Raw genomic sequence first — 86810 nt, 5'->3', positions numbered from 1 at the left:
GTCACATGTTTCACCACGGGGGTAGAGCTACTGGATGGTCTAGGGGCCTTACCGGGTTACCGAAATCAACCAAACTCCGAATACCGTGGTGTGAGAGTGTGGCAGTGAGACGGCGGGGGATAAGCTTCGTCGTCGAGAGGGAAACAGCCCAGAACACCAGCTAAGGCCCCTAAGTGTGTGCTCAGTGGGAAAGGATGTGGGATTGCCCAGACAACCAGGAGGTTGGCTTAGAAGCAGCCACCCTTGAAAGAGTGCGTAATAGCTCACTGGTCAAGTGGTCCTGCGCCGACAATGTAGCGGGGCTTAAGCACACCGCCGAAGCTGTGTCATTGACACAATAGATCCGCGTGTTCCCTTGAGGAGCGTGTGTAGTCGTGTTGATGGGTAGGGGAGCGTCCTGCATCCAGGGAAGCCACGGTGGAAACCAGTGGTGGAGGGTGTGGGAGTGAGAATGCAGGCATGAGTAGCGAATGCAGAGTGAGAAACTCTGCCGCCGGATGACCAAGGGTTCCTGGGCCAGGCTAATCCGCCCAGGGTAAGTCGGGACCTAAGGCGAGGCCGACAGGCGTAGTCGATGGACAACGGGTTGATATTCCCGTACCCGAGCATGTGCGCCCATGATGAGGCAGTTGATACTAACCACCCAAAGCGCATGGTGAAGTCTTCGGATGGAGCTGTGTTGTGGAGCGTGGGATCTGATTCTGTAGTAGTCAAGCGATGGGGTGACGCAGGAAGGTAGCTCCGCCAGGCGATGGTTGTCCTGGTGTAAGCGTGTAGGCCGTCATGTAGGTAAATCCGCATGGCTATAGGCTGAGACGTGATGCGTAGCCGTTTGAGGCGAAGAGGGTGATCCTATGCTGCCGAGAAAAGCCTCTAGTGAGTGCATGCACGGCCCGTACCCCAAACCAACACAGGTGGTCAGGTAGAGAATACCAAGGCGATCGGGTGAACTGTGGTTAAGGAACTCGGCAAAATGCCCCCGTAACTTCGGGAGAAGGGGGGCCAGTGCTCTTGAGGCCTTTTACAGGCTAGGGAGTGGTGGCCGCAGAGACCAGCGGAAAGCGACTGTTTACTAAAAACACAGGTCCATGCGAAGTCGCAAGACGATGTATATGGACTGACGCCTGCCCGGTGCTGGAACGTTAAGAGGACCGGTTAATCCCTTCGGGGGTGAAGCTGAGAATTTAAGCGCCAGTAAACGGCGGTGGTAACTATAACCATCCTAAGGTAGCGAAATTCCTTGTCGGGTAAGTTCCGACCTGCACGAATGGCGTAACGACTTTCCGGCTGTCTCAACCACAGGCCCGGCGAAATTGCACTACGAGTAAAGATGCTCGTTACGCGCGGCAGGACGGAAAGACCCCGGGACCTTTACTATAGTTTGGTATTGGTTTTCGGTTCGGCTTGTGTAGGATAGGTGGGAGACTGTGAAGCGGTGACGCTAGTTACTGTGGAGTCATTGTTGAAATACCACTCTGGTCGAATTGGGAATCTGAACCTCGGGCCATGATCTGGTTCAGGGACAGTGCCTGATGGGTAGTTTAACTGGGGCGGTTGCCTCCTAAAGAGTAACGGAGGCGCCCAAAGGTTCCCTCAGCCTGGTTGGCAATCAGGTGTTGAGTGCAAGTGCACAAGGGAGCTTGACTGTGAGACAGACATGTCGAGCAGGGACGAAAGTCGGGACTAGTGATCCGGCACCACCTGGTGGAAGGGGTGTCGCTCAACGGATAAAAGGTACCCCGGGGATAACAGGCTGATCTTGCCCAAGAGTCCATATCGACGGCATGGTTTGGCACCTCGATGTCGGCTCGTCGCATCCTGGGGCCGGAGTAGGTCCCAAGGGTTGGGCTGTTCGCCCATTAAAGCGGCACGCGAGCTGGGTTTAGAACGTCGTGAGACAGTTCGGTCCCTATCCGCCGCGCGCGTAGGATACTTGAGGAAGGCTGTCCCTAGTACGAGAGGACCGGGACGGACGAACCTCTGGTGTGCCAGTTGTCCCGCCAGGGGCATGGCTGGTTGGCCACGTTCGGAAGGGATAACCGCTGAAGGCATCTAAGCGGGAAGCCTGTTCCAAGATGAGGTATCCCACCCCATGTGGGTTAAGGCCCCCAAGAGACGATTGGGTTGATAGGCCAGAGATGGAAGCACAGTAATGTGTTGTTGAGTTGACTGGTACTAATAGGCCGAGGACTTGCCTACAAAGATGTTACGCATCCACTCTACGGTTCTGAAACACCACGCGTGTTTCGTAGTGTTTCGGTGGTTATAGCGCCAGGGAAACGCCCGGTCCCATTCCGAACCCGGAAGCTAAGCCTGGTAGCGCCGATGGTACTGCAACCGAAGGGTTGTGGGAGAGTAGGACGCCGCCGAACTAAAAGTAAGGGTTAGGCCCCGGTTGAGAACGCGCAAGCGATTCTCCCGGGGCCTAACTCTATTTCCGGGTATTTTCACCCGCTGCCGACTGCGCCTTGCCCGGCCACCCCTGCGCCTTGCCCGGGCAGGAACGCCGGCTGCCCCACCGAGGCCGCGCTCCCCAGCCCAATCCGTACCCTGGGGGAGTGACACGTCTGCTGATCATCCAACCCGATGCGGGCGACCCCCTCGGCCCGCTCGGTGACTGGCTGGCCGAGGCCGGCGCCGAGCTCGATGCCCGAATGCCGCCGGAGAACGAGCTGCCCACGGACCTCGACGGCTACGCGGGCGTCATCTGCCTCGGCGGTGGCATGGGCGCGCTGGACGACGAGCGCCACCCGTGGCTCGCCGATGTGCGCAAGCTGCTGAGCCAGGCCACCGGCAAGCAGCTCCCGACGCTCGGCATCTGCCTCGGCGCCCAGCTGCTCGCCGCGGCCACCGGCGGCCAGGTCGTGGTCGGCGAGGACGGGCCCGAGGTCGGTCCCGCGCTGGTCTCCAAGAAGGACGCCGCCTGGACCGACCCGCTGTTCGCCGACCTGCCGCTGATGCCGGACGTGATCCAGTTCCACAACGACGTGATCAAGCGCCTCCCGCCCGGCGCCGAGCTGCTCGCGTCCGCGCCGCTGTACCAGAACCAGGCCTTCCGTCTGCGACGTTGCGTCTACGGCGTGCAGTTCCACATCGAGACGACGCCGGACGTCGTGCGCCGCTGGGCCGAGGACGAGCCCGAGATGGCGGAACTCACCCGTCCGGGGGCGCTCACGCCGGAGAAGCTGATCTCTGTGCACGCGGACATCGCCGAGACCTGGCGGCCGTTCGCGCACCGGTTCGTTCGATTGGCCGCCGGGGAGCTCGACGCGGCGGCGGAGAGTCAACACACGTTGCCGCTGGCTTAACGGATGATGCATGGATCACTAACGCAGCGTTGACGATTCACTCGATCGGTCAGGTACCTTGCGAGAGATGCTCCCGTAGGTACGGAGGACCGGGGTGGATCCCTCGCTAGTGGTCGTCGTCGTCATCGGCACGGCTCTCGTCTTCGACTTCACCAACGGCTTCCACGACACGGCCAACGCGATGGCTACCTCCATCGCCACGGGCGCGCTCAAACCGCGGGTCGCGGTAGCCATCTCGGCGGTGCTGAACCTCGCCGGTGCCTTCCTGTCGGTGGAGGTCGCCAAGACGATCTCCAGCGGCCTCGTCGACGACGCCAAGATCGGCCCGTCCATCGTCTTCGGTGGGCTGATCGGGGCGATCGTCTGGAACCTCGTCACCTGGTACATCGGCCTGCCGTCGAGCTCGTCGCACGCGCTTTTCGGCGGCCTCATCGGCGCCACCTGGGTTTCGGCGGGTGCCGACTCGGTGCACTTCGGCAAGATCGTGGACAAGGTCCTCGTGCCGGCCGCCGCGTCGCCGGTCATCGCCGGCCTGGTCGCGGCCGGCTTCACGTACCTGGTCTACAAGCTCTTCGTCCGCAGGCGTGGCGGGCGCGGCTTCCGCGTCGGGCAGATCGTGTCGGCGTCGCTGGTCTCGCTCGCGCACGGCACCAACGACGCACAGAAGACCATGGGCGTGATCACCCTGACGCTGGTCAGCGCCGGCAGCCTGCCCGCGGGCTCGGCGCCGCCGGTGTGGGTGATCATCAGCGCGGCCTCGGCCCTCGCGCTCGGCACGTATCTCGGTGGCTGGCGCATCACGCACACGCTCGGCAAGGGCCTCACCGACATCGAAGGCCCGCAGGGCTTCGCCGCGCAGACGAGCAGCGCCGCGGTGATCCTGCTGTCGTCGCACTTCGGTTTCCCGCTCTCGACCACGCACGTGTGCTCCGGCGGGATCGTCGGCTCGGGTGTCGGCCGGCGCGAGGCGCCTGTGCGCTGGCGGATGGCGGGACGCATGGTCGTGGCCTGGCTGTTCACGCTGCCCGCGGCCGCCCTTGTCGGCGCAGCCGCGGGGAAGCTCGCGTCGCTCGGCACGGCGGGGACCGTCGGCGTCGGGGTGGTGGGCATCGCCATCGGCGCCGGCATCTACGTGCTCTCGCGCCGCCGCCCCGTCACGGCGCACAGCTTCCAGGTGCCGGAGCCCTCGGCCGCCGACACGGAACCCGACCGGCTCGCCGCCTGAAAGTGAACGCGTGCCTGCCTGCTCAGCCGACGCGGATCCGGCTACGGTGAAGGAGATGGCAGAGCGCGCGCGGACGGCCGCATCGGCGGCCCGATACGGCTTCACCGACGACAAGGCCGACGCCCAGTTGCGCGCGGCGGGCTGGTGGGACGCCGCGGGACCGGTCGAGGGCACCGCCGACGTGCTCGCGGCCCTCTCGCGCGCCGCCGACCAGGACCTCGCGTTGCAGAGTCTCGACCGCATCCGCGAAGCCGACGAAGGCGCGTGGCCCGAGCTGGACGGCGCCCTGCGCGACAACCGGACGTTCCGCGGCCGCCTGCTCGGTGTGCTCGGCACGTCCACCGCGCTCGGCGATTTCCTCGCGGCCAACCCCGGCGAGTGGCACTGCCTCGCCGACCACCGCTGCACCGTGCCCGAGCAGTTCGCGGACCGGCTGCTCGAGGACCTGCGCCAGGACGACGGCACGTACGTGACCGGACTGGCCGCCGAGCAGGCGCTGCGCACGGCGTACCGGCGGCTGCTGCTCGGCATCGCGGCCGTCGACCTCGGGCACCTCGTCGAGGAGGGGCTCGAACACCCGTCGTTCAAGGACATCACCCACCAGCTGACGCTCCTGGCCGAGGCCGCGCTGAAGGCCGGCCTCGCGTCGGCCGAGCAGGAGGTCGGGGCGAGCGCCGAGGGCAAGCTGGCCGTGATCGCGATGGGCAAGACCGGCGGGCGCGAGCTCAACTACGTGAGTGACGTCGACGTGATCTTCGTCGGCGCCGGCGACCTCGGCGTGGCGACGCGGCTGGCCAGCACGATGATGCGGGTGGTCGGCAAGGCGTGCTTCGAGGTCGACGCGGCGCTGCGGCCGGAGGGCAAGAGCGGCGCGCTCGTGCGCACGCTGGAGGGGCACACGGCGTACTACCAGAAGTGGGCGAAGACCTGGGAGTTCCAGGCGCTGCTCAAGGCGCGCCCGGTCGCGGGTGACGCCGGGCTGGGCCAGCAGTACGCGGAGATGGTCGCGCCCATGGTGTGGGCGGCCGCCGATCGTGAGAACTTCGTGACCGAGGTGCAGCAGATGCGCCGGCGCGTGGAGGACCACGTGTCCGCGGAGCACGCTGAGCGCGAGCTGAAGCTGGGCCGCGGTGGGCTGCGTGACGTCGAGTTCGCCGTGCAGCTGCTGCAGCTCGTCCACGGGCGGGTGGATCCCGAGCTGCGTTCACCGTCCACAATGGAAGCTTTGGCGGCGCTGGGTGAGGGCGGGTACGTCGGGCGCGCGGACTCGGCCGAGATGGGGACTTCGTACGAGTTCCTGCGCACCGTCGAGCACCGGCTGCAGCTGCGCCGGCTGCGGCGCACGCACTTGTTCCCGGAGTCGAACGACACCGACGAGCTGCGCATCCTCGCGCGCGCGTGCGGGATTCGCGCGGTGCGTGGCCGCAGCCAGGGCCAGGAGCTGCTGGCGGAGTTCCGCCGCCACGCGCAGGGGATCCGGCGGCTGCACGAGAAGGTCTTCTACCGCCCGCTGCTGCAGTCCGTGGCGAACGTGCCGACGGAAGCGCTGCGGCTCACGACGAAGCAGGCCGCCAGCCGGCTCGCCGCGCTGGGTTACGCGGCGCCGGAAGGCGCGCTGCAGCACATCAAGGCGCTGACCGCGGGCGTCTCCCGCCGCGCGGCGATCCAGCAGGCGCTGCTGCCCGTGTTGCTCGATTTCCTCGCCGACACTCCGGATCCCGACGGCGGTCTGCTCTCGTACCGGAAGGTGTCCGAGGCGCTGGAGGACACGCCCTGGTACTTGCGTGTGCTGCGTGACGAGGGCACGGTCGTGGAGCGGCTCGCGTTCCTGCTGGGGACGTCGAAGCTCGTGCCCGACCTGCTCGTGCGTGCGCCGGAAGTGCTGCAGCTGCTGGGAGAACCGGCTCGGCTGACGGGGCGCAAGCCGGCCGAGGTGGCGACGTCGCTGCGGGCGGCCGTCCGGCGTCAGCCCGGGTTGAACGCGGCGGTGGCGGCTGCGCGGTCGTTGCGGCGGCACGAGCTGTTGCGCGTGGCCTGTGCGGATTTGCTGGGACTGCTGGACGTTCCGGCCGTGTGCGAGGCGCTGTCGAGCGTGTGGGTCGCCGTGCTGCAGGGTGCGCTGGCCGCCGCGTACCGGCAGCGGCAGGCGGAGCTGGGGCGTACGCCGGCGACCGTCGCGGTGATCGGCATGGGCCGGCTCGGGGGCGCGGAGCTGGGCTACGGCTCGGACGCCGACGTGCTGTTCGTCTGCGAGCCCGCGGAAGGCGTGTCGGACTCCGAGGCGGCGAAGTTCGCTTCGTCGGTGGCCGAGACCGTGCGCAAGATGCTGGGCGCGCCGAGTTCCGACCCGGCGCTGGTCGTCGACGCGGACCTTCGGCCGGAGGGCCGCAGCGGGCCGCTGGTCCGGACGTTGGAGTCCTACCGCGCGTACTACCAGCGCTGGGGCGAGGTCTGGGAAGCGCAGGCATTGCTGCGCGCGCGGTTCATCGCCGGCGACGAGGAGCTGGGCGAGCGGTTCATCACGATGATCGACCCCGTCCGCTACCCCGAGGGCGGCCTGGACGCGACGAAGGCCCGCGAGATCCGCCGCATCAAGGCGCGCGTGGAAACCGAGCGCCTGCCCCGCGGCGCCGACCCGACCCGTCACACGAAGCTTGGCCGCGGTGGGCTGGCTGACGTCGAGTGGACCGTGCAGCTGTTGCAGCTGCAGCACGCGCACGAGCAGCCGAGCCTGCGGACCGCGTCGACGCTCGACGCTTTGACGGCGCTCGCGGACACGGGTCTGGCGCCCGCGGAGTCGGTCGATTACCTGCGCGAGGCGTGGCTGCTGGCCACGCGCGTGCGCAACGCCGGGATGCTCGTGCGCGGCAAGGCCGTCGACGAGGTGCCCAGCTCGGGCCGCGACCTGGCCGCCGTGGCGCGCGTGTTCGGCTACACCGTCGACGACGATCCGGGCGAGTTCCTCGACAGCTACCGCCGCGTCACGCGCCGCGCCCACGCAGTGGTCGAGGAGCTGTTTTACGAGAACTAGCTTTTACCTAGAGTGGGGCGCGTGACCGATCGCGAACCGTTCCGCACCCGCATCAAGGTGCGCCACTACGAGCTCGACTCGCTGGGCCACCTCAACCACGCCGTCTACCACTCCTACGGCGAGGTCTCGCGCATCGAACTCTTCGAATCCGCGGGCGATTCGCGGCTGCGCGAGGAAAACCTCGCGCCGGTCCTGCTGGAGTCCCACATCGTCTACCGCCGCGAACTCCGCGGCGGCGACACCGTCGACGTCACCTGCGACGCCCGCTTCGGCGACGGCAAGGTCTTCTGGATGACCTCCCGCATCCTCAAACTCGACGGCACCCTCTCTGCCGAGATCACCTGCACGGTGGGCCTGATGGACCTGGCGGCCCGCCGCCTCGTCGACGACCCCCGCGGCCGCTTCGAACGCGCCGGCCTGAACCTCAAGGTCCTCTCGACGGGGGAGCAGTGACTTCCCGGCTCTCGGAGATCCGCACTTCGTACGACACCGTCGTCGCCAGCTACGCCGAACAGCTCCGCGACCGCCTCGCCGGCGAACCCTAGTTGCGTTCCGTGCTGGCGCTTTTCGCCGAACTCGCCGATGACCGCGTCGCCGACGTCGGCTGCGGCCCCGGCTGGGTCACCGCCCACCTGCGCTCGCTCGGCGTCGACGCCTTCGGCCTCGACCTCTCACCGAGATGATCGCCTTCGCCCGCCGCACCCATGCCGGCGTCCCCTTCGCGGTGGGCTCGATGACGGCGCTGCCGCTACGACGGCTTCCGTGGACGGCGTCCTCGCCTTCTGGTCCCTCATCCACATCCCGGATGCCCTCGTCCCCACCGTCCTCGCTCACTTCCACCGCGCCCTCCGCCCCGGCGGTGTGGTCCTGCTCGGCTTCCACGTCGGCGACACGACCACCTGCAAGACCTCGGGCTACGGCGGCCACCCCATGCACGTCCACATCCACCGCCGCCGCCCGGCCACCATGTCGGCCTTCCTGCGGGCAGCCGGTTTCACCGTCGAATCGGAACACCTGCTCGACCCGGACGCGCGCGTCCCCGGCGGCGTGGTCATCGCGCGGGCCGGTCAGTCCCAGTAGCTGAAGAGCGCTTCGCTGAGGTTTCCGGCCGCCAGTCGATTGTGCGCGCGGCGGAATAGCAGAGGCGGCGGAAGTCGCGGACGTCGGACTCGGCCGGTCAGTCGGCTCGCATGCCGCGCCACACGAAGTCCACCAGGTTTTCCGTAGCCGCCTTCCAGTCCTCGTCCGGCCTGAGCAGCAGCAAGCCCGCCATGGCGCGCATTACCGTGTCCACCGACGTGTCCGAGCGGATGGTGCCGGCGGCTATGTTGGCGTTCAGCAGGGTGCCGAGGGCGTCGACCAGGGATTTGTACGCGTGGGCCGGCAGTTGGGCGCTGCTCGAGGCCGCGCGCAGAGCCGTGGCGAGGCCGCGTTTGGTGATCAGGTAGTGGGCGAGGTGCTCCCTCGCCCACACCCGGAATGCCTGCTCCGGCGAGCGCTGCTCCAGCAGCGCCGGCACGACTTCGACGAGCTGGCACACCTCCCGCTCGTACACGGCGAGGATGAGGTCGGCCGCGGTCGGGAAGTGGCGGTACACGGTGCCGACGCCGACTTCGGCCTGCTTCGCGATGGCGTTGAACGAGACCTCACCCGAGCACGCGAGCGTCTGAGCCGCGACGGCGAGGATGCGCTCGTGGTTGCGCCGGGTGTCCGCGCGTCGCGGGCTGACCGATCCCGTCGACATCGTTCCTCCCGTTCCCGGCGGCGTCTTCCCTGCTCAAGACTCTAGTGCAGCCCTGGAGCGACTCCAGGGCAACTTTCATTGCGAAGCGGATAGTAATCCGATAGCCTCGGAAACACGAGTCCTAGCGGATCACTATCCGCTAGTTTACGCCGACCGTGTGGCCGGCTTCTCCCACCACATCTGCGGGAAAGAGATCCGAGTGGACATCTCCCTCGAAATCAACGGACGAGTCGAACAGCTCGCCGTAGAACCCGGCGTGACGCTGCTCGACGCGTTGCGCGAACGCCTGGGCGTGACCGGCCCGAAGAAGGGCTGCGACCGCGGCCAGTGCGGCGCCTGCACCGTGCACGTCGACGGTAAACCCGTGCTTTCGTGCCTCACCCTCGCCGCCACCGTGCGCAAGCCGGTCACCACGGTCGAAGGTCTGTCCACTGAGGACGAATTGCATCCCGTGCAACAGGCGTTCGTGGACCAGGACGCGTTGCAGTGTGGTTTCTGCACGTCCGGGCAGGTCATGTCGGCCGTCGCCGCTGTGCGCGACGATGTCACGGACGTCCGCGAGTTCATGTCCGGCAACCTGTGCCGCTGTTCGGCGTACCCGAACATCGTGGCGGCGGTCGAGCAGGCGAGGAGGGCCGATGCGACCGTTTGAGCTGACCGCGCCCACCACTGTCGAAGACGCGCTCGACGCGTCCGGAACCTTCTTCGCCGGCGGCACCACGCTCGTCGACCTGATGAAGCTCGACGTCCTCACCCCGCAGCGGGTGCTGGACATCAACGACCTCCCGCTGCGCGGCATCGACACCACCGACGGCCTGCGTTTCGGGGCGCTGGAACGGATGGGTGACGTCGCCGCGCACCCCGGCGTGTACCCGGCGATCTCGCGCGCGCTACTGCTGAGCGCTTCGCAGCAGCTGCGGAACATGGCCAGCATCGGCGGCAACCTCATGCAGCGCACGCGGTGCTCGTACTTCCGCGACGTCAACATGCCGTGCAACCGGCGAGATCCGGGCAGCGGGTGTTCCGCGCTGGCGGGAGTGAACCGGATGCACGCGATCCTCGGCACGAGTGACGCCTGCGTGGCCACCCACGCCAGCGACGTCGCGGTGGCGCTGGTCGCGCTCGACGCCGAGGTCGAACTCGCGGGCAAGTCCGGCACGCGCACGGTGAAGCTCACCGATTTCTACCGCACGCCGGGCGAAACGCCGGACGTGGAGAACGACCTGCGCCCCGGTGAGCTGATCACCGAGGTGCGCGTGCCGCGGCTCGACTGGGCCGAGAACTCCACCTACGTCAAGGTTCGCGACCGTCAGTCGTACGAGTTCGCGCTGGCGTCGGCGGCGGTGGCTCTGGACGTGCGGGACGGCGTGATCGCCGACGCGCGGGTGGCCGTCGGCGGGGTGGCGACGGTTCCGTGGCGGCTCACGGCGGTGGAAGAAGCGTTGCGGGGCAAGGATGTCACGGAGGAGTCGTTCGTACAGGCGGCTTCGCTGGCCGCCGAGGGGGCGCGGCCGTTGGCGTTCAACTCGTTCAAGGTGTCGCTGGTGAAGCGCACGGTCGTGCGCGCGCTGCTGGAGCTGACCGAAGGGAGCCGTCGATGAGCGACAGGCTCGATGCGCCGCTGAAGGTCACCGGGCGCGCGAAGTACGCGATGGACCACAACTTGCCGGGCATGGCGTACGGCTACGTCGTGGTCAGCACCGTGGCCCACGGCCAGGTCGAGACCATGGACGCCGATGCGGCGAAGGAGGCGCCCGGCGTTATCGCGGTGTACACGCCGTTTGAGCGGCTGGACCTGCGCACGCCGCCGGTGTCGCCGATCATGGGCGAGACGTGGGTGCCGCTGCGCAACACCGACGTCGACTACTACGGGCAGCCGATCGGGTTCGTAGTCGCGAACTCGTTCGAGCAGGCGCGCGACGCGGCGATGCTGGTGCGCGTCACGTATGACGAGAAGCCGGCGCTGGTGTCGTTCGACGACGGCCTGGCGTCGGCCGAGGACGCGCCGGAGTCGCGGGGGAACCCGCCGCAGATCGAGGTGCTGGCCGACGAAGTTGAGTCCATTGAGGACGTTTTCGCCGCCGCGCCGTTCGTGGTGGACCACGCTTATCGCACCGCTACGCAGAACCACGCGGCGATGGAGCCGCACTCGGCCGTCGCGGTGTGGGACGAGGGCGAGCTCACGGTCTACACCGGCAACCAGGGCAGCAACCTCATCGCCACCGAGCTCGCCGGCGCGCTGGATCTGGACGTCGCGGCCGTGCACGTGATCAACCCTTACGTCGGCGGCGCGTTCGGCGGCAAGGGCCGCACCTCGACGCCGGCGTTCCTCGCGGCAGCGGCGGCGCGGGAGCTGGGCCGTCCGGTGAAAGCGGCCTTGACCCGCGAGCAGGTCTTCACCGCGACCGCCACCCGGGCCACGACGCTGCAGAAGGTCACCATCGGTGCCGATGCCGACGGCACGATCCTCGGCCTGCGCCACGACTCGTGGTCGAGCACGGCGATGGACCGCTCCTTCGTCGAGCCGACCTCGCACGGCACCTCACGCGAGTGGTACGCCACCAAAAACCTGTCCATCAGCCAGAAAATGGTGCCGCTCAACATCCCGCCGACCACGTTCATGCGCGCGCCCGGGGAGGCGCCGGGCTCATTCGCGCTGGAAAGCGCGATGGACGAGCTCGCGCTGGCGCTCGACATGGACCCGATCGAGCTGCGCGTACGGAACAGCTCGCTCGCCCCGCCGGGCAAGGACCTGCAGTGGTCGAGCAAGCACCTCGACGAATGCTTCACCGTCGGCGCGCGCGAGTTCGGCTGGTCTCCGCGGCCGAACGCACGCGTCGAGGGCGACTGGCTCGTCGGCGTCGGCATGGCGACCGCGATGTTCCCCGCCCTCCGCTTCCCCGCCACGGTCGGCATCACGCTGCACGCCGACGGCACCGCGGAGGTCGCCACCAGCGGCGCCGACCCGGGCACGGGCCTGCTCAACGTCATGTCGTCCGTCGGCGCCGAGTCGCTGGACCTCGCGCCGTCCCGGATCACGCCTCGCCTGGGCGACTCCAAGCTGCCCCCGGGCGGCATGTCCGGCGGCTCCACCGCGACGGCCAGCGTCGGCACCGCGATCATGCTCGCCGCGAGCGAGGTCCTCGACGCGCTGCTGGCCCTGGCCTCCGCGCCGGGCGCCCCGTTCGCAGGGCAAATCGTGACGTACGCCGACGGCCTCCTCCACGGCGACACCGACACCATGCCCTTCGGTGAGCTGCTTCGCGCTGTCGGCCGGGAATCGTTGTCCGCCAACGGCTCCTCCGCCCCCGGTGAGGAACTGACCAAGCATTCGTTCAGCTCCTTCGGCGCCCAGTTCTGCGAGGTCCGCGTCCACCGCCTCACCGGCGAAGCCCGCGTCTCCCGCCTGCTCGGCGTCTTCGACGGCGGCCGCATCATCAACGACAAACTCGCCCGCAGCCAAATCAAGGGCGGCATGATCTGGGGCGTCTCCGCGGCCCTGCACGAGGCCCTCGAGCTGGACGGGGTCGGCCGCTTCGCCAACGCCGACTTCGCCGGCTACCTCCTGCCGGTCAACGCCGACATCCCCGACATCGACGTCCACTTCGTCCAGTACCCCGACACCTTCCACAACGCCGTCGGCGCCCGCGGCATCGGCGAAATCGCCACCGTCGGCGTCGCCGCCGCCATCGCCAACGCCATCCACAACGCGACCGGCGTCCGCGTCCGCCACATCCCGATCATGGTGGAAGACCTGCTGGTGGACTGAGCCTTTTCGGCGGGGGTGTGAACAGACGGCCGTCGGGGTTTCCGCCCCGGCGGCCGTCTCATGCACCTCGCGAGCCGCAACAACGGCAGTGGTCGGCGCGGTGCTTCGCGAAGGACGCCGAGTAAACGGGCAAAAAAAATCGGGACGACGGCCGAGGTATTCCCTCGACCGCCGTCCCGCGTCTTACCTGGCCGTCAGTTCACGGCCGGCCGATCACACGTCGTAGTAGAGCGCGAACTCGTACGGGTGCGGGCGCAGCCGCAGCGGGTCGATTTCGTTTTCGCGCTTGTAGGAGATCCAGGTGTCGATCACGTCGGGCGTGAAGACGCCGCCCTCGAGGAGGAAGTCGTGGTCGGCTTCCAGGGTGTCGAGGACCGAGCCGAGGTCGCCGGGGACGAGCTTGACGTTCTTGGCCTCCTCGGGCGGGAGCTCGTAGAGGTCCTTGTCGATGGGCTCCGGCGGCTCGATCTTGTTCTTGATGCCGTCGAGGCCGGCCATCATCATTGCGGAGAAGGCCAGGTACGGGTTGCCCGACGAGTCCGGGCAGCGGAACTCGGCGCGCTTGGCCTTCGGGTTGTTGCCCGTGATGGGGATGCGGACACACGCCGAACGGTTGCGCTGCGAGTACACCAGCGAAACCGGCGCCTCGAAGCCCGGCACGAGGCGGTGGTACGAGTTCACCGTCGGGTTCGTGAAGGCCAGCAGGCTCGGCGCGTGCTTGAGCAGGCCGCCGATGTAGTGGCGCGCCGTGTCGGACAGGCCCGCGTAGCCGGACTCGTCGTGGAACAGCGGCTGGCCGTCCTTCCACAGCGACTGGTGGCAGTGCATGCCCGAGCCGTTGTCGCCGGCGAGCGGCTTCGGCATGAACGTCGCGGTCTTGCCGGCGTTGAACACGGTGTTCTTCACGATGTACTTGAACAGCTGCAGGTCGTCGGCAGCGTGCAGCAGCGTGTTGAACTTGTAGTTGATCTCCGTCTGGCCGGCGGTGCCCACCTCGTGGTGCGCGCGCTCGATCTCGAAGCCGGAGCCCTGCAGCTGGCGGACGATGTCGTCGCGCAGGTCGGCGAAGTGGTCGACCGGCGGGACGGGGAAGTAGCCGCCCTTGAACTTCGTCTTGTAGCCCTGGTTGCCGCCGACCTCGTCGGCGCCGGTGTTCCACCAGCCCTCGACCGAGTCGATCTCGTGGAACGACGCGTGCTCGGCCGAGTCGAAGCGCACGGAGTCGAAGATGTAGAACTCCGCCTCCGGGCCGAAGTACACGTTGTCGGCCACGCCGTACTCGGCGATGTACTGCTCGGCCTTGCGCGCGATGTTGCGCGGGTCGCGGCTGTAGGCCTCACGCGTGAACGGGTCGTGCACGAAGAAGTTCAGCGAGAGCGTCTTGGTCTTGCGGAACGGGTCGATGCGCGCGGTCTCGGGGTCCGGCAGCAGCATCATGTCGGACTCGTGGATCGACTGGAAGCCGCGCACGGACGAGCCGTCGAAGGCGAGGCCCTCTTCGTAGGCCTCGAGGTCGAAGGCCTTCGCGGGCACCGTGAAGTGCTGCATCACGCCCGGCAGGTCGCAGAACCTGACGTCGATGGACTCCACCTTCTCGTCGGCGATCAGGCGCTGGATGTCGTCTGGAGTAGTGGGCACCCTCGGTGACTCCTTCTTCGATCGAGCTCGCTCGGCAGTACTCTCTTCGGCTCACGCTAAGAGTGCGGTGTTGCCCGACCGTCACCCGTATGTTTCACACACGTTAACGGGTGGCGTGACACGCGCCATCCGACCAGGGCGGATGTGGTGTGCGCCACCGGCATACCCTGGACGGGTGGCGAGATGGACGGGCGAATGGCTCCCCGGGACCGGCAGCGGTCCGGGCTCGGAAAACCGAACCGCGCCGAAATGGCCCGGTGAAACGTTCGGCCTGCCCGAAGCCGGCGTCGGCTCCGTTGCAGGGTTCGGTTCGCGCCTGTTGGCGCTGGTCATCGACCTGGTGCTCGCGGGCCTGATCACCACGCTGTTCGTGCGCTACGACCTGCAGGACGTCGCCGCGATGCAGACGTTCAACTGGTGGGCCGGCGTCGCCTGGGCCGTCATCACGACCGTGCCGGCGATGTTCTTCGGCTTCACGCCGGGCATGGGCGCCGTGGGCGTCCGCGTCGCGCGCCTCGACGGCGCCACGATGGTCGGCCCCTGGCGCGCCGTGGTGCGGATGGTGCTCACGGTCGTGATCGTGCCCGCCCTCGTCCGCAACACCGACGGCCGCAGCTGGCTCGACCGCGTGACCGGCACCGTCGTGATCCGGATGCGCTGACCACAGTCCCAAGAAAAAGGCCTCCCACTCGGCGACGAGTCGGGAGGCCTTTTCCGTGGACCAGGGTCAGCGTCGGCGGATCGTCCGCTGCACGTTGCGCATCTTCGCGCCGGCGGGCATCGGGCCCTTCGGCATGGCCGCGCCGCGGTTGCCGAGCGCCGCGAGCTTGGCCTCGAGCGCGTCGACCTGCGGCGGCTTGAGGTTGCGCGGCAGCTTCATCAGCGTGCTCTGCAGCTTCTTGAGCGGGATCTCGTTCTCGCCGTTGCCGATGGTGTAGTCGTAGATCGGGGTGTCGCCGATCAGGCGCGACACGCGCTTCTTCTCCTGCGAGAGCAGCGCCTTCACGCGGTGCGGCGCGCCCTCGGCCACGAGGATCACGCCGGGCGCGCCGAGCACGCGGTGCACGGCGTCGAGCTGCGTGGTCGCGGCGACGGTCGGCGTCACGCGCCAGCTGCCGCGCATGTTCTCCAGCGCCCACGCGCCGGCGCCGGGCTGGCCGTCGGCCTTCGTGTACACGGTCTTCTGCACACGGCGCCCGAAGATGATCACCGCGAGCAGCACGCCCAGCACGATGCCCAGCGGCAACAGCGCCCACTGCACGTTGAAGATGAACCCGACACCGAACAGGACGCCCGCGACGACCACGATCGAGCCGGCCATCCAAGGAATCAGCATCGGGTCTTCGCGGCGTTGCATCTTGAACGCCTCGAAGAGCTGCCCGCGCCGCGCCTTGCCGGCCGCGCGCTTCTCCTGCTTGGCCAGCTTGGCCGCTTCCTTGTCCTGCTTTCCCGCCATCTGACCAGGATACGGCCGCGTGCCCTGCCACGAATCCCTCGGCCCCCTCTGCGAGGATCGAGGGGTGGCAAGCGCATCGTCTCCGAAGAGTCGCCAGGGCCTGCTCGACGGGCTGGACCCCGAGCAACGAGCCGCCGCCTCCGCGCCGCGTGGGCCCGTCTGCGTTCTCGCCGGCGCCGGCACGGGCAAGACGCGCACGATCACGCACCGCATCGCGCACCTGGTCGGCGCAGGTCACGTCTCCGCCGGGCAAGTACTCGCCGTCACCTTCACCACGCGCGCGGCGGGCGAGATGCGCACGCGGCTGCGCGGTCTCGGCGTCGACGCCGCGCAGGCGCTCACCTTCCACGCCGCGGCTCGCCGGCAGCTGCGGTACTTCTGGCCGCGTGTGATCGGCGACCGGCCGTGGGACCTCGTCGACAACAAGTTCCGCCTCGTGGCGCAGGCCGCGCAGCGCGCGCGGCTGAGCACGGAGACGGAGGTGCTGCGCGACCTCTCGAGCGAGATCGAGTGGAGCAAGGCCTCGCTCGTGTCGCCCGACGACTACCCGGCCGTCGCCGCGCGCACGCAGCGCGACACCCCGGCCCCGGTGGCGCAGGTCGCGCAGGTCTACCGGCTGTACGAGGAGATCAAGAACTCCGCGCAGGTCCTCGACTTCGACGACCTGCTCCTCCACACCACGGCCGTGCTCGAAGAACACGAAGCCGTCGCCGTCGAGTTCCGCGACCGCTACCGCTGTTTCGTGGTCGACGAGTACCAGGACGTCACGCCGTTGCAGCAGCGCCTGCTCGACGCGTGGCTCGGCGGCCGCGACGACCTCACCGTCGTCGGCGACGCCAACCAGACCATCTACTCCTTCGGCGGCGCTTCTCCGCGGCCGCTGCTGGAGTTCACACGGCGCTTCCCCGAGGCCACCGTCGTGCGGCTCGAGCGCGACTACCGGTCGACGCCCGAGGTCGTCGGGCTGGCGAACCGGGTGATCGGGGCGGCGCGCGGGCGTCCGGCGGGGTCTCGCCTGAAGCTCGTCGGCCAGCGGCCGCCGGGGCCAGAACCGCGCTTCGCCGAGTACGAGGACGAGTCGGCCGAAGCGGCGGCGGTCGCGCGGCGCGTGCGCGAGCTGCTCGACGGGGGAGTGTCGGCCAGCGAGATCGCGGTGCTGTTCCGCGTGAACGCGCAGTCGGAGGCCTACGAGCAGGCGCTGTCCGAGTCTGGCATCCCGTATCTCGTGCGCGGTGGCGAGCGGTTCTTCGCGCGCGCCGAGGTGCGGCAGGCGATGTCGGCGCTGCGCGTCGCGTCGAGTGATCCGACTTCGCTCGACCTGGTGACGGCGGTGCGGTCGGTGCTCGCGCGCGTCGGGCTCACCGAGCAGCCGCCCGCCGGCGGGGCGGCGAAGGAGCGGTGGGACGCGCTGCTCGCGTTGGTGGAGCTGGCCGAGGAGCTGGCGGCGAGCTTCGCCGACGCCGACCTGCCGCGGTTCGTCGCGGAGCTGGAGCAGCGCGCGGCGGCGCAGCACCCGCCGACGGTCGAAGGCGTCACGCTGGCGTCGCTGCACGCGGCGAAGGGCCTGGAGTGGGACGCCGTGTTCCTCGTCGGCCTGTCCGAGGGCACGATGCCGATCCTGCACGCGGGCGACGACGAGGCCGCGATCGAGGAGGAGCGGCGGCTGTTCTACGTCGGCGTCACCCGGGCGCGGGAACACCTGTCACTCTCGTGGTCGCTTTCGCGCACGCCGGGTGGCCGCCGCAACCGCCGCCGCAGCCGGTTCCTCTACGGGCTGATCCCGGAGGACCACCCCGCCGCCCGTGTCGCGCGGTCGCAGCAGACGTCGTCGGCGCCGGGCTCGAAGGCCGCGCGCTGCCGGTTGTGCGGCGGGCCGCTGCTGCAGACGATCGAGGTGAAGCTGGGGCGGTGCTCGAAGTGCCCGTCCACAGTGGATGAAGGGCTGCTGGAGAAGCTGAAGACGTGGCGCGGCGAGCGTTCCCGGGAACTCAAGGTGCCGGCCTTCGTGGTGTTCACCGACGCGACACTCATGGCCATCGCCGAACAGCGACCGACCGACGACGGAGCGCTCGTGTCGATCTCCGGCATCGGCGCGACGAAGCTTGAACGCTTCGGCGCGGAGGTGCTCGACGTGGTTCGCGCCTCGATGCGGTCTTGACCGCGTCCGCACCCTGATCGGTGCGGCGAACCCGCTGCTCGGAGGCGATCTTCGTAGCTTCGGAGAGTTTTCGGGAAAATAAGTTGCCCCGGTGTGCGAGGGGCAATAATCTGCTCCTACCCGGGTGGGAAGCCCCCGGTCTGGGGATCCACATGACGCGCGCCGCCTCGAGCGGCGAACGTCCGGACAGCGAAAGGTGGTGCCGGTGAAATGATCAGCAACATGATGCACACGAACCCTGGCACCGGTCTGTCCGGCTGCGGTCTCATCCCCGCTTCGCGCCAGGGTACCGGTGTGCCCACGAGCGCCCACTTCGGCGGATTCCGTCGGATTGACGAGCGTACGTGGACCGCGGTTGAGGTCACCCTGGCCAACGCCGCCCTCGTTGGCGCGTACCCGCAGGTTGACGTCGATCTGCCGACCATCAAGCAGTTCCGTGTTCCGTTGTCGATACGGGAGCGAAGTTCCTGACCTAGTCAGGACACGAGGCTCACGAAGGCCGCGGAACCGGTAACCGGATCCGCGGCCTTCGTGTTTTTTTGGCTGCACAACCCCATGAGGAACAAGTTGTCCAGTTCGATCGACAGTCCCAAAAACACCGAAACGACAAGAAGGAGCACGGAAATGTCGTCCGCCATCGCCTTCGCCGAGGGGTTCGACCTCGGTATCGGCGACCTGCTCGACGGGGCCGCCGCCCCTGAGCTCGACCTGCCCTGCCGTTCCCGCGACGCCGACCTCTGGTTCGCCGAGTCTCCCGCCGAGCTCGAGCGCGCCAAGGCCCTGTGCGCCGACTGCCCCGTCCGTGAGGCCTGCCTCGCGGGAGCCCTCGCCCGGCGCGAGCCGTGGGGCGTCTGGGGTGGCGAGATCTTCGAGCGCGGTGCCGTCATCGCGCGCAAGCGGCCCCGTGGCCGCCCGCGCAAGAACGCCGCCCTCGAGCCCGCCGCCGCAGCCCGGAGCGCCGCCGCATGACCGTCGAACTCATCACCATCCGCGACTACGAAGCGCGCACCCGCGAACCCGACCGCGCGCACCCGCTACCCAAACAGCTCGATACCCAGGAGACCAGCGAAATGTTGCTTCACGAAGAACTGTCCCGGGCCCGAATACGGGACCTGCACCAAGAAACCCAAGCGCTCCGCCCCTGGCGCCGCGCCCGAGCCGCCCGCCGGTGGTCCCGCCTCGCCCGCTGGGCGGCGGACCGCTCGAAGCGGTTCGAGGACTGAGTTGCCTTCGGGGGCTTTCAGGCTCTGAGGCTCGGCGTCGTTGAGGTTGGTTGGCCTCTGCGGCGCAGAGTTTCGAGTCCTTGAGGCACTGAGGCGTTGAGGTTCGGAGATCTCTGGGGCTCGGCGTCGTTCGAGGTTGGTTGGCCTCAGCGGCGCTGAGTTTCGGGCCGCCGAGGCCTTGAGATTTCTCCAGACTGCTTGCAGTCTTTGGGTTTTCGAAGTCCTCGATTTGTTGTCGGTGTGGAGGGCCGGCCCCCGGGGTGGTGACCGGCCCTCCGGTCATTTCGGGTTCGGCGGATATCGGGGACGCGGTCAGTCGCGTCGGCGTCGATGTGCTTCGGTGCTTCGCGGCTGTCGCTGCGGTTGCGGTCAGCGCGGCGAATCCCAGCCGGATCCGGCCCCGGCCGCGGAATTCGTCGATTCGGCCGCTCGACCCTGCGCAATGTCGGCGCCATCGGCCGGTGGCCGCCTGCCAATTACTTGGCGCCTCAGCTGATCCCCGCGGTGCTGCCGGGTCACTGCGGACCTTGTCGGCGGGCAGCCGGTTTGTCGGCTCGGTTCCGGTGGGGCTTCGGGTGTTGAATGAGGTTGTGTCCGCTCACACTCACGACCACATCGACTGGGCCGATCGGCTGACTCAGCTCCGCACGGCCGACACCCTCGACTCCGACGCCCTTTCGGCCATCGCCCGGCGGCTGGTCGCCGCCCTGCCCCCGACACCGACGATCGTCGACCTCGGCTGCGGCGCTGGCGGCATGAGCACCCACTTCGCCCGCGGCCTGGCCACCCACGGCGGCGGCACCCTCGTCCTCGTCGACGCGACACCGGAGCTGCTCGCCGAAGCCGAGAAGTCGGTACGGGCAGCCGTCGACACCGCCTCCAACGCTGCCGATGCGGTTGCTGGGCAGGCCACGCGCGGCGCCGTTGGGGGCGCTGGCTCGACCGGAAGCCGATCGGGGTCGGATGACCGCGCGGACGGTGGCTCCGCCAATGCGGCTTTCGATACCAGTGCGGTCGATGCGCCGGCCACGCGCGCCCGCGTTGGAGGCGCTGGTTCTGTCGGAAGGCGACCGACGTCGAGCGATCGCGCGGAGGGTGGTTCGACCAGTTCGGCCACCGGTGTCGTCGAGGTGCGGGTGGTGCGGGGTGACCTCGCGGATGCCGGGCTGCCGGGGGTGTTGCCGGCGGCGGATCTGGTGTGGGCGTCGCGCGTGGTGCATCACTTGCCGGACCAGCAGGAGGCCGTGGGGACGGTCGCGGCGGTCGCGAAGGCGGGCGGGCTGGTGGCGCTCGCGGAGGGCGGGCTCGATTTCCGGTGCCTGCCTTGGGATTTGGGCGTCGGCAGGCCCGGGCTCGAGGACCGGTTGCTGGCCGCGCAGGCCGAGTGGTTCATCGGCATGCGCGAGGGCATCGAGGGTGCCGTCGCGATGCCCTACGGTTGGTCGACCGCGCTGGAGCGCGCCGGGCTCACCGACGTCGACTCGTTCGGCGCGCTCGTGCACCACCGCGCGCCGGGCCCCGCGATGCTCGCGGAGTACGTCGTCCACCGCGTTGCCCGCATTTTCGAGTTCGGCGGCGAGTACCTCACGCCGGACGACCGCGAAACCCTCACCTCCCTCCTCGATCCGGACGGCCCCTATAACCTTGCCGCCCGGCGCGACCTCTACCTCACCGGCGCGAAAATCGTCCACTGTGGACGTCGCTCGTGACCGCCCCGGGCCCCACCTGCTCCCGTTGTGGCCGCGCCCGCTCCGCCGAGCCCGACCCGCTCGCCGCCCTGTCCTGGGTCTCCACCAAGGACAACGGCCGCTCCCAATGGCTCTGCACGACCTGCGCCCGCGACCACGTCCGCGACATCGAAGCCAAACTCCCCGACGAATACTGGTGACCCTCGGGCGAATCACCTCCCTTTCGCTAGTTGTCCGGCCGACCGTTGGCTGGGTCGGCCGCGCGCTTTTCACCACCCACCCGGACCTTCCGGGCCGGCTCGCGGGCAGAACCCCCGTGTGCCCGAAGTGTTGAGCCAGCGTGAGTCGTCGGCTCGCTCGCCATTCACGGAACACGCGCCAAGTGCTTGACTCCGCGTGGGCATCGCGCGCGAAGGCGGGTTGGCAGTTTCGCCGGCGTGAGCACGTGCCGTTCGGCCCGCGATCGTCTGCCGGCCTGAACTGCTGTCTGGCGCGCTTGCACCGCTGCCCAACCCACATTGCAGGCTGACGCGGGTTGGGCAGTTTCCCAGCCGTGCGTGTGAGCCCTCCCGCTCGACTGCCTGGTCGGCTTTCACCGCTATCCAACCCACCTCGCGGACCGAGGCGGTTTCGTAGCTCCGCCGCCACGTGTCGGAGACGTTCGGTCTGCGCTCGCCGGCCCGCCCGTGCGTTGGCGAGAGGTTCGGCACGGCCCTCGCTCCGTGCGAACCTCCGGCAACGGCCCGCGCGCGGCCGAAAGGCCTCGCCGTGGGTGCTCACCCCGGCGTCATGCGGCAGTCTCCCGGCGGTGTACCGCGCGGACTTTCGGACGGGGTGTGCGGGCGGCCTGGGTGTAGGCGCTGACCAGTTCCCGGGTGATGTCGGCCGGGGTGTCGTTGAGTTGGCGGGGCGTGCAGCGCACGAGGACGGTGCCCGTGGCGGTCAGCGCCAGGTGGCTGAAGTCAGTGGGGCCGGCGCCGGTGCGGTAGCGCCAGGCGAGGCCGACCTGGTCCCACCAGGCGTCGGCGATGCCGATGCGGCGGCCGCGCAGGTCGCAGATCGTGACGTTCCACTGGGGGGACGGCAGGGGAGTGTCGCGCAGGAGGCGGAGGGCCTGGCCGTCGGTGAAGGTTTCGCGGTCGTCCATCCCGCGGAGCACGGCTCGGACCGCCGAGGAGCCGCGTTGGTTGCCGGCGTCGAGTTCGGCCAGGAGTTCGGCGCGGGCGCACACGCCCCAGAACAGCGGGAGCGTCGTCAGGCGTTCGACGGCCTTCGGGTCGGCCTCGCGGCGCGCCAGGTCCAGGGCGGCGCGCGGGGCGCCGGCGTAGGGGAGGCCGTCGATGATCACGGGCTCGGGCATGCGGGCCGTGCGGTAGGTCAGGACGCCGGGCTCGGAGCCCGGGCGACGGTAGTGCGGCAGGAGCAGGTGGATCTCGCCTGTGAGCGGGTGGGAGATGCCGTGGGCGCGCAGCGCGTCGGTGCCCGTGATGACGGCGTCGGGGCCGTAGCGGGCGATCGTGGCGTGCAGCAGCTGTAATCGGGACGGCGGTTTGTCCTGGATCACGAACACACCGGGATACACGCGGCGCCACGGCCCGCCCGGCCGCGCCAGCCTGGCGGCTCTTCGGGCTGAGATCCCGGCGCTGCGTAGCTTCTTGAGGTCGATCACGCCGACCGGCGTGGAGTCACGGTGAGCCACGTCCCGGATGCTTGCGGTAGTCGTCATGATTCGAGGATGACCGCTCGGCCATCCGAGTGGAACCGGCTTCCCGGATCTGTGGATAACTCCGTGAAACAGGCCCGTGGCACCGCCGGGCCTGTGGACAACTCAGCGGGCGAAACCGGGCTGCCAGCGCTCCACGATGCCGCGCGCCGGGACCTCCGCGTCGAGCTGGCAGAGGATGCCCGTGGACCCCGCCGTGACGCGGTGGATCATCAGGTACTCCGGCGGCAGGTTCAGCGACCGGCCGACGCGGAAGTCGCTGCCGCGGGTGTCGCCGACGCGACCGGCCTGGCGCTGCATCCAACGGCGGGTGAAGTGGAACGTCGGCGTGGCCAGCGGTTCCGTGAACGGCGCGAGGTACGCCAGCACCTCGTCGGCGGCGAGGTCGGAGTCGGTGCGGACGAAGCCGTTCTCGCGCAGCAGCCGCATGAGGTCGTCGGACTCGCCGTCGAGGGCCAGACGCGTCATCTCGCCGAGGTGGCGCGGGATGCCGTTGGGCAGCTTCGCGACGCCGCCGAAGTCGAGCACGCACAGGCGGCCGTCGTCGGTGACCATGAAGTTGCCGGGGTGGGGGTCGGAGTGCAGCAGGTGCGCCCGCGCCGGCGACGAGTAGTGGAACTCCATCAGCAGCCGGCCCGCGAGATCGCGCGTCTCCTGGTCGCCGCCAGCGATGACCTTGGACAACGGCGTGCCCGTGACCCACTCGGTCACCACGACCTTCGGGGCGCTCGCCACTACACGAGGGATGAGGAACGCGGGATCGCCCTCGAACGCCTTCACGAACGCGCGCTGGTTGTCGGCCTCGTTGAGGTAGTCGAGCTCCTCGTCCATGCGGTCGGCGAGCTCCGCCATCAGCGGTTTCACGTCGGTGCCGGGCACGAACGCCTGGAACAGCCGGCTGAAGCGCTGCAGCTGCCGCAGGTCGCTGCGCAGCGCTTCGTCGGCCCCCGGGTACTGGACCTTCACGGCGACCTCGCGCCCGTCGTGCCACGTAGCGCGGTGGACCTGGCCGATGCTGGCCGACGCCGCCGGGACGTCGTCGAAGTGCGTGAACCGGCCTTCCCACGAACGGCCGAGCTGCTGCGCCAGGACCCGGCGCGTCTGCTGCGCCGACATCGGCGGCGCGGCGGACTGCAGCTTGGTCAGCGCTTCGCGGTAGGGCTTGGCCATGTCGTCGGGCACCGCGGCCTCGAAGACGCTCAGGGCCTGGCCGAACTTCATCGCGCCGCCCTTGAGCGTGCCCAGCACCTCGAACAGCTGCTCCGCGGCCTTCGCCGACAGCGTCGCGCTCACCTGTTCCGCACTCTGGCCCGCGAGGCGCTTGCCCCATCCGCCCACGGCTCGGCCGGCTATCCCGATGGGAATGCTGGCGAGTTTCGCGGTGCGCGCCGCACCTCGGCGCGGCATTGCGGATTCGCGGTCTGCGGAGTCGGTCACCCTCCGATTCTGCCTTGGTGACCTTGGTGGCCGCAGCCTGCCAGGGGGTGTGGGCTACGTCTCCGGTGGCGCCTCGGGTGCTCCGCAATCGCAGTCCGGGTGCGGTTCCCAGTAGCGATGGCGCAGATGGCCTTCGAACGGATCGAGCTCGAGGGTGCTGTTCCACGTCGGTGGCGGCTCCGCGCTCGGCGACAGCACGCGCAGGGCCTGCGCGACGGCCAGCGAAGCGCACGCCTGGACGGACCCGAGGTCGGGCCGCTGGTCGACGTCCACGAGCTGGGTCGCGACGCGTGGCCACGAGTCGTCGAGGTCGGTCTTGCTCAGGTCGCAGCAGCGCAAGCAGGTGCTTCGGCCCGGTACGACGAGCGGACCGACGAGGATCGTGCCGTCGCGGACGCGGGCCGGCAGGTGGGTGACGCCGTCGTCGACCAGCTCCGCCACCAGTTCCGGGGCGGGCACGACGGCATCGGTGAGCACCACGACGTCCGGCGAGCGCTGCAGGTTGCGGGCGGTGCTCACCTCGGGCGCGACGCGGGCCAGCACGTTCTGGGTGGCTTTGCGGCGTGAAAGACCCAGCTCGGCGGCGGTGAAGCCCGAACCGAGGTCGGCTTCGGTGACGACGCCACCGGAGCGGACGTCGATGTGCCCGACCCCGGCGTTGGCCAGCAGTACGGCGACCGCCACGGCGATCCGGCCGTCGCCCCGGACGGTCACCAGGCTCTGGCGTCTTCGCTCGGTGAGCGCGGTCTGATGATGGCGGGCGCGCAGGGACCAGAAGCCGGTCTCGACGCGCTTGGACGCGGGACTTGGCGCTTCCGTGACCAGGCCCAGCGCGGTGAGCTGTTTGAGTAGAAGCCGCAGCTGGTCGCGGTGTTCGCTCTCGGCGAGCACCGCGTCGAGTCGGCGGCTGCCGTCGAGCCGGCGCACGAGCGCGATGACGCTCGGTGCCAGCCCGGTGGCCACCACGCCGTGGCGCGGGTCGAGGCCGATCTGGACTTCGTCGTTGCCGCGTTCGAGCACGTGGAGGCCCTGGAGCAGCGTCGGGTAGGCGGGGAGGAGGACGTTCGGCGGGGGAACAGTCGACAGGCTCATGATGATCAGCTTGACACCTCGGCGACGGCCGGCAGGCGTTCAGAGGCGAGTTATCCACAGGCAAGGCGAGTTGTGGACAACTCGGGGCTGTGACCTTTCGACGCTCCCAAGTTGTCGGTCGGTGGCCTTACCGTTGTCGGGTGGTCGAAGCACGGATGCCCTCACTGCGGGGCCGGGGCGGAACGAACCCCCCGTCGGACACTCCTGAACACAAGGTCGAGGTGCGGCGCAGCGCGCGTCGGCACCGGACGGTCACCGCGTACTGGAAAGACGACACCCTTGTGGTGCTCATCCCGGCACGGATGACCCGCGCGGAAGAGAGGCACTGGGTCGCGGAGATGGAGCGCAAGCTGCAGCGCACCGAACCGCGGAAACCCGCGTCGCCGAAGTCCTCGGACGACGCGCTGCTGGCACGCTGCGCCGTGCTGGCGGCGAAGTACGTCGATCCACGGGCGATACCCGCGAGCGTGCGCTGGGTGCCGCCCATGCGCACCCGCTGGGCCTCCTGCACGCCCGTCGACGCGACCATCCGCGTCAGCGACCGCCTGCGGCGGGTGCCGCCGTGGGTCCTGGACTACGTGCTGGTCCACGAGCTCGCCCACCTGCGCGAACCCGGGCACGACGCGGCATTCTGGGCGCTGGTCAACCGATACCCGAAGACGGAACGCGCGATCGGGTACCTGGAGGGGCTGTCGGCGGCGGCTGGGTGGGGGATTTCGGAGGAGGACGACGACTGAGCGGCGCTGGGCCCTGGTGAGGGGTTGAGGGCGGGTTTCCCGAGATCGGGGTGCCGCGGCCCGCGAATTCGCGCGGGCGGTGAGGCTGCGGCTCAAGGCTCTGGAGCAAGCCCGCGCGATCGCGAGTTCGCCGCAACGCCGGGCTGGTCAGCCGGAGACGGATCGGGTCGGCCGACTGCGGGCGGTCTTGATCGAGCCGGCCGAATGGACCTGAGCACGATCGGCAGCGGATATCGCTGCCGACGTGTGCAACGCAGGCTCGCGGCGAGCAGCCAGGGGTCAAGGGCGACCCGCTGTCCTGAGGATGGCTCGGATTGAGCAGGCGCCACGGCAAAGGCGCCTGAGCGAGCGGCTGTTGTGTCGGCCGGGCGTCGGCTGCGGTGCTCCTCCGGCAGCCGGCGTCTCGTCGTGCAGGCGAGAGGCCGGGCCGGTGGCGCGGCTGGGACCGGCCTTGCCCGTTGGACCCCGCCCGCCCGCTGCGGGTGGTCTTGGTCGAGCCGGCCGAATGGATCGGGCCCGCTCGGCGGCACGGTTCGCCGCCCCGCGGGGACGCGCGAGAAGGCTCCGCTCAGCGTTGGCAGGCGCTGGGGGCGGCAGCCGTCCTTGGGATGAGAGGCCGGCACGTGGAGTTGTTGACAGCCTGGAAAGCAGCCGGTCCTCCATCGCGAACGCGGCGGAGGACCGGAGCTGGACCGAATGGGGTCAGGAGGTGGGGTTGTCGCCCTTGTCCTGGTCCGAGCCGGAGTCCGGCTTGGCCTCCGAGCCCGATTCCGAGCCCGAGCCCGAGTCCGAACCAGAGTCAGAGGAAGACGCCGAAGCAGAGCCGGACTCCGCCGCCTCGCGTTTCTCCGTCTTCTCCAGCTCCGCGATCGGATCGAAGTCCTCGCCGATGACCGGGGTGTCGCCGAGGCGGTCGGCGAAGTCCAGGGGCTCGTCGAGGTCCTCGGCGGTCGGCATGAGGTCCGGGTGGGACCAGAGGCCGTCGCGCTTGTCGATGCCGTGGCGGTCGCCCACGAGCTTCCACAGCGACGACGCGGCGCGCATGCGGCGGGGTCGCAGTTCGAGGCCCACGAGGGTCGCGAAGGTCTGCTCGGCGGGGCCGCCCGTGGCGCGGCGGCGGCGCAGCGTCTCGCGCAGCGCGTCGGCGCCCGGCAGGCGGTCGCCGATGGCCTCGGCGACCACGACGTCCACCCAGCCCTCGACCAGGGCGAGCAGGGTTTCGAGCCGCTTCAGGGCCGACTCCTGCTCGGGTGTGGTCTTCGGCTCCAGCAGCCCGGACGACATGGCCTCTTCGATGCTCGCCGGGTTCGACGGGTCGATCTGGCCGGCCAGCGACTCCAGCGCGGACGTGTCGACGGTGATCCCGCGCGCGAACTCCTCCACGGTCGCCAGCAGCCGCTGCCGCAGCCACGGCACGTGGGCGAACAGGCGCTGGTGCGCGGCCTCGCGCGCGGCGAGGAACACGAGCACCTCGCTGCTGGGGACCTCGAGCCCCTCGGTGAACTTCTCGATGTTCGCGGGCAGCAGCGCCGACGTGTTGGCCGGGCCCAGCGGAAGGCCGACCTCCGTGGACGTCAGCACCTCCTGGGCCAGCTGCGCGAGCGCGTTGCCGAGCTGGGAGCCGAAGGCCATCCCGCCCATCTGCCCCATCATGGAAAGCAGCGGCCCGGCGGCCTGCTTGGCCTCCTCGGGCAGCGCCTGCATCCACGCGCCGGACACCTGCTGCGCGACCGGGTCGCAGAGCCGCTGCCACGTCGGCAGCGTCTTCTCTACCCACGTGCGCGCGGACCACGCGACGGTGGTGTTCGCGCCGGCGGGCAGGATCGTCGCCGCGTCGAGCCACAGCTCCGCCAGGTGCGCGGCGTCGCGCACGGCCGTGGACGAGTCTCCGGTGCCCGACGCGAAGCCGATCTTGCCGTCGTCGCTGCCGCTCAGGTTCTGGAGTGCGATCTGTTTCGCCAGGTCGTAGTTCACTGGCCCGCTCGATGAGCCCGCCTGGCTGAGCATCTGGCCCAGCTGGCTCAGCATCTGACCGAGCTGGTTGAACGCCTCCGCGCCCGACGGCTGCTCCGAAGGGTCTCCGTCGCCTCGTTTGTCGGGATCGGGAGGTCCGAAACCGAACGGGGGTTTGCTCATACGTCCACCGTACGCGGGTAGGGCCTCTCCCAGCGCGTCAACCATGGCCTTCACCGGGAAGCGAACACGGTCACCGTACGCTGTCGCTCGTGACCAAACCCGACGAGGAGACCGCGACCGCGAGCAGCCGGACCGAGCCGTCGAGGGAACCGGCGCGCGACGAGCGCCGCCTGACGCGCCGCGGCTGGACCCTGCTGGTCAGCGGCGCGCTGTTCCTGGTGTTCGTCGTAATCGGTTTCCTGGTCCAGGTGCCGTACGTGGCCATCAGTCCGGGCCCGACGTACGACACGCTCGGTCGTGACGCCGCGGGCAACGAGGTCGTCCAGGTCAAGGGCCACGAGACGTACCAGACCAACGGCGAGCTGCGCATGACCACCGTGTCGCTCAACGACGGGATCAACCTCTTCACCGCGCTCGGCCTCTGGGCCAGCGGCCGCTACGCGCTCGCGCCGCGCGAGGAGTACTACCGCCCGGGCGAGACCAACGAGCAGGTCAAGCAGGAGAACATCCAGCAGCTGCAGGACTCCCAGAGCAATGCCCAGGTCGCCGCCCTGCGCCACCTCGGCTACCCCGTGGAGGTCCTCGCCAAGGAGATCGTGTCCGGCAGCCCCGCCGACCACGTGCTCGCGCCGGGCGACAAGCTCGTCACCGTCAACGGCACGAAGGTCACCGAAGCCGCCGACGTCGCCAAGGCCCTCACCAGCACCAAGCCCGGCCAGACGGTGCAGATCACCTTCCAGGCCGACGGCCAGCCCGAACGCACCGTGCCGATCACGCTGGCCAAGCGCGACGACCGCACGCAGGGCTTCATGGGCCTCACGGCCGTCGACCACGCGATCGCGCCGTTCAACGTCAACATCTCACTGCAGGACGTCGGCGGCCCCTCGGCCGGCCTGATGTTCACGCTGGCGATCATCGACCGGCTCACCCCGCCCGGGAAGCCGGACAACAACCTGGCCGGCGGCCGGCACATCGCGGGCACCGGTGAGATCTCCGAGACGGGCGAGGTCGGCCCGATCGGCGGCATCTCGTTCAAGGTCGTGGGCGCGCGAGACGCCGGGGCCACCGAATTCCTCGTGCCCGAACACAACTGCGCCGAGGCGAAGTCGGCCGTCCCGGACGGGCTCAACCTGATCAAGGTGTCCACTCTGGACGACGCGATCACCCAGCTGCAGAACCTCAAGGCCGGCCGGCCCACGGCGCACTGCTGAGGAAGAAGACGTGCCAGCACCCGTCCTGAACCGGAGGCCCCCACACGGAGGCCCCCGGCTCGACGGGGCTCAGGGCAGGGCTCAGGGCAGGAAGGTCGTCTTCAAAGCATCGAGCAGGTTCGGCGCGAGGTCGGGGCTCTCCACGATCTCGTCGACGGCGTCCACTTCGGCCGATGAAGCGTCGGGCCGCGTCCCGCGCAAGCGCATCACGCAAGCGACGTCGCCTTCGCGCAGCACCGCCGCCACGAGCCGCGCCTCCGTGCGCCGCGGGTGGTCGGCCGCCGCGCGGCGCAGGCGTTCGGCGTCCGCCTCCGCGACACCTTCGAGCTCCGCCTCGACGTCGGGCGGCAGCACGATGATCTCCTGGGCGAGCGCGCAGCCCACCACGATCTCGGGCCAGGCGATCCGGCCGAGCGACTCGGCGAGGTCACCTTCCGGCAACGCTTCTTGCGCCACGGGCGTCAGCGGGTTCGCGCGGTCGAGCTGGCCTGCCAGCTCGGGCTGCTCGTCGAGCAGGGCCGCGGTGGGCACCAGCGCGAACAGCTGCGGCGGCTGGTCCCAGCCCCCGGACGCGACGAATTCTTCGACTTCCCGGGCCAGGCCGGCGACGGGGTTGGCGGCGGGCGGCTCACTCGGCTGCATGGCGACATCGTCGCAGGCCGGTCCCCGCGCCGTCGTGCGACGTCCGATTCGGGCGGTCCCGGGAACTCGGGAACCCATCCGTAGAGTTAGACCGTCAGGGGACGCCGCTGTCCCCGCGAACGTGTTCACGAAGACAGGAGCGATGCCGTGGCGACTCGGCCCCCCGTGAGCCTGAAGCTGTCCCGCCGCAGCCGGATCCTCCTCATCATCGCCGCGGTGATCGTGCTGGCGCTGCTGCTGGGTGTCAGGCTGCTGGACACCTACGTCGACTGGCTGTGGTTCGGCGAGGTCCACGCGCGCTCGGTGTTCACCACGGAAATCCTCACGCGGATAGTCCTCTTCGTGGCCGTCGGGTTGCTCGTGGGCGGTTCGCTCGCGGTCAGCCTCATGATCGCTTATCGCACGCGTCCGGTGTTCGTGCCCGTCTCGGGCAGCGACGACCCGCTCTCGCGCTACCGCTCGATGATCGTGAGCCGCATCCGGCTGTTCGGCATCGGCATCCCGCTGATCACCGGCCTCATCTCCGGCGCGTCCGCGATGGGCGACTGGCAGACGATCCAGCTGTTCCTCAACGGCACGTCGTTCGGCCAGAAGGACCCGCAGTTCGGGCTCGACATCGGCTTCTACGCGTTCACCCTGCCGTTCGTGAACTGGCTGCTCGGCTGGCTGTTCGTCACGGTCGTGGTCTCGTTCTTCGGCGCGCTGATCGCCCACTACATCTTCGGCGGCATCCGCCTCGCCGGCCGCGGCGGACAGCTGGCGGGCCCCACGCGTGCGCAGCTCGCCATCACCGTCGGCATCTTCGTGCTGCTGAAGGCGGTCGAGTACTTCTTCGACCGGTACAACCTGCTGCTGTCCGATCGCGACATGCCGCTGTTCAACGGCGCCACCTACACCGACCTCAACGCGGTGCTGCCGGCGAAGCTGATCCTGCTGTGCATCTCGGTGATCTGCGCGATCGCGTTCTTCGCGGGCGCGTTCCTGCGCAACCTGCAACTGCCGGCGATCGCGCTCGTGCTGCTGATCCTGTCCGGCGTGCTGGTCGGTGTCGCGTGGCCCGCGATCCTCGACCAGTTCTCGGTGAAGCCGAACGCGAACGACAAGGAAGCCACGTCGATCCAGCGCAACATGGACGCGACGCGCGCGGCGTTCGGGCTGCAGAACGTGAAATACGAGGACTACACAGGCAGCAACCAGGCGAGCCAGGACCAGGTGAAGGCCGATTCGGGCACCGTGTCCAACATCCGGTTGCTCGATCCGAACGTGCTGTCCGCCACCTACACCCAGCTTGCCGGTGGTCAGAACTACTACGGCTTCCCGGAGAAGCTCGACATCGACCGCTACACCGTCAACGGCACCACGCAGGACTTCATCGTGGCCGCCAAGGAGATCAAGACCGACGGGCTCACGGGAAACCAGACCAACTGGATCACCAAGCACCTCGTGTACACCCACGGCAACGGCTTCGTCGCCGCGCCGGCCAACACCATCAACCGCGCCGTCACGGACGTGTCCGACACGAGCACAGCCGGCTACCCCGTCATCGGCACCAGCGACACGAAGAACCCCACCGGCGCCGGCGCGATCGGTGGCAAGCCCGGCATCAAGGTCGACCAGCCGCGCATCTACTACGGTGAGCTGGCCGACCAGAACGACTACGCGATCGTCGGCGGCACCCCCGGCAAGGCCCCGGGCGAGTCCGACTCCCCGGACCAGAAGAACTACTACTACAACGGCACGGGTGGCGTTCCGCTCGACAACTGGTTCAACCGGCTCGCCTTCGCGGCCAATTACGGCGAGCGCAACATCCTCTTCTCCGACGCCATCGGCGACGGCTCGAAGATCATGTACAACCGCACCCCGCGCGACCGGGTCAGCAAGGTCGCGCCGTGGCTGACGCTCGACGGCGACCCGTACCCGGCGGTTGTCAACGGCAAGATCGTGTGGATCGTCGACGGGTACACCACGCTCAACAACTACCCGTACGCGCAGCAGACGCAGCTCGGCGACGCCACCAACGACTCGCTCAACGGCGTCACGCGCCAGGCCAACAACTCGATCAACTACATCCGCAACTCGGTGAAGGCGACCGTCGACGCGTTCGACGGCACGGTCACCCTGTACTCGATCGACGACAAGGAACCCGTGCTGAACGCATGGGAGAAGGTGTTCCCGGGCCTGGTGAAGCCGAGCGCGGAGATCCCGCCGGACCTGCGTGCGCACTTCCGCTACCCCGAGGACCTGTTCAAGGTCCAGCGTGAGCTGCTCGCCCGGTACCACGTGGACAACCCGCAGCAGTTCTACGCGCAGCAGTCGTTCTGGAGCGTCCCGCAGGACCCGACGGAAGACGGCAGCGCGACCACGGTGGCAGCGAACGTCGCCAACCAACCCGGCTACTACGTGCTCGCCGACGCGGCGGGCGAAGGCACCCCGACGTTCCAGCTGACCAGCGGGCTCACCGGTCTGCAACGGCAATACCTCGCGTCGTGGATGTCGGTGTCGTCCGATCCCCAGGACTACGGCACCATCCGCGTGCTCCGACTACCCACGATCACTGGTGCGAACCAAGTGGACGGGCCGGTGCAGGTGCAGAACAGATTCCAGAGCGACCAACAAGTCGCGCAGGATAGGACGCTGCTCAACAATCCCAACGTGATCCCGATCTACGGCAACATGATCACGCTGCCGGTCGCCGACGGATTCCTCTACGTCGAACCTGTCTACATCAGACAGCGCAACCAGACGAGCTACCCCCAGCTCGCCCGCATCCTGGTGTCGTTCGGCTCGAAGGTCGGCTACGCGCCGACGCTCAACGAGGCACTGGACCAGGTGTTCGGCAAGGGCACCGGCGCCGCGGCGACCACCCCTTCCGAAGGGGCACCACCGTCCTCGTCGACCCCGCCGACGTCATCCACGTCGCCGACCACGCCGACCACCCCGCCGGCCAACTCGGGCGGCTCGAACCCGGCGCTGGACAAGGCGGTGACCGACATCCAGTCGGCGCTGGCGAAGCTGAAGGCCGCACAACAGTCGGGCAACTTCGCCGACCAAGGCACCGCTCTCCAGGCCCTCGACGCCGCGGCAAAGGCCTACGAGACCGCCAAAGCCGCCACCCCGCCGTCCGGCAGTGGCGCCCCGCAGCAACCCGGCGGGTGACCTCGCACACGGTAGTGGCACCTGCTTTGCACCCGGCCGAAACCCAGGCGTAAGGTAGGTGTCACGACGCGGGGTGGAGCAGCTCGGTAGCTCGCTGGGCTCATAACCCAGAGGTCGCAGGTTCAAATCCTGTCCCCGCTACAGAGGTAGGAGGCCCGTGCTTGCGGAAATCGCAAGCCGGGCCTCTTTCGCGTTTGCTCCGGGGGTCGGACCCCCGGACCCCCGCCAGGGAGGGCTTCGCCCCCCTGGCCCCCCGGTGAGGTTGCCTTGGGTGGTGAGGTGGCGGTTGGTGCCGTGGTGGGTGGGGTTTGGGGCCGTTGGTGGCTGGGCCGTTTTGGGCTTGTCGGTGAGTTGCCTTGGGTGGTGAGGTGCCGTGGCGGCGGCCGGGGGTTGTGGGTTCAGGTTGAGCGAGTGGCTTTTCTTTCCCGTGTGCACAGTTCGGTGCCTGACGGCACGGGCCCGTGGCCGGGCTGTGGAATTTCGGCAGCCAGCGAGGGTGCGTTACCCGGCGCTTTCGGTATGGGGGGCAGGCGGCGGCGGGGGTTTGCCAGCGTTCCGTACGTTGCCGGTTGGGGCGGGCCGCGTGTGGAAGGGCGGGGGCGGTGGTGGGCGGAACAGGGTGCGGGGATGGGTGAAGGTGTGGGGTCGGCGGGGGTGGCGTTGGGGGAGCTGGTCGGGGCCGTGAGGAGGGCGGATCCGTATGGGGCGTATGGGGAATGGCGGCGGAGGGCGCCTGTGGTGCGGGTGGGGGAAGGGGTTGTGGCGGTGCTCGGGTTCGGGGAGGCCGAGCGGGTGGTGACGGGGGCGGAGTTCGGGCACCCGGAGCCCGAGGTGGTGGGCGGTGGGGACGCGGATCTGCCGGTGGATGGGAAGGGCGCGTGGTGCGGGCGTTCGCGTTCTTGAATCCGCCGGATCACACGCGGCTGCGGGGGTTGGCGTTCACGGCGCGGACGGTGGCGGGGCTGGTGCCGCGCGTGGAGGAGTTGGTGGGGGAGTTCGTCGAGCGGGTGGTGGAGGCCGGCGAGAGCGACCTGATGGAGGAGCTGGCGGTGCCGTTGCCGGTGACGGTGATCGCGGAGCTGCTGGGAGTGCCGGTCGCGGATCGGGAGCGGTTCGGGGCGTGGTCGGGGGCGATGGCGCGGGCGGCGGAGCCCGGGTTCTTGCTGGGGCCTGGGGTTGCGGAGGCGGCGGCGGGGGCGCGGCGGGAGTTCGTGGGGTACTTCAGGGAGCTGGCGGCTGAGCGGCGAAGGGCTCCGGCGGACGACCTGTTGTCGGCGCTCGTTGCGGTGTCGGATGAGGGGGAACGGCTCAATGAAGGGGAGTTGCTGGTCACGCTGACGTTGTTGCTCGTGGCAGGGCACGAGACGACGACGAACTTGATCGGCAACGGAGTGTTGGCGTTGCTGCGGAATCAGGAGCAGTACGCGGCTCTGGCTCGAGATCAGGTGCGCGGCGCAGCGTTGGCCGAAGGGGCCGTCGAGGAGATTCTGCGGTACGACTCGCCGATTCAACTGACGATGCGGACAACATTGACGGACACGACTCTGGGCGGCGTGGAGCTGGCGGCGGGGACGACGGTGCTGGTGTTGGTGGGCGCGGCGAACCGGGATCCGCGGGTGTGCGAGGAGCCGGACCGGTTCGACATCACCCGCGCGCCGGCACGGTATTTGGCCTTCGGCCGCGGGATTCACTTCTGCCTGGGCGCTCCGCTGGCGAGGCTGCAGGGGCGGACGGTTTTGCGGGAGCTCGCACGTCGGGCGCCGGGGCTGCGGCTGGCCGGCGAGCCGGAGTGGGCGGAGACGGTGACGTTGCGGGGCCTGCGAACGTTGCCGGTCGCAGTCAGGTGACGGGCAACCAGGCGAAGTAACCGTCCGGGCGGATCAAGGCGGCCGGGGCGAGGGGCAGGGCCGGGAGGTCCGTTGTGGACAGTGGGCCCGGAACCGGGGGCAGGCCCGACAGGTCGGCGCCCGGGGTGGTGAGCAGGACGTGGTGGCCCCGGTGGAAGAGGGTGCTGGCCCAGGACCCGTCGGGGAGGCGGAAGTCGGCGAGGCGGGCGCCGGTGAGGGGGTGGGCGTGTGGGGGTGCGGGGTAGCGGACGGCGAGGCCGGAGACCAGGCCGGACAGGTGGTGGGACACCTCGGGCAGGTCGGCGAGGGTGGTGAAGAGCGCGCGCAGGGCGCGGCCGGCGCGGGTTTGCGGGATGAGGCCGTTCTGGGCCGCGACGTTGTCGAGCACGGCGGCACCGACGGCGCGGCGTTCGGGCTCATAGGTGTCGAGCACGTCGGCGAAGCCGTTGAGGGCCGCGGCGAGCTTCCAGCCCAGGTTGGCGGCGTCCTGCACGCCCAGGTTGAGGCCCTGGCCGCCGGCTGGGAAGTGGATGTGGGCGGCGTCGCCGGCGAGGAGGACGTGGCCGACGCGGTAGTGCGCCGCCAGGCGGGACGCGTCGGAGAAGCGGGACATCCAGCGGATTTCCTTGATCACCGCGGGGCCGTAGGTCGCGGCGAAGGCCGTGTGCACCTCGGCCTCCGTGACCGGTGAGCCGAACGTCGCGGGCCGCCGGGCGCGGTCGCCGAAGGTCAGGCGGTACAGGAGCGGCTCGGCGAGCGGGATGAGGCCGCAGAAGCCCGTCTCACCGGCGGACTGGACCATCCCGCGCATCGAGGTCCACGTGCCGGCCGCGCGGTCGGGGATGCGGTCGACGACGACGTCGGCGACCACGCCGTAGCCGGCGCCGTCCTCGCCTTCGAAGGGCACGTCCAGCAGCTTGCGGACGGTGCTGCGGCCGCCGTCGCAGCCCACCAGGTAACGGCAGCTCAGGACGAGCTCCGGCGTGACCACGCGAACGCCCGCCGCATCCTGCGACAGCCCCACCAGCTCGTGCCCGCGCAGCACCTTGCCACCGAGCTCCGCGAAGCGCTCTTCCAGCAGCTCCTCGACCTGCGCCTGCGGGATACCCAGCTGGTACGGGCGCCGCGTGTCCCACCCGGCGTAGCTGATCGGGACGGCCGCGAAGTGTCCCTCCTGGACGGTGGCGAACGCGCGTTCCTCCGCTCTCGGCAGGAGTCCGCGCAGGTCCAGCATCTCCGCCGTGCGGGGCTGCAGGTTCAGCGCCTTCGACAGGCCGGTGCGCTCGGACAGCCGCTCGATCACCACGGCGTCGACGCCGGCCAGGCGCAGTTCGGCCGCCAGCATCAGGCCCGTCGGGCCGGCCCCGGCGACCACGACATCGGCGTGCAGCTCGTTCATGACCACTCCTTAACGTTGTTAAATTGACCCGACGCCAGGGTGTCCTTAACATCGTTAAATTGTCAAGGAGGTAACCCGTGGCCCTGACCAAGCGGGACATCGCGCGCTCGGGACTGCGCCTGCTCAACGAGGTGGGCCTCAACGGGCTGACGCTGCGCCTGATCGCCGGCGACCTCGGCGTGAAGGCGCCCGCGCTCTACTGGCACGTCAAGAACAAGCAGGAGCTGCTCGACGAGATGGCCACGCAGATGCTCGCCGACGCCGCGGCCGAGCGCGTGCCGTCGCATGGGCTCGACGACTGGCAGCGCCTCGAGCACCAGGCCAGAAGCTTGCGCGACGCCCTGCTGACCTACCGCGACGGCGCGAAAGTCTTCTCCGGCACGTTCCTCACCGACACGAGCCTGGTCGGCCCGCCGCCGCTGCAGGAGCGGATCGACGCGGGGCTCGACCCGGTGCGCGCCGCCCGGGCGCACTTCGCCGTTTACAGCTTCGTGATCGGCTTCACCATCGAAGAGCAGGCCGTGTATCCGGTCCGCGGTCAACGCGACGAGCGCTACGGACCGGAAGACGCGGGCGCGGCCGTGCTGGCCGACCCCGAAGCCGGATTTTCCGACGGGCTGGCCATCGTGCTCGCCGGCGTCCGCCAGTGGCTCGACGGGTCATCACCGCAGGTGGAGGCACCGCAAAGTCCTTAAGTGGGGGTGCCTGAAAACCACTTAACCCCCCGTGTAATCTTATGAACACAACGACGCGGGGTGGAGCAGCTCGGTAGCTCGCTGGGCTCATAACCCAGAGGTCGCAGGTTCAAATCCTGTCCCCGCTACTGTCGAAAAGCCCGGTTTGCGCATAGCGCAGACCGGGCTTTTTCGTGTCCTGACCTGCTGGTTCGCTCGGGTGGTGGTTGCGCTCGGAGCCCTTGGTCGTTTTGCGTCGTACGGGAGGCCCTCGCGGTTGCGGAGCGTGTCCAGGTCCACAGTGGACCTGCCTCCGGATTGGGCCGAACGAGGGGATAACACTAGCCACAATGGACAGATCCCGAGACCACTGTGGACATACCGCCGAAGAAGTGGGAACGTAGAGGTGTGTCCGAATTGAATGCAACAGCCGCCGCTCTGCTCGGTCTCCTCCACGACGGTCCCGCCACGGGCGGGCAGCTGGTCGCGGGAGCCGACGAGCGCTTCGGCGCCTTCTTCAGTGTCACCCGCAGCCAGGTCTACCGCGAGCTCCCGGCGTTGTCCAAGGAGGGCCTCGTCCGGCTGGGCAAGCAGGGTCCGCGCTCGAGCCAGCAGTACGTGCTGACCGCGGCCGGCAAGAAGGCCTTCAAGACGTGGCTCACGTCCGAGGCCGGTCCCGACCACCTGCGCAGCCCGCTCATCCTGCGGCTCGTGCACGCCGGTTCGCTCACGGCGAAGCAGCGCACCGCTCTGCTCGAGACCGCCCGCGGCACCTACCAGGTGCAGCTCGACGAGGCCAAGGCGGCCACCAAGGCGGCCGACGGCCCCTACGCCAAGGCCGTCGCCGAGTTCGCTCAGGCGCAGGCCAAGGCCGCCCTGAAGCTGCTCGACGCCATCCCGTCGGCCTGACCCACGCCACAGCCCACGACCGGTTCGCAACCGGTCGTGGGTTTTGCCGTAACCTTGGTAAACGTGAGTGATGAGTTCGATGCGGCCCTCAAGGACCTGACCGGCAAGCTGACGCAGATCGAGTCGGTGATGGACCTCGATGCGCTGCGTGCGCAGGTCGCGGAGCTCGAGAGCCAGGCCTCCAGCCCCACCCTCTGGGACAACCCGGAGGAGGCGCAGAAGGTCACCAGCCAGCTCTCGCACCGCCAGAGCGAGCTGCGCCGCGTGTCCGACCTGCGGTCGCGCCTCGACGACCTGGGCGTGCTCTACGAGCTGGCCGAGGCCGAGGGCGACCCCGGCAGCATGCAGGAGGCGGAGGGCGACCTCACCGACCTCGGCAAGGACGTCGACGCGCTCGAGGTCCGCACGCTGCTGTCCGGTGAGTACGACGACCGCAACGCCGTCGTCACCATCCGCGCGGAAGCCGGCGGCGTCGACGCGGCCGACTGGGCCGAGATGCTGCTGCGCATGTACCTGCGCTGGGCTGAGCGCCACGGCTACCCCACCGACGTCTACGACATCTCCTACGCCGAAGAGGCGGGCATCAAGTCCGCGACGTTCAAGGTGAGCGCCCCCTACGTCTACGGCACCCTCTCGGTCGAGCAGGGCACCCACCGCCTGGTGCGGATCTCGCCGTTCGACAACCAGAGCCGCCGCCAGACGTCCTTCGCCCACGTCGAGGTGCTGCCGGAGGTCGAGGAAGTCGACCACGTCGACATCGCGGAGAAGGACATCCGCGTCGACGTGTACCGCTCGTCGGGCCCCGGTGGACAGAGCGTGAACACCACCGACTCCGCGGTGCGCATCACGCACCTGCCGACCGGCATCGTCGTCTCCTGCCAGAACGAGAAGTCGCAGCTGCAGAACAAGGCCGCGGCGCTGAAGGTCCTGCAGGCGCGGCTGATGCTGCGCAAGAAGGAAGAGGAGCGGGCCGAAATGGACGCCCTCAAGGACGGCGGCTCCAGCTGGGGCAACCAGATGCGCTCTTACGTGCTGCACCCGTACCAGATGGTCAAGGACCTGCGCACCGACTTCGAGGTCGGCAACCCGAGCGCCGTGCTCGACGGCGAGATCGACGGCTTCCTCGAGGCCGGCATCCGCTGGCGCAAGCAGGCCGCCGTCGCGTAACCGCGCGGCTGCCTGGAGTCCACTGTCGCCTGATCCAGAACAGGCGACGGGATCCACTGTCGACACCCGGAACCGATTCCGGGGCAAGGGACTTCCGCTACCGTCCGGCGCGGCAAATGCCACGCTTGGCGACGGCAGGGGTCCCTTGCTCGTTTCGGGGGCACGGGCAACCCGGGCTTAACGAGGCCCATGGGTAGTATGCCGAACCGTGATCCGGCTCGAAGAGGTTTCCAAGGTCTACAAGACCTCGACCCGTCCTGCCCTCGAACGGGTGTCGGTCGAGATCGACAAGGGTGAGTTCGTCTTCCTCATCGGCCCTTCGGGTTCCGGGAAGTCGACGTTCCTGCGTCTGCTGCTGCGCGAAGAGGTCCCGAGCAAGGGCCGCGTGATGGTGTCCAACTTCGACGTCGCCAAGCTCGCGCGGCGCAGGGTCCCCCGCCTGCGCCAGACGATCGGCTGCGTCTTCCAGGACTTCCGGCTGCTGGCCAACAAGACGGTGGCCGAGAACGTGGCGTTCGCGCTCGAGGTGATCGGCAAGCCGCGCCTGACCATCAAGAAGGTCGTGCCGGAGGTGCTGGAGCTCGTGGGCCTGGAGGGCAAGGCCGACCGGCTGCCCAACGAGCTCTCCGGTGGCGAGCAGCAGCGTGTGGCGATCGCGCGCGCGTTCGTGAACCGGCCGCTGGTGCTGCTGGCCGACGAGCCGACCGGGAACCTGGACCCCGACACGAGCCAGGACATCATGCTGCTGCTGGAGCGCATCAACCGCACGGGTACGACCGTGCTGATGGCCACCCACGACCACTCCATCGTGGACTCGATGCGGCGCCGGGTCGTCGAGCTGCAGCTCGGCCGCGTGATCCGCGACGACGCCCGTGGGGTGTACGGCATCGGTCGCTGAGCGACCCGCCGCCCGCCTTCCCCGACAGCCCCGACCCAACAAGGGACAGACACCTGCGATGCGTGCCAGTTTCGTCTTCAGCGAGGTCCTCACCGGTTTGCGCCGGAACGTCACGATGACCATCGCGATGATCCTCACCACGGCGGTCTCCCTCGCCATGCTCGGCGGTGGCCTCCTGGCCGTGCGGACGATCGACAAGATGAAGGCGAACTTCCTCGCCGAGGTCGAGGTCCAGGTCAGTCTCGTCGAGGACATCAGCGCCAATGACAAGAACTGCTCGCAGCCGCTGTGCAGCCAGCTACGCGAGTCGCTGCAGAACAACCCCGGCGTCGAGTCCGTGGTCTACGAGAACCGCGACGCGGCCTACGAGCGGTTCAAGAAGATCTTCGCGAGCCAGCCCGAGCTGCTGGAGCTCACCGGACCGGAGGCGCTGCCGGCGTCGCTGCAGGTGAAGCTGAAGGACCCGGACCGCAGCGCCGCGATCATCGCGGAGTACTCGGGCAAGCCCGGCGTGCGCAAGGTCGACGACCAGAAGAAGTTCCTCGACCGTGTGTTCAACGTGTTCAACGGCGTCCGCAACATCGCGTTCGGGATCGCCCTCATCATGGCCATCGCGGCGCTGCTGCTGATCGCGAACACCATCCAGGTGTCGGCGTTCACGCGGCGCACGGAGGTCGGCATCATGCGGCTGGTCGGCGCGACCCGGTGGTACACACAGCTGCCGTTCCTCCTGGAGGCGGTGGTCGCCGGTGTGGTCGGTGCGGTGCTCGGCATCCTGTTCCTGCTGGCTGCCAAGCTCACGTTCCTCGACTCGGTGCTGACTGGTGAGGTCTTCCCCCAGATCACCACGCTGGAGCTGCTGTTCCCCGTGGCGCCGATACTGCTGGCCGTTTCGGTCGTGATCTCGGCGATCACCGGGTACGTCACGCTCCGGCTGTACGTCCGCCACTAGCTTCGCTGCGACGCCGCGGGGGCAGGACTTCGGTCCTGCCCCCGCGGCGTTGTCGTTTTCAGGGCGCGGCGGCCGGTACGGCGCCGAGTTCGTCCACCTGGGACGGTGCCGGCAGCGCGTACGCCCGGCCACAGCAGAACGGTGAAGCCGGGCTCAGGATGTGGGCCGCGTCACTGTCACCAAAGTTCAGTCGCCTTCGGCGAGCGTGGTGACGGCGCGCTGCAGGAGTTCGCGCAACATCTTGTCTTCGGGCCGTCACGCTGACCCGAGCCGCGCTGCCGCACCTTCGGGTGCGGGGCGGTGGTGCCGTCGTGCAAAATGAGCAGCCAGGCCGGGCGCTTCGCGTTCGGTGGCGTGAGCGCCGCCCGGTCCGGCCGGGGTCAGTGGCAGGGTTCGGCGCTTCAGTGCCCTGACCAGGGGAGCAGCGCGGGGAAACCCTGTCGGCTCCCGCGGGGAAAACCACGTAGAGTTGACATCATGCCCAAGGAACGTGGACAGAAGGTCATCGCGTCGAACCGCAAGGCTCGGCACGACTACGCCATCCTGGACACCTACGAAGCAGGACTGGTGCTCCAGGGCACGGAGGTGAAGAGCCTTCGGGAGGGCAAGGCCTCGCTCGCCGACGCGTTCGCGACCGTCGACGACGGTGAGGTGTGGCTGCGCAATGTGCACATCCCCGAGTACACGCAGGGCACCTGGACCAACCACACGCCGCGGCGCACGCGCAAGCTGCTGCTGCACCGCAGTGAGATCGAGAAGCTGATCGGCAAGACGAAGGAGAGCGGCCTGTCGCTCGTTCCGCTGTCGATGTACTTCAAAGACGGCAAGGTCAAGGTCGAGATCGCGCTGGCCAAGGGCAAGAAGGCCTACGACAAGCGCCAGACGCTGGCCAAGCGCGATGCCGAACGCGACATCAGCAAGGCCATGGGCCGCGCGCTGAAGGGCCGGTTCACGGAGTGACGCTCGGTCCCGCCTCGGACGCCGACGTCGCTCGGTGGACCGCTGCCCTCGGTCTCGACGGGCTCATCGATATCCACGTGCACTTCCTGCCGAAGTCCGTGATGGACAAGGTCTGGGCCTACTTCGACCAGGCGCAGGCGCACTACGGCACCGAATGGCCGGTGCACTACCGAACGGCGGAGCAGGAGCGCGTGCAGACCCTGCGCGAGCTGGGTGTGAAGCAGTTCGCGCCGCTGGTGTACCCGCACAAGCCGGGTATGGCGGAGTGGCTCACCTCGTGGGTGCTGGAGTTCGCCGAGCAGGTGCCGGAAGCCGTGCCCACGGGCACGTTCTACCCCGAGCCGGCCGCCGTGTCCTCAGTGGACGCCACCCTGCGGGCCGGCGCGCGGTGTTTCAAGGCCCACGTGCAGGTCGGTGCGTACGACCCGCGAGACGACCTGCTGAAGCCGGTGTGGGGTTCGCTGGCCGACGCGGGTGTGCCCGTGGTCGTCCACTGTGGACACGGTCCCCTGCGCGGCGACTTCACCGGCCTGAACGTGTTCGCCGAGGTCCTCGAACGGCACCCGAACCTCACGGCCGTGCTGGCCCACGCGGCGATGCCCGAGTTCACCAGCGCGTTCGAGCTGATGGCGCGCTTCCCTCGTGTGCACATCGACACGACCATGGTCGGCGTGCCGTTCGCGCAGAAGATGTCGCCGCTGCCGGCCGACTGGACCGACCGGCTGGTCGAGTTCGCCGACCGCGTGGTGCTGGGCACCGACTTCCCGAACATCCCGTACTCCTACGCCACGCAGCTGCAGGCGATCGCCGGCTGGGCGGCCGACGATCGCCTTGGCGAGCCGTTCCTGCGGGCCGTGCTGCACGACACCCCCGCGAAGCTGCTCAGCGTTTGACCTTCGCCGCCTCCGTGATCGCGACGGCCCGGCCGAGCAGCGGCGTCAGCGACAGCCGGCGGCCGGCCAGCGCGAACCCGGCGGCGAAGAGCACGACCCAGGGGATCGGGCCGTGGGCGAAGCCTTCGCTCAGCGGCTGGAAGCCGTGCGCGGCGAGCCCGAGCAGGCCGCCGGACGCGAGCAGCCCGGCCAGCACGAGCTGCGGCGTCCGCGCGGTGATCACCACGTCGTCGCGCTGCGTCTCGAAGCGGGAGAACAGCCGCAGCAGCACCAGCAGCACGGCCGCACACAGCGCGAACCACGCGGGCGCCATCACGAGCCACAGCACCGAACCGGGCGCCGGAGTCGCGTAACCGAGGCCGAGCACCGTCACGCCGGAGACCACGATCAGGGCCGGCATGTGCCAGAGGTACACGCTCATGAACCGCGCGCCGATCCAGCTCAGCGCGCTGCCGACGCCCGGCCGCGCGGCCAGCGCGTTGAGCTGAGGGCGGAACGCGAGCAGCAGACCGAGCTGACCCACGGCCAGGAACAGCAGCAACACGGTGGGCGGGCTCATGTTCGACACCGGGGCGCCCGGCATGCCGATCATGCTGGCCGGGTAGGGACCGAACGCGACCAGCAGCGCCGTGACCCCGAACCCGGCGGCGGACAACGCGAGCGCGCCGCGCCGGGTCAGCTCGCCCAGCCGGCCTTCCACGTAAGCGAAACCGAGCTGGTGCACGGCCACCCACACGAACACCGCGTTGACGTAGCCGATCAGACCGAGGTCGGCGAACCGCGCGACGTCGACGAGCGCGCCCGCCACGGCCATCACCAGCGGCACCCACAGGCCCCAGCGGCGGTGCGCCGCGACCATCAGCGGCGTGAGCAGCACCGTGAGCAGGTAGACGGACAGGAACCACAGCAGCTGCGCGGCGATCGAGCTCGCCACCTGCAGCGGCTGCGCCGGAATTCCCATGCCCTGCAGCAGATCCGGCACCACGAGCCAAACGGCCAGCAGCGGAAGCACCGGCACCAGCAGCCTCCGGACGCGCGCGGCGAGCCACGCGCGGGAGGATTCCGCGCGGCGCAAGGAGATCAGGTTCGCCGCGGCGCCGGCGAAGAACACCAGTGGCATCACTTGCGAAAGCCACGTCACGACCCACCAGCCGGGCGTCGCGAGCGCGTTGCCCGTCGCCAGCGTGCCTTGGGAGTAGGAGAGCACCGGCATCACCCAGTGCTGCGTGATCACGGCCAGGATCGCGCCTGCCCGGACCACGTCGAGGAACTTGTCGCGGCCGCCGGAAGCGACCGGTGTGCTGACCCGCAGCAGGCTCGTCGTCATGCCTCTAAGGCTGGTCGCCGCGGGCTTTTCGGACAGCGGGGTGAGCCGCCGAGTTCGACCTCCGGCCAGCCCGTGGTCGCTACGGGGGTTGTCCCTACCTCAGGCCGTCGGGCTCCGGTTCGGAGTGCGAGGGTTCCGAGAGCGTGGTGGCGCTCACGCGGTACTCCCAGCCGTGCTCGGTCATGCCGAGCTCGTACAGCGTCTCGATCTTCGGGCCGCCGTGGAGGTGGATGTGGCGCACGATCGTGCCCGGCACCGGTTCTTCCTCGGTGAGCTCCTGGACACGGCCGTCGAGCGGGCCGCCGAAGAAGCGGACGCTGCGGTCGGTCACCGGGAACTCCTCACCAGACATTGGTCCATGGTAAGCGAGGCCCGCACGCGCATGCTGCCGCCAATACGGGTGACGGCCGTCAGCGGCCCAGGTACGTCAGGACCGCTCGTACGCGCCGGTGTTCTTCCGAGCTGGCTTCGAGACCGAGCTTGGAGAAGATGTTGCCGATGTGCTTTTCGACGGCACCGTGCGACACCACGAGCCGGTTGGCGATCGCCGTGTTCGACAACCCTTGCGCCATCAGGCCCAGCACTTCCGATTCGCGCGCGGTCAGCGCGTCGAGCGGGTTGCGGCGCCCGCGGGCCATCAGCTGCGCGATCACGTCCGGGTCGATCGCCGTGCCGCCATTGGCGACGCGGCGCACGGCGTCGAGGAAGTCGGCGACATCGGCGACGCGTTCCTTGAGCAGGTAACCGACCCCGCCTGCGCCGCCGGAGAGCAGCTCCACCGCGTAGCTCTCCTCCACGTACTGCGAAAGCACCAGCACGGGCAGGCCGGGCACGGCGGCGCGCGCGGCGAGGGCGGCGCGCAGGCCTTCGTCGGTGAACGTCGGTGGCATGCGCACGTCGACGATCGCGAGGTCGGGCCGGTGTTCGGTGACGGCGCCGAGCAGGTCGTCACCGTTGTCGACGGCGGCGACGGTCTCGATGCCCTCGTCGGCGAGCAGGCGCGTGACCCCCGCCCGCAGCAGCACGGCATCTTCGGCGATCACTACTCGCATCAGGCCCCCAGGCTCGTGAGAGAAAAGCTCCGGGCTATTCACTCACGAACGGGTCACCATTGGCACGGCAGGTCCGCCCGGATCACGGTCGGTCCGCCGACGGGGCTGACCACGGTGATCACGCCGTCGATGGTCGCGGCGCGGTCGGCCAGGCCGGCGAGGCCGCCGCCCGGACGCACCTCGGCGCCGCCGTGCCCGTTGTCGGTGATCTCGACGATCACGTGCGTCTCGCTGCGCCACACCTTCACGATCGCCTCGGTGGCGCCGGAGTGCTTGGCGATGTTGGTGAGCGTCTCGCCGACGATGAAGTACGCCGTGGTCTCCACCGCGGCCGGCGGGCGGGGCTCGACGTTCACGCTCACGTCGACCGGGATCGGCGACTTCGCGGCCTGGGCCGAAAGCGCGGCGTCGAGGCCGCGGTCGCCGAGGACGGCGGGGTAGATGCCGCGCGCGAGGTCGCGCAGCTCGGAGACGGCGAGCTTGGCGTCGGCGTGGGCCTCGTCGATGAGGTCGCGCACGGCGGCGGGGTCGTTGTCGAACTTCGACTTCGCGCGCCCGAGGCTCATGGCGACGGCGACGAGCCGCTGCTGGGCGCCGTCGTGCAGATCGCGCTCGATGCGCCGGCGCTCGGCCTCCGCCGCGTCGACACCACGGGCCCGCGACGCCTGCAGGTGCTCGGCCTTCGCTTCGAGCTTCTTCGTGCGGTTCGGGCCCAGGAGCGACAGGGCGAGGTTGCCGTGGAGCCAGCCGAGCCACGGCGTCACCCAGATCGCCATCGGCAGCAGCACGATCGACGCGATCGCCACCGGCAGCTCCGCGATGGCCAGCGGAAACGCGATCATCAGGTACGCGAGGTCACGCCACGTCGTCGGGTCGGTGAGGCGGGTGAGCCAGCGGCGCGTCAGCGACTGGCCCTCGAGCGGCAGCCGCTCGACCTTCGTGAGCGGCGTCCGCAGCATCGTGCGCGCCCACCGGCGCTCGGCGTCACCCGACCAGCGGACGAACGCCGTGGTCGCGAGCAGGATCGGGAACCCGACCCAGACCACGACCGTGCCGACGCCCACCGTCGCGCCCACCACGATGAGCACGAACTGGACCAGGCGGAACACGAAACTCGTGATCATGTAGACGATCGTGCGCGCGGGATTCGGCCGGGGATGCTCCGGCAGCTGCTGCTCCGTGGTCATCCGGTCACCGTGCTCGTCTCGTCGAGTTCCTGCCACGAGCGCTCCATGCAACGGCGCTGGGACACGGTCGGCCGCAGCAGAGCCACGGCGAGCCCGCCGTGCAGCGCCGCCAGGCCCCTGGTCAGCGCCACGGACAGGGCGACGAACAGCACCCCCAGCGCCGCCCAGGGCAGCGCGCTCACCGTCGAGTCGACGGTGAGCCACCGCACATCGTATCCCGGCAAGTACCAGGCGCCCTCGGGCAGGAAGCGGTAGTAGATCGGCAGCGCGACCAGGCCCAGGCTCGTCGCCCAGAACGTCACGACCAGCACGAACTCGACGAGACCGATCGGGAAGAGCAGGAAGAAGTACGACAGGTCGCGCCACGTGGCGCCGTCTTTCAGCCGCGTGGTCCAGCGAGCGCGCTGCCCGGTGGGTGGCAACGGCAGATACGGGCTGTCCACGTATGTGTCGAGCAGCGAAAACACCCGCGCGCGCTCCATCCGCCCCGCCCCGCGGGCCAGGAGGACGAGCAGCCCCAGCAGCGGCACCCCCAGCCACACGACGAGCGTCCCGGCGCCGGCCGAGAGCAGCACCGTGATGAGGACGAACGAGACGATGCCCAGGGGCAGGTTGAGCAGCAGAAACGCCAGCGCCCGACCCAACGGCGGGTGGCGCCTCCTCGCGGCGGACACGGTGACCATGGCGGGGCTCCTTCTCCAAGCGAACGACCTGCTCAGCATCGCTTCGGAAGGCGTTCGCCTGAATGGGGCGCGCGGGCATGTTGCGGGTAGGGCCAGCCTCACCCCGGGTCCTCGTGCCTCGGCGCGCCTCCGGGAATCAACCAGGTTGCCGCACGCGTTATGATGGTCAGGTTATGTAGCACCTACAAGGGGGTGAACGGTTTCGACTCTGGACGTTGAGTCAGGGGAAGCGTGTCGGTGCAGGCGAGAGACCACCGCAAGCGTCATCGCAAACCTATAAGCGCCAAGGCCAATAGCCAGCGCGACTTCGCTCTTGCTGCCTAAGTAGCAGAGTGAGTCTGTCGGCCCGGGATCGCCTCCGACCCGGTAGCCGGCATCAGCTAGGAGGCTTACCGCCAGTCCCGGCCACGGGGCCTGGTTGGGAAGCAAACAGTGGCTGGGCTCGTCACTTCAGCTTGTTCACGTGACTGAAGGGGCCAAGTAGAGACAGAGTGGACTGCACACGGAGAAGCCCTGTCAAGACGCTAGAGGACCCGGGTTCAATTCCCGGCACCTCCACAAGAATGGCCGGCTCATGCTCACACAGAGCGTGAGCCGGTTTTCTTGTGTCGGGTGTTTGCTGGGGGTGCGACCCCCAGACCCCGCCCGGGGGCGAGCCCCCGGACCCCCGTCGTTGTGGCTGGGTGGCGTTGCCGGGTGCGGGTGGCGAGCGTGGGGGCGCTGTTTGCCGAATGCGCAAACGGGGCTCTCTTCGTTGTGTCTCTTGGGGGTCGGACCCCCAAACCCCTGCCAGGGGCTGCGTCCCCTGGACCCCCGTGTGTGTTGCGTCGGGTGGGCGGGCCCCGGTCGTAGCGGTGGTGAGGGGCTCGGGTGGTGGGGGCTGGCGGGTCGAGGGGTGCTGTTGTGGGTTCGTTGTGGGCTATTTGGCGGTGGTTTGGGGGCCATGAAATAGGCGGCGGGGGTGTGGTGGTGGCCGATGGTACTGAGGTTTTGCCCTTCGCGTTGTAACGCACAACCGCCACGGCACGTGGGGCACCGTCGTCGCACGCTCCGGCGAGGTCCACCGCACCTCGGACGTCGACGCCGCGATCCGCTACCGCCCCGGCACCCGCTGGCCCGAGCACGCCACCCTCCGCCTGGGTCCCCGCGGCGGCGTCTCCCGCGAGATCGACGTGGAGCCCCGCCGGCCGTTCCTGATGAAGGGCCTGGGGTACTCCCACCCGGACCACGCCTTCGGCACCTGGCACGGCGGCCTGGTGGTCAGCCACGAGACCTGGCACCTGGCCGACCTCGACCCCACCGACCGCACGACGCTGCACACCCAGCTGCTCTCGACCCTGCGCACCTCCTACGGCCGCACCGGCGTCGGTTTGTTCGAACACGCGGTGGTCGGCCGGCACGACCCCTCCGGCATGCCCGACGGCACGGGAGCCGCCGTTCGGTGAGGGGGCGGGGCGGACGTTCGGGTGCACCCACCCTAAATCCGGCTTAAGGTGACTTCCTGCTCGAACGAGTCGGTGGTAAACCTCCGACCACGAAGCTCACCGGCGAGTGCGTGGTGTGGTCCGTACCTCGTCGGGGGTCCCGGAAGGCCGTTGCCGGCCTGAGGAAGGGAGTGCCATGCGTAGACGTCGAACACTCACCGTGTTGCTGGCCGTGGGGGTTGCCGCGGGGGTCGCGGTGCCCGCGGCCGAGGCCCAGCCCCAGCAAGGGGGCAAGCAGCCGGTCGCCGAGGGGTACGGCGGGGCGGTTGTCTCGGACACCGTCGAGTCCACGCAGGCGGGCATCGACGTCCTGCGTAAAGGCGGCACGGCGGCCGACGCCGCGGTCGCGGTGGCGTCGACGCTCGGGGTGACCGATCCGTACGTCGCCGGGCCCGGTGGTGGCGGTTACTTCGTCTACTACGACGCCAAGACCAAGCGCGTCTCGACCATCGACGGCCGCGAGACCACGCCGACCGCCGACGGGTCCGACATGTTCGTCGACCCGGCCACCGGCAAGGCCTACGACTTCGAGACCGCCGTCGAGAGCGGCCGGTCCGTCGGCGTACCCGGCATGCTCGCCACGTGGCAGCGCGCGCTGCAGCGCTGGGGCAAGTTCAGCCTCGCCGACAACCTCAAGCCCGCCGTGCAGGTCGCCGACCGCGGTTTCGTCGTGAACCAGGAGTTCGCCAGCGAGACGGCCTCGCTCAAGGACAAGCTGTCGCACTTCGCGCCCAGCGCGAAGCTGTTCCTGCCGGGCGGTGAGGCGCCGAAGGTCGGCTCCGTGTTCCGAAACCCGGACCTCGCCGACACCTATCGCCAGATCAGCCGCCAGGGCATCGGCGCGTTCTACGGTGGTTCCGTCGGCCGCGACCTCGTGAAGACCGTGCAGAACCCGCCGGTCGCCAAGGGCGCGCCGATCAAGCCGATGTCCGGCCCGATGCAGCTGTCGGACCTGCGCGCCTACCGCGCGCTCGACGGTTCGCCGACGCGCGTGAACTACCGCGGCTACGACGTCTACGGCATGGCCCCGTCGTCCAGCGGCGGCATCACCGTCGGGGAGTCGCTGAACATCCTGGGCAACTACAACCTGTCCAAGATGGACCGCACGCAGGCGCTGCACCACTACCTGGAGGCCAGCCGCCTCGCGTTCGCCGACCGCAACCGCTACATCGGCGACTCCCGGTACGTGAAGGTCCCGCAGCAGCAGCTCCTGTCGAAGCAGTTCGCGGCCACTCGCGCGTGCCAGATCGACCCGAACAAGGCCGGTCAGAGCCCCGTCGCGCCCGGCGACCCGTACTCCCACAAGGGCGGCTGCGCCACCGCGCCCGCCGCTTCGTCCGACAGCAACGAGCAGCACACGAACCACTTCGTCGTCAGCGACAAGTGGGGCAACGTCGTCTCCTACACCAACACGATCGAGCAGCTCGCCGGCAGCGGCATCACGGTCTCCGGTCGCGGCTTCCTGCTCAACAACGAGCTCACGGACTTCAACTTCACCCCCACCCAGGGCACCGCGGCCGACCCGAACCTGCCGGCCGGCGGCAAGCGCCCGCGCTCCAGCATGTCCCCGACGATCGTGCTCAAGGACGGCAAGCCCGTGCTCGCCGTCGGTTCCCCGGGCGGCGCCACGATCATCACGACCGTGCTGCAAGTCCTGGTCAACCGCCTCGACCTGGGCATGAGCCTGCCGGACGCGATCGCCGCGCCGCGTGCGTCGCAGCGCAACGCGAAGACGTCCGACGCGGAGCCGGCGTTCCTCGCGTTGCCCACCACGAAGGGGCTCGAAGCGCTGGGGCAGAGCTTCAGCCAGGTCAGTTCCATCGGTGTCGCGGCCGGGCTGGAGTTCAAGCCCGGTGGGAAGATCCTGGCGGCCGGTGAACCCGTCCGCCGGGGTGGCACCTCGGCGATGGTGATCTCTTCGCACCGCTGATCCACTGTCACAAGGCCCGCTTCGCCGCTCCTTGGATTCCACGCTTTGGATTCCACGAGTGGCGAAGCGGGCCTTTTCACTGCGGAACGGTGCCGCCGATCCGGCTCGTCAGCTCCGCGGCCGTCTCGGCAACCGCAGCCGCGAACTCCGGAAACGTCTCGCCGCACGGCCCGTCGTCAGGGCAAAGATGCCGCAGTGTCACGGAAATCGACGCCATCGGCCGCGCCCCGTGGTCGAACACGGGCGCTGCGACAGAGGCGAAGCCGTCCGTCACGTGACCGTCCTCGACCGCCCAGCCCAGTCGCCGTTCCGCTGCCAACGTCCGGCGCAGCGCGGCGAGCGAATCCGGCCCACGCCGGGTCCGGAGCACGAACGACGCCGCCATCGGGAACAGCGCCCGGACGTGGGCGGCCGGCAGGTGGTTCAGGATCGCCCGGCCCGACGCCGTGAGCTGCCCGGGCAGCCGCACGCCGACGTCGGTGACCAGCGTTTCCGGCCGCGCCGGTCGCTCCTTGATCAGGTACAGCGACTCGTTCCCGTGCAGCACACCCAGGTGCGCGGTGTGGCCGACGCGGTCCACGAGCTTGCGCAGCAGCGGCGCGGCCAGCCGTTCGAGCGGGTCGTGGCGCAGGTACGCCGACCCGAGCTCGAACGCGGCGATCCCGAGGCCGTAGCGGCGTTCGGCCGGCAGGTGGGCGACGAAACCGGCGGCGACGAGCTCGTTGAGCAGGTGGTACGTCGTCGACCGCGGGAGATGCAGGTCCCTGGCGACGGTCGCGGCGGACACCGGACCGGCGTGGCTCGCGAGTAGCTGCAGCACGGCGAGACCGTTGCGCAGGGCGGGCACGTCCGAACTGCTCACCTCGCTCCTTCCGCCACGGGTGCGGGTGTCAGCTGAAGACGGCCGAGACCGCGGCGAACACGGTGTCGTCGAGGTCCGCGCCGGCGGCCTCGCGGACCGCCTCCCACTGGGTGTCGGTGCTGGGCGAGACGACCGGCGCCGTCACCGCCGGATGCGCAAGCAGCCAGGCGAGCGCCAACCCGGCCGTGCTGATTTCGTTCTGCCGGGCGAGGTCCCGCAGCGCTGCGACCCGGGTGAGATTTTCCGCCGAGTGCATGCCCGAGTAGTACCGGTCTCCGGCGAGGGCGATGCGACTCCCGGGTGCGGGCGCGGCTCCGTCGAGATACCGGTCGGAGAGCACGCCGCCCGCGAGGGGTGAGTAGGCCAGGTACCCGATGCCCTCCGCGGCGGCCAGCGGCAGCAGGTCGCGTTCGTCCGCGCGATTGAGCAGGCTGAGTCCATTCTGGACGCACACCGGGCGAGGCAGTGACCTCTTCGCGGCGATGTCCAGGATGGCGTCCAGCAGCGCCGCATCGACGTTGCTCACGCCGTAATCGCGGATCAGCCCCGCTTCCCGCGCGGCGGCGAACGCGGTGAGCGTCTCCTCGATCGGCGTTCGCGGATCGGGCGCGTGGGACAGGTAGAGGTCAACGCGGCCCAGGCGCCGGATGCTCTCCGCCAGCTGCCGTTCGACGTGCGGCCCGGACAGGTCGACGTCCGTCTGATCGGGCCGCACCCGGCCGCCCACCTTGGTCAGCACGACCACGTCGTCCCGCGGCTGCTCGGCCAGCCAGCGCCCGGCCGTGCGCTCGCTCTCGCCACCGCCGTAGCTGTCGGCGGTGTCGATGGTGCGAATCCCCAGGTCGTAGGCCTCGCTGAGCCGGCGCAGCCCGTCCGCGGTGTCGATTCCCAACCCCCGGGTGGCCGCCGCGCCACCGATGCCTCCGATGGAACCGGCGCCGTAGACGAACCCGGTGACCTCGACCCCGGAGTCACCGAGCGAAGACGTTTCCACTGGACCCACCTTCCGAACGAGTGCACGAGCGGGACACTCGTGCCACGCAGCGAAGCTCCAACCTCGCTGTGTCTTGGATACCAGACGCTACCGCCAACTCCGCTCTCCCGCCCGGGCGCTGATCGTTGTTTCAATGGCTGACATGCCGGAACCAGTGCTCTTGGGCTCGAAGCCGATGACCGCGTCCGACGTCGTCGACGTCGTCCGCCAACACGCGCACGTCGGGCTCACCGAGGCGGCCGAGAAGAACCTCGCCGCCACCCGCCAGCACATCGAGGACCTCGCGCACGCGACCTCGCCCACGTATGGCGTCTCGACGGGCTTCGGCGCGCTCGCGACGCGCCACATCCCCGTGGAGAGCCGCACCGCGCTGCAACGGAGCCTCATCCGCTCGCACGCCGCGGGCGCGGGGCCGGCGGTGGAGGCGGAGGTCGTGCGCTCGCTGATGGTGCTGCGCTTGCGGACGCTCGCGAGCGGCTACACCGGCGTGCGGCCGGAGACGGCGCAAGCGCTTGCGGGCCTGCTCAACGCAGGGATCACGCCGGTTGTCCACGAGTTCGGCTCGCTCGGCTGCTCGGGTGACCTTGCGCCGCTGGCGGCGATCGCGCTCGCGCTGATGGGCGAAGGCGAAGTGGACCACGAGGGTGAGCGCAAACCCGCCGCCGACGCCCTGCGCGCGGCCGGCATCACGCCCGTCGTGCTTGCGGAAAAGGAAGGTCTCGCGCTCACCAACGGCACCGACGGCATGCTCGGCATGTTGCTGCTCGCGGCCGCCGACCTGCACAACCTGCTGGACGTTGCGGACCTCACCGCGGCGATGAGCGTCGAGGCGCTGCTGGGCACCGACCGGGCCTTCGCCGCCGACCTGCAGGCGCTGCGGCCGCACCCCGGCCAGGCCGCCAGCGCCGCGCGGATGTTCGCGGCGCTGCAGGGCTCGAAGATCGTCGAAAGCCACCGCGGGCCCGACTGCAACCGCGTGCAGGACGCGTACTCGCTGCGCTGCGCCCCACAGGTCCACGGCGCCGCGCGCGACACGCTCACGCACGCCGAGCTCGTGGCTGACCGCGAGCTGCGGTCCGCCGTGGACAATCCCGTGGTGCTGGCCGACGGCCGCGTCGAGTCCAACGGCAACTTCCACGGCGCGCCCGTGGCCTACGTGCTCGACTTCCTCGCGATCCCGGTCGCCGACGTCGCCAGCATCGCCGAGCGGCGCACCGACCGGATGCTCGACAAAGCGCGCTCGGCCGGCCTGCCGCCGTTCCTCGCGCACGACCCGGGTGTGGACTCCGGGCACATGATCGCGCAGTACACGCAGGCCGCGGTGGTCAGCGAGCTGAAGCGGCTCGCGGTGCCGGCGTCGGTCGACTCCATCCCGAGCAGCGCGATGCAGGAGGACCACGTCTCCATGGGCTGGTCCGCGGCGCGCAAGCTGCGCAAGGCTGTCGAAGGCCTGAACACGGTGCTGGCGATCGAGCTGCTCACCGCCGCCCGTGCGCTCGACTTCCGCGCTCCGCTCGAACCGTCGCCCGTCACCGGCGCGGTGCGCGACCTGCTCCGCACGAAGGTCGAGGGCCCGGGCCCCGACCGGCACCTGGCGCCCGAGATCGCGGCCGCCGAAGAACTCGTCCGTTCCGGCGCCGTCCTGGCCGCCGCCCGTCTGGAGGTCTGAGAATGTCTCGCACCGTCCGTGCCGCTCGCGGCACCCAGCTCACCGCGAAGTCGTGGCAGACCGAAGCCGCGCTGCGGATGTTCCACAACAACCTCGACCCCGAGGTCGCCGAGCGTCCCGAGGACCTGGTCGTCTACGGCGGCACTGGCAAGGCCGCCCGCAACTGGCCGAGCTTCGACGCGATCACGCGCGAACTGACCATTTTGGACAATGACGAGACGCTGCTCGTGCAGTCGGGCAAGCCGGTCGGCGTGTTCCGCACGCACGAGTGGGCGCCGCGCGTGCTGATCGCGAACTCGAACCTGGTGGGCGACTGGGCGACCTGGCCCGAGTTCCGCCGCCTGGAGCAGCAGGGTCTCACGATGTACGGCCAGATGACGGCCGGTTCCTGGATCTACATCGGCACGCAGGGCATCCTGCAGGGCACCTACGAGACGTTCGCCGCCGTCGCGAAGAAGAAGTTCGGTGGCACTCTGCGCGGCACGCTCACCGTGACCGCCGGGCTCGGCGGCATGGGTGGCGCGCAGCCGCTTGCGGTGACCATGAACGACGGCGTAGCGCTCGTGATCGAATGCGATCCGCAGCGCGCGCACCGCCGCGTCGAGACGCGTTATCTCGACGAGGTGGCCGACGACCTCAACGACGCCATCAAGCGCGTCACCACCGCGAAGAAGGAGCGGCGGCCGCTGTCGGTGGCCGTGGTCGGCAACGCCGCGGAGGTGCTGCCGGAGCTGCTGCGCCGCGGTGTCGAGGTCGACATCGTGACCGACCAGACGTCGGCACACGACCCGCTGTCGTACCTGCCCAAGGGCGTCAGCGTGGACGACTGGCAGGACTACGCGGCCAAGAAGCCCGACGAGTTCACCGACCGCTCGCGCGAGTCCATGGCCGACCACGTGAACGCCATGCTCGGCTTCCTCGACGCCGGCGCCGAGGTCTTCGACTACGGCAACTCCCTGCGCGGCGAGGCGAAGCTCGGCGGCTGCGAGCGCGCGTTCGACTTCCCCGGCTTCGTGCCTGCCTATATCCGCCCGCTGTTCTGCGAGGGCAACGGCCCGTTCCGCTGGGCGGCGCTCTCGGGTGACCCCGAGGACATCGCGGCCACCGACCGCGCGATGCTGGAACTGTTCCCGGAGAACGAGTCCCTGGCGCGCTGGATCAAGATGGCCGGCGAGCGCGTGGCGTTCCAGGGCCTGCCGGCGCGGATCTGCTGGCTCGGCTACGGCGAGCGCCACCTCGCAGGACTGCGGTTCAACGAGATGGTGGCGAGCGGTGAGCTCAAGGCGCCCGTGGTGATCGGGCGTGACCACCTCGACTCCGGCAGCGTCGCCTCGCCGTACCGCGAGACCGAGGCCATGGCCGACGGCTCCGACGCGATCGCCGACTGGCCGCTGCTCAACGCGCTGGTCAACACCGCGTCGGGCGCGAGCTGGGTGTCGATCCACCACGGTGGTGGCGTCGGCATGGGCCGCTCGATCCACGCGGGCCAGGTCAGCGTCGCCGACGGCACGGCGCTGGCCGCGCAGAAGCTCGAGCGCGTGCTGAAGAACGACCCGGGCATGGGAGTGATCCGCCACGTCGACGCCGGTTACGACGACGCGGCCGAGGTCGCCGACGAGCGTGGTGTGCGCATTCCCATGCGGGACAACGCGTGACCGCCGACGTACTTCTTCCCGTGGAGGCGGCATGAATAGCACGACGGGACTGCTCGGCGAGATCGCCGACGTCGGGCGCGACGCGAAGCGCGGCGGTTACTCGCGGCACGCGTTCGACGCGCCGGAACACGACCTGCGCACGTGGTTCGTCGAACGCGCGCAGCGGCTGGGCCTGGACGTCGAGACCGACCGCAACGGCAACCTCTGGGCCTGGTGGGGCGCGCCGGGGCCGGACGCCGTGGTGACCGGCAGCCACCTCGACTCGGTGCCGGGCGGCGGCGCGTTCGACGGCCCGCTCGGTGTGACGAGCGCGCTGGCGGCCGTGGAGGCGTTGCAGGCCAAGGGGTTCCGGCCGGCCAAGCCGTTCGCCGTGGTCGTGTTCGCAGAGGAGGAGGGCGGCCGGTTCGGCGTGCCCTGCCTCGGCTCGCGGCTGATGACCGGCACGATCGACGCGGACAGGGCGCGCGCGCTGCGTGACCCGGACGGCGTCACGTTCTGGGAGGCGGCCGCGAAGTCCGGTCTGGACGTCGATCGGATCGGCGCGGAGCCCGAGCGGCTGGGGCTCATCGGCCGGTTCCTGGAGCTGCACGTGGAACAGGGTCGCGGCCTGATCGACCTCGGTTCGGCCGTGGCGATCGGTAGCACGGTGATCGCCCACGGGCGGTGGCGGTTCTCGTTCTCCGGTCAGGGAAACCACGCCGGCGCGACGCTGATCGCAGACCGCGTGGACCCGATGCTGCCCGCGGCCGAGACCGTGGTGGCCGTGCGGCGGCTGGCGACGACGCGGGCGGACGCGCGGGCGACCGTCGGGCGGCTCGTGCCGACGCCGGGTGGCACCAACGTCATCGCGTCCACTGTGGACCTATGGCTCGACGCGCGAGTGCCCGGCCCGGTGACGCCGGAGCTCGTCGAGGATATTTCGCAGGCGGCCCGCACCGCCGCGGAGGCGGAGGGCTGCTCGCTGACCGTCACGCGCGAGTCGTACTCCGACGATGTGGTGTTCGACGAAAAACTGCGGCGTGACTTGGGGGAGTGGCTCGGCGAGGTGCCCGAGCTGCCGACCGGGGCGGGCCATGACGCCGCGATCCTGGCCGGGTTCGTGCCCGCCGGGATGCTGTACGTGCGCAACCCCACCGGCATCAGTCACTCGCCGGAGGAGTTCGCCGAGGCCGCCGACGTGGAGGCCGGCGCGCGGGCGCTGGCCGAGGTGCTGGAGCGGCTGGCGGCATGACCACGTACTGGTGTGAACGGGCCTGGCTGCCCGACGGGATCGCCGAGGCCGTGCTGCTCGTGGTGCGCGACGGGCGGATCACGTCGGTCACGACGGGCGCGCCGAAGTCGGGGACCGTCCTCACCGGGCTCACGCTGCCGGGGTTCGCCAACGGGCACTCGCACGCGTTCCACCGCGCGCTGCGGGGCCGGACGCACCACGAGCGTGGCACGTTCTGGACGTGGCGCGAGCGGATGTACTCGCTGGCGGCGCGGCTCGACCCGGACGCGTACTACCGGCTCGCGCGCGGGGTCTACGCGGAGATGGTGCTCGGCGGCTACACGAGCGTCGGCGAGTTCCACTACCTGCACCACGCGCCGGGTGGGAAGCCGTACGCGGAGCCGAACGCGATGGGCGACGCGTTGCGGCAAGCCGCCCGGGACGCGGGGATCCGGCTGACCCTGCTGGACACGTGTTACCTCGCGGGCGGGATCGGCGTGCCGCCGGACGAGGTGCAGCAGCGGTTCTCCGACGGTTCGGCCGAGAAGTGGGCTTCGCGCGTGGCATCTCTGGCCGAGGACGAGCTGTTCCGCGTCGGCGGGGCCATCCATTCCGTGCGGGCGGTGCCGGCGGACGATTTGTCGACCGTGAACCAGGGTGTGCCCGGTGATCGGCCGCTGCACATCCACCTGTCCGAACAGCGCGCGGAGAACGAGCAGTGCGAGGCGGCGTACGGCTGGACGCCGACCGGGTTGCTGCAGGCGCACGGCGTGCTGGGTGAGCGGTTGGTCGCGGTCCACGCGACGCACCTGACCGACCAGGACGTGAAGTGGCTGGGTGACGCGCGGTCGGCGGCGTGCTTCTGCCCGACGACCGAGCGCGACCTCGGAGATGGCATCGGTCCGGCGCGGCAGCTGCTCGACGCGGGCGTGCGGCTGGGTGTCGGCAGCGACAGCAACGCGGTGGTCGACGCGTTCGAAGAGACGCGCGCGCTGGAGCTGGACGACCGTCTGGCCAGCGAGGAACGCGGCCGCTTCACCGCCGAGGAGCTGCTGGCGGTGGGGGCCGATCACGCGTCCGTCGGGTGGCCGGAGGTGGGCCGGCTGGCCGTCGGCGCCGGGGCGGACCTGGTGACGGTGGCGCTGGATTCCGTGCGGACGGCGGGGATCGAGCCGTCGGGAGTGGTGTTCGCGGCGGGTGCCGCGGACGTGCGACGCGTCGTGGTGGCGGGTCGTGACGTGGTGCGCGACGGCGCGCACCTGCTCGTGGAGCGACCGGAAGCCGTACTGGCCGAGGAGATCGAGGCGCTGTGGCAATTCTGATCACGGGAATCGGCGAGCTCACCACCAACGACCCCGAGCTGGGCCGGCTGCACGATGCGGCGCTGGTGCTCGACGGCGGTGTCGTCGCGTGGGCCGGGCCGGCCGCGCAGGCGCCGGCGGCCGACGAGCGCGTGGACGTCGAGGGGCGCGCGGTGCTGCCCGGCTGGGTCGACAGCCACACGCACTTGGTGTTCGCGGGTGACCGCACGGCCGAGTTCGAAGCACGGATGGCCGGAAAGCCTTACACCGCGGGCGGAATCGCCGTCACGGTCGGGGCGACGCGGGAGGCTTCCGACGAGCAGCTGGCGGCGAACCTGCGCCGGCACGTCGAGGAGGCGGCCGCGCAGGGCACCACCTGCCTGGAGACCAAGACCGGATACGGGCTGACTGTGGCCGACGAAGCGCGCTCGGCGCGGATCGCGGCGACGGTGGCCGACGAGGTCACCTACCTCGGCGCGCACCTCGTGCCGCCGGGCGCCGACCCGGAGTCCTATGTGGACCTGGTGTGCGGCGAGATGCTCGACGCGGTGGTGCCCCACGTGCGGTGGGCCGACGTGTTCTGCGAGACGGGGGCGTTCGACGAGGCCCAGTCGGCGCGGGTGCTCAAGGCGGCGGCGGAGCGTGGCCTGGGGGTGCGGGTGCACGGCAACCAGCTCGGCGAGGGTCCCGGCGTGCGGCTCGCGGTGGAGCTGGGCGCGGCGAGCGTCGACCATTGCACGTATCTGAGCGACGAGGACGTCGAGGCGCTGGCGGCGTCGGACACGGTGGCGACGCTGCTGCCGGCGTGCGATCTGTCGACAAGGCAACCGCTGGCTCCGGCGCGGCGGCTGCTCGACGCGGGCGCGACGGTCGCGCTGGCCAGCAACGCGAATCCGGGCAGCTCGTACACCACGTCGATGGCGTTCTGCGTGACCACGGCCGTGCTGCAGATGCGGATGACGGTGGCGGAAGCCGTGTGGTCGGCGACGGCCGGGGGCGCGCGGGCGCTGCGGCGCGACGACGTCGGCTACCTGCGGCCGGGCGCGCGGGCCGACGTGCACGTGCTCGATGCGCCTTCGGCGACACACCTGGCCTACCGGCCGGGTGTGCCGCTCACGCACGCGGTGTGGCGGCGGGGTGAGCGGATGGGGTGAAGGCCTCAGCGGTGCGCTGACAAGTGCGCGAGCAGGAGCGGGTTGACGCGGTCGGCCGCCTCCTCCGGCAGCCAGTGGCCGGCGTCCTCGAAGATCTCGAAGCGGTAGGTGGCGTCCACGAACTCCGCGGTGTTCGTGGCGGCCGTGCGGCCGAGCTTGGTGTCCTGGGCGCCCCACACGTAGAGCGTCGGCACGGTGATGTGGCCGGCCGGGGCGGTGAACTCGTCGTCGGTGGCGCCGCGGTACCAGTTGAGCGTCGCCGTGAGGGCGCCCGGCTCGGTCAGGCGCGCGACGTTGCGCTCGACCTGGTGCTCCGGGATACGGCCCGCGTAGGCCGCGCGCAGGCGGGCGGCGCCGTCCGCCAGCATCGACGCCTCGGCGACACCGCCGGGCGCGCGGAAGAAGCGGACGTAGTCGAGGTCGAGGTTCTGCTGCTCCTCGTCCTTCGCCGCCTGCTTCAGCGCGGCGGGGTGCGGGGTCGAAAGCACGGTCAGCGACTTGAGCCGCTCGGGGTGCCGCGTGGCGAACACCCAGGCCATCATGCCGCCCCAGTCGTGGGCGACGAGGTGGAAGCGCCTCGGAGCCGCGGTGCCGGTGGTGAGCGTGTCCGCAAAGGACAGTGCGTCGGCCATGAGGGCGTCGATGGAGTAGTGCTCGACACCGGTCGGACGGGCCTCGCGGGCGTAACCGCGCTGGTCGACCGCCACGGCGTGGTAGCCGGCGTCGCCGAGGGCCTGGAGTTCGGCGGTCCAGGAGTCGGCGAACTCGGGCCAGCCGTGGAGCAGCAGGACGGGCTCGCCGTCCGCCGGTCCGGCGGCGAGGGCCGTGTGCTGGTGGTCGCCGGCCCGCAGGGTCACCTCGCGCAGCCGGCTCACCAGGGCGCTCGCACAGGCGTGGAGCGGGGGTGCGTGGAGTGGAGGTGCGTGGCGCGGGTGACGCGGGTGCCCTGGTAGTTCACGGCTCCCACCGTAAGCCCCGATGATCATGGAACGCCGGTGCGAGCCGGGGCACGGTCGCTGCCCTCAACGGCGAGCGGTGCGGCCGCGGGTGAAGGCGAGTCCGGCCACGGCGGCGAGGCAGCAGAGCCAGGCGAACCAGTCACCGAAACGGCTGTAGAGCGTGTCGCCCGTGCCGAGGGGGACGTCGGCGACGGCGACGGCCATCGGGGCCGGGCCGGTGCGCGCCTGGGCGAGGACGTGGCCGCGGGGGTCGCTCAGGATCGAGTTGCCGCGCGCGGCGCTCCAGGCCACGGACACGCCGTGCTCGACGCCGCGGAGCAGGGCGGTGCGGCTGTGCTGCCATCCGTCGGCATCTTTGTCGGAGGCGGGGATCAGCAGCAGGCCGGTGCCGGCGCGGGCGTAGTCGCGGGTGGGCGACGGGCCGTTGACGTCCAGGCAGACCGCCAGGCCGATGGGCTGTCCCTCGAGGTGGGCGAGGTCGTGGCCGGAGGTGACGGTGGAGCCACCGTTGCGCCACTTGCGGTATTCGACGGTCGGGCCTGCCGGGGGCACGTCGAGGGCCGTGTTGTAGGAGTTGTGGCTGGGGTCCTTCACGATCGCGCCGGTGACGATGTGGAGGTTCTTGGCGCGGGCGACGTCGGCCAACGGCCCGGTGAGCCTCGCCAGGTGGGCGCGGTCGGTGCCGAAAGCGGCTTCCGGGAGCACGGCGATGCGCACGTCGGGCGGCAGTTCGGTGAGAGCGTCTACATAGGACCGAAGAATCCGTTGGCCGGAAACAGAGTCCGGATCCGGGGCCCATGCGGGCTCGCTGCGGGCGACAACGGTGACGCGCACGTGGCCGGCCGAGGCGGCAGCAGGTGTCACGCCGAACGCCAAAGCTCCGCCCACCGCCGCGGCGGTCACCACGCTGACGCCGACGCGGGCCGACGTTCGCACGCTGGGCGCGAGCACGGCGGCGAGCGCGACCGGGGCCAGCAGCACGAGGTATTCGACACCCCAGCCGCCGACCACCGACGCGAGGCGCAGTACGTCGGGGTGGTCGCCCTGGCTGGTCATGAACGTCCCCATCACGCCGAACGGGCTGGCGAGCGAGAAGCCGTACAGCACGCCCGTCCAGAGCGCGGGCGTCGCGACGGTCGCGAGCACGGGCCGGCCCACCCGGACAAGCCGCCGGAAGAGTGCCACCGTCGCCGCGAACAGCACCGGCGATCCCAGCAGGATCGCGAGCGCGCCCGGCACCGGCACCGCCTGCGAGTTCAGGAAGTAATTCCAGCTGCCGGCGCTCCCGCCCAGGTAGGCGAGGAACGCCGCCGCACTCGCCACGCCCGCGTCCGTGCGCGGCGCGAGCAGGAGCACGGGCAGCGGGGCCAGCCACGCGAGCACGGCGACTGGTTCGAACCCCAGCCCGAAGTGGATCAGCACGCCGGACGCGACGGTGGCGGCCAACGCCCAACCGAGGTGGCGTTGCGTCGAAGTGGAAACGCTTGCGGTGGCGGTCATCCGATCGGCCCCTCTCGCCGTGGAACCACCACCGTCGCAGCCGGCCGCCGCCGAAGCACTGGGCTGTACCGGAGTATTCGTGGTAGGGCTGACACCACCCCAAAGCGCCTAATTTCGACATAAAGGATTAAAGGTGCAAACATGGATTCACTCCACCTGGCTAGTCGGCCAGTTGATCACCAGGTGAATGCGGGAATTGGACCTGCCCGGCCGCGCCCTCGTTTACGCAGAGTTCAACCAGAGGCCACTCGTACGAGATTAGGTGTCGCTCGGTTGATGGGTAGCTTCTAAACAGCACGACCACCGAGCTGGAGAAACGCCCATGGACTTTTCCCTCATTGTCCTGGTGGTGATCGTCGCGGCACTCGCCTTCGACTTCACCAACGGGTTCCACGACACGGCCAACGCCATGGCCACTTCCATTGCCACGGGAGCCCTCGAGCCCAGAATCGCCGTCGCCATTTCGGCCGTGCTGAACTTGGTCGGGGCGTTCCTGTCGATCGAGGTCGCAAAAACGATTTCCGGCGGCATCGTCGACGACACGAAGGTCACTCCGGTGGTGATTTTCGCGGGACTGGTCGGCGCCATCATCTGGAATCTCGTCACGTGGCTCGTCGGCCTGCCCTCGAGCTCCTCGCACGCGTTGTTCGGCGGTCTGATCGGCGCGACGTGGATCGCGTCGGGCGCGGATGCCGTGCACTTCGGCAAGGTCGTCGAGAAGGTGCTGATCCCTGCGGTCGCGTCGCCGATCGTGGCCGGGGTCGTGGCGCTCGTCGGCACGTTCCTGACCTACCGCATCACGGAGAGGGCCAAGGAACGCGTGGTGGGCAAGGGTTTCAAGACCGGCCAGGTCCTCTCGGCCAGCCTCGTCTCGCTCGCCCACGGCACCAACGACGCGCAGAAGACCATGGGTGTCATCACGCTGACGCTCATCGCAGGCGGCACGCTCGCGCCGGGTTCGAACCCGCCGCTGTGGGTCATCGGGGCCTGCGGCCTCGCGATCGCGGCCGGTACGTACCTCGGCGGCTGGCGCATCATCCAGACCATGGGCAAGAAGCTCACCGAGATCCAGACGCCGCAGGGCTTCGCCGCGGAGACCAGCTCCGCGGCCGTGATCCTGGCGTCGTCGCACCTCGGCTTCGCGCTGTCGACGACCCACGTCACCTCGGGCGGCATCATCGGCTCGGGCCTCGGCCGCAAGCTCGCGGAGGTCCGCTGGGGCGTCGCGGGCAAGATGGTCATCGCCTGGGTGCTCACGCTGCCGGCGGCCGCCATCGTCGGCGCCATCGCGGCGGCGGTCTCGACCCGCGGCAGCTGGGGCACGATCCTCATCGGCGCCGTCGGGGTGCTCGTGGCGCTGGGCATCTGGCTCGCGTCGCGCCGCAACCCGGTGAGCGCCAAGACCATCAACGACGAGCCGGACGCCGTCAAGGCCACTCCGGTCGCGGCCTGAGGGAGCGGACATGGACATCGACTGGGGTGCCCTCGGCACCGTCTTCGTCGTCGCACTGGTCGCGGCTGTCGTGCTCACGGTGCTGTTCGCCTACGGCATCCGCGGGCTTTCGGCGCGCGAAACCGCCCGGGAACAAGGCGGCTCCGGTGCCGCGGCGTTCACGGGTTCCATCGTGTGCTTCGCCGTCTGCGCGGCGGTGGTCGCGTACGGGATCTACTTGATCGCGGCCTGAGCGCGGCCGCGTAGTTCGCCCGGAAGCTCGTCGAGCAGTGGCAACACCGCTTCTCGGCGAGCTTTTCCCATGTTGGCCAACACGTCGAGCGCCGGTTCCCACAGCGATTCGTCGGCGCCGGCCGCGCGGATCAGCCGTGGTAGCCGGCCCTCGGGCAGCAGGCCCATCACGTGGTCGATGCGCGTTTTGTCGTCCAGCACGTAGGCAGTGCGCAGCAGCGCGGCGTCTTCGAGCACGGCGAGGCTGCGCCGCACGGTCGGGTCCGGCAGGTGCCCGACGAACCGCCCGAGCGTGATCCAGTCCTCCCGCCGGGTGAGCTCCGCGGCCACCGCGACCACGGTGTCGAGCGGGATGCGCGTGATGATCGACGTCGCGCGCCGCGGGTCCAGCTCCGCCGCCACCGACGCGAGGAACTTCGGCGGCAGCCGCTTCGCGACGTCCACGCCGCGCGAGACGTCCACCAGCCCGGCGATCCGCGCGCACAGCAGTGGTCCGAACACCTTTTCGGCGATCTTCGCGACCACGGGCGCGGGCAGCAGCCGGCTGGCCAGCGCCATGCGTTCGAGCACCACGAGGTTCGCGTCGAACAGCGTGGTCGTGACCTGTTCGCGGAACAGCTGCAGGTCGGCGACGTCCACGTCGGCGAGGTAGGCCAGCCGTTCGGGCTCGACGTCGAGCACGCGCGCGAGCTTGAGGATCTCCGGATTCACAGCCCGACCGCCTTGCGGACGGCGCCGCGCAGGAGCGCCGGCACGTACTTCAGCCCGTCCTCACCCGCCTGGGCGAGGGCTTTGGCCTGCCGGTGCCGCGCGTCGCGCAACGCGGCGGCGAGGTCCTGCCGCGCGTCTTCGGGCAGGGCTTGGATGCCCTCGGGCAGGGGGCCGCCGAGCTGCTCGGCGAGTGTGCGCTCAGCCATGGTGAGCCATCATGCCTCAGCGGTTGACTTTCGACAGTGGTGACCGCTGCCGCGGGCCTTGTAGCGTCAGCGCCCATGAAGGAGGTGACCAGGCGCAGGTGGCGGGTGGTGCTCGACGTCCTGCTCTGGATCTTCCTGTCCGGCGTCGTCGCGATCGACGCTTCGAACAACCCCAACCCGGCGGAACTGATCTTCGGGCTGGCCGCCACCACGGTGTCGGTCGCCGCGTGGCGCCGGCTGCCGACGGTGTCGCTGATCGTCACGATGGCCACGGCCGTGGTGGTGGCGTTCGGCTGGGGCGGGCGCGTGGCCGTGTGGGAGGTCTTCCTCATGGTCACCGTGGGGTACCTGGCCGGCCTGCGGATGACGCAGGTGCGCGTGGCCGTGCTCACGTGCTCGGCGATCGCGCTGGCCGGGCTGCCCGTCGCGTTCGTGCTGCCCTCGGCCGGGTTCGGGGCGTGGGGCGCGATGCTCGGGGTGCTCGCGTTCGCGGGCGTCGCGCCGTGGCTGTTGGGTCGCCACGTGCGACTGCGGCGCGAGCTGGCGCGCGCGGGGTGGCGGCGGGCGGAGGGGATGGAGAGCCGCCAGCAGCTCGTCGCCGACCAGGCCCGGCTGCGTGAGCGCGCGCGGATCGCCAGCGACATGCACGATTCCCTCGGCCACGAGCTGAGCTTGATCGCCGTGCGCGCCGCGGCTCTCGAAGTCGCCGGCGGTCTCGACGACACGCAGCGCGCCGCGGCGGGCGACCTGCGCGCCAACGCCGCGACGGCGATCGAGCGGCTGCGCCAGATCATCGGCGTGCTGCGCGAGGACGCGGCGCCGATCGAGCCCGTGCAGGGTGACCTGGGGGAGCTGCTGGAGCGGGCCCGCGCGTCGGGGCTGCTGATCGAGTCGCAAGTGGACAGTCTCGAGGCGACGCCGCCGATGGTCGCCCGTGCGGCGTACCGCGTGGTGCAGGAGGCGGTGACGAACGTCGCGAAGCACGCGCCGGGCGCGGCCGTGACCGTGCGGGTGCTGTGCTCGCCGGCGAGCACGGAGATCCGGGTGGTGAACGCGCGGCCGCCCGCGGGTCCGTTGCCGGGGGCGTCGGGCAAACGCGGGCTGATCGGGCTGCGCGAGCGCGTCCGGCTGGTCGGGGGCGCGCTGCGGGCGGGACCCGATGCGGGCGGTGGCTTCGAGGTCGTGGCCACGCTGCCGCACGACGCCGATCCGGGGCCCGCTTCCGAGGCCGACGCCGACGTCGGGCAGTCCGAGTCGGCGCGCGAGTGGGAGCTGGCGCGGCGCGACGTGCGGCGCAGCCTGGTGCAGGCGATCGTGATCCCGCTGGGTTTGTTCGGCGTGGTGATCGGCGGCAGCGGGGTGGCGTTCCTCGTGCAGTGGTACGGCTCGCAGGTGTCGATGGGGGTCTACCAGCAGATCCGGCTGGGGGCGACGCGAGAATCGATCGCACCGCTGCTGCCTTCGCAGCAACGGCTGTCGAAACCGCAGTACGGCGAGCCGCCGAAGCCCGCAGGGAGCACGTGCGAGTACTACGGCACTTCGCGCAGCTGGTGGAATGTGCGCTACGCCGCGATCCGGCTCTGCTTCGAGGGCGACCGGCTCGTGACGAAGGATCTCTACAGTGAGGACGAACCGTGATCCGGGTGCTACTGGCCGACGACGAGGCCATGATCCGCGCGGGCGTCGCGGCGATCCTGGCGGCCGACGCGGGCATCGAGGTCGTCGCGGAAGCCGCCGACGGCCGCGAAGCCGTGGCCCAGGCTCTGGCCACCCGGCCCGACGTGGTGTTGCTCGACATCCGCATGCCGGTCCTCGACGGCCTCGCCGCGGGTGCCGAGATCCGCCGCGTGCTGCCGGACGCCGGCGTGATCATCCTGACGACGTTCGGCGAAGACGCCTACATCGAACGCGCCCTGGGCTTCGGCGCCAGCGGGTTCCTGCTGAAGGCCGGCGACCCACGCGAACTGCTGTCCGGCATCCACGCCGTCGCGGACGGCGCCGCGTTCCTCTCCCCGAAAGTCGCGTCCCGCGTCATCGCCCGCCTCTCCGGCGGCGCCCTCACCCGCGGCGCCGCGGCGCGCGACCGCATCGCGGCTCTGACGGCCCGCGAACGCGAAGTCCTCACGCTGCTGGCGACCGGACTGTCCAACGCCGACATCGGTTCGCGGATGTTCGTCGTCGAAGGCACGGTCAAAGCCCACGTCAGCACCATCCTCACCCGCCTGGGCGCCCGCAACCGCGTCCAGGCGGCGATCACGGCTTACGAGGCCGGGTTGGTCGGGGGAGAAGCGGAGTAGTCCGGCGCCGGCCGTGCGGGCGGGTCGCGGCAATGAGGGATGAGGCGCCGCAACGTACTCCGCCGGGGCGGGCAGAGGAGCCGATCCGCCTGGGCGAGCGCCGCCGGGGCGTGAGCGGTGGTGCGGCTGGAGGCGGCCCGCCCATCGGTGAGGCGGCGGCCCCAGGCGTACGAAGCCGGGCTGGTCGGGGAGAAGCGGAGTAACAGCGCCTACGAAAGATCCGCGGGCCGGGGCAGGCGTGGCGGCTTCCAGTCGTTGATCCAGCTCTCCGCGCGAGCCATCGCCGACGGCGAGGCCAGTCGCAGCACCGCGGTGCGCACGGCGGCGCCGACGGGGTTGCGCAGCAGCGGCCCCAGTGAGCCCGCGCGGATCGACGTCCGCCAGACGCGCTGGCTTCGCGGGCGGCGTAACGCGTCGTACTCGCGCAGGCCGGCAGCCACGTCGGAAGTGTCGGCCAGGCAGGCCGCCAGCACGACCGCGTCCTCGATGCCCTGGCAGCCGCCCTGGCCCAGGTACGGCGGCATGGCGTGGGCGGCGTCGCCGAGGAGGGCGAGGTGGTGGTGGGCGTAGGAGGGCAGCGGGGCGGCCAGGTGGCGCAGGTCGTGGTGCAGGACCTCGGGTGAGGAGGTGATCAGGGTGCGCCACGAGCCGTAGCGCGAAAGCAGGTAGGCGCGCGGGTCGGCGTGGCGGACGCCTTCGGGACGAGCCTCGGCGATCCACCAGTAGACGCGGCCGTCGTGCAGGGGGAGGACGCCGATTTCGGTGCCGCGGCCCCACTGCAGGCTCAGCTCGGTGCCGGGCAGCTCGGCGACGCCGCGGAAGGCCGTGCCGCGGCTGTAGGCCACGCGCGACCGCGGGTACAGCGAGGTGCGGATCGGGCTGTGGATGCCGTCGGCGGCGACCACCAGGTCCGCGCGTACCGCGCCGGAAACGTGCGTCACCAGGCCGTCCGGGGTCCCCGACAGCACGTTGACGCCCGTGTGCAGGCTCGACGAAGGCAGCTCGGCGCACAACGCCTCGATCAGGTCCGCGCGGTGGATCGCGGCGAGCGGCAGGCCGTAGCGCTGCACGTACGCGTCCTGGCCCCACGTCGCGAGCCGGCGGCCGTGCGGGTCGAACAGGGTGCCGTCGCGCTGGGGCTGCAGCGGCGCGTCCACGCCCAGCTCCGCCAGTGCCCGCTGCGCGTTGGGCCAGATCGAGATCCCGGCGCCGATGGCCGAGAACTCCGGCGCCCGCTCGTACACCGTCACCTGCCAGCCGGTGCGGTGCAGCCCCACGGCCGCGCTCAGCCCCACGATGCCCCCGCCGATCACGACTGCGTGCCGTGGCTCCATGACCGCCTCCTCTACGTTTGTAGAGGACTCTACACCTGTAGTGTGATGATCGTGGACAGGATTTCGGCGATCGGCGACGCGGCCATCGAGGTGATCGCGGCCGACGGCATGCGCGGGCTCACCCACCGCGCCGTCGACCGGGCCGCGGGGCTTCCGGCGGGCTCGACGTCGTACTACGCGCGCACGCGCGCCGCGCTGCTGGAGCTCGCGATCAAACGGATGGTGGAGCTCGACCAGTCGGACATCGACCCGGCCGCGAAGGACATCGCCGAGGTCCTCGCCTCGACAGTCCACGCCGCCATCACCGTCGGCCGCTCCCGCATGCTCGCCCGTTACGAGTTCGCCCTCGAAGCCACCCGCCGCCCGGAGCTGCGCGCGGCCTACGACTCCGGCGGCCTCGAAATCCGCGAGCTCTGCGTCGCGCTTCTCGGCGCCGCCGGCTCCACGAACCCGCAGCGCCACGCCCGCGTGCTCCTCAACTGGCTCGACGGCTCGATCTTCGACGCCCTCGCCGGCACCGGGTCGACAAATCCCCCGGACAAGGAAGAGCTCGCCGAAGGCGCCCGCGCTGTCCTCAACGGACTCGGCATCCCCAGCGCGCAGTGAAGGGCCCCCGAGAACGAGGGCCCTTCACCGAATCCGATCAGGCGTCCCGCCGCTTCAGCACCGAAGTGCCGAGGAACAACCCGGCCGCCGCCCACACCAGGCAGATCAGCACCCCCACCCAGGGCGAATACGGCGAAACCCCGCCCAGCAACGGGTTCGTCTCCCCCGCGGGCACCATCCCGTTGAGCCCCGCGAACGCCGGGAAGTAGTTCATGATCTCGGGCGCCACATAAGCCGAAAGCAGCATCGGCAACGGCAGCAGCAGCACCATCGTCACCACGATCGTCCCCGCCGCGCTGCGCAGCGCGAACCCGATGCCCGCGCACAGCACCCCCAGCAGCGCGAAGTACGCCCCCAATCCCGCGGCCGCCGCGAACCCGTCGCCGAACGTCGTCGTGAGCGCCGCACCCGGCATCAGGACCGCCGCGGTCGCCATGCCGAGCAGCGCCACCACCACGCCGTACGCGAACAGCACCGGCACCAGCACGGCCGCCTTCGCCAGCGCCAAGGTCGAGCGCACCGGCACCCACTGCAGCGTCGAGCGGATGCTGCCGCTGGCGTACTCGCTCGTGACGAACAGCGTGGCCACCGCGATCACGCAGAACTCGGTGAGGTAGATCGAGCCGTTGACCACGATGTCGTGCGGGCCCTGCGGTGGCTCGCTGTCGCCGAACCGTTGCGACAGCCCGGAAACGCCGCTGTAGAGCAACATCAGCAGCACGCCGCCCGCGAGGCTCCACCACGTGCTGCGCACCGACCAGAACTTCGTCCACTCCGACGCGACGGCCCCCGAAAGCCCGCCCCCCGCGCGTACCTGCGTGGTCGTCATGCCGTCACCCCGTATTCCACCGACGAAGCGGTCAGTTCCATGTACGCCTGCTCCAGCGAAGCCGTCCGCTCGCCGAGGCCGTGCAGCCGCACACCGAGCTCGTGGGCGAGATCGCCGACTTCGCCGACACCGGCGCCGGTCACCACCAGCTCGTCGGCCGCGCCGGGTTCCACCGCGGCACCCCGCGTGAGCAGGTGCCGCGCGAGCGTGTCGCGCTCGACCGGCGTCGGCACCCGCACCGAGACCGAGCTGAGCGAGTTGCCGGCGATGAACTCGTCGACGGGTGCGTCGGCGAGCAGTTTTCCCTTGCCGATCACCACGAGGTGGTCGGCCGTCAGCTGCATCTCGCTCATCAGGTGGCTCGACACGAACACCGTGCGGCCCTCCTCGGCGAGCGAGCGCATGAGCTGGCGCACCCAGCGCACGCCGTCGGGGTCGAGGCCGTTCACCGGCTCGTCGAACATCAGCACGCCGGGGTCGCCGAGCAGCGCGCCCGCGATCCCCAGCCGCTGCCCCATACCGAGCGAGAACTGGCCCGCCCGCTTGCCGGCGACGTCGGTGAGCCCGACCGTCGCCAGCACCTCCTCGACGCGCGCCGCAGGAATGCCGTTGCTGCGCGCCATCGCGAGCAGGTGCCGCCCGGCGCTTCGGCCCGGGTGCAGTGCCTTCGCTTCGAGCAGCGCGCCGACCTCGCGCAGCGGGTGCTTGAGCTCGGCGTACGGCTTGCCGTTCACCAGCACGCTGCCCGCCGTGGGCCGGTCGAGGCCCACCGTCAGGCGCATGGTCGTCGACTTGCCCGATCCGTTCGGCCCGAGGAACCCCGTGACGCTGCCGGGTGCGACGACGCACGTGAGCCCGTCGACGACCGTCTTCTCCCCGTAGCGCTTCGTCAGTCCGCGAAGCGTGATCATGTGCCCTCCCATGGGTTCGATCCCTTGGGTAGGAAGTCTGCGATTCGAAGGGCACCGCGGGCATCGGACTTCCGGCTCGCGCGACCCCCGACCTTCGACAGGGGTCAGCGTGCCCGGCGGGTGGTGTGGCGCGTCGGCTTGGCCGTCGCGGGGTCCTCCGGCCACGGGTGCTTCGGGTAACGGCCGCGCAGGTCGGCGCGCACGGCCGCGTACCCGGTGCGCCAGAACGACTCGAGGTCGGCCGTCACGGCGGCGGGCCGGCCGGCGGGGAGAGCAGGTGCAGCAGCACGGGGACGCGGCCGTCGGCGACGGTCGGGGTGGCGGTCCAGCCGAACGTTTCCTGCAGCTTCACCGCGAGCACGGGCTGGTCGGCGGTGTAGTCGACGCGGTGATGCGAGCCCGACGGGACTTCGAGGCGGTCGGGCGCCAGCTCGTTCAGCCGCGCGGCTTCGGGCCACGGCAGGAGGCCGCGCAGAGCACTGCCGGCGTCGACCGTGGCGAGGTCGGCGCGGCGGCGGGCGCGGGAGAAGTCGAGCCAGGTGTCCACTTCGGACAGCAGAGTGTCGTCGTCCACGGCCGGCCACGGTGCGCCGAGTACGCGGTGCAGGAACGCCATCCGCTCGCGCAGGCGCCGGCCGTCTTCGCTCCAGCGCAGCAGGCCCAGGCCTTCGGCGCGCAGGCCGGTGACCAGGGCTTCGTGCACGAGTGCAGGTTGCGGTGAGCGCAGCGGACGTTCGGCGAGCACGATCGCGCCGAGGCGGCGCACGTGCCGGGCCACCACGTCGCCGTCCCACGCGACCTCGTCCACTTCGGACACCAGTGCGGGCGCCGCGCGTACGGCCAGGGTTTCGTCGGCGACGGCGGCGAGCCGGATCGTGCCCTGCACGCGGCCGGGGTCGCGCGTCGCCTCGCCGACGGCCAGCCACTGGGCATCGCCGAGGCCACTGCCCGTGGGGAGTTCCGCCGCGGTGCCGCCGGCCATGAGGTACACGGGCGCGCTGCCCGTCCGACGCCTCGCGAGCCGTTCGGGATGGGCCAGGGCGACGACCAACGCGGCGTCGGGCTTGCCCACGCTGCCGGGGGATTTCACCAAACCCGAGAGCCGCCGGACCTCCGTTTTCCACCGCCGCGCCGCGTCGTCCGTGCCGCTGCGCAGGCGGCGCAGCTCGGCCTCGACGTCGGTGAGCTGCGCCCCCGCGTCGAGCAGCGCCACGACCTCGGCTGCCGCGCGCACACCCACCGCGGCGGAACCGTCGAGCAGCGCACGGGCGAGGCGCGGGTGCAGGCCGAGGTCGGCCATCCGGCGTCCGCGCGAGGTGATGGTGCCGTCCGCGGTCGTCGCACCCAGCGTGACCAGCAACGTGCGCGCGGCGGCCAGCGCGCCCTCGCCCGGCGGATCCCACCACGCCAGCCCGCTGCCGTCCGGCGTGGACCAGCACGCGAGCTCCAGCGCGAACCGCGCGAGCTCGGCCGTGCGGATCTCGGGCTCGGGGTATGCGGGCAGCGTCGCCTGCTCGTGCTCCGGCCAGCAGCGATACGCGCGGCCCGGCGCTTCGCGGCCCGCGCGGCCGGCGCGTTGCTCGGCGACAGCCGCGGACACGCGCACGGTCGCCAGCCCGGCCAGGCCGCGCCGGTGGTCCACTCGCGGCACGCGGGCGAGCCCGGAGTCCACAACGGACCGCACGCCGGGCACGGTGAGGCTCGACTCCGCGACGGCCGTGGCCAGCACCACGCGCCTGCGGTCGCGGGGCCGCAGTGCGTCGTCCTGGCGGGCGGCGGTGAGGCGGCCGTGTAGCGGTAGCACGTCGGCGTCGAGTGAGCCCAGGTGCGCGGTCGTGCGGGCGATTTCCCCGGCTCCGGGCAGGAACGCGAGTACGTCACCGTCCCCTTCGGACAGTGCCAGCCGGATCGTCGACGCGACCGTCGCCTCGATCCGCGCGCCGCGGGCGGGCGCGCGGTAGGTGAGCTCGACGGGGTAGGTGCGGGCGTGCGCGGTGACCACCGGCGCGTCGCCGAGCAGCTCGGCGAGCCGTCCGGCGGCGACGGTCGCCGAGGTCGCGAGCAGCCGCAGGTCTTCGCGCAGACCGGCGCGGACGTCGAGCAGGAGGGCGAGCAGCAGGTCGGCGTCGAGGTGGCGTTCGTGGCACTCGTCGAGCAGCACCGTCGACACGCCGGCCAGCTCGGGGTCGTTCTGCACGCGCCGCACGAGCAGGCCCGACGTCACCACCTCGATCCGCGTGCGCGGTGACACCTTCCGATCGCCGCGCACGGAGTACCCGACCGTCTCGCCCACCGGTTCACCCAGCAGCGCGGCCATCCGCGAAGCCGCGGCGCGGGCGGCCAGGCGGCGCGGTTCGGCGACCACGACGCGGCCGCCGCCGTTCTCCAGCGCGAGCGGCACGAGCGTGGTCTTGCCGGTGCCGGGCGGCGCGACCAGCACGGCGGTGCCGTGGTCCGCGAGCGCCGCCAGCACGTCGGGCAGCACCGCGCGAACGGGCAGGTCGGGCAGGTTTTCCAGGCGGTTCACTGCTCGGTGATCTCCGGCGGCTTCGGCAGCGGGTAGTTCGACGGGCCGATGTTGGCCTGCAGCGACCGCAGCCAGTCGCCGTCCGAGACCATCTTGCGGATGGCGTCGTCCACGGCGTGCTGGCCCTCGGTGTCGCCCTTGCGCAGGCCGACGCCGTAGCGCTCGGTCGAGAACGGGTGCCCGACCACGCGCAGCAGCTCGGGGTCCTGCGCGACGTAGCCGGCGAGGATCACCGCGTCGGTGGTCACGGCGTCGACCTGGCCGGCGAGCAAGGCCGTGACGCAGTCGGGGTAACGCGGGTACTCGACGAGCTGCACGGCCTGCGCGAACTTGTCCCGCACCTGCTGCGCCGGGGTCGAGCCGGTGACCGAGCACAGCCGTCGGCCGTTGAGGCTCTCCGGGCCGGTGATGTCCGACGACGTGAGCCGCACCAGCAGGTCCTGGCCGGTCACGAAATACGGCCCGGCGAACGACACGAGCTGCTTGCGCTTGTCGGTGATCGAGTACGTGGCCACCACGAGGTCGACGCTGCCGGAGGTGAGGTCGGACTCGCGCGTGGCCGGCGTGGTCTCGTGCCACGTGATGTGGGCCGGGTCCACGCCCAGCTCACCGGCGACGAACTCGGCGACGTCCACGTCGAAGCCCACGAACCGGCCGTCGATCGTGCGCTGTGAGAGGCCGGGTTGGTCGAAGCGGATCCCGATCGTGAGGTGGTCACCGTCACGCGCGCGTTTGACGAGCGAATCGCCGGGCGAAACCGTCCCCGGACCGCAGGCCACGCACGTGACCAGCAGAAACAGGGCGGTGACCACCGCGCGAACTCGCATGCTCGCCTCCCGTCGGTGGGTGTTGACAACTCACGAAGTTCTCAGGTCTGGCGGCTAGCCTAAGCGTGTGCGACGACTGCCCCAACCCGCGCTCGACACCATCGGCACCCTCGCCCGCCTCGGGCTCGCGGCCGTGTGGCTCGTTTCGGGCGCCATAAAACTGGCCTCGCCGGGGCAGACGTTCATCGCCGTGCAGGCCTACGATGTGCTGCCGAGCGCGCTGGTCCGGCCGGTCGCGACCGCGTTGCCGCTGGTCGAGCTGGTGCTGGGCCTGCTGCTGCTGTTCGGGCTGGCCACGCGCTGGGTCGCGACCGCGGCGCTGCTCATGCTGGCCGTGCTCGTGGCGGGCATCGCGCAGTCGTGGGCGCGCGGGCTGAGCATCGACTGCGGCTGCTTCGGCGGCGGCGGGCACGTGGCCGCGGGCCAGACCGAGTACCCGCAGGAGATCCTGCGTGACACCGGGTTCGCGATACTCGCCGTGTGGCTGATGGTGCGTCCGCGCTCGTTCTTCTCGGTCGACGGCTGGCTCGGCTGGGGCCGGCGGCGCCCGGCGGTGGAGGATTCCGCTGTGGAGGATTCTGCGGAGACCGGGAGCTCCGCGACGCTCGCGAACCACGCGGGCATCGTTGAAGGGAAATAGGAACCGTGGGTGAAGCAGCGCGGAAGCGCCAACGCCAGGCGCAGGCCGCGAAGTCGGTCGCACAGGCGAGGGGTGCCTCGAGCGAACGCAACAAGATCATCGCCATCGTCGTGGCGGTCGTGGTGGTCGCCGCGGTGGTGATCGGCGGAGTCGTGTGGATCAACTCGAGCAAGAACTCCACCGAAGGCACGGCCATCGCGCCGACCACGTCCACGACGCTCGGCCCCGGCGTGGTCGAGAAGCTCGACGGCGTGGTCGTCTCCGTCGGCAAGCCCGGTGCGCCCAAGACCATCGACCTGTACGCCGACTTCCTGTGCCCGTACTGCAAGCAGCTGCAGGACTCCTACGGTCCGAAGATGGAGCAGGCGGTCAACAGCGGCCAGCTGACCGTGAAGTACCACATGGTGACGCTGCTCAACGAGAACTCGGACCCGCCGGGCTACTCGCTCGACTCGGCCAACGCGGCGCTGGCCGCCGTCTCGTCGCAGAAGTTCACCGCGTTCCACGACGCGCTGTTCAAGAGCCAGCCGGAAGAGGGCGGCCGCGGCTACGACAAGGCGCAGCTGATCAAGCTCGGCCACGACCTGGGCATCACCGACCCGAAGTTCGACCAGACGGTGAACGCCGGGACCTACGACAAGCAGATCCAGGCCGCTTTCCAGCAGACGGAGAACGACCCCAACCTGGCCCAGGACTTCCCGAACGGCGCGCACGGCTTCGGTACGCCGACCGTCGCGGTCAACGGCAAGGCCATCTCGACCCAGGGCGACTGGCTCACCGGCGTGCTGAACGGCACCGGCAGCTGACCACCTGATCCGGTCATTTCGCCTGTCCGGGCACAACCCGTCCGTTAACCTGGCCCTCTCGGCTCAGGGGAGGGGCGGGTTGTGTCCGGTTTTCATTCTGGTTTTCACGCCGACGACGGCGCTTACGAGACGTACGCGCGCCAGGTCGACCCACTCGGCGACGACGTCCGGCAGGCGGGCTCGCGGCACCTCGCCCCGCACATGACGGTCGGCTTTTCCGACATGGGCCACGAGTCCGGCTTCTCCGGCGCGTATGGCGCGCGCATGCGTTCGCTGCAGGAGCGGCTGCACGCCCTCGGCGGCGGGTGGCACCAGGTCGGCGAGGCCGCGCGGCGCACGCAGGGCAACTTCGCCGCGGTGGAGGAGGAGCACGGCGACGCGCTCCGCAGGCTTCGGTGACGGCCGAGGTCGAGCAGGTCGTGCGCGGCGGGCTGGACACCACGAACCAGTTCGCGGCCAAGCTCAAGCACGACCCGGGTGCCGTCAACGGCGCGCGTGACGGGCACGTGGCGCTGCGGACGTCCGTCGGCCAGGTGCGTGATCAAGCCGGCTCGCAGCGCTCTCAGCTCGCTGATTCCGCGTCCGGTTACACCGCCGATCGCGCGGCCGCGACGTCGCAGCGCCTGGAGAAGGAGATCCAGGACCTGCTCGACGAGAGTGCCGAGATCGAGAAGGCCGTGGCCGCGGCGGCGGAGACGCTGCACGTCGGCGAGATCCGCAACGACCAGGTACGTGACCAGATCGTGCGCGAGATCGCGGCGTCGATGAAGGCGCTGCAGGCCGTGAACGGCATCCAGCCGCCGGAGAGCCGCGCGGCCGCGGCCCGGCAGATCCTGCTGCAGCTGCAGACGAAGATCGGGCAGCTCACCGGGCAGGCGGCCACGTTCTCGGAGCAGACGATCACCCAGCTGACCTCGCTGGGCCGGCAGCTGGGTGGTTCCGACGCGACCACGACCAGTTCGGCGTCGTCGACGCACGTGCCGCAGTCGTTCAACAGCAACGGCGCGCACACTGGCGGCGGTGGGGGCGACGGCGGTGGCAGTGGGTTCGTCGGGAAGCCCCGCCTGCCGGTGGCGATCCCGCCGCAGCCGGGCACGGGCGTCGACATCAACCTGCCCGGTGGGCGGACGGTGAAGGCGCCGAACGAGACGGCCGCGAAGGCCGTGCGCGCCGCGTTGTCGCAGCTCGGCGTGCCGTACGTGTGGGGCGGCACCGCGCGCGGGCAGGGGCTGGACTGCAGCGGGTTGACCATGACGTCGTACCAGGACGCGGGTTTGCAGCTGCCGCGCACGGCCCGGCAGCAGACCGTGGGCGCGGAAGTGCCGTCGATCGACCAGCTGCTGCCCGGCGACCTCGTGGTGTGGTCCGGCCACGTCGCCATGGTGATCGGCGACGGGCAGATGGTCGAGGCGGGTGATCCGGTGCAGGTCAGCAAGATCCGCACGACGAACGCGGGTCAGCAGTTCATCGGTTTCTACCGGCCGACGGGGTGAGGATTTTCGTGGCTGAGTTCGATGTCGGTCTGGAAGCCGCGCGCATCGCGGACGCTTCCGCGCGCGCCGGTGCGGAAGCGTCCGCGCGGTTCGCGCGGTCAGGCCCGGTGGTGGGCAAGGCGGAGTCGCACGGGGTCGCCGTTTCGGTGGCGCCTGGCGGTTTACTGGTGGGGCTGGCCATTTCACGGAGTGCCTTGCGGTCCGGCTCGGACGCGCTGGCTTCGTTGATCATGGAGCTTTCGAACCGCGCCACCCGACGCGCGGGCGACCGGATGAACGAGGTCCTTTCGCCGGTGCTCGACCAGGAACAGCTGGCGGCGCTGGGATACGAACGGTTGGCCGAGGATGATCCCGATGCCCAGTACTCGTGAGCTGATCGAGCAGGCCCGCGCCCGGGAGGCCGCGCTGTCCCAGGTCGCCACCCTGATGGCCGACGCCCGCGGCTCGGCCCACGCCCTCGACGGCACGGTGGAGGTCACCGTCGACGCCCTGGGTGCGTTGCGCCGGCTGTGGCTGGCGCCGTCGGTGATCGACGCGGACCCGTTGCGGCTGGCCGCCTTGATCCTCGAGGTCACGCAGCTGGCGATGGTCGAGGCCACGCAGGACTGCTACAACAAAGTCGCGCTCCAGCTGGGCGAAGACGTGACGCTGCTGATCGAACAGCTCTCCGGCCAACCCGCCCCGGCGCGCTCCCCGGACGACGACCCGGGCATGACGGTGGAGGAGTTCCAGCGCCTCCGCTCTGAGCGGTTTGCCCGGCCCACCCGACGCCCTTCCGCACGATCCTCCGCCGAGGACGACGCGTATTTCGACAACGCGTCGCCTTGGTCCGACTAACCCCGCGCCGGCAACTTCGCGCACAACGCCTGGGGAAACTCCGGCCGCGCGGCGCGGATTTCGTCGCAGGTCCCGGTTTTCGTGCCGTTCTCCTGCTTCCAGCCGCGCGGATCCCACGAGTAGACGACGCGCTGCACCGGCCCGGCCGCCGGGACGCAGCTCGTGTCCCCGGCCGGGCAGTCTCCGACGTGCCGGTTGAGGTCGAGTACCAGCCACCGCCCGTCGCACGCGGGCACGTCGCGCACCCCGTGCAGGTGTTTCACCGGCACGTCCAGGTCGAACACCGTCCGGTCGACCCACGCGTCGGCACAGTGATCGGCGGGCGGTGTGCAGCCGAGGAACTCGTCGCAGCGGGCGAAGGTGGCGCCGGTGCGGTGCCAGGGCTCGGTGTTCAGTACCAGCGCGCGATTGCCGATCGGGGCCGCCGCGGTGAACGGGATCTCCGCGGGTTGTTTGGTGGGGAACCGCCGTAGGCCGAATTCGACGAGTCGAAGAAAACGTTGGCGTGGATGGTGGTGGCCAGCTCGTCCGGTGTTTCGGACATCGTCTCGACGCGCGGTGAACGCGAGCAGCCGGGCCCGCCGCCGGGAAGCATCACGTGGATCAGCACCGAGGCGGGGTCCGGGCCGGGGCGGATGCCGTCGACCGGTGCGGCGACCGTGATCCAATTCTGCGGGGCAGTCGAAGCAGCGGGTGCCGTCGCCGTCGTTCGCGAAAAGGTGTAAACGACAGCGCCGATCACCAGCACGGCGAGCACGATGAGCGCGGGTGCGATGAATTTGCGAGTCATGGTCCCTCCCCAGGCCGAGGCCCAGATTAACCCGGTACAGCCGTATTGTTCGCCCTTTCGGCGGTCCCGGTCACCGGCAACCGGTTTGTCCGCAAGGTCTGGACCACTCGTGAAACCTGTGTATTAATTCAAGGCGTGAAGTTTGGTCTCTCGACGAGGAGTAGCCGGATGCGCGTCGGTCGTTCGATCACGTTGGGGGTGCTGGCGGCGGCGCTGACGGTGAGCGCGCACGCGCCCGCGCTGGCCGGGAACCAGCCCGCGTACAAAGATGCGCGGCGGCCGGTTTCGGTGCGCGTCGCGGATCTGATGAAGCGCATGACGCTCGACGACAAGCTCGGGCAGATGATGCAGGCCGAACGGCTGGGCGTGAAGTCACCGGCGGACGTGACGACGGGGCGGCTCGGGTCGCTGTTGTCGGGTGGCAGCTCGCAGCCCACGCCGAACACGCCCGCCACCTGGGCCGACATGTACGACGGCTTCCAGAAGGCCGCGCTGGCGACGCCGCTGGGCATTCCGCTGATCTACGGCGTCGACGCGGTGCACGGCCACAACGGCGTGTACGGCGCGACCGTGTTCCCGCACAACATCGGGCTCGGCGCGTCCCGCGATCCGAAGCTGGTGGAGAAGATCGGCCGCGCCACGGCGGAAGAGGTGTCCGGCACGGGCATCGACTGGGACTTCGCGCCGTGCCTGTGCGTTGCGCGAAACGACCGCTGGGGGCGGACCTACGAGTCGTTCGGTGAGGTGCCGCAGCTCGCCACGGAGATGACGTCGATCATCACCGGGCTGCAGGGCCGTTCGCTGGGCGGGCCGGCGTCGGTGCTGGCGACGGCGAAGCACTACGTCGGCGACGGCGGCACCACCGGCGGCGTCAACGAGGGCAACACGCAGCTCAGCGAACAGGAGCTGCGTGCGATCCACCTGCCGCCGTTCAAGGAGGCGGTGAAGCGCGGCGTCGGCTCGGTGATGGTGAGCTACTCGAGCTGGAACGACGTGAAGCTGCACGCCAACAAATACCTCGTCACCGACGTCCTCAAGAAGGAGCTCGGGTTCGACGGCATCGTCGTCTCGGACTACAACGGCGTCGACAAGATCGACGGCCAGACCGGTTTCACGCCCGACGAGGTCGAGGCGTCGATCAACGCCGGCATCGACATGGTGATGGTTCCGTACGACTGGCAGAAGTTCATCGACACCCTGCGCACCCTCGTGCAGGACGGCAGGGTACCGATGTCACGCATCGACGACGCCAACCGCCGCATCCTCACGAAGAAGTTCCAGCTGGGGCTTTTCGAACATCCGCTCACCGATCGGCGTTACCTCGGCACCATCGGAAGTCAGGAACACCGCAACCTCGCCCGCCAGGCGGTGCGGGAGTCACAGGTGTTGTTGAAGAACGAACACAACGTGTTGCCGCTCGACAAGAGCCGCAACAAGATCTTCGTGGCGGGCAAGAACGCCGATGACCTGGGCAACCAGGCCGGCGGCTGGACCGTCGGCTGGCAGGGCACGTCGGGACCGGTCATCCCGGGCACGACGATCCGGCAGGGCATCGAGAAGACCGTGAAGCCCTCGTCCACCGTCACGTTCAGCAAGGACGGCAGCGGGATCGACAAGTCCTACGACGTCGCCGTCGCCGTGGTGGGGGAGACGCCGTACGCGGAGACCAAGGGCGACCGGCCGGGGGACATGGGCCTCGACGCCACCGACCTCGCGACGCTGCAGAAGCTGCACGACTCGGGCGTGCCGACAGTGGTCGTGCTCGTGTCGGGCCGTCCGCTGGACATCACCAAGCAGCTGCCGGACTGGGCCGGCCTGATCGAATCGTGGCTGCCGGGCAGCGAAGGCCAGGGCGTGGCCGACGTGCTCTTCGGCGACTACAACCCGACCGGCAAGCTCCCGGTCACCTGGATGCGCAGCGCCGACCAGCAGCCGATCAACGTCGGCGACGGAAAGCCCGCGCTGTTCCCCTTCGGCTACGGGTTGCGCTACCACCAGCGTTTCCCGTGGTGATGCACCAGAAGTAACCCTTCCTCCTCTCCCCATCCCCCACCGGAAGGATCGCCCATGTTCGCCAAACGACGCCCGTTCGGGCTGGTCGGGAAAGCGCTGGTGTTCTTCGCCGCGTGTCTCGGCCTCGCATACGGTTCGCCCGCGTTGACACCGCACGCTGCCGCGGCGACGCCGTTCAAAGTGCTCGCGTTCTACAGCGGCACGTACGACGCGGCGCACATCAGCTTCGAGAACGAAGCGCGCCCGTGGTTCCAGCAGCAGGCGGCGGCCAACGGCTACACATTCACAGCCACCAACAACTGGAACCAGCTCACCTCGCTGACCACCTCGCAGGCCGCGGTGGTGATGTTCCTCGACGACCAGCCGCAGTCTCAGGCGCAGTTCGACGGGTTCAAGCGCTACATGGACTCTGGCGGCGGGTTCTTCGGCTTCCACGTCACGGCGTACAACGACAACACCACGCCGTCGTATGCGAACTGGTTCCACAACGACTTCCTCGGTACCGGCCGGTTCGTCTCCAACTCGTGGGGCCCGACCGGGGAGACGCTGAAGATCGAGAACCGCACGCACCCGTCCACGGTGAACCTGCCGGCGACGATCCAGTCTTCGGTGAGCGAGTGGTACTCCTGGCAGAGCGACCTGCGCCAGAACCCGAACATCTCGATCCTGGCCTCGCTCGACCCGGGTACGTTCCCGGTGGGCGACGACCCGTCGCAGACGTGGTACGGCGGGTACTACCCGATCATGTGGACGAACAAGAGCTACAAGATGCTCTACGCCAACTTCGGCCACAACAAGATGAACTACGACACGAACACCGCGCTGTCGTCGACGTTCGCGAGCCCCGACCAGAACCGCTTCGTGCTCGACGGCCTGCGCTGGCTCGGCGGTGCCACCGGCGACGGCGGCACCACGCCGCCGGCCGACGGGATCTCGCCCACCGCGTGGTACCCGGTGGTGAACAAGGCCACCGGCAAGTGCGTCGACGCGGCCGCGGCGGGCACGACCAACGGAACCGTGGTGCAGCAGTACACCTGCAACGCCACCAACGCGCAGCAGTACCAGTTCCAGCCGACCAGCGACGGGTACGTGCGCGTGAACAACCGTGGCAACGCGGCGGAGGTGCTCGACGTGCAGGATGTGTCCACTGCGGACGACGCCGGCATTCAGCTGTGGTCCTACAGCAACGGCGCGAACCAGCAGTGGCTGCCGGTGTCCGAGGGCGGCGGCTACTACCACCTGACCGCGCGGCACAGCGGCAAGTGCCTGACGGTGCCGGGCGGCTCGACGGCCGACTCCGTGCGGCTCGTGCAGTCGGCTTGCAACGGTGCTGCGGCGCAGTCGTTCAAGATCGCTTGAGTTTTCGGTACGTGCTGGGCCTGTCTTGACGCGGCGGCGGGCCCGGCGCGGGGCCGCCTCGGGGTTTCCTGCCCCGGGGCGGCCTTTTCATGCCGGTCGCCAGGTGGTTTGGGCGCGGATCACGACGACGGCGAGTGCCAGGAGTGCGACGGCGATGACGACGGCGGCCCAGCGGCCGTCCTCGTTGGCGGACCACGCCGTGGCGGCCGGGAGCAGGACGAGAGACGTCGCGAGGTAGGCGAGGTGGGTGCCGAGCTCGGCCGGGCGGTCTCCGGTGAGGAGGCCGGTGACGTCGGCGACGGCCTGGACGATCAAGGCCAGCTCCACGACGGCGAGTGCCCGGAGGGTCTTTCCGCGGCGGTAGCGGCCGGCGAGCCCGGTGCCGAGCACGGCGAGCCCGCCGGCCACGCAGACCACCGTGGTGGCGAAGGCCAGTGTTTCGATCACGCCGTTGCCTGGCGTGGTTCTGTGTTCGCGGGTGTTTCGCGCTGGGTTTGGCACTGCGCTTCCCGCTGTGTTTCTCGCTGTGTTTCTCGCTGTGCCCGGGCTTCGCGACGGCGGCGTTTCGAGCCGGAGCGGAACAGCCAGGTCGAGATCCCTGTGAGCATCAACGCCAACGGCGCGAGGCCGAGAACGAACCAGACGATCCGCCACCAGCCGCCGACGAGCCAGCCGAAGTGGGCGGGCTCGAAAACCGTGTCGTAGAACGAGTTCGCACCCGGCTCGGGCTTGATGTCCACATCGGACACATGCGTGGCATCGTGGCTGTCGACGTACACGGTGTGGTCGCCACCGAAGAACGCGCGGGCGCCGTAGGGCTGGTAGCCCGCGCTGGCGATGGAGACGCTGTAGTAGCCGTCCTGCGGCGTGGTCAGGTACCGGATCTCGCCGGGGGTTTCGGCCAGCGCCGCGGCGGCCGCCTGGTCGATGCCGATTTCCGGGGTGCCGGGCGCGGCGGCGTCGGCGGTGAACGAGTACTTCTGCGGGTCGGCGGCCGTTCCGCCGGTGACCGCGAGCCACGCGTCCTTGACCGGCGGCAGGTAGAACGCGGCGCCGGTGACGCCCCACATCAGCACGAACGGCACCGCGACGATGCCGATCACGTTGTGCAGGTCGTAGTCGCGCGCAAAGCGGCCTTTGCCCGTGCGAACGCGGAAGCCGTGGGAGAAGCGCCGGGCGCCGGGCCACCACACGACGATGCCGGTGATCGCGAGCAGCACCATCAGCAGACCGAGCACAACCAGGAGCAGCAGTCCCCAGTTCGTGCCGGGCGGCCAGGCGAACCCGATGGTCGGCACGGGTTTCGCGAGCCACGACACGTAGCCCGGGTAGCCCTCGCAGGTCAGGCCGCAGTCGTGCAGGTTCGCGAGGAACCCCATCGCGCCGCTCTCGAGCCGGGCGCTCCCGTTGATGCGCCCGGTCCCGGGGTCGACGGCGTACGCCTCGGCGAAGTCCGGGTCACCGACTGCGATCACACCGCCGTCGTTGCTCACCCACGCGGGGGAGAACTCCGGGTGCGCGGTGGCGACGATGTCGCGCGCCTGCTGGAGGCTGATGGGGTGTTCGGTGGGCGTCTGGTGGTAGAAGTCGCTGTGCGTCGCGCGGAAGTACTCGCCGCGGTACAGCAGGATCGCCCCGGACGTCGTCTCGAGCACCAGGAACAACCCCAGCACCAGCGACGTCCACCGGTGCGTCACCACCAGCACGCGCCGCACGGGCTTGCGCCTCAGCCAACGTCGAAACTTGCCGGCGCGGGCAGGTGCCTGGGCGCGCGTCAGCTCGTCGGTGCTCATCCGCCCCCCTCGATCCGGTGATCGAGTGAGGTTAGCCTTACTTAACTCTCACGTAAAGGGCCGAGGTGAGTTCGGGGTGTGATGAAGACTGCTCAGGTGGCTTTGTGCGTCCTCCTGGTTCGGATGGCCACTGCGGTGCCCGTGATGGCGAGGGCTCCGATCACTCCCCAGGCGATCGGGACGAGGTGTCCGGCGAGGTTTGGCAGGGTGGCGAGCACGGCGATCATGACGATGGTCGCGGCGGCCAGCCAGGTTTCGCGTGCCGCCGGTGGTGTCATGGTCAGCAGCACGAGCCCGGCGGCGACGGTCAGAACCCCGGCCACCGCGACCTCGTTCACGATCCCCAGCCACTGCACGGCAAACGCCACGACGGCGGTGATCCCGGTCGCTGCCAGCCACTGTCGTGTGTGGACGGTCGCGGGCTTGGGGTACGCGGCGATCGCCGCCAGTGTCGCGACTTCCAGCACGATGCCGCCCCAGCTGCTGGGAAGGCTGAGGAATGTGCCTGCGGTCGCCGCCAGAGCGAACACTCCGGCGATCTTCCTCCGGCCGGCCAGTAGTGCGGCCAATGCGGGCAACCACAACAGCTCCAGGACAAGGGTCGCCGTCGGCGCCTCTCGAACCAGTGGCGGCGGCCACGTGAGCCGGAGGATCCCGGTGATCAGGGCCAATGCGGCTTGGAACACCGTGCCAGTCAAGGCCAACCGCCGGACGGCTTCGCCGGCGAGTGCGTAGCGGCGTGGCCCTTGATCGCTCAACCGGAGCCGCACCGCCAGGGCGAGGACGCTTGCCGTCTCGCGGGCGTCCGGTCGGCCGTAGTCCAGCTCGAACTCCGGGTCGTCGGAGTGCGCGGTTGTGGATTCGACGAACGTGGAGACCATGTCGTCCTCCCACGCCCGGCGGTAATGCGCCGGTAGTACCCGGGTGAGCCGGCGATACCGGAGTTCGAGGGGTTTCACGTCGTCACCTTCTTGCTGTGTGCTTGGTCCTTGGTCCTTGGTCCTTTTGGTCCTTTGGTTCCGGCTCGGCGTGCTGCGCACACCATTGCCGGCGTTCGGTGGAGTGGGTGGGTACCCCGATCTTTGATTGTCACGACGGTCTGGATCACCTTGTCAAGGCGGGAAAGCGTGCCTTGACAAGGTGATCCAGACCGCGTCAAAGCTGGGGATCGAGGTCCAGGGCGGGGGCTGGGTACTCGGTCGGCTTGGTCGTGTGGCCGGCGGTTGGGGAGTGCTGCGCAGATGGCTCTTTGCCGATGATCGGGTCGCTTGGTCGCGTGGGCTCGGCACAGCGCCGCCTCGGTTGAGGGGCTCGGCTGTGCGTTGGTACTTGGCTGCCCAGCGGCGCCGGCGGTTGGGGAGTGTGGTGGCGGCTGTGCCGCTTGGTTTTTGGGTGTGGCTGAACAGTTCGCGAGGAGGGCCGCCATCTCGCGCTGGTCGTGTGGCCGGCGGTTGGGGAGTGCTGCGCAGATGGCTCTTTGCCGATGATCGGGTCGCTTGGTCGCGTGGGCTCGGCACAGCGCCGCCTCGGTTGAGGGGCTCGGCTGTGCGTTGGTACTTGGCTGCCCAGCGGCGCCGGTTGTCTGGGCACGGCGTGTTTTCGGCCGCGTGACACTCCCTGGCTGGCGAGTGGGGGCGTTCGAGGCTTGTTGTTCCCGATTCCGGCCCGGCCCCGGCCGTGTACAGCCCCGCCACTCGGGCGCGGCCGTTCACGACGACGCCTCCCCGGCAAAGCCCAACCCCAACCGCCGGTGCGCCACACGGGCGATGGCGGCCTGGCGTTCGGCTTCCAGGGCCAGTGCGGTCCGCCCGTCCGGGGTCAGCCGGTAGTACCGCCGCAGCCGCCCGTTGATCACCTCGTCGTGGTCGGGCTCCACGAGGCGCTCGCCGGTCAGCCGGTCGAGGGCGCCGTACAGGGTGCCCACGCGCAGGGTCAGGCGGTCGGAAGACCGGGTCTTCACCTCGCCGACGATGCCGTACCCGTGGAGAGGGGCGTCGACGAGTGCGGTGAGGATGAAAAACGCCTGTTCGGACATGCCGCGCGTAGTGGCCATGGCCCCAATGTATCGTTAGGCGATATATAACGCATCGCACGACCGAGGGACATAAAAAGGCGGGGCACCCGCCAACTGGCAAGTGCCCCGCCTGGAAGGAAATCAGTCTCGCTCGATGGTGTGGCCCACGACGTCCGGGCCGGGGTGGGCGTGGCCGGAGCCGTCGCGGCGGAGGTCGACCTCGGGGAGCTCCACGGGGTCGCCGTTGCGGGCGGCGGCGGCGGGGCGGGGGCCGATCCAGGCGACGGCCACCGAATCCTCGCCCTTGAGGAAGCGGTGGGCGCGCACGCCGCCCGTGGCGCGGCCCTTCGCGGGGTACTCGCTGAACGGCGTGACCTTCACCGACTGGCCCGTCGCGGTGACGACCATGGGCTCGCCGTGGTCGTCGTCATCGGTGCGGACGGCGCCGAAGAACACCACCGAAGCGCCGGCGCCCAGGTTGATGCCGGCCATGCCGCCGCCCTTCAGGCCCTGCGGCCGCACCAGCGAAGCGGCGAAGCGCAGCAGCGACGCTTCGGACGACATGAACGCCAGCGTTTCCTCGCCGTCGGTGAGCCAGGTGGCGCCGACGATCTCGTCGCCGGCCTTGAGTGTGATGATCTCGAACTCGTCGGACCGCACTGGCCACTCCGGCGCGACCACCTTCACCACGCCCGCGCGCGTGCCGATCGCCAGGCCCGGCGAGCCGGTCGCCTGCTCGCCCAGCGGGGCGACGCCGACCACCGTCTCGCCCTTCTCCAACGGCACCAGCTCGCGCGCCGCCATGCCGCCGCGCATCGAGACCGTGCCGGCTTGCTCCGGGAGCACGGGCAACGGCAGCACGTCCGTCTTGAACGCGCGCCCGCGGCTGGTCACCAGGAGCACCTGGCCGCGCGCGGTCGTGTGCACGATGGCGGACACGGCGTCGTGCTTCACGCGGCCGTTGCGCCGCCTGACCTCGGACGACTCCTCCGACTCCGCCGCCGTCCGCGCGACCAGGCCGGTGGCCGACAGGATCACCTGGCACGGGTCGTCGGCGACCTCCAGCGGCCCGGACGGCTTCGACGCCGCCAGC

The 86810-nt window shown here is 70.0% G+C and carries 78 protein-coding genes, 2 tRNA genes, 2 rRNA genes, 1 other RNA gene and 1 pseudogene (2 of these 84 running past the window's edge); 52 read left to right on the top strand and 32 right to left on the bottom strand.

All coding sequences use genetic code 11. The features are described from left to right. The 8 genes from QRX50_RS01465 to QRX50_RS49355 form a co-directional block, all read left to right on the top strand. A 23S ribosomal RNA gene (locus QRX50_RS01465) occupies positions 1-2199 on the top strand; it begins 919 nt to the left of the window's first position. Between the two features lie 56 nt (positions 2200-2255). Further along, a 5S ribosomal RNA gene (rrf, locus tag QRX50_RS01460) occupies positions 2256-2372 on the top strand. A gap of 186 nt (positions 2373-2558) precedes the next feature. After that, complete coding sequence (locus tag QRX50_RS01455) at positions 2559-3308, top strand: type 1 glutamine amidotransferase (RefSeq protein WP_285970195.1); 750 nt, start codon at positions 2559-2561, stop codon at positions 3306-3308. A 94-nt stretch (positions 3309-3402) separates the two neighbouring features. Further along, on the top strand, positions 3403-4533 hold the full coding sequence (locus QRX50_RS01450) for an inorganic phosphate transporter (RefSeq protein ID WP_285970194.1): 1131 nt from the start codon (positions 3403-3405) through the stop codon (positions 4531-4533). A gap of 55 nt (positions 4534-4588) precedes the next feature. Next, positions 4589-7564 (top strand): bifunctional [glutamine synthetase] adenylyltransferase/[glutamine synthetase]-adenylyl-L-tyrosine phosphorylase, encoded by a 2976-nt coding sequence (locus QRX50_RS01445; protein ID WP_285970193.1) that lies wholly within the window; start codon positions 4589-4591, stop codon positions 7562-7564. Positions 7565-7585: 21 nt separating this feature from the next. Further along, complete coding sequence (locus QRX50_RS01440) at positions 7586-8017, top strand: acyl-CoA thioesterase (protein ID WP_220246551.1); 432 nt, start codon at positions 7586-7588, stop codon at positions 8015-8017. Between the two features lie 101 nt (positions 8018-8118). Further along, positions 8119-8247, top strand: coding sequence for a class I SAM-dependent methyltransferase (locus QRX50_RS49360; protein WP_353074081.1), 129 nt, complete (start codon positions 8119-8121; stop codon positions 8245-8247). Between the two features lie 79 nt (positions 8248-8326). Continuing rightward, positions 8327-8644 carry a class I SAM-dependent methyltransferase gene (locus QRX50_RS49355; RefSeq protein WP_353074080.1) on the top strand — a complete coding sequence of 106 codons (318 nt, stop codon included), beginning with the start codon at positions 8327-8329 and terminating at the stop codon, positions 8642-8644. Between the two features lie 97 nt (positions 8645-8741). On the opposite strand, the gene QRX50_RS01430 is transcribed toward QRX50_RS49355, so the two are convergent. Next, complete coding sequence (locus tag QRX50_RS01430; protein WP_285970192.1) at positions 8742-9308, bottom strand: TetR/AcrR family transcriptional regulator; 567 nt, start codon at positions 9306-9308, stop codon at positions 8742-8744. A 199-nt stretch (positions 9309-9507) separates the two neighbouring features. Here QRX50_RS01430 and QRX50_RS01425 point away from each other — a divergent pair, with 199 nt between their 5' ends. From QRX50_RS01425 to QRX50_RS01415, 3 genes are read left to right on the top strand one after another with little or no spacing between them, the layout of a single operon-like run. Next, positions 9508-9960: a (2Fe-2S)-binding protein gene (locus tag QRX50_RS01425; protein ID WP_285970191.1), complete on the top strand. Its 453-nt coding sequence runs from the start codon at positions 9508-9510 to the stop codon at positions 9958-9960. Further along, a complete protein-coding gene (locus QRX50_RS01420) occupies positions 9947-10909 on the top strand; it encodes an FAD binding domain-containing protein (RefSeq protein ID WP_285970190.1) in 963 nt (320 codons plus the stop codon). The genes QRX50_RS01425 and QRX50_RS01420 overlap by 14 nt, the downstream gene beginning before the upstream one ends. Then, positions 10906-13077: a xanthine dehydrogenase family protein molybdopterin-binding subunit gene (locus tag QRX50_RS01415; RefSeq protein WP_285970189.1), complete on the top strand. Its 2172-nt coding sequence runs from the start codon at positions 10906-10908 to the stop codon at positions 13075-13077. The genes QRX50_RS01420 and QRX50_RS01415 overlap by 4 nt, the downstream gene beginning before the upstream one ends. 213 nt (positions 13078-13290) lie before the next feature. Here the strand turns inward: QRX50_RS01415 and glnA are convergent, their stop codons facing one another. Next, positions 13291-14715 (bottom strand): type I glutamate--ammonia ligase, encoded by a 1425-nt coding sequence (glnA, locus tag QRX50_RS01410; RefSeq protein ID WP_285970188.1) that lies wholly within the window; start codon positions 14713-14715, stop codon positions 13291-13293. Positions 14716-14890: 175 nt separating this feature from the next. On the opposite strand from glnA, the gene QRX50_RS01405 reads away from it, so the two are divergent. Beyond that, positions 14891-15376 (top strand): RDD family protein, encoded by a 486-nt coding sequence (locus QRX50_RS01405; RefSeq protein WP_285970187.1) that lies wholly within the window; start codon positions 14891-14893, stop codon positions 15374-15376. Between the two features lie 66 nt (positions 15377-15442). Here the strand turns inward: QRX50_RS01405 and QRX50_RS01400 are convergent, their stop codons facing one another. Further along, positions 15443-16171: a DUF4191 domain-containing protein gene (locus tag QRX50_RS01400; protein WP_285970186.1), complete on the bottom strand. Its 729-nt coding sequence runs from the start codon at positions 16169-16171 to the stop codon at positions 15443-15445. A 64-nt stretch (positions 16172-16235) separates the two neighbouring features. On the opposite strand from QRX50_RS01400, the gene QRX50_RS01395 reads away from it, so the two are divergent. The 6 genes from QRX50_RS01395 to QRX50_RS01370 all read left to right on the top strand — a co-directional run bounded on the left by QRX50_RS01395 (position 16236) and on the right by QRX50_RS01370 (position 21440). Beyond that, positions 16236-18329 carry an ATP-dependent DNA helicase UvrD2 gene (locus tag QRX50_RS01395; protein ID WP_285970185.1) on the top strand — a complete coding sequence of 698 codons (2094 nt, stop codon included), beginning with the start codon at positions 16236-16238 and terminating at the stop codon, positions 18327-18329. A gap of 210 nt (positions 18330-18539) precedes the next feature. Further along, positions 18540-18800: a hypothetical protein gene (locus QRX50_RS01390; protein ID WP_285970184.1), complete on the top strand. Its 261-nt coding sequence runs from the start codon at positions 18540-18542 to the stop codon at positions 18798-18800. A gap of 153 nt (positions 18801-18953) precedes the next feature. Next, a complete protein-coding gene (locus tag QRX50_RS01385; protein ID WP_285970183.1) occupies positions 18954-19298 on the top strand; it encodes a WhiB family transcriptional regulator in 345 nt (114 codons plus the stop codon). After that, on the top strand, positions 19295-19552 hold the full coding sequence (locus QRX50_RS01380; RefSeq protein ID WP_285970182.1) for a hypothetical protein: 258 nt from the start codon (positions 19295-19297) through the stop codon (positions 19550-19552). Before QRX50_RS01385 ends, QRX50_RS01380 begins: the two co-directional genes overlap by 4 nt. A 527-nt stretch (positions 19553-20079) precedes the next feature. Then, positions 20080-21261 (top strand): class I SAM-dependent methyltransferase, encoded by a 1182-nt coding sequence (locus QRX50_RS01375; RefSeq protein ID WP_285970181.1) that lies wholly within the window; start codon positions 20080-20082, stop codon positions 21259-21261. Then, entirely contained in the window at positions 21258-21440 is a 183-nt protein-coding gene (locus tag QRX50_RS01370) for a hypothetical protein (RefSeq protein WP_285970180.1), read from the top strand. The genes QRX50_RS01375 and QRX50_RS01370 overlap by 4 nt, the downstream gene beginning before the upstream one ends. 587 nt (positions 21441-22027) lie before the next feature. Here QRX50_RS01370 and QRX50_RS01365 read toward each other — a convergent pair. The 3 genes from QRX50_RS01365 to QRX50_RS01355 all read right to left on the bottom strand — a co-directional run bounded on the left by QRX50_RS01365 (position 22028) and on the right by QRX50_RS01355 (position 25492). After that, on the bottom strand, positions 22028-22966 hold the full coding sequence (locus tag QRX50_RS01365) for a hypothetical protein (protein WP_285970179.1): 939 nt from the start codon (positions 22964-22966) through the stop codon (positions 22028-22030). A 102-nt stretch (positions 22967-23068) separates the two neighbouring features. Further along, a complete protein-coding gene (locus QRX50_RS01360; RefSeq protein WP_285970178.1) occupies positions 23069-24400 on the bottom strand; it encodes an ABC1 kinase family protein in 1332 nt (443 codons plus the stop codon). Between the two features lie 54 nt (positions 24401-24454). Further along, the gene (locus QRX50_RS01355; protein ID WP_285970177.1) at positions 24455-25492 is read right to left on the bottom strand and encodes a hypothetical protein; all 1038 of its coding nucleotides are present in this window, start codon (positions 25490-25492) and stop codon (positions 24455-24457) included. A 221-nt stretch (positions 25493-25713) separates the two neighbouring features. On the opposite strand from QRX50_RS01355, the gene QRX50_RS01350 reads away from it, so the two are divergent. Beyond that, on the top strand, positions 25714-26229 hold the full coding sequence (locus QRX50_RS01350; RefSeq protein ID WP_285974320.1) for a M48 metallopeptidase family protein: 516 nt from the start codon (positions 25714-25716) through the stop codon (positions 26227-26229). A gap of 702 nt (positions 26230-26931) precedes the next feature. Here the strand turns inward: QRX50_RS01350 and QRX50_RS01345 are convergent. Beyond that, positions 26932-28365 carry a zinc-dependent metalloprotease gene (locus QRX50_RS01345; RefSeq protein WP_285970176.1) on the bottom strand — a complete coding sequence of 478 codons (1434 nt, stop codon included), beginning with the start codon at positions 28363-28365 and terminating at the stop codon, positions 26932-26934. A 191-nt stretch (positions 28366-28556) separates the two neighbouring features. Between QRX50_RS01345 and QRX50_RS01340 the strand changes: the two genes are divergently transcribed. Then, the gene (locus tag QRX50_RS01340) at positions 28557-29576 is read left to right on the top strand and encodes a YlbL family protein (protein ID WP_434533315.1); all 1020 of its coding nucleotides are present in this window, start codon (positions 28557-28559) and stop codon (positions 29574-29576) included. Between the two features lie 81 nt (positions 29577-29657). Here QRX50_RS01340 and QRX50_RS01335 read toward each other — a convergent pair whose 3' ends face one another. Continuing rightward, positions 29658-30218 carry a PPA1309 family protein gene (locus tag QRX50_RS01335; RefSeq protein ID WP_285970174.1) on the bottom strand — a complete coding sequence of 187 codons (561 nt, stop codon included), beginning with the start codon at positions 30216-30218 and terminating at the stop codon, positions 29658-29660. Positions 30219-30383: 165 nt separating this feature from the next. On the opposite strand from QRX50_RS01335, the gene QRX50_RS01330 reads away from it, so the two are divergent. The 3 genes from QRX50_RS01330 (at position 30384) to QRX50_RS01320 (ending at position 35221) form a co-directional block, all read left to right on the top strand. Then, on the top strand, positions 30384-33374 hold the full coding sequence (locus tag QRX50_RS01330) for a UPF0182 family protein (protein ID WP_285974319.1): 2991 nt from the start codon (positions 30384-30386) through the stop codon (positions 33372-33374). A gap of 67 nt (positions 33375-33441) precedes the next feature. After that, positions 33442-33515 (top strand) — tRNA-Met (locus QRX50_RS01325). 737 nt (positions 33516-34252) lie between these two features. Next, positions 34253-35221, top strand: coding sequence for a cytochrome P450 (locus QRX50_RS01320; protein WP_285970173.1), 969 nt, complete (start codon positions 34253-34255; stop codon positions 35219-35221). On the opposite strand, the gene QRX50_RS01315 is transcribed toward QRX50_RS01320, so the two are convergent. Beyond that, the gene (locus tag QRX50_RS01315) at positions 35214-36620 is read right to left on the bottom strand and encodes an FAD-dependent monooxygenase (RefSeq protein WP_285970172.1); all 1407 of its coding nucleotides are present in this window, start codon (positions 36618-36620) and stop codon (positions 35214-35216) included. The genes QRX50_RS01320 and QRX50_RS01315 overlap by 8 nt on opposite strands. Before the next feature lie 77 nt (positions 36621-36697). Here QRX50_RS01315 and QRX50_RS01310 point away from each other — a divergent pair, with 77 nt between their 5' ends. The 8 genes from QRX50_RS01310 to QRX50_RS01275 all read left to right on the top strand — a co-directional run bounded on the left by QRX50_RS01310 (position 36698) and on the right by QRX50_RS01275 (position 43073). Continuing rightward, positions 36698-37315, top strand: a complete 618-nt coding sequence (locus QRX50_RS01310) for a TetR/AcrR family transcriptional regulator C-terminal domain-containing protein (RefSeq protein WP_285970171.1) — start codon at positions 36698-36700, stop codon at positions 37313-37315. Between the two features lie 54 nt (positions 37316-37369). Next, positions 37370-37443: transfer RNA gene (locus QRX50_RS01305), tRNA-Met, on the top strand. Between the two features lie 259 nt (positions 37444-37702). After that, positions 37703-38203 carry a PadR family transcriptional regulator gene (locus tag QRX50_RS01300; protein WP_285970170.1) on the top strand — a complete coding sequence of 167 codons (501 nt, stop codon included), beginning with the start codon at positions 37703-37705 and terminating at the stop codon, positions 38201-38203. A 63-nt stretch (positions 38204-38266) separates the two neighbouring features. After that, positions 38267-39370 (top strand): peptide chain release factor 2, encoded by a 1104-nt coding sequence (gene prfB / locus QRX50_RS01295; protein WP_285970169.1) that lies wholly within the window; start codon positions 38267-38269, stop codon positions 39368-39370. Positions 39371-39578: 208 nt separating this feature from the next. Then, positions 39579-40268 (top strand): cell division ATP-binding protein FtsE, encoded by a 690-nt coding sequence (gene ftsE / locus QRX50_RS01290; RefSeq protein WP_220246574.1) that lies wholly within the window; start codon positions 39579-39581, stop codon positions 40266-40268. Between the two features lie 58 nt (positions 40269-40326). Continuing rightward, the gene (gene ftsX, locus QRX50_RS01285; RefSeq protein WP_285970168.1) at positions 40327-41220 is read left to right on the top strand and encodes a permease-like cell division protein FtsX; all 894 of its coding nucleotides are present in this window, start codon (positions 40327-40329) and stop codon (positions 41218-41220) included. Positions 41221-41697: 477 nt separating this feature from the next. Further along, positions 41698-42180, top strand: coding sequence for an SsrA-binding protein SmpB (gene smpB / locus QRX50_RS01280; RefSeq protein ID WP_285970167.1), 483 nt, complete (start codon positions 41698-41700; stop codon positions 42178-42180). Beyond that, the gene (locus tag QRX50_RS01275) at positions 42177-43073 is read left to right on the top strand and encodes an amidohydrolase family protein (protein WP_285970166.1); all 897 of its coding nucleotides are present in this window, start codon (positions 42177-42179) and stop codon (positions 43071-43073) included. Before smpB ends, QRX50_RS01275 begins: the two co-directional genes overlap by 4 nt. Here the strand turns inward: QRX50_RS01275 and QRX50_RS01270 are convergent. The 5 genes from QRX50_RS01270 to QRX50_RS01250 form a co-directional block, all read right to left on the bottom strand. After that, complete coding sequence (locus tag QRX50_RS01270) at positions 43063-44400, bottom strand: acyltransferase family protein (protein WP_285970165.1); 1338 nt, start codon at positions 44398-44400, stop codon at positions 43063-43065. The two genes, QRX50_RS01275 and QRX50_RS01270, sit on opposite strands and share 11 nt — an antisense overlap. Before the next feature lie 94 nt (positions 44401-44494). Beyond that, positions 44495-44731, bottom strand: coding sequence for a DUF8847 domain-containing protein (locus tag QRX50_RS01265; RefSeq protein ID WP_285970164.1), 237 nt, complete (start codon positions 44729-44731; stop codon positions 44495-44497). Between the two features lie 79 nt (positions 44732-44810). After that, positions 44811-45452: a response regulator transcription factor gene (locus QRX50_RS01260; protein ID WP_285970163.1), complete on the bottom strand. Its 642-nt coding sequence runs from the start codon at positions 45450-45452 to the stop codon at positions 44811-44813. A 53-nt stretch (positions 45453-45505) separates the two neighbouring features. Beyond that, entirely contained in the window at positions 45506-46639 is a 1134-nt protein-coding gene (locus tag QRX50_RS01255; protein WP_285970162.1) for a sensor histidine kinase, read from the bottom strand. Further along, complete coding sequence (locus tag QRX50_RS01250) at positions 46636-47322, bottom strand: sensor domain-containing protein (protein WP_285970161.1); 687 nt, start codon at positions 47320-47322, stop codon at positions 46636-46638. The genes QRX50_RS01255 and QRX50_RS01250 overlap by 4 nt, the downstream gene beginning before the upstream one ends. A 188-nt stretch (positions 47323-47510) precedes the next feature. Here QRX50_RS01250 and ssrA point away from each other — a divergent pair. The 3 genes from ssrA (at position 47511) to ggt (ending at position 50736) form a co-directional block, all read left to right on the top strand. Beyond that, positions 47511-47883: a transfer-messenger RNA gene (gene ssrA / locus QRX50_RS01245) on the top strand. A gap of 527 nt (positions 47884-48410) precedes the next feature. Beyond that, positions 48411-48767, top strand: coding sequence for an Rv3169 family protein (locus QRX50_RS01240; protein ID WP_491700794.1), 357 nt, complete (start codon positions 48411-48413; stop codon positions 48765-48767). Positions 48768-48942: 175 nt separating this feature from the next. Next, positions 48943-50736 carry a gamma-glutamyltransferase gene (gene ggt / locus QRX50_RS01235; RefSeq protein ID WP_285970159.1) on the top strand — a complete coding sequence of 598 codons (1794 nt, stop codon included), beginning with the start codon at positions 48943-48945 and terminating at the stop codon, positions 50734-50736. A 76-nt stretch (positions 50737-50812) separates the two neighbouring features. Here ggt and QRX50_RS01230 read toward each other — a convergent pair whose 3' ends face one another. Together QRX50_RS01230 and QRX50_RS01225 are read right to left on the bottom strand one after the other, a co-directional pair. Beyond that, complete coding sequence (locus tag QRX50_RS01230; RefSeq protein ID WP_285970158.1) at positions 50813-51598, bottom strand: IclR family transcriptional regulator; 786 nt, start codon at positions 51596-51598, stop codon at positions 50813-50815. A gap of 28 nt (positions 51599-51626) precedes the next feature. Continuing rightward, positions 51627-52592: an aldo/keto reductase gene (locus QRX50_RS01225; protein ID WP_285970157.1), complete on the bottom strand. Its 966-nt coding sequence runs from the start codon at positions 52590-52592 to the stop codon at positions 51627-51629. A gap of 142 nt (positions 52593-52734) precedes the next feature. Between QRX50_RS01225 and hutH the strand changes: the two genes are divergently transcribed. The 5 genes from hutH to hutI are packed head-to-tail and all read left to right on the top strand — an operon-like array spanning position 52735 to position 59581. Further along, positions 52735-54261, top strand: coding sequence for a histidine ammonia-lyase (hutH, locus tag QRX50_RS01220; protein ID WP_285970156.1), 1527 nt, complete (start codon positions 52735-52737; stop codon positions 54259-54261). Positions 54262-54263: 2 nt separating this feature from the next. Continuing rightward, positions 54264-55916 carry a urocanate hydratase gene (gene hutU, locus QRX50_RS01215; RefSeq protein ID WP_285970155.1) on the top strand — a complete coding sequence of 551 codons (1653 nt, stop codon included), beginning with the start codon at positions 54264-54266 and terminating at the stop codon, positions 55914-55916. A 31-nt stretch (positions 55917-55947) separates the two neighbouring features. Further along, the gene (locus QRX50_RS01210) at positions 55948-57147 is read left to right on the top strand and encodes an allantoate amidohydrolase (RefSeq protein ID WP_285970154.1); all 1200 of its coding nucleotides are present in this window, start codon (positions 55948-55950) and stop codon (positions 57145-57147) included. Then, on the top strand, positions 57144-58448 hold the full coding sequence (locus QRX50_RS01205; RefSeq protein ID WP_285970153.1) for a formimidoylglutamate deiminase: 1305 nt from the start codon (positions 57144-57146) through the stop codon (positions 58446-58448). The genes QRX50_RS01210 and QRX50_RS01205 overlap by 4 nt, the downstream gene beginning before the upstream one ends. Then, positions 58436-59581, top strand: coding sequence for an imidazolonepropionase (gene hutI / locus QRX50_RS01200; protein WP_285970152.1), 1146 nt, complete (start codon positions 58436-58438; stop codon positions 59579-59581). The genes QRX50_RS01205 and hutI overlap by 13 nt, the downstream gene beginning before the upstream one ends. A 5-nt stretch (positions 59582-59586) precedes the next feature. On the opposite strand, the gene QRX50_RS01195 is transcribed toward hutI, so the two are convergent. Both QRX50_RS01195 and QRX50_RS01190 read right to left on the bottom strand, forming a co-directional pair. After that, positions 59587-60456 carry an alpha/beta fold hydrolase gene (locus QRX50_RS01195; protein WP_285970151.1) on the bottom strand — a complete coding sequence of 290 codons (870 nt, stop codon included), beginning with the start codon at positions 60454-60456 and terminating at the stop codon, positions 59587-59589. A gap of 147 nt (positions 60457-60603) precedes the next feature. Then, the gene (locus QRX50_RS01190) at positions 60604-62040 is read right to left on the bottom strand and encodes a nitrilase-related carbon-nitrogen hydrolase (RefSeq protein WP_285970150.1); all 1437 of its coding nucleotides are present in this window, start codon (positions 62038-62040) and stop codon (positions 60604-60606) included. Positions 62041-62362: 322 nt separating this feature from the next. Between QRX50_RS01190 and QRX50_RS01185 the strand changes: the two genes are divergently transcribed. Continuing rightward, on the top strand, positions 62363-63493 hold the full coding sequence (locus tag QRX50_RS01185; protein WP_285970149.1) for an inorganic phosphate transporter: 1131 nt from the start codon (positions 62363-62365) through the stop codon (positions 63491-63493). Positions 63494-63503: 10 nt separating this feature from the next. After that, positions 63504-63725 (top strand): hypothetical protein, encoded by a 222-nt coding sequence (locus QRX50_RS01180; protein WP_285970148.1) that lies wholly within the window; start codon positions 63504-63506, stop codon positions 63723-63725. Here QRX50_RS01180 and QRX50_RS01175 read toward each other — a convergent pair. Together QRX50_RS01175 and QRX50_RS01170 are read right to left on the bottom strand one after the other, a co-directional pair. Beyond that, the gene (locus tag QRX50_RS01175) at positions 63707-64435 is read right to left on the bottom strand and encodes a hypothetical protein (RefSeq protein ID WP_285970147.1); all 729 of its coding nucleotides are present in this window, start codon (positions 64433-64435) and stop codon (positions 63707-63709) included. The genes QRX50_RS01180 and QRX50_RS01175 overlap by 19 nt on opposite strands. Then, the gene (locus tag QRX50_RS01170) at positions 64432-64641 is read right to left on the bottom strand and encodes a hypothetical protein (protein ID WP_285970146.1); all 210 of its coding nucleotides are present in this window, start codon (positions 64639-64641) and stop codon (positions 64432-64434) included. Before QRX50_RS01170 ends, QRX50_RS01175 begins: the two co-directional genes overlap by 4 nt. Positions 64642-64716: 75 nt before the next feature. On the opposite strand from QRX50_RS01170, the gene QRX50_RS01165 reads away from it, so the two are divergent. Together QRX50_RS01165 and QRX50_RS01160 are read left to right on the top strand one after the other, a co-directional pair. Next, the gene (locus QRX50_RS01165) at positions 64717-66279 is read left to right on the top strand and encodes a sensor histidine kinase (RefSeq protein WP_285970145.1); all 1563 of its coding nucleotides are present in this window, start codon (positions 64717-64719) and stop codon (positions 66277-66279) included. Then, positions 66276-66938 carry a response regulator gene (locus QRX50_RS01160; protein WP_285970144.1) on the top strand — a complete coding sequence of 221 codons (663 nt, stop codon included), beginning with the start codon at positions 66276-66278 and terminating at the stop codon, positions 66936-66938. The genes QRX50_RS01165 and QRX50_RS01160 overlap by 4 nt, the downstream gene beginning before the upstream one ends. 209 nt (positions 66939-67147) lie before the next feature. Here the strand turns inward: QRX50_RS01160 and QRX50_RS01155 are convergent, their stop codons facing one another. Next, positions 67148-68272, bottom strand: a complete 1125-nt coding sequence (locus tag QRX50_RS01155; RefSeq protein ID WP_285970143.1) for an FAD-dependent oxidoreductase — start codon at positions 68270-68272, stop codon at positions 67148-67150. Positions 68273-68380: 108 nt separating this feature from the next. Here QRX50_RS01155 and QRX50_RS01150 point away from each other — a divergent pair, with 108 nt between their 5' ends. Continuing rightward, positions 68381-68878, top strand: coding sequence for a TetR/AcrR family transcriptional regulator (locus QRX50_RS01150; RefSeq protein WP_434533397.1), 498 nt, complete (start codon positions 68381-68383; stop codon positions 68876-68878). Positions 68879-68915: 37 nt separating this feature from the next. On the opposite strand, the gene QRX50_RS01145 is transcribed toward QRX50_RS01150, so the two are convergent. The 4 genes and pseudogenes from QRX50_RS01145 to QRX50_RS01130 all read right to left on the bottom strand — a co-directional run bounded on the left by QRX50_RS01145 (position 68916) and on the right by QRX50_RS01130 (position 73972). Continuing rightward, on the bottom strand, positions 68916-69707 hold the full coding sequence (locus QRX50_RS01145) for an ABC transporter permease (protein WP_285970142.1): 792 nt from the start codon (positions 69705-69707) through the stop codon (positions 68916-68918). Continuing rightward, positions 69704-70618: an ATP-binding cassette domain-containing protein gene (locus tag QRX50_RS01140; protein ID WP_285970141.1), complete on the bottom strand. Its 915-nt coding sequence runs from the start codon at positions 70616-70618 to the stop codon at positions 69704-69706. The genes QRX50_RS01145 and QRX50_RS01140 overlap by 4 nt, the downstream gene beginning before the upstream one ends. A 104-nt stretch (positions 70619-70722) precedes the next feature. Continuing rightward, positions 70723-73145 (bottom strand): annotated as a pseudogene (gene hrpB, locus QRX50_RS01135) (ATP-dependent helicase HrpB). Next, entirely contained in the window at positions 73142-73972 is an 831-nt protein-coding gene (locus tag QRX50_RS01130; RefSeq protein ID WP_285970140.1) for a glutamate ABC transporter substrate-binding protein, read from the bottom strand. Before QRX50_RS01130 ends, hrpB begins: the two are co-directional and overlap by 4 nt. A gap of 100 nt (positions 73973-74072) precedes the next feature. Between QRX50_RS01130 and QRX50_RS01125 the strand changes: the two genes are divergently transcribed. The 6 genes from QRX50_RS01125 (at position 74073) to QRX50_RS01100 (ending at position 77748) form a co-directional block, all read left to right on the top strand. Then, entirely contained in the window at positions 74073-74612 is a 540-nt protein-coding gene (locus QRX50_RS01125) for a MauE/DoxX family redox-associated membrane protein (RefSeq protein ID WP_285974773.1), read from the top strand. Continuing rightward, positions 74609-75418: a DsbA family protein gene (locus QRX50_RS01120; RefSeq protein ID WP_434533396.1), complete on the top strand. Its 810-nt coding sequence runs from the start codon at positions 74609-74611 to the stop codon at positions 75416-75418. The genes QRX50_RS01125 and QRX50_RS01120 overlap by 4 nt, the downstream gene beginning before the upstream one ends. An 81-nt stretch (positions 75419-75499) precedes the next feature. After that, positions 75500-75817: a hypothetical protein gene (locus QRX50_RS01115; RefSeq protein WP_285970138.1), complete on the top strand. Its 318-nt coding sequence runs from the start codon at positions 75500-75502 to the stop codon at positions 75815-75817. After that, entirely contained in the window at positions 75814-76911 is a 1098-nt protein-coding gene (locus QRX50_RS01110) for a C40 family peptidase (protein WP_285970137.1), read from the top strand. The genes QRX50_RS01115 and QRX50_RS01110 overlap by 4 nt, the downstream gene beginning before the upstream one ends. An 8-nt stretch (positions 76912-76919) precedes the next feature. Next, a complete protein-coding gene (locus QRX50_RS01105; protein WP_285970136.1) occupies positions 76920-77282 on the top strand; it encodes a YbaB/EbfC family nucleoid-associated protein in 363 nt (120 codons plus the stop codon). Further along, on the top strand, positions 77266-77748 hold the full coding sequence (locus QRX50_RS01100) for a YbaB/EbfC family nucleoid-associated protein (protein ID WP_285970135.1): 483 nt from the start codon (positions 77266-77268) through the stop codon (positions 77746-77748). Before QRX50_RS01105 ends, QRX50_RS01100 begins: the two co-directional genes overlap by 17 nt. On the opposite strand, the gene QRX50_RS01095 is transcribed toward QRX50_RS01100, so the two are convergent. Both QRX50_RS01095 and QRX50_RS01090 read right to left on the bottom strand, forming a co-directional pair. Then, positions 77745-78032 carry a hypothetical protein gene (locus QRX50_RS01095; RefSeq protein ID WP_285970134.1) on the bottom strand — a complete coding sequence of 96 codons (288 nt, stop codon included), beginning with the start codon at positions 78030-78032 and terminating at the stop codon, positions 77745-77747. The two genes, QRX50_RS01100 and QRX50_RS01095, sit on opposite strands and share 4 nt — an antisense overlap. 107 nt (positions 78033-78139) lie before the next feature. Further along, entirely contained in the window at positions 78140-78538 is a 399-nt protein-coding gene (locus QRX50_RS01090) for a hypothetical protein (RefSeq protein WP_285970133.1), read from the bottom strand. A 168-nt stretch (positions 78539-78706) separates the two neighbouring features. Here QRX50_RS01090 and QRX50_RS01085 point away from each other — a divergent pair, with 168 nt between their 5' ends. Together QRX50_RS01085 and QRX50_RS01080 are read left to right on the top strand one after the other, a co-directional pair. Continuing rightward, complete coding sequence (locus tag QRX50_RS01085) at positions 78707-80551, top strand: glycoside hydrolase family 3 protein (protein WP_285970132.1); 1845 nt, start codon at positions 78707-78709, stop codon at positions 80549-80551. A gap of 54 nt (positions 80552-80605) precedes the next feature. Continuing rightward, positions 80606-81910, top strand: a complete 1305-nt coding sequence (locus tag QRX50_RS01080; RefSeq protein ID WP_285970131.1) for an RICIN domain-containing protein — start codon at positions 80606-80608, stop codon at positions 81908-81910. A gap of 87 nt (positions 81911-81997) precedes the next feature. Here the strand turns inward: QRX50_RS01080 and QRX50_RS01075 are convergent, their stop codons facing one another. From QRX50_RS01075 to QRX50_RS01055, 5 genes are all read right to left on the bottom strand, one after another. Continuing rightward, positions 81998-82357, bottom strand: a complete 360-nt coding sequence (locus QRX50_RS01075) for a hypothetical protein (protein ID WP_285970130.1) — start codon at positions 82355-82357, stop codon at positions 81998-82000. Then, complete coding sequence (locus tag QRX50_RS01070; RefSeq protein ID WP_285970129.1) at positions 82354-83703, bottom strand: PepSY-associated TM helix domain-containing protein; 1350 nt, start codon at positions 83701-83703, stop codon at positions 82354-82356. Before QRX50_RS01070 ends, QRX50_RS01075 begins: the two co-directional genes overlap by 4 nt. A gap of 92 nt (positions 83704-83795) precedes the next feature. Further along, complete coding sequence (locus tag QRX50_RS01065) at positions 83796-84662, bottom strand: hypothetical protein (protein ID WP_285970128.1); 867 nt, start codon at positions 84660-84662, stop codon at positions 83796-83798. Between the two features lie 749 nt (positions 84663-85411). After that, the gene (locus tag QRX50_RS01060) at positions 85412-85756 is read right to left on the bottom strand and encodes a PadR family transcriptional regulator (RefSeq protein ID WP_285970127.1); all 345 of its coding nucleotides are present in this window, start codon (positions 85754-85756) and stop codon (positions 85412-85414) included. Between the two features lie 102 nt (positions 85757-85858). Continuing rightward, positions 85859-86810, bottom strand: the end of a protein-coding gene (locus QRX50_RS01055) for a DNA gyrase subunit A (protein ID WP_353074201.1). It continues 2447 nt past the right edge of the window; only the last 952 of its 3399 coding nucleotides appear in the window; its start codon lies off the right edge, out of view; the stop codon is at positions 85859-85861.

The sequence above is a fragment of the Amycolatopsis sp. 2-15 genome, from assembly GCF_030285625.1.
Taxonomy (GTDB): Bacteria; Actinomycetota; Actinomycetes; order Mycobacteriales; family Pseudonocardiaceae; genus Amycolatopsis; species Amycolatopsis carbonis.
This window is presented reverse-complemented; position numbering and strand designations above follow the sequence as displayed.

What these genes read in the sequence shown, in the direction of transcription:
- QRX50_RS01445 (WP_285970193.1), top strand. Translation starts at nt 4,589, where the DNA reads ATGGCAGAGCGCGCGCGGACGGCCGCATCGGCGGCCCGATACGGCTTC.
- QRX50_RS01430 (WP_285970192.1), bottom strand. Translation starts at nt 9,308, where the DNA reads ATGTCGACGGGATCGGTCAGCCCGCGACGCGCGGACACCCGGCGCAAC.
- QRX50_RS01420 (WP_285970190.1), top strand. Translation starts at nt 9,947, where the DNA reads ATGCGACCGTTTGAGCTGACCGCGCCCACCACTGTCGAAGACGCGCTC.
- QRX50_RS01415 (WP_285970189.1), top strand. Translation starts at nt 10,906, where the DNA reads ATGAGCGACAGGCTCGATGCGCCGCTGAAGGTCACCGGGCGCGCGAAG.
- QRX50_RS01400 (WP_285970186.1), bottom strand. Translation starts at nt 16,171, where the DNA reads ATGGCGGGAAAGCAGGACAAGGAAGCGGCCAAGCTGGCCAAGCAGGAG.
- QRX50_RS01390 (WP_285970184.1), top strand. Translation starts at nt 18,540, where the DNA reads ATGATCAGCAACATGATGCACACGAACCCTGGCACCGGTCTGTCCGGC.
- QRX50_RS01385 (WP_285970183.1), top strand. Translation starts at nt 18,954, where the DNA reads ATGTCGTCCGCCATCGCCTTCGCCGAGGGGTTCGACCTCGGTATCGGC.
- QRX50_RS01380 (WP_285970182.1), top strand. Translation starts at nt 19,295, where the DNA reads ATGACCGTCGAACTCATCACCATCCGCGACTACGAAGCGCGCACCCGC.
- QRX50_RS01365 (WP_285970179.1), bottom strand. Translation starts at nt 22,966, where the DNA reads ATGACGACTACCGCAAGCATCCGGGACGTGGCTCACCGTGACTCCACG.
- QRX50_RS01355 (WP_285970177.1), bottom strand. Translation starts at nt 25,492, where the DNA reads ATGAGCCTGTCGACTGTTCCCCCGCCGAACGTCCTCCTCCCCGCCTAC.
- QRX50_RS01345 (WP_285970176.1), bottom strand. Translation starts at nt 28,365, where the DNA reads ATGAGCAAACCCCCGTTCGGTTTCGGACCTCCCGATCCCGACAAACGA.
- QRX50_RS01335 (WP_285970174.1), bottom strand. Translation starts at nt 30,218, where the DNA reads ATGCAGCCGAGTGAGCCGCCCGCCGCCAACCCCGTCGCCGGCCTGGCC.
- QRX50_RS01315 (WP_285970172.1), bottom strand. Translation starts at nt 36,620, where the DNA reads ATGAACGAGCTGCACGCCGATGTCGTGGTCGCCGGGGCCGGCCCGACG.
- ftsX (WP_285970168.1), top strand. Translation starts at nt 40,327, where the DNA reads ATGCGTGCCAGTTTCGTCTTCAGCGAGGTCCTCACCGGTTTGCGCCGG.
- smpB (WP_285970167.1), top strand. Translation starts at nt 41,698, where the DNA reads ATGCCCAAGGAACGTGGACAGAAGGTCATCGCGTCGAACCGCAAGGCT.
- QRX50_RS01270 (WP_285970165.1), bottom strand. Translation starts at nt 44,400, where the DNA reads ATGACGACGAGCCTGCTGCGGGTCAGCACACCGGTCGCTTCCGGCGGC.
- QRX50_RS01260 (WP_285970163.1), bottom strand. Translation starts at nt 45,452, where the DNA reads ATGCGAGTAGTGATCGCCGAAGATGCCGTGCTGCTGCGGGCGGGGGTC.
- QRX50_RS01255 (WP_285970162.1), bottom strand. Translation starts at nt 46,639, where the DNA reads ATGACCACGGAGCAGCAGCTGCCGGAGCATCCCCGGCCGAATCCCGCG.
- QRX50_RS01250 (WP_285970161.1), bottom strand. Translation starts at nt 47,322, where the DNA reads ATGGTCACCGTGTCCGCCGCGAGGAGGCGCCACCCGCCGTTGGGTCGG.
- ggt (WP_285970159.1), top strand. Translation starts at nt 48,943, where the DNA reads ATGCGTAGACGTCGAACACTCACCGTGTTGCTGGCCGTGGGGGTTGCC.
- hutH (WP_285970156.1), top strand. Translation starts at nt 52,735, where the DNA reads ATGCCGGAACCAGTGCTCTTGGGCTCGAAGCCGATGACCGCGTCCGAC.
- hutU (WP_285970155.1), top strand. Translation starts at nt 54,264, where the DNA reads ATGTCTCGCACCGTCCGTGCCGCTCGCGGCACCCAGCTCACCGCGAAG.
- QRX50_RS01210 (WP_285970154.1), top strand. Translation starts at nt 55,948, where the DNA reads ATGAATAGCACGACGGGACTGCTCGGCGAGATCGCCGACGTCGGGCGC.
- QRX50_RS01205 (WP_285970153.1), top strand. Translation starts at nt 57,144, where the DNA reads ATGACCACGTACTGGTGTGAACGGGCCTGGCTGCCCGACGGGATCGCC.
- QRX50_RS01190 (WP_285970150.1), bottom strand. Translation starts at nt 62,040, where the DNA reads ATGACCGCCACCGCAAGCGTTTCCACTTCGACGCAACGCCACCTCGGT.
- QRX50_RS01185 (WP_285970149.1), top strand. Translation starts at nt 62,363, where the DNA reads ATGGACTTTTCCCTCATTGTCCTGGTGGTGATCGTCGCGGCACTCGCC.
- QRX50_RS01180 (WP_285970148.1), top strand. Translation starts at nt 63,504, where the DNA reads ATGGACATCGACTGGGGTGCCCTCGGCACCGTCTTCGTCGTCGCACTG.
- QRX50_RS01170 (WP_285970146.1), bottom strand. Translation starts at nt 64,641, where the DNA reads ATGGCTGAGCGCACACTCGCCGAGCAGCTCGGCGGCCCCCTGCCCGAG.
- QRX50_RS01165 (WP_285970145.1), top strand. Translation starts at nt 64,717, where the DNA reads ATGAAGGAGGTGACCAGGCGCAGGTGGCGGGTGGTGCTCGACGTCCTG.
- QRX50_RS01155 (WP_285970143.1), bottom strand. Translation starts at nt 68,272, where the DNA reads ATGGAGCCACGGCACGCAGTCGTGATCGGCGGGGGCATCGTGGGGCTG.
- QRX50_RS01150 (WP_434533397.1), top strand. Translation starts at nt 68,381, where the DNA reads ATGCGCGGGCTCACCCACCGCGCCGTCGACCGGGCCGCGGGGCTTCCG.
- QRX50_RS01145 (WP_285970142.1), bottom strand. Translation starts at nt 69,707, where the DNA reads ATGACGACCACGCAGGTACGCGCGGGGGGCGGGCTTTCGGGGGCCGTC.
- QRX50_RS01140 (WP_285970141.1), bottom strand. Translation starts at nt 70,618, where the DNA reads ATGATCACGCTTCGCGGACTGACGAAGCGCTACGGGGAGAAGACGGTC.
- QRX50_RS01130 (WP_285970140.1), bottom strand. Translation starts at nt 73,972, where the DNA reads ATGCGAGTTCGCGCGGTGGTCACCGCCCTGTTTCTGCTGGTCACGTGC.
- QRX50_RS01100 (WP_285970135.1), top strand. Translation starts at nt 77,266, where the DNA reads ATGCCCAGTACTCGTGAGCTGATCGAGCAGGCCCGCGCCCGGGAGGCC.
- QRX50_RS01090 (WP_285970133.1), bottom strand. Translation starts at nt 78,538, where the DNA reads ATGACTCGCAAATTCATCGCACCCGCGCTCATCGTGCTCGCCGTGCTG.
- QRX50_RS01085 (WP_285970132.1), top strand. Translation starts at nt 78,707, where the DNA reads ATGCGCGTCGGTCGTTCGATCACGTTGGGGGTGCTGGCGGCGGCGCTG.
- QRX50_RS01080 (WP_285970131.1), top strand. Translation starts at nt 80,606, where the DNA reads ATGTTCGCCAAACGACGCCCGTTCGGGCTGGTCGGGAAAGCGCTGGTG.
- QRX50_RS01070 (WP_285970129.1), bottom strand. Translation starts at nt 83,703, where the DNA reads ATGAGCACCGACGAGCTGACGCGCGCCCAGGCACCTGCCCGCGCCGGC.
- QRX50_RS01060 (WP_285970127.1), bottom strand. Translation starts at nt 85,756, where the DNA reads ATGGCCACTACGCGCGGCATGTCCGAACAGGCGTTTTTCATCCTCACC.